Consider the following 83,483-nt stretch of genomic DNA (forward strand, 5'->3'; position numbering starts at 1 on the left):
GATGGCGTTCCACCGTTCAGCTTCTGCCCGGAGGGCGTGGGAGTCCGGCTTGCCGACGATGGGCTGCGCAGCGGCCCTAAGCCTAAGTGATGATCATGCCCACGCTCCGCGTGGGCATGCATCCCGTGACGCTCCGCGTCACACCGAAGCGGACGCGGAGCGTCCGGAGCGGCATTCCCACGCAGAGCGTGGGAACGATCAATCATCCCGCAGCTTCATCCGCGCGAGTTGTTCAGAAACGCCACCAGCGCTACCAGTGGGAACGCACTGCCGGCGATGACGATCCACAGCCAGCCGCCGTGGTGGTAAAGCCCGCTGGCAATCGCCGAGCCGATGGCGCCGCCGATGAAGATGCTGGTCATGTACAGCGCATTCAGGCGGCTGCGGCTTTTGGCGTCCAGGGCGTAGACGGCGCGCTGGCCGAGGACCATGTTCATCTGCACGCAGAAATCCAGCAGCACCCCCGTGATCGCCAGGCCGATGACCGCGAAGGCCGGGTGGATCAGACTCGGCAGAAAACTCAAGGCCGCAAACAGCAGCGCGCAGAGGCTGGCGACCCGGGTGTGTCCGGCATCGGCGAGACGGCCACTGATGGGCGCGGCTATCGCGCCGATGGCACCCACCAGCGCGAAGATCGCGATCTGGCTCTGGGACAGGCCGTAATGGCCCGCCAGTTCCAACGGCACGGCGGTCCAGAACAGGCTGAAGGTGGCGAACATGCACGCCTGGTAAAACGCCCGCTGGCGCAACACTGGCTGGGTGCGGAGCAAGGTCCAGAGCGAGAAAATCAGCTGACCGTATGACGCGCTGTGATCGGGCTGACGCTTGGGCATGGTGGTCGCCAGCACGATGCTGATCAGCGCCATCAACGCCGCCGCCGAGCCGAACACCGCGCGCCAGCCGAAGTGGTCAGCGATCAGGCTGGACACCGGTCGCGCCAGCAGAATCCCCAGCAGCAAGCCGCCCATGATCCCGCCAACCACCCGCCCGCGTGTTTCCTCCGGCGCCAGATTGGCCGCCAGCGGCACCAGAATCTGCACCGACACCGAACTGAAGCCCACCAGCAGCGAGACGATCAAAAACACGTTGGGTTGCTGGGCAAATGCGGCGCCCAACAGGCTGACGATCGCCACGCCGGTGGTGACGATCATCAGCTTGCGGTTCTCCAGCAGATCGCCCAGGGGCACCAGGAAAAACAACCCCAGCGCGTAGCCGATCTGGGTCAGCGAGACGATGAAACTGGCCATGGTGCTGGTCAGGCCGATGTCCGGCGCGATCAGCCCGATGATGGGTTGGGCGTAATAGATGTTGGCCACGATGGCGCCGCAGCAAAAGGCGAACAATATGGCCAGGCCTTTGGTCATGGTCGGCGCGCGAGTCTGGGTGGTCATGGGGGTTCTCGATTGTTCGCAGGTTCATTTGTGTAGGAGCGCGCTTGCCCGCGATTGCGATAGGCCTGTCCCGTTGCAGGTTGCTGACATACCGTATCGCGGGCAAGCGCGCTCCTACAGCGCGTGCGTATGGTGTGAGTAATACGTTTTTCAATCCACCTCAATATCCAGCCGCTTCAAACGCGAGGCGAGGGTCGTGGGTTTGACGCCCAGCAGCTCGGCCGCGCCGCCTTTGCCGAACAGCTTGCCGTTGGCGGCTTTGAGGGCGGCGTGCATGTTGTTGCGTTCCAGGTCGCGCATCTGGGTTTCGGTGAGGAACCCGTCGACGGCCAGCGGTTGAGCGACCGGGGCAGCAGCGTTTTTCGATTCCTCCGGCAGGTCCAGGTTCAGGTCGGCGCCGGTGGAGGTGATCAACGCCCGCTCGATGACGTTTTGCAGCTCGCGAATGTTGCCCGGCCATGAATACGCCTGCAGCCGTTCGATGTCACTGTTGCGCAACCGTCGCGCCGGCATGTTGAGGCGTTTGCCGGTCTGCTTGAGAAAGTGCGCCGCCAGCGGCGCGATGTCCAGCGGGCGTTCGCGCAGGGCCGGGGAATGGATCGGAAACACGTTGAGGCGAAAATACAGGTCCTCGCGAAAGTGCCGGGCCCCGACCTCCTGCCGCAAGTCCCGGTTGGTGGCGGCGATGATGCGCACGTCCACCTTGCGCGTGCGTTCTTCACCGACCCGCTCGAACTGCCCCTCCTGCAACACCCGCAGCAGTTTGCTTTGCAGCTCCAGGGGGATTTCGCCGATCTCGTCGAGAAACAGCGTGCCGCCATCCGCCAGCTCGAAACGGCCGACCCGGTCGCGGATGGCGCCGGTGAACGCGCCGCGAATGTGGCCGAAGAATTCGCTCTCGAACAGCTCGGTAGGAATCGCCGCACAGTTGACCCGGATCAGCGGGTGCGCGCTGCGGCGGCTGGCTTGGTGGATGGCGCGGGCGATCAGTTCCTTGCCGGTGCCGGACTCGCCATTGATCAACACGCTGGCGTCGGTGGGGGCGACCACGTCGATCTGCTTGATGATTTTCAGGATCGGCGCGCTCTGGCCGACGATCTCGCGGAAGTTGTGCTCGATGTGAATCTCTTCCTGCAAATAGGCGTTCTGGTCTTCCAGCCGCTGCTTCAGGACTTTCAATTCTTCCAGGGCGTTGTGCAGCTGATTCTCGGTGGTCCGGCGCTCGGTGATGTCGCGAAACACCACCACCGCGCCGGCGATGCGGCCATCGGAAATCACTGGGGTGCTGGTGAATTCCACGGGAAAGCAGGTGCCGTCGTGGCGCCAGAACACCTCTTGCCGCCCCTCATGCACCACGCCGTCGTGCACCGCCTTGTAGATCGGGCAATCCTCTACCGGGTAGTGGCTGCCGTCGGCATGGCTATGGTGGTGAATGCGGTGAATGTTCTTGCCCAGCATCTCTTTGGCTTCCCAGCCGAGCATCCGCGCGCCGGCCGGGTTGACGAAGGTCGCCAGGCCGTCGGGGTCGATGGCGTAAATGCCGTCGCCCACCGAACTGAGCAGCAACTGGTTATCGCGCTCAGACTCCTGAAACAGGTTGAGGATGTTGCGCCATTCGATCAGCCCGCCACGCATGGTGCGCTCGGTGTGGGCCTGATCCTGCTGGTATTTCTGCGCGCTGGCTTCGCGCAACACCAGGATCAGCTGCGGGCTGCCCTTGATTTGCAGCACCGTGGCGGAGATGTCCAGTTCGATGCGCTCGCCGCTTTTGCAGTTGCAGCTCAGGTCGTCGGTCCAGCCACGGCCTTTGTCCATGACCGCCTGGGTGAACACGATCAGCTCCGCCAGTTGGTGGCCGAACAGCTTGCTCACCGGCAGTTCCAGCAGTTCCTGGCGCGGATAGCCCAACAGTTTGCAGGCGGCGATGTTCAGGTCGCCAAAGCGGTCGGCGAACGGGTCAAGGAGGGTGATGGCTTCGGCGCAATGCTCGAACACCATGTGCCGCGACGAATAGGCCAGGTCTGCCCAGCCGATGAGAGAGTCGGGTTCACTCATGATTACGAAATCTCGTGATTTGGCGCTACGAATATTCGTATTACTACGGGAATGCGTGACATCGCGATAGGCGCAGATTGGCGAGATAAAAGCGGATCAGCCGCTTTAAATGAGTGAAATCAATAGCTTGAGCACGCGTGTGAAATGTTTTTTATTTTTGGCACGCCGTTCGCTCTAGAGCCTGTGTACCGGTGATCGACCCGGACACCGCACACCTCACGCCAACGGAGCCAAGACATGCCTATCGTAGAAACCCCGCACTACCAGGACGGCGACTTTCTGGTCAATTACGAAGAAAAGGTTTTCGAAGACGTTAAAGCCGAACCCGGTGAGAAGGCCCTGATCACCTTTCACACCATCGCGTTTGAAGGCTCCATCGGCCTGGTCAACATGCTGCAGGCCAAGCGTCTGCTGCGCAAAGGCTTTGAAACCAAAATCCTGCTCTACGGGCCGGGCGTGCAACTGGGTGTGCAGCGCGGCTTCCCGACCCTGGGCGCCGAAGCGTTCCCCGGTCACCTGGCGGTGAACAACCAGATCAAGGCGTTCATGGCCGAAGGCGGTGAAGTCTATGCCTGCCGCTTCGCCCTGCAGGCGCTGTACGGCCAGACCGAAAAAGCCCTGATCGAAGGAATCCGCCCGATCAACCCGCTGGACGTCATGGACCTGCGCCTGCTGATGCGCCGCGAAGGCGCGATGATTATTGATACCTGGACGGCGTAAGTCGCGAGATTCTTGATCAGCCGCCGATTTCTGTAGGAGCGAACTTGTTCGCGAGGCGTCATGCCTGACACACCGCGCAAGCCGCTTCGCCAACAAGTTGGCTCCTACAGAGCTTGCGTCAGCAGCAACAAGGACCCACCCATGCCCACCATCCGCGCCGCCGCCGTTCAGTTCAGCCCCGTGCTGTATTCCCGCCAAGCCACTGTCGCCAAGCTGTGCCGCACTTTGCTGGAACTGGGTCGCGAGGGCGTGCAGTTTGCGGTGTTTCCGGAAACCGTGGTCCCGTACTACCCCTATTTCTCCTTCGTCCAGCCGCCGTTCGCCATGGGCAAGGAACACCTGAAACTGCTGGAGCAATCGGTCACCGTGCCGTCCGACGTCACCCGGCAGATCGGCGAGGCCTGCCGTGAAGCGGGTATTGTCGCCTCCATCGGCGTCAACGAGCGCGACGGCGGCACGCTCTACAACGCGCAACTGCTGTTCGACGCCGACGGCACGCTGATTCAGCACCGACGCAAGATCACCCCGACCTACCACGAGCGCATGGTCTGGGGGCAGGGCGACGGTTCCGGTTTGCGCGCCGTGGACAGCGCCGTCGGCCGCATCGGTTCGCTGGCCTGCTGGGAGCATTACAACCCGCTGGCGCGCTACGCCTTGATGGCTGACGGCGAGCAGATCCATGTGGCGATGTTCCCCGGCTCCCTGGTGGGCGACATCTTCGCCGAGCAGATCGAAGTCACCATCCGCCACCACGCCCTGGAGTCCGGCTGCTTCGTGGTCAACGCCACCGCCTGGCTCGACGCGGGGCAACAGGCGCAGATCATGGCCGACACCGGCTGCGAGATCGCGCCGATTTCCGGTGGTTGCTTCACCGCCATCGTCTCGCCGGAAGGCCGCCTGCTGGGCGAACCCCTGCGCAGCGGCGAAGGCTGGGTGATCGCCGACCTGGACCTGAAACTCATCGACAAACGCAAACGCATGATGGATTCGGTGGGGCATTACAGCCGCCCGGAACTGCTCAGCCTGCTCATCGACCGCACGCCCACGGCCCACGTGCATGAACGCGCACCGCACCTGAGCGCGCCCGTACCGAGCGCTCCAGCCCTGAACCCCGAGGAGCCTGCCCATGCAGACCAATGAATTGCTCGCCGAACTGCAATGCCACGGCGTGCGTTGGCCCGCCGCGCAGAACGGCCTGTCGCGCAAGGGCGGCGCCGGCCCGTCGGACCACAAGGCGCTGACGTTCGGCAGCCGGACCATGATGGTGCCGATCCTCAATCAGGCCTCGCAGAGCTCGCCGTACCTGGCCGAGCCCAGCGCCGACGGCAGCCAGGCGCTGATCTTCCGCGAAGGCCTGCAAGTAGGGCAGGTGCAGATGCCCGGCGTGCCGAACTTCTACGCCCTGACCACCGCCGAAGGCATTCCGTACTGGAAAATCGCCACGCTGCACAGCAAGGACGTGCTCGCCACCACGGTGTTGCAGCACTGCATCCGCTTCAATGATCGCGGCACCTCGTGCCAGTTCTGCGCCATCGGCCAGTCCCTGGCGGCAGGCAAAACCATCGCCCGCAAACGTCCGCAGCAACTGGCGGAAGTGGCCAAGGCCGCCGTCGAACTGGACGGCGTGAAACACATGGTCATGACCACCGGCACCCCGCAAACCCCGGACCGTGGCGCGGCGATTCTGTGTGAGTCCGCTGCTGCCGTGACAGCCGCCGTCGCGCTGCCGATTCAGGCGCAATGCGAGCCACCGGACGACGACCGCTGGTTTCAGCGTCTGGCCGACAGCGGCGTGGTGTCGTTGGGCATGCACCTGGAAGCGGTCACCGACGACGTGCGCCAGCGGATCATGCCGGGCAAGGCCGAAGTGCCGCTGAGCCGCTATTTCGAAGCGTTCGAGGCGGCGGTGAAAGTGTTCGGTCGCGGTCAGGTCAGCACCTACATCCTGGCCGGTCTGGGCGACAGCGAAACCGCGATCACCGACATGAGCGAACGCCTGAGCGCCATGGGCGTGTACCCGTTCGTGGTGCCGTTCGTGCCCATCGACGGCACGCCGCTGGCCAATCACCCGAAACCCGACAGCGCAATGATGGCCCGCCTGTACCCGCAGATCGGCGCCAGCCTGCGCCGCCACGGCCTGCATTCCGACCAGATCAACGCCGGCTGCGCCAAATGCGGCGCGTGTTCTGCGCTGAAGAATCATGAATAACCCATGACTGACGAAATGGGATGGCTTGCCGAGGGCCCTTTTCTGTAGGAGTGAGCTTGCTCGCGATGCGATGGTTGCCGCGCAAAAGATGGGTCGGATGTACTGGCCTCTCGCGAGCAAGCTCACTCCTACAGAGGGCTATTCATTTCAGGGGAGACGGATCATGCACAGCCTGGCCTTTGCACTAGTCGACAGCACGTTTGAACCGTTTCGCGCCGGCGAGCTGGTGGTCAAGCCGGCCAGCGAGCACTGGGAGAAGCAGGCGTATTTTGCTCTGCGCCGTTCGGTGTTTTCCGATGAGCAACAACTGCTGGCCCAGGACAAGGACAGCCACGACTTTCAGGCCATCGCCATTGTGGCGCTGGCGGGCAGTTGCGGCATGGCCGATCAGGTGGTGGGCGCGGTACGGATTTACCAGCCGGAACCGGGTGTGTGGTTTGGCGGGCGCTTGTGTGTGGCGCCGGGTTATCGGCGGCACAGCATGATCGGCAAGGCGCTGGTCAACGAGGCGGTGTCCCGGGCCAGGGAGCTGGGTTGCGAGACGTTTCGTGCCACCGTGCAGTCGGCCAACGAGGTGTATTTCCATGGCCTCCATTGGCAGACCCTGGAACAGATGACCTTGCTCGGGCAGCCCCATTGCCTGATGCAGGCGGACCTGTCGCGTTACCCGTTCATGCCGCGTCAGGTCGCCTTGCGTGCCGTGAAGGTGGTGCGCCATGACTGACGCCGTGGATGTGAAAGCACTGCTGGACACCTTGCGCAGCACCCCGGCGATGCTGTCCAAGCAGGCGATTCAGCAACCGGCCCGCGCCATCGGCACCGTGAACACCGGCCTGACCCGCGCCCAGCTCTACGCTTTGCCCGGCGATGACACGGCGGCCATTGCCTGCGGCGAGCACTTTCAGCTGCTGGCCATCGAAAGCATGTTGCCCGGCTTCGTCAACAACGCGCCCTGGTTCGCCGGCTGGTCGGCGGTGATGGCCAACGTCAGTGACATCACCGCCATGGGCGGCCGGGCCACGGCGGTGGTCAACGCGTATTGGCACCACGACGACGCGGCGGCCCAGGAAATCCTCGCCGGGATCCGCGCCGCCTGCGACGCCTACGGCCTGTTGCTGGCGGGCGGGCATACCAGCCTGGCGCCGGGCAATCCCACGGCACTGGCGGTGGCGATCACCGGCATTGCCAGCAAGTTGCTGTCGACGCTGCACGTAGCCCCCGGTCAGGTGATCGCCATGGCCGTGGACCTCGAAGGCGACTGGCACGCCGACAGCACCTATTGGAAGGCCTTCGAAGGCGTGCCGGGCGAACGCCTGCGCAGCAAGCTCGAAGTGCTGCCGCGCCTGGCCGAAGCCGAGCTGTTGCGCGCTGCCAAAGACATCAGCAACGCCGGCGTATTGGGCAGCCTGTTGATGCTGCTGGAAACCACCGGCTGCGGCGCAGATATCGACCTGTCGCACTTGCCATGCCCGGCGCACGCCAACCTCACACGCTGGCTGCAGGTGTTTCCCAGCTACGGCTTTCTCATGACCCTGGACGAAGCCGACTGGCCCAACGTGCAGGCCGCGTTCGCCTTCGAGGGCCTGCGCTGCGAGCGCATCGGTCAGGTCAATGACAGCGGCGCGCTGAGCGTTTCTTCCGGCACCCAGCAAGAAACCTTCTGGGACCTGCGCCAACAGCCGTTCACCGGTTTCAGTTATCCCGATCTCGACCTTTCCCCCTTATTTGTACAGAAGGAGCACTGACATGCCCGCCGTCAATTTCAAGATCCGCTGGCCCAACGGCAAAGAAGCCGCCGGCTATTCACCGTCCACCGTGATCTACGAGCACTTGCAGGAGGGCGCGAGCTACCCGCTGGCCGAATTTCTGGAGCGCATCGAAGGCGGCCTGAACAACGCGTCGGAGCGGGTCAAGCAGGTGAAGGGTTTCTATTGCAGCTCGGCCATGGACACCCTGAGTTCGCTCAAGGGCCAGGCCCATTACCAGGAAGACGGCGAGGTGGAAGTCGTCAGCATGCGCACCGAAGGCGCCGGCCGCGTGACTGGGGCGGGGTGGAGTTCGTTTTGAGCTGATCGCCGCACACCCCTGTAGGAGCGCGCTTGCCCGCGATTGCGGTGTGTCAGGCGGTATTACCGTGACAGGCAAATCGCAATCGCGGGCAAGCGCGCTCCTACAGGGTCCATTCAATCAGTTGCACCGGAGAACTCCATGCCCAGCCCCCTCACCAGCCTCAAACCCCCTCACCACCGCGTGATCGTCGTCGGCGGCGGGCAGGCCGGTTTGTCGGCCAGTTATCACTTGAAGCAGCAGGGCATCGAGCACCTGGTGCTGGAAAAACACAGCCTGACCCACACCTGGCGCGACCAGCGCTGGGACGCCTTCAGCCTGGTCACGCCGAACTGGCAATGCGCGCTGCCGGGCTATCGCTACAGCCATGAGCACGGCGGCACCGACACCCACGGCTTCATGAAGAAAGACCAAATCAATGCCTACCTCGAAGGCTTCGTCAAAGCGGTCAACGCCCCGGTGCGCGAAGGGGTGGCGGTCAAGCGCGTGGTGCCCCGCGCGGCCGGTGGCTTCGAGGTGCACACCTCCCAGGGCGAGTTCACCGCCGATCAGGTGATCTGCGCCTCGGGCGGTTACCACACGCCGATTATTCCGCGCTTGGCCGAACGCCTGCCCGCGGGCATCACCCAGCTTCACTCCGAGCAATACCGCAATCCCCAGGCACTGCCCGAGGGCCACGTGCTGGTGGTGGGTTCCGGGCAGTCCGGCGCGCAGATCGCCGAAGACCTGCACCTGGCCGGGCGCAAGGTGTTTCTGGCGGTGGGCGATGCACCCCGTTGCGCGCGCTTTTATCGCGGCAAGGACGTGGTCGACTGGCTCGCGGAAATGGGCTACTACGACATCGGCGTCGACACTCACCCGCTGCGCGAAGGCGTGCGCGACAACACTAACCACTACGTCACCGGCCGTGACGGCGGGCGCGACATCGACCTGCGTGCCTTCGCCGCGCAGGGCATGGAACTGTTCGGACGGCTGGAGGGTTTGAGCGACGGCGTCCTGCAGTTCAGCGACACCCTGAGCGCGAGCCTGGACAGCGCCGATGCGGTGTACAACCGGATCAACGGCTCCATCGACAAGTACATCGAGGAGCAGGGCCTCGACGCGCCGGCCGGTGAGCGTTATGAGCCGGTATGGACGCCACAAGCGGAGCGCGTCGAACTGGATATGGCCGAGCAGGGCATCACCAGCATCATCTGGTGCATCGGCTTCACGCCGGACTTCACCTGGGTCGAAGCGCCGGTGTTCAACGGCCGCGGCCACCCGGGGCATCAGCGTGGGGTGACAGCGCAGCCGGGGCTCTATTTCCTCGGGCTGCCGTGGCTCTACACCTGGGGCTCGGGGCGGTTTTCCGGCGTGGCGCGGGATGCGGAGTATGTGGTGGGGCATATTGCGGGGGTGGCAAAGGCAGCGCGAAAGACGGCGGTTATGTGATCCCGTTGTAGGAGCGCGCTTGCCCGCGATTGCGGTGTCTCAGATTTATCTGCGGAGACTGACACACCGCAATTCGCGGGCAAGCGCGCTCCTACAGTGGGTCTGCCGGGCTTGACGAGCGTTTGTAACGAGACAATACTCAGTGGAAATTCATATAGATGACTACATAATTACAACAGCATGAGCTCTGACATGAACCGACTTTCCAGCGACGTCCGTCTTCCGCTTTATCAACGCCTGCGTGATCAACTGGCCGAGCAGATCGCCCACAATCGCTGGCGTCCGGGTGAAGCGATTCCCACCGAAGCGGCGCTGTCCAGCGAGTATTGCCTGTCCACCGGCACCGTGCGCAAAGCCATCGACATGCTGGTCAGCGAGAACATCCTCGAACGTCAGCAGGGGCGCGGCACCTTCATTCGGCGCCCGCAGTTCCAGTCCTCGTTGTTCCGCTTCTTCCGCTTCCAGTCCGCCTCCGGCGAACGCCAGGTCCCGGAAAGCCGCATCCTCTCCATCGAGCCCGTCACCGCGCCGTCCGCTGTCGCCCAGGCCCTGGGCCTGCCACTGGAGGCCCCGGTAATTCGTCTGATCCGCCTGCGTTTACTTGACGCCCAACCGGTGCTCGCTGAAGAAATCTGGTTGCCTCAGGTGCAGTTCCAGACCCTGCTGGAGATCGACCTGTCCCGCGAAGGGCCGCTGCTGTACCCGATCTACGAGCAGTTCTGCGGGCAAGTGGTGGCCTACGCCGAAGAAAGCCTGACCGCCGAGGCCATCAGCGAAGTGCATTCGCGCTTGCTGCAGGTCCCGGTCAACAGCCCGGTGGTGGTGATCGAACGTCTGGCGCGCAATTACGCCGGCGAGCCGCTGGAATGGCGCCGCTCGCGCGGGCATGCCGAGCATTTTCGGTACAGCGTTGATATCCGGTAGCCGCAGCAAAACCCTGTAGGAGCGCGCTTGCCCGCGATTGCGTCGTGTCGGTCGACACATCGACGTCAGATCCACCGCAATCGCGGGCAAGCGCGCTCCTACAAGGACGCGCAGCGTCACAAAAACCGCCACACGCCCACTCACAAGGACAAAAAAACATGTTCAGTTGGTATCGCCAGGTCACTCCTCGGGAGCGCAAGACGTTTTGGGCCTGCTTCGGCGGCTGGTCGCTGGACGCGCTGGAAGTACAAATGTTCGGCCTGGCGATCCCGGCGCTGATTGCCGCGTTTGCGCTCAGTAAAGGCGACGCCGGCCTGATCAGTGGCGTGACGCTGGTGACCTCGGCCATCGGTGGCTGGGTCGGCGGCACGCTGTCGGACCGTTACGGCCGGGTGCGCACGCTGCAGTGGATGATCCTGTGGTTTTCGGTGTTCACCTTCCTGTCCGCCTTCGTCACCGGCTTCCATCAGCTGCTGATCGTCAAGGCCCTGCAGGGCTTCGGCATCGGCGGTGAGTGGGCGGCGGGCGCGGTGCTGATGGCCGAAACCATCAACCCGCAATACCGCGGCAAGGTCATGGGCACCGTGCAAAGCGCGTGGGCCGTGGGCTGGGGCCTGGCGGTGGGCGTGTTCACGCTGATTTATACGTTCGTGCCGGCAGATATCGCCTGGCGCGTGATGTTCCTGGTGGGTTTGCTGCCGTCGTTCCTGATCATCTGGGTGCGGCGCAACGTCGAGGAACCGGACAGCTTTCAGCGCCTGCAAAAAGAAAACGCCATCCCCCAGAGTTTCTACAAATCCCTGGCCGGTATTTTTCGCCCCGAGCTGATCCGCGTGACCCTGCTCGGCGGCCTGCTGGGCCTTGGCGCCCACGGCGGTTACCACGCGGTCATGACCTGGCTGCCGACCTTCCTGAAGACCGAACGCAACCTGTCGGTGCTCAACTCCGGCGGTTATCTCGCGGTGATCATTTTTGCCTTCTGGTGCGGTTGCGTGGCCAGCGGCTTTTTGATCGACCGCATCGGCCGGCGCATGAACATCGTGGTGTTCGCCCTGGCCTGCGTGGTGACCGTGCAGTGCTACGTGTTCCTGCCGCTGACCAACACGCAAATGCTGTTCCTGGGATTCCCGCTGGGCTTCTTCGCGGCGGGCATTCCGGCCAGCCTCGGCGCGCTGTTCAACGAACTGTACCCGGCGGACGTGCGCGGGGCAGGGGTCGGTTTTTGCTACAACTTCGGCCGCGTGCTGTCCTCGGTGTTTCCGTTCCTGGTGGGCCACATGAGCGAGTCCATGTCCCTGGGTTCGGCCATCGGCATCGACGCCGGGATTGCCTACGGCGTGGCGGTGATTGCCGCGCTGTGCCTGCCGGAAACCCGAGGCCGCAGCCTGGAAGCGACGTCCGCTGCCGCGCAAGGTCACCCCGGCGGCGAGTCCGCCCGGGCCTGATATTTTTTAACTGTGCGGTGTGTCATCGGCCTGACGCCACACACCGCGCGCTTTGCGATAGATGAGTGCCATGCCTGATACCTGCTCCACGCCGATGCTCGGCATCGATGCACATGCTCACGTGTTCAGCAGGGAGCTGGATCTGACCACCGCACGACGCTACACACCCGATTACGACGCCACGCTGGCCATGTACCTGGACACCTTGCGCGAGCACGGTTTGAGCCATGGCGTGCTGGTGCAGCCCAGCTTTCTCGGCACCGACAACAGCTACCTGCTGGCGGCATTGCGCCAGGCGCCGAAGCAGCTGCGCGGCGTCGTGGTGGTGGAGCGCGAAATCAGCCGCGAACGCCTGGACGAGATGGACCGTCTCGGTGTGGTGGGTGTACGCCTGAACCTGATGGGCAAGCCGCTGCCGGACTTTTCCGAGCCGGCGTGGCACGGCTTTTTCGCGCACCTGGCCGAGATGGACTGGCACCTGGAGCTGCATCGGCAGGTGCAGGACCTGCCGGCGTTGATTCATGGGTTGATGCCGTTCGGGATCAAGATCGTGGTGGATCACTTCGGCCGCCCGGACGCGCGCCTGGGTGTCCATCAGCCGGGTTTCGCCAGGCTGCTGGAGGCCGGTTGCAGCGGGCAAGTATGGATGAAAGTCTCCGGCATCTACCGGCTTGAAGGCAACGAACACCAGAACCAGGCGTTTGCCCGTGAAGCCTTGCCGCTGCTGGAACAGAGCTTCGGCATGCAACGCCTGGTGTGGGGCAGCGACTGGCCTCATACCCAGCATGAAAGCAGCATCGGGTTTGGCAGCGTGATCGAGCAACTGCAGGCGTTGGGCTGCTCGGCGGCGACGCAGCGCTCATTGCTGATTGATGCGCCGTCGGTGTTGTTTGGGTTTGGGGCAGAGATTTAAATCGATCCCACTGCCGGAGCGAGATCTTTGTAGGAGCTGACGAGCCCGTGCGAGGCTGCGATTGCGGTGTGTCAGATGTACCGCATCGCTGCCTCGCACGGGCTCGTCAGCTCTTGGAAAAGCGCGGATGCTGCGCCTGCTCAGGTCCGTCCAGGCTCAATCCACCTTCAGCTCGATCCAGGTCGGCGCGTGGTCGCTGGCGTGGGGCAGGTCACGCACCCAACGGTCCACACCGGCGTCAACCAGGCGTGGCGCAACGTCGGCGCTCATCAGCAAGTGATCGATTCGCAGCCCCGAATTGGTTTCCCAGTGCTTGCGGAAGTAGTCCCAGAACGTATAAATCCGCTCGTCCGGGTATTTCGCCCGCAAGGCGTCGGTCCAGCCCTGATCCAGCAGGCGCTGGAAACAGGCGCGGCTTTCCGGTTGCAGTAGCGCGTCCTTGAGCCAGGAGCGGGTGTTGTAGATGTCGGCGTCGGTGGGGATGACGTTGTAGTCGCCCGCGAGGACCACCGGGTGCGTGCTGTTGAACAGGCTGTCGGCGTGGGCGATGAAGTGCTCGAACCACTCCAGTTTGTAATCGAACTTGGGTCCCGGCTGCGGGTTGCCATTGGGCAGGTACAGGCAACCGACGATCACCCCTTGCACGGCGGCTTCCAGGTAACGGCTGTGGGTGTCCTTCTCAAAGCCTGGCAGGCCCCGGCGAATCTCCAGCGGTTCCATGCCTTTGGCCAGAATCGCCACGCCGTTCCACGACGACTCTCCGTGCCAGATCGCCCCGTACCCGGCCTTGAGAATGTCCGCCGCGGGAAACGCCGTGTCCACCGCCTTCAATTCCTGAAGACAGACCACGTCCGGCGCTTCCTTTTCCAGCCATTCCAGCAGAATCGGCAACCGCGCGCGGATGCCATTGATGTTGAACGTGGCGATTTTCAGGCTGTTCACGACGGGCTCCTCGCGCTTGGGTTAAGCGTTGGAGGGAAGGGCGGGGGAGAAAATTCAATGAATGCATCCGGCTGATGCATCTCTCTGTAGTAGCGAACTTGTTCACGAGACGTACTCACGGCAATGCACGTCGGCAGATTCGCCAACGAGTTGGCTCCTACAGAAAAAACGGCTTCCAGGCCGTTACGCCATCCGCTCGGTCACGCGAATCACCTGTTTGGCGATGTATGCACCGGTTACGACTACACCGAACAGGCGCAGGGTCTGCATGGCCAGCACGAAGCCGACATCGGAATGGGTGTCGATGGCGATGATCGCCATGGCATCAAGGCCTCCGGGGCTGGTGGCGAGGTAGACCGACAGGTAGTCCTTGCCCATCATTTCCGCGATCACCCAGGCCGAGAGCGCGCAGAGCAGGATCAACAGCAGCGAACCGAAGATCATCGCCGGCAGCCGCCGCCATACGTAGTTGATGGTCACCCGGTCAAAGCGCAGGCCGATGTAGCTGCCGATGGCGCCATAGGCCACCGCCAGCAACCAGGGCGGCATGACGATCTGCAGCACGCCGCACAGCTGTAAGGCCCCACCCAATACCAGCGGCACCAGCAACGCGCCCGCCGGGATTTTCGAGCCGATGGTCACGCCCACCACAATCACCAGCAGGCTCAGGCCCAGGTTGAGCAGATTCAAGCCTTCCACCACCACCGCGCTGCTGTGCGCCTCGGTGCCGCCGCCGTCCACGCCCAGCACCCGACTGACCAGCGCGCCGATCATGACCACACACACCACCCGCACGTACTGCATGGTGGCCACCACACGGGAGTCGGCGCCGTAGTCTTCAGACATTGCGACCATCGCCGACGCCGCGCCGGGCGATGTGCCCCAGGCGGCGGTGCTGCCCTGAATGCCGCCCCAACGGGCCAGGGCGATCCCGACCAATGCGCTCAGCGCCACGGTCAACACCGTCGCGAACACCATCACGTGCCAGGACTGCAGCGCCGTCATGAGCACGGCCATGGTCATCGCGTGGGCCACTAGAACGCCGACGGCGCCCTGGCCCAGGCGAAACACCTGTTTGTTGATGCGGATCGATGCGCCGCTGATGCCAAAGCCGATCGCCACCAGCATCGGACCGAGAAACAGCGCGGCGGGGACGTTGAAGTATTTGAAGGTTTGACCGGCGGCGCCCGCCAGCAGGATGAGCAGCAGCCACTGCACCAGCGGGGGCAGGGTGTCGAGCGAAAAGGAGGCGGGGCGTGACAACGAGGATCTCCAGAGCATGGGCGTTCCCTTGTGGGCTGTTCCCTACGGAAAGGGCCTACAAGGCCTTTTCACCGGCGACAGTATCGACAGTGCGATCGATCAAGTCTATTTTCTAATTCTCATGAATTGATAACTTTGGTTGATACATGGACCTGCGCGACCTCACCTATTTTGAAACCATCGCCGAGCTTGGTCATCTGGGGCGAGCCGCCGAAAAACTCAATCGCAGCCAGCCGGCGTTGACCAAGAGCATTCAGCGGCTGGAGGAGTCCTTCGGCACCAAGCTGTTCCAGCGCGACGGGCGCCGGATCAAGCTGACCCCGGTGGGCGAACTGCTTCAGGCCCGGGGCAAGGTGCTGCAGCAAAGCATTGCCCAGACCCAGCGCGAAGTCCGGGATTTCGCTAGCGGCGCAGTGGGCAATATCCGCCTGGGCTGCGCCGCGACCATGGCCGAATACCTGTTGCCGGAACTGACCAATGCGCTGCTTAAACGCGCGCCGGAATTGACGCTCAAGCTGGTGATCGGCCAGGACGACATGCTGCGCAACCAGCTGAGGTCGGGGCAGCTGGACATGATCATCTCCCCACAGTGGCTGGACGACGTTGAGTTTGTCGGTCACCCGATCCTCACTGATGAAGCGGTGGTAATTGCCAGCCGCAACCACCCCATCTTTGACGGGCCGTTCCAGATGAGTGATTTATGCCAGTATCGCTGGGTGCTGCCGCCGGTCAGCGTGTCGTCGCGTAAATTCGTCGATGAAGCGTTTGCGGCCCACAACCTGCCGTTGCCGGTGGTGCAGGTCGAGGCGAACTCCATCTCGCTGCTGCCACGGTTGATCGCCCAGACCCGCTTGCTGAGCTTCATCGCCCGGGAAACCCTGGAATACGGCAAAAACATGCAGCACCTGCGGGAGGTCTCATTGAAGCAAACCACCATGACCCGGACCATTTGCGTCAGCGTCCGGCGTGAGGGTTACCTGTCGCCTGCCGCCCATGCCATGGTGCAGATGCTGCGCGACAGCAGTGGCGAGTTTTTCCGCTGGACGTAAGCGGGGGCTTCTTTTTTTCGCCCGGAGTGCGTTAGCCTGCGGGTCAACCAACCTTGACGAGTGGAGAGCGAACCGATGCACGCACAACACCACACGCCCACCGGGCTCAATGACCTGCCGCTGCGAGCGCAGGACGATCTTGAAGACGACCAGCATTTTGGTGGTGATCAATCCCCGCTGAACGACTCCGACGCCGACGAAGACAGCGACCCCGAAGGCGAGCTGGACCTCAGCGACCTGCGCCTGGATGAATTCGGCGATGCCGACAAGCTGGACATTGGCTCCGCTTCGCTGGGTTGAGTGTGCAAGAGGGGGCATACGCCAATCTGCTTCTGCCGAAGGCGTGGGAGTCCAGCTTGCTGACGATCTCCTGCGTAGCAGGAGCAAAGGCTGTAAATACGGTGAATCAGGACGGACGTGTTCTGCAGGTTTCACGCCTGCTGCGCAGCCGATCGCAGACAAGTCAGCTCCCACGGCCTCTGGCCAGAATCAAAAGCCTAATCGCAGACAAGTCAGCTCCCACGGCCTCCGGCCAGATCAAAAGCCTAATCGCAGACAAGTCAGCTCCCACGGCCTCTGGCCAGAATCAAAAGCCTCTGTGTGTCGATCAAACGCCCCCCGATGAAGTTCGAACGCCGGTGGCTCCCAACAAATACCCCGCCAACCGCTCAACCCCCACCTCGACACTGCTACTGCTCCCCGCCCATGTGCAAGCCAGCATCAGGTTGCGCGGCAGGCTGAAGTCTTCGACTTGAAACCCCCATTGATCAAAACAGTGCTCATCGTGTGCGATGACGTCGCGCAACGAACCGGCTGATTCAAAATAGGCCCACACCGGCTTGCCCAGCGCCACGGCCATCCCGACTTCAAATGCGGTGCCCGAGTCCGGCTCAAAGCCGCGAAACAGATTGAGATTGGCCAGCACCGCGTCGCAGCGTCGGATCATGCCGATGTTGGCGGCGCAGATCAGCTTTGCGGTGGCGTGGGCTTGGGCGGCAGCAGGGACGTCGTTGTCGAAGGGGTACAGGCCTTCCAGCCCGTGGGCGGTGCACAGCGCTTTGAGGTAGCGGCCGTGCTCGACGGCATCGGCACGGAACACATCGAAGCCGGCGAGGTAAATACGCGGTGGGGTGAGCAAGGTCATGGCAGTTCCCTGGAGGAGGCGGTGGTCAAGTGCAGGGCGCTGATTCTAACGACGGACGGACCTGCCGTTGATCGGTGGATGCGTAAAGCCGCGTAGGAAAGGGCTGGAATCTGTACGGATAAACAGTATTCTGACGCCTTTCCCGACCACGCCGTGTGACCTTTCCTGTGAGCCTTTCGCCCCTCGACAACCCGTTCTATTACCTGGAGAACTTTCGCCAGGTGCTGGACTGGATCGCCCAGCGCTACGACGACCTGATGGACGACGAGGAGCGCGCGTTCATCGCCGATTTCGCCCAGCTGCCACAGCCTGCCCAGGCGCTGCTGGTGCGGATGGTCATGCGCAAGGGGACGTTGTTTCGCGCCAGCAAGCTGCATTACCCGGAAATCGGCGACGTCAGGCTGGCCGTGCTGCCACTGTTGGCCTGCGGCTGGGTGGATTCCCGGCCGCCGCTGGACCTGGGCGAGCTGTTTCACCTGCTGCGCAAGGCGGAACTGAGCACCTGCTTCAAGGACCACGGCGTCAAGAGCAGCGAAAAGAAAGCCGACCTGCTGGAACGCCTGCTGCCGCACTACCCCCATTCCCAGGCGCTGGAACACTGGTTTACCGAGTTCGATGAGGTGGTCTTCGCCCTGCAGGTGATGCCGATCTGCGACCGTTTGCGCCTGCTGTACTTCGGCAACCTCTATCAGGAGTGGTCGGAGTTCGTGCTGGCGGACTTGGGGATCTACCGCTACGAGAAGGTGGAGTTTTCTGCGCAGTCCCGCGCCATCAGCGAGCGCGCCGACATCGACGTCTGCATCGAGCTGCATGCCTGTCGTCAGGCGCTGGACGAGGACACTCCGCTGGAGGCACTGGCACAACGGGCGTTGGCCGTCGTCACCGCAAACCCGTGGCTGGCCATGCGCCGGGCCAAGCTGTTGTTTCAGATGGGACAGCAGGCCGAGCGTGAACAGGATTGGCCCATGGCGCTGAGTGTCTATGCGCAATCGACGTACCCCGGCGCCCGGGTGCGCCGGATTCGGGTGCTGGAGCGCACCGAGCACTATGTCGACGCCATGGCCTTGGCCGAGCAGGCGCAGGCGGCGCCGGAAAATGACGCCGAAACCCAGCACCTGCTCAGGATTACCCCGCGCTTGCTGCGCAAACTGGGCGGGCCCGTTACCCGGCGTCGGGCGGCGCGGGTGGTGGAGCGTCTTGACCTCAGCGTCGCGCCGCTGCCGGATTTCAGCGTCGAGCGCATGATCCAGCAGCATTTGACGGAAGAGGGCGGCGAGGTGCATTACGTTGAAAATGCGCTGATCAATTCCCTGTTCGGTCTGCTGTGCTGGCCTGCGATTTTCGCGCCGCTGCCGGGTGCGTTCTTCCATCCGTTTCACAGCGCACCCAGCGATCTGTACAGCCCTGATTTCTATGAGCGTCGGGCTACTTTGTTCGACGCGTGTTTGTCACTCCTGGATGACGAGCGCTACAAGCAGGTGATCGGTGAGCATTTCGTCAGCAAGTTCGGGCTGCAATCGCCGTTCGTGTTCTGGGGCGCGCTGACCCCCGAGCTGCTGGAGCAGGCGCTGGATTGTCTGCCGGCCGACCATCTGCGGCACTGGTTCCGCCGGTTGTTGCAGGACATCAAGGCCAACCGCACCGGGATGCCCGACCTGATCCAGTTCTTCCCGGCGCAGCGTCGCTATCGCATGATCGAGGTCAAGGGCCCGGGGGATCGCCTGCAGGACAACCAGCTGCGCTGGCTGGATTTCTGCGCCGAGCACGGGATGCCGGTGGTGGTGTGTTATGTGCGGTGGGCAGAGGCAGAGGTCTTGGCGGGCTGACGAAATCGCTTTTGTAGGAGCGCGCTTGCCCGCGAATGCATGCTGTCAGGCCGCATATGTTGATCAGACGCACCGCCATCGCGGGCAAGCGCGCTCCTACAGTAGAGTCGCGTTGACGCGTAACACGAACCCAACGCAAAACCCCGTGGGAGCGGACCTGTCCGCGAAGGGGCCGGTCCATTCAACGCATCTACGTTGCCTGGTAGTCAGTCTTCGCGGACAGGTCCGCTCCCACATGGATCTCTATCTGATGCCCTGCCGGGTTTCCAGCGAAATCCCACAGGACAGCAACCTCAGCGCTTGCCCTTCTTCGGCACCGCCGGCAGCGGCGCGAACAGCGCTTCGATGTCGTCGTCCTTGAGCTTCCAGTCGCCGGCCGATCTGCCGTCCAGCACACCGGAGGCCAGCGCTGATTTTTCCTGCTGCAGCTGCTGGATCTTCTCTTCCACCGTGCCCCTGGCGATCATCTTGTAGACGAACACCGGTTTTTCCTGGCCGATGCGATACGCGCGGTCAGTGGCCTGGTTTTCGGCGGCCGGGTTCCACCAGGGGTCGTAGTGAATCACCGTGTCGGCGGCGGTGAGGTTCAGGCCCGTGCCGCCGGCTTTGAGGCTGATGAGGAAGATCGAGTGCTTGCCGCTCTGAAAATCCTGCACCGGGGTGCGGCGGTCTTTGGTGGCGCCGGTCAACAGCGCGTAGTTGATCTCCCGCTGCTCCAGTTCGGCCTGGATCAGGGTCAACATCGAGGTGAACTGCGAGAACAGCAAAATCTTGCGGCCTTCCGCCAGCAGTTCTTCGATCATCTCCATCAGGCTTTGCAGCTTGGCGGAACTGCCATAGCGGCCCGTGGTGGGCGGGCTGTTGACCAGGCGCAGGTCGCAACAGACCTGACGCAGTTTCAGCAGCGCTTCCAGAATGATGATCTGGCTGCGGCCGACGCCCTTGAGGGTGATTTCGTCGCGGACCTTCTTGTCCATGGCCAGGCGCATGGTTTCGTAGACGTCCCGCTGCGCGTCGTTGAGCTCGACCCAGTGCACGATCTCGGTCTTGGGCGGCAGCTCGGTGGCCACCTGTTCCTTGGTGCGCCGCAGCAGGAACGGCTTGATCCGCGCGTTCAGGTGCTGAAGACGCTCGTCGTTGCCGTGCTTTTCAATGGGCGCGCGGTAGTTGCTGTTGAAAGTTTTGTTGTCCCCCAACCAGCCCGGCATCAGGAAATGAAACAGCGACCACAGCTCGCCGAGGTGGTTTTCCAGCGGCGTGCCGCTCAGGCACAGGCGTTGCCGGGCGTTCAACGCGCGTGCGGCCTGGGCCGCCTTGCTGTTGGGGTTCTTGATGTACTGCGCCTCATCGAGCACCAGCACGTGCAGCAACTGCTTGCTCAGCAGCTCGACATCCCTCGGCAGCAAGGCGTAAGTCGTCAGGATCAGGTCGTAATCGGCCAGGCTGGTGTAGTCCTGATGGCGATTGGCGCCGTGCAGCGCCAGCACCCTGAGCTGGGGCGTGAAGTGTTTAGACTCATCGACCCAGTTCGGGATCAGGCTGGTGGGCATGACCGCCAGGGCCGGACGGTCCAGACGACCGGCCTGTTTCTCCACCAGCAAATGGGTCAGGGTCTGCAGGGTTTTGCCCAGCCCCATGTCGTCGGCCAGCACACCGCCCACTTCCAGCTCGCGCAGCGCCTGCATCCAGCTCAGACCCTCGAGCTGATAGGGGCGCAGCGTGGCGTTCAGGCCGGTGGGCAGGGTGATCTTGGCGTCCTTGATATTGAGCAGCCGCTCGGAAAACTGGCGCAGGCGATCGCCGCCTTCCCACACCAGCGGTATGTCGTCCAGGTGCTTGAGTCGCGTGGCGTCCGCCGTGTTCAGGCGAAGGGTGGTGTTGCCGTCCTCGCGCCAATAGAAATCGCCCAGGGTCGCCAGCACCGTTTTCAGGCGGCCATAGGGCAGGGCGACCTGAATCGGCAAACCGCCGCGCGGGGTAAAATGGTTGAGCTGCACCAGCAGTTGTTCGTCGTCCCGGCGCTTGGCGATGCCGTTGAGGGTCATCAGCTCGGGGTGCGTGCGCAGCAGGTTGATCAGGATCGGCAGCAGGCTCAGGCGTTCGCCGTTGACGATGATGCCCAGCTCCAGATCAAACCAGTGCCGGTCGGGCTCATCGTCCACCACCGCGTACCAGTCGTCCACCGGGGTCACGTCAAAGCCGAAATCATCGGCCAGATCGATGTCCCACTGCAGGTCGCGCAGCACCGGCAGCTCGTTGAGCATGAACTGCAGCCAGGCCTTGTCGTTGGGCAGTTCGAACATTTCGCCGGCACTGTCGGGCAGCGCCTTGCTCTGGCGCGTGGCGATGCGGAAACCCAGGTCCAGCAGCTGTTTGCGGAACAGCCCTTCAAGCTCGGTATCACGGCGGATGCGCAGGGTTTCGTCGCTCAGGTGGCGCACGATGTCGCCGGAGCGGCCGGGGGGCACCGGGCCCGAGGCGTAGAAATCGCCGTAGGCGAACGCCAGGGCGGCGCGGTGCTGAATATGGCGCAGCATCTTGCCGTTGCGCGGCTCGTAGGCGCTGTACTCGAAACTGGCCAGGGTCAGGCGCGGTGACGGCTCCGCGTCGTCGATCACGCGTTCCGGCAGCGCAGGTTTTTCGTCCGCCTTGGCGGTGGGCGCGACCTGTTTATCCACGGCGGCCAGAATCCCTGGCAGGGCGATCGGGTCCTGCAGAAAAAACATCGCCGCCGCACAGTGCTTGCAATTGGTCCTGACCGGACAGGTGCACTTGGCGACCACAAAATTGCGCGTGCGCGCCGGGTCCTTGAATTGCAGGGTCTGGGTGTAGATTTCCAGGCTCGAGCCACGGCATACGGTGCGCACCAGGTCCGGGCTCAGGTGCTGCAGCATGACCCGCTTTTCCTGGGCGTATTTGAACCCGCGCTCGATACTCTGCGCTTTGAACAAGGGCTCCCATGGCGTGGCCAGGGCTTTTTCTAAAAGGGACAACACGATTCCGGACAACCCTACGCGACGCGATGCTTGAGGTGTTTAAAGAGAGGAAACCTTGATCAGCATGGCCAGACTTCCGTTGTCCATGTAGGTCAATTCACCATTTTTTACCCGCGTCGACTGGCGCATGCGCTCGCTGGTGATCAACACGCCGTGGGCATCGAGCTGATTGACCCAGAAATTGGCGTCGATGTCGGTGAAGCGTGCCAGTGCCAGGCTGACGGTCCCCTCAATAGGAAAATGACCAAATTGCTCCTGCCCTGCGCTCAACGCAACCTTGCTTGGTGCCGCCGTCAAATCCTGTTGCCAGGCTTTGTGCAGCAGGACTTTGTAGAGGCCGCTGGCGTCGAGCTTGTCGGACAGGCTGTCCAGCGTGGTCGGTTGCTGATCTTCGGCAACCAGCCTGCGCGCGCCGCTCGCCCAGTTTTCCGGGGAAGGCTGGTTGGTGGCCGCCGGCTGATCGATCTGCCGGAACAGGATCACTTCCACCTGAAACGTGCCGTCGGCACGCGCCATGGGGGCAAACACTGCCGGCGCCATCAGCACCAGCAGCAGGGTCAGCGAGTGAAACAAACGCATGGTGCTTCCTTCACGCAGGTGTCGGGTTCAGGCGCTCGAACAGCGCTTCCAGGTGATTGAAACGCTCTTCCGGCCGCTCCATCGGCACCGAGAATTTGAACATCGTGGCGCCTTCGAATTTGTACCGGTTGGGCTGGCTCTGAATCAGCTTGATCAGTGTCAGCGGGTCCACCGACGTTTCCGCGCCGAATTCGATGCGGCCACCTTGCGGTCCCGCGTCGACCTTCTTGATCCCCAGTTGCTCGGCCTTGAGCTTGAGCGAGGTCAGGCGCACCAGGTTCTTGGTCGGCTCGGGCAACAGGCCGAAGCGGTCGATCATTTCCACCTGCAGGTCTTTGAGACCCTCTTCGTCGGCGGCGTTGGCGATGCGCTTGTACAGGATCAGGCGGGTGTGGACGTCCGGCAGGTAGGCTTCGGGAATCAACGCCGGCAAGCGCAGGTTGATTTCCGGCCCGCCGCCCAGGGGCTGATCGAGGTTCGGTTGCTCGCCCTTTCGGATCGACTTCACCGCGCGTTCAAGCATTTCCATATAAAGGGTGAAGCCCACCGCCTGAATCTGCCCGCTCTGGCCGTCGCCCAGCAACTCGCCGGCGCCCCGGATTTCCAGGTCGTTGGTGGCCAGCACGAAACCGGCGCCGAGGTCCTGGGTATTGGCGATGGCCTCCAGACGCTTTTCGGCGTCAGGAGTGATCTGTTTGCGCGGCGGCGTCAGCAGGTAGGCGTAGGCCTGGTGATGACTGCGTCCGACCCGGCCGCGCAGCTGGTGCAGCTGGGCCAGGCCGAACTTGTCGGCGCGCTCGATGATGATGGTGTTGGCGCTCGGCACGTCGATGCCGGTCTCGATGATGGTCGAGGCGATCAGCACGTTGAAACGCTTGTGGTAGAAGTCGCTCATCACCTGTTCGAGATCGCGTTCGTGCATCTGTCCGTGGCCGATGCCGATCCGCGCTTCGGGCACCAGTTCGGCCAGGTCGGCGGCGCATTTCTCGATGGTCTTGACGTCGTTGTGCAGGTAATACACCTGGCCGCCGCGCAGCAGTTCCCGCAGCAGGGCTTCCTTGACCGTGGGTTTGTTCTGCTCCATGACGAAGGTGCGCACCGAAAGGCGCCGGGCAGGCGGCGTGGCAATGATCGACAGGTCGCGCATCCCGGCCACGGCCATGTTCAGCGTGCGCGGGATCGGCGTGGCGGTGAGGGTCAGGATGTCGACCTCGCTGCGCAGGGCCTTGAGCTGTTCCTTCTGCCGGACTCCGAAGCGGTGCTCTTCGTCGATGATCACCAGACCCAGGTTTTTGATCTTGACGTCGTCCTGAAGCAGCTTGTGGGTGCCGATCACGATGTCGATCTTGCCCTCGGCCAGATCGGCGACCGCGGCGTTGATTTCTTTGGCGGACTTGAAGCGGCTCATCACTTCCACGCTCACCGGCCAGTCGGCGAAGCGATCGCGGAAGCTGTTGTAGTGTTGTTGAGCGAGCAGCGTCGTCGGCACCAGGATCGCGACCTGACGCCCGCCGTGCACGGCAATGAACGCCGCGCGCATGGCCACTTCGGTCTTGCCGAAGCCCACGTCGCCACACACCAGCCGGTCCATGGGCTTGGGCGCGAGCATGTCGGCCCGTACCGCGTCGATGGTGGTTTGCTGGTCGGGGGTTTCCTCGAACGGGAAGCCGGCGCTGAACGTGTCGTAATCGAGCTTAGGGTCGGCGAACGCATAACCTTCACGCGCGGCGCGGCGGGCGTAGATGTCCAGCAGCTCGGCGGCGACATCACGCACCTGCTCGGCGGCCTTGCGCTTGGCTTTCTGCCAGGTTTCCGACCCCAGGCGGTGCAGCGGCGCGAGGGCGTCGTCGCTGCCGGTGTAACGGGCGATCAAGTGCAGGTTGGCCACCGGGACGTACAGCTTGGCTTCCTCGGCGTACATCAGCATCAGAAATTCCGCGACCTGGTTTTCCACCTCCAGCGTGGCAAGGCCCAGGTAGCGGCCCACACCGTGGTCGATGTGCACCACCGGCGCGCCTTCGCGCAGCTCGGTCAGGTTCTTGATCACCGCGTCGGCGCTGTGGCCCTCGGCGCGTTTCTCTCGGCGACGGCGCTGCATCACGCGCTGGCCGAACAACGGGCTTTCGGCGATCAGGGCCAGCGCCGGATCATCCAGCACCAGGCCTTCATCCAGCGGCGCGATGGTGATGGTCAGGCGTTCTTTGCTGTCGACGAAATCCTGCCAGCTGTCCACGGTTTTCGGCCGCAGCTTCAGGCGTTCCAGCAGCTCCAGCAGCACTTCGCGGCGCCCGGCGGATTCGGCGGTGAACAGCACGCGGCCGGGGAATTCATCGAGAAAACCCGACAACGCCCCCAGCGGTTGCGCGGCCTTGGCTTCGATGGCCAGATCGGGCAGCACCCGCGCCGGGAAGCGATCGCGGCCGACGCCGGTGTCGACGTCGTCCTGGCTGACCACCACGCGCGGCCAGGTTTTCAGGCGGGCGAAGCAGTCTTCCACCGGCAGGAACAGCTCGTTGGGCGGCAGCAGCGGGCGTTCGGGGTCGTAGCGACGGTCTTCGTAACGGTTGCGCACGTCGTTCCAGAAGGTGTCGGCGGCGTGTTCGATCCCCGGCATCGAGAACACCTGGGTGTCCTGGGGCAGGTAATCGAACAGGGTCGCGGTTTCTTCGAAGAACAGCGGCAGGTAGTACTCGATGCCTGCGGGCGTGATGCCGCTGCTCAAGTCCTGGAAGATCGTGTTGCGGCGGAAGTCGACGTCGAAGCGCTCGCGGAACCGCGCCTTGAAGCCAGTGACGGCCTCCTTTTGCAGCGGGAATTCCTTGGCCGGCAACAGGCGGATGCGGTTGACCTTGTCGATGGAACGCTGGGTTTCCGGCTCGAAGGTGCGCAGGGTTTCGATTTCATCGTCGAACAGGTCGATCCGGTACGGCAGTTTGCTGCCCATGGGGAACAGGTCGATCAACGCGCCGCGTACCGTGAACTCGCCGTGTTCGTAGACCGTGTCGACGTAGCGATAGCCGGTGGCTTCCAGGCGACTGCGCATCTGCTCAAGGTCGAGCTTCTGGCCCACGTCCAGCACCAGGCTGCTGCCCAGCAGAAACTGCGTTGGCGCCAGGCGGTGCAGGGCGGTGGTGATCGGCACGACGAGCACGCCATGGGCCAGTTCCGGCAGCCGGTACAGGCTGGCGATGCGCTGGGAGATGATGTCCTGATGCGGCGAGAACAGATCGTAGGGCAGGGTTTCCCAGTCGGGGAAATGCAGCACCGGCAGCGCCGGTGCGAAAAACTTCAGTTCCTGCTCGAGTCGCTCGGCACTCTGGCTGTCGGCGGTCAAAAGCAGGGTGAAGCGTTTCGCCGCGCTGGCGGCCTCGGCAATCGCCAGGCTCTGAGCGGCACCGGGCAGATTGCCCCAATGGGTTTTGCCTGCAGCAGCAGGAAGTTTCGGTAGGCGCAGAACAGGCACGGAAGATAAAGCTCCAGGCGTTGCGGCAGGGGCGGCGATTGTAACTAAAGAAAGAATCCGCTGTCAGTTTTACGACCGCGTGTCTATGCCGTGCATTTATGTAGTGCCGCGCGAGCTGACAACCGCGCATTGCCTATAAACAAAGGCGCGGTCATAATGTAGCCCCTTTTTTCAGCCCCTACATGTGGAAGGTTCCCGTGACTCAGAAGCCCGACCAGTGTCTTGGTGAATGGATTGATCGTGAGGCCCTGGCCGAGGCGATGATTCCTCTTATCGGTCAGCTCTACCGCAATAATAACGTGGTGAGCTCGATCTATGGCCGCAGCCTGATCAACCGTTCAGTGATCGCGATTCTCAAAGCCCACCGTTTTGCCCGCCATCGTCAATCCGATGCCAGCGAATTGTCCGTTCACGAGACGTTCCCGCTGATCAAGGCGATGAGCGAGCTCAAACTGGGCGCCGCTTCGGTGGACCTGGGCAAGCTGGCCGTGAAGTTCAAGGCCGAAGGCAATGGCCGCACCGCCGAGCAGTTCGTCCGTGAAGAAATGGCCGACGTGGTGGGTCAGCAAGGCGTCGGCCCGCGCAAGGGCACGGACGTCGTGCTTTACGGTTTCGGCCGTATCGGTCGTCTGCTGGCGCGGATCCTGATCGAAAAAACCGGTGGTGGCGACGGCCTGCGTCTGCGGGCCATCGTGGTGCGCAAAGGCGCCGAAAACGACCTGGTCAAGCGTGCCAGCCTGTTGCGTCGTGACTCGGTACACGGTCCGTTCGACGGCACCATCACCATCGACGAAGCCAACAGCACCCTCACCGCCAACGGCAACCTGATTCAGGTGATCTACGCCAAGAATCCGACCGAAGTCGATTACACCCAATACGGCATCAAGGACGCACTGCTGGTGGACAATACCGGTGTGTGGCGCGACGCCGATGGTCTGGGCCAGCACTTGCAATGCCCGGGTATCGATCGCGTGGTGCTGACCGCGCCGGGCAAGGGCAAGCTGAAAAACATCGTTCACGGCATCAACCACCAGCAGATCACCGACGACGACAAGATTGTGTCGGCGGCGTCCTGCACCACCAACGCCATCGTGCCGGTGCTCAAGGCCGTCAACGACAAGTTCGGCATCGTCAACGGTCACGTTGAAACGGTTCACTCGTACACCAACGACCAGAACCTGATCGACAACTTCCACAAGGGTGATCGTCGTGGCCGCAGCGCCGCGTTGAACATGGTTATCACTGAAACCGGCGCCGCCACTGCCGCTGCCAAGGCCCTGCCTGAGCTGGCCGGCAAGCTGACCGGCAACGCGATCCGCGTACCGACGCCGAACGTGTCCATGGCCATCCTCAACCTGAACCTCGAGAACGCCACCACCCGCGAAGAAGTGAACGAATACCTGCGCTACATGGCGCTGCATTCGGACCTGCACAAGCAGATCGACTTCGTGAACTCCCAGGAAGTGGTCTCCACCGACTTCGTCGGTTCGCGTCACGCCGGTGTGGTCGATGCCGAAGCCACCATCTGCAACGATAACCGCGTTGTGCTGTACGTCTGGTACGACAACGAGTTCGGTTACAGCTGCCAGGTGGTTCGCGTGATGGAAGACATGGCCGGGGTCAACCCGCCAGCGTTTCCTAACTGAGTGAGCTGCAAGCGGTAAGCTTCAAGCTGCAAGCTGAAGCCCTATGAAAACGCCCCGACACTGTTCGGGGCGTTTTTGTTTGTGGGCTCACCGCCTCACTGCTTCTGCCGAAGGCGTGGGAGCGAGGCTTGCCCGCGATCTGGCGCGCAGCGGCAACAAAACCCGACGGCTCGGTGAGTCAGGCAGGCCGTGCATTGCGGATTCATGACCGCTGCGCGGCCAATCGTCGGCAAGCCGGACTCCCACGCCTTCGGCAGAAGCAGCAGCGGAAATGCGTAGCAGCGCGCTTGCCCGCGAAAGCACTCTGTCAGCAACTCGGGGCGGTTTTGTTTGTGGGTTCACCGCCTCACTGCTTCTGCCGAAGGCGTGGGAGCGCGGCTTGCCCGCGATCTGGCGCGCAGCGGCAGTACAATCTGACGGCTCGGTGAGTCAGGCAGACCGTGCATTCCGGATTCATGACCGCTTCGCGGCCAATCGTCGGCAAGCCGGACTCCCACGCCTTCGGCAGAAGCGGTAGCGGAAATGCGTAGCAGCGCGCTTGCCCGCGAAAGCATTCTGTCAGCAGCTCGGGGCGTTTTTGTTGGCGAGGTTCTCTGCATCAATGCTTCTGCCGAAGGCGTGGGAGCGTGGCTTGCCCGCGATCTGGCGCGCAGCGGCAGCAAAACCTAACGGCTCGGTGAGTCAGGCAGACCGTGTCTTCCGGATTCATGACCGCTTCACGGCCAATCGTCGGCAAGCCGGACTCCCACGCCTTCGGCAGAAGCAGCAGCGGAAATGCGTAGGAGCACGCTTGCCCGCGAAAGCATTTTGTCAGCAGTTCGGGGCGTTTTTGTTGGCGGGCTCACCGCCTCACTGCTTCTGCCGAAGGCGTGGGAGCGTGGCTTGCCCGCGATCTGGCGCGCAGCGGCAGTGAAACCTGACGGCTCAATGAGTCAGGCAGACCTTGGATTCCGGATTCATGACCGCTGCGCGGCCAATCGTCGGCAAGCCGGACTCCCACGCCTTCGGCAAAAGCGGTAGCGGAAATGTGTAGGAGCGCGCTTGCCCGCGAAAGCATTCTGTCAGCAGTTCGGGGCGTTTTTGTTTGTGGGCTCACCGCCTCACTGCTTCTGCCTAAGGCCTGGGAGCGTGGCTTGCCCGCGATCTGGCGCGCAGCGGCAGTAAAATCCGACGGCGGGGTGATTCAGGCAGGCCGTGCCTTCCGGATTCATGACCGCTTCACGGCCAATCGTCGGCAAGCCGGACTCCCACGCCTTCGGCAGAAGCGGTAGCGCAAATGCGTAGGAGCGCGCTTGCCCGCGAAAGCATTCTGTCAGCAGTTCGGGGCGTTTTTGGTGGCGAGTTCACCGCCTCACTGCTTCTGCCGAAGGCGTGGGAGCGTGGCTTGCCCGCGATCTGGCGCGCAGCGGCAGCAAAACCTGACGGCTCGGTGAGTCGGGCAGACCGTGCCTTCCGGATTCATGACCGCTTCACGGCCAATCGTCGGCAAGCCGGACTCTCACGCCTTCGGCAGAAGCGCAACGTACCGACAAAAAAACGCCCCGAACTGAGTCGGGGCGTTTTTGTTCTTGCTTTTACTTACCGCTTAAAGCTTACGGCTTTCAGCTTACGACTACGCCACCGCCGCACTGCCATGCACATGGCTCTTGCCCCGACGGAACAAGACCAGCGTCGCGATCAAACCCAACACCGCCGCGCCGCTCAGCCAGATGCCCGGCGCTGCCTTGTTGTCCAGCACGTGGATCAGGTAGGTGCAGGCCGCCGGGGTGAAGCCGCCGAAGGTCGCGGTGGCCAGGCTGTAGGCCAGCGAGAACCCGGTGGTGCGCACTTCCACCGGCATGATTTCAGCCAGGGACACCACCATGGCGCCGTTGTACGAGCCATAGAGGAAGGACAACCACAATTCGACCATCAGCAAGTTGGCGAAGCTGGGGTTGGATGTCAGCCAGGACAGGGCAGGGTAGGCGGTGATAATTGCCAGAATGGTCGCCCCGAGCAGCAGGGGCTTACGACCGATCTTGTCAGACACCGCGCCCATTACCGGCAGCCAGATGAAGTTCGAAATACCAACGCACACCGTTACCAGCAGCGCATCGAGGTCCGACAGGTGCAGCTCGTTCTTGCCGAAGGTCGGGGTGTAGGCGGTGATCAGGTAGAACGAAACGGTGGTCATGACCACCAGCGCCATGCCTGCCACCACGATGCCGAAGTTCTGGCCGATGGACCGCACCACTTCCTTCAAGGTCGGGCGATGCTGCTGGGCGCGGGCTTCGAACTCAGGCGTTTCTTCCAGGGAACGCCGAATAATGAAGATCACCGGCACGATCAGACAGCCGATCAGGAACGGCACGCGCCAGCCCCAGTCGCCCATCTCCGCAGGGCTCAGCCAATGGTTCAGTGCGACGCCCAACAGGCCGGCGAAGACCACCGCTGCCTGTTGACTGGCCGATTGCCAGCTGACGAAAAAGCCCTTGCGGCCCGGCGTGGCGATTTCTGCCAGGTACACCGAAACACCGCCCAGCTCAACGCCGGCGGAGAAGCCTTGCAGCAGTCGACCGACCAGCACCAGCAGCGGCGCCGCGACGCCCAAGGTCGCGTAGCCCGGCACGCACGCAATCAGCACGGTGCCCATGGCCATCATCGCCAGGGTAATCACCAGTCCTTTTTTACGGCCGTGACGGTCGATGTAGGCACCGAGGAAGATGGCGCCGAGCGGGCGCATCAGAAAGCCGGCGCCGAAGGTCGCCAGCGACAGCATTAACGAGGCGAACTCGCTGTCGGCGGGGAAGAAGGTTTTGGCGATGGCCGTGGCGTAAAAGCCATAGACCATGAAGTCGAACATTTCAAGGAAGTTGCCGCTGACAACGCGAAATATCGCTCTGCCTTTGCCGGTGGTCGAGGCCATTTGGAATTACTCACTTAAGCTGTCTAGCTAGGGGGATCCGTTGTATTTATGCGTCCTCTCTGGGCAATCCGAGCTTGGTCTCGGCTGACGCAGATTTGTAACGATATGTTTAAAAATGGCGGATGGCAATCAGAAGACAGCGACCGGTGAGGGCGGTTCGGTCGGCGATGCGGGCCAGACACAGGATCGAACGCGTTTGCGATTACCGGACCTCTCCAGCGAATCACGCCGGGCAGCGCAGACAAAATTGCCCGCGCCGCGACCAAGGGTTAATGTTCGCCGCGGCGCTGGACGTATAGACTGCGCCGCATGATTGAATTCTTCCCGTCGCCGGCCGCGGCGGAAGTCAGCCGGAGACGCCAAAATGGCGCTCGGCACGTTCTAAGGAGTACGCATGGCTGTCTACAACTACGACGTAGTGGTACTGGGTTCCGGCCCCGCTGGAGAAGGCGCGGCAATGAACGCCGCCAAGGCGGGGCGCAAGGTGGCCATGGTCGACAGCCGTCGCCAGGTCGGCGGCAACTGCACGCACCTGGGGACCATCCCGTCCAAGGCGTTGCGTCACTCGGTCAAGCAGATCATTCAGTTCAACACCAACCCGATGTTCCGGGCCATTGGCGAGCCGCGCTGGTTCTCCTTCCCCGACGTGCTGAAAAACGCCGAGATCGTGATCAGCAAGCAAGTGGCGTCGCGCACCGGTTACTACGCACGCAATCGGGTGGATGTGTTCTTCGGCACCGGCAGTTTCTCCGATGAGCGCACCATCGATGTGGTGTGTCCCACCGGCATCGTCGAAAAGCTGGTCGCTAACCAGATCATCATCGCCACCGGCTCGCGGCCTTATCGCCCCGCCGATATCGACTTTTCCCACAAGCGCATCTACGACAGCGACACCGTGCTGAGCATCAGTCACACGCCACGCAAGCTGATCATCTACGGCGCTGGCGTGATTGGTTGCGAATACGCGTCGATCTTCAGCGGTCTGGGGGTTGAGGTCGAGCTGATCGACAACCGCGATCAATTGTTGAGCTTCCTGGATTCGGAAATTTCCCAGGCGCTGAGTTATCACTTCAGCAACAACAATGTCATGGTTCGCCACAACGAAGAGTACGAGCGCGTTGAAGGGCTGGATAACGGCGTGATCCTGCACCTCAAGTCCGGCAAGAAGATCAAGGCCGACGCCTTGCTCTGGTGCAACGGCCGCACGGGCAACACCGACAAACTGGGTCTGGAAAACGTCGGCCTCAAGGCCAACGGGCGTGGACAGATTGACGTCGACGAAACCTATCGCACGTCGGTGCCGACCATTTATGGCGCAGGCGATGTGATCGGCTGGCCGAGCCTGGCGAGCGCGGCGTACGACCAGGGCCGTTCAGCGGCGGGCAGCGTGGTCGATAACGGCAGCTGGCGCTTCGTCAATGACGTGCCGACCGGGATTTACACCATTCCGGAGATCAGCTCCATCGGTCAGAACGAACATGAGCTGACCCAGGCCAAAGTCCCGTATGAAGTGGGCAAGGCGTTCTTCAAGGGTATGGCTCGCGCGCAGATTTCAGGCGAGCGGGTGGGGATGCTGAAAATCCTCTTCCACCGTGAAACCCTGCAGGTGCTGGGCGTGCACTGCTTCGGTGACCAGGCGTCGGAGATCGTGCACATCGGTCAGGCGATCATGAACCAGCCGGGCGAGGCGAACACGCTGAAGTACTTCGTCAACACCACATTCAACTACCCGACCATGGCCGAGGCCTACCGGGTCGCCGCCTACGACGGCCTGAACCGGCTTTTTTGAGCGACTCCGGCCGGTGGCCTGAGCCGGCCGGGGAGACCGATTTCAGTGATTCCCAAGCGTGGCGCTGGCCAAACCGGGAAAGTCTGTAATCAGGCTGTCGACGCCGAAATCAGCGAGCCTGCGCATCAGTGCCGGTTCGTTGACCGTCCACACCGACACATGCAGCCCCTGCGCCTGGGCTTTCTTCAGGCGCTCCGGGGTGCACAGCGTCCAGTTCAACGCCAGGATTTCACAGCCGTAACCCTGCGCGACCTTCAGCGGGTCGAGCCAGGCGTATTCGGCCACCAACCCGCGCGCGATGTCCGGCGTCAGCTCAAGGGCCGCCCGCAGCACTTCCCGAGAACTTGAGGTGATGGTGACCTTGTCCAGCAGGCCATGGCGCTGAGCCATTTCCCGAATCGCCAGCACGGTGGTGGCTGCCCGGGTGCGTGACGCGCTTTTGACTTCGAGCTGCCAGTGCTCGAAGGCGCATTGCTCGAACAACTCTTCCAGACGCGGAATCGGGCAGGGATTGACCCAGCCTGGCCCACCCTTGCGTGCATCGTAGGTCACCAGATCGCGGGCGTCGTGCTCGACCACCTTGCCGCGTCGGTCGGTGGTGCGTTTGAGGGTGGGGTCGTGGATGACCATCAGTTCGCCGTCACGGGACAAATGCAGGTCCAGTTCGCAACGCTTCACGCCGTGTTTCAGGCATTCCTGAAAGCTGGTCAGGGTATTTTCCGGTGCTTCGCCTTTTGCGCCGCGGTGGCCATAGATCAGGGTCACAAATACTCCTTGGGGACGTGCGCCGTTGTCGTGCTTTCAGTGAAACGCGAATACAGCCCGTTATTCGGGCGAGGAATCGTTTTGCTCCCGGGCCAGCCGCCGTTGCTGGGCCTGTCGTTGCAGGATGTGTCTGGCCAGCAGCTGGCGCTGGGCGTCAGGCAGGTCGATGAACTCGATGCCGATGTCGAAATCACCAACGTGAAGCGCGTCGCAATGCGTCACCCGGGCCTTCAGCATCATGCCGGAGGCCTGAGGCATCAAGACCATTTTGATCCCCAGCAGGGTGCCGGCGGGAAAGGGCTGTGCCGATTCAAACTGCAGGCCGCCCTCGGACATGATGACCTTTTGCGGCTTGCCGAGCTTGCCCAGCACGGTCTGCGCCACGACCTGACCAAGCAGGTCGATGCGCTTGCTCAGGGCCTTGAGAAAACTGTTGAGGGTGCGGTCGCGCTCATCGAGCTGGCGCAACAAATGCTGGGACTCGAACTCGCTGATGTGCAATTCGCTGAGCAAATCGAACAACGCCGAGGTGCCTCGGTGAGCGTGTTCATCCACCGCACCCGGCCCTGAGAGCGGGTTAATTTCCAGTGCGACGCTGTCCTCGATACGGTAGTATTCGCGGCGTTCTTCTTCATCTAATGTCGACATGGCGAACCCATGGTAGCGGCGGTTGTCAGAATGATCGCTCAGCGCGATCACGCAGTTGGCTCAGAGTGTTTTGAGTGTAAGGCTGCTCGCTGAGACCTACCACAAGGACGTTCCCCATTCCTGCGAACACGCCCTAAATGTCAAGCACCTAAATGTTCAGACCTCTTTTCGTCTTCATCGGCACGCGTTACACCCGTGCAAAACGCCGTAATCATTTTGTCTCCTTCATATCCCTGACGTCGATGATCGGACTCGCCCTTGGCGTCGTCGTGATGATAGTCGTGTTATCGGTCATGAACGGCTTCGATCATGAGATGCGCACCCGCGTGCTGGGCATGGTGCCACACGCCACCATCGAATCCGGCGAGCCGATCAAGGATTGGCAAAGCCTGGCGGCCAAGGTCATGCAGAACAAACAGGTGGAGGCGGTTGCGCCGTTCACCCAGATGCAAGGTCTGCTGACCAACAACGGCAACGTCCAGAAAATCCTCCTCAATGCCATCGACCCGGTTCAGGAACGTAAAGTTTCGATCATCGATCAATTCATGAAGCAGGGACGCCTCGACGATCTGGTCGCCGGAGGGTTCGGCGTGGTGATCGGCGACAAGGCCGCGACCAAGCTGGGGGTGGGCATCGGCGACAAGGTGACCTTCGTCGCACCGGAAGTCACCGTCACGCCGGCCGGGATGTTCCCTCGCATGAAGCGCTTCACCGTGGTCGGCATTTTTCATGTCGGCGCCGGTGAGCTGGACGGCTATCTGGGCGTGACCAACCTTCAGGATCTGGCGCGTCTGCACCGCTGGAAACCCGATCAGGTACAAGGGCTGCGCCTGAAGTTCACCGACCTGTTCAAGGCGCCCCGCACCGCGTACGAAATCGCGCAGAATCTCGGCGAGCACGAGTACTACTCCCGGGACTGGACCCGCACCCACGGCAACCTCTATCAGGCCATCGGCATGGAGAAATCCATCATTGGCCTGTTGCTGCTGCTGATCGTTGCCGTGGCGGCGTTCAACATCATTTCCACGCTGGTGATGGTGGTCAACGACAAGCGCGGCGACATCGCGATCCTGCGTACGCTCGGCGCAACCCCCGGCCAGATCATGGCGATTTTCATGGTCCAGGGTACGGTCATCGGCGTGGTGGGGACGGCCATCGGCGCGGCCATCGGCATTTTCGCCGCGCTCAATGTCAGCGCTGCGATCTCGGCGCTGGAAGGCCTGATCGGTCACAAGTTTCTCAACGCGGATGTCTATTTTATCGACTATCTGCCGTCGCAGTTGATGGCCGAAGACGTGTTCCTCGTCTGCGGCGCGGCATTGATCCTGAGTTTCCTCGCCACCCTGTATCCAGCCTGGCGTGCCGCGCGCACCCAGCCGGCAGAGGCGTTACGTTATGAGTGAGTCGGGCATGAGTGATAAAGCAGTGTTGAGTTGCCGCAACCTGGGCAAATCCTACGAGGAAGGCCCGGAATCGGTGACGGTGTTGTCCGGCCTGCAACTGGAGTTGCATGCGGGCGAGCGGGTGGCCATCGTCGGCAGTTCGGGTTCGGGCAAAAGTACCTTGCTCAACCTGTTGGGCGGTCTGGACACCCCGTCCGAAGGCAGCGTCTGGCTGGCCGGCGAAGAGTTGTCGGCGCTGAACGAAAAGGCCCGTGGGCTTTTGCGTAATCGGGCGTTGGGTTTCGTCTACCAGTTTCACCACCTGCTGCCGGAATTCACCGCCCTGGAAAACGTCTGCATGCCGTTGCTCATCGGCAAGACCGCGATCCCGGAGGCCCGTCAACGCGCCACAGCATTGCTGGAGCGGGTAGGGTTGGGGCATCGTCTGGCGCACAAGCCGTCCGAGCTGTCCGGCGGTGAACGCCAGCGGGTTGCCATTGCCCGGGCCCTGGTCAATCAGCCTGGGCTGGTGATGCTCGATGAGCCCACCGGTAACCTCGACCATCACACCGCCCAGGGCATCCAGGACCTGATGCTCGAACTGAGCACTTCCTCGCGCACGGCGTTCCTGGTGGTGACGCACGACCTGACCCTGGCCAAACAGATGGACCGCGTGCTGAGCCTGCAGGACGGCAGGCTGATCTCCATCTGATGCAGCCCGCCCGGCGCCGAACACATCGGTGTCGGCGCCTGTTTGTTTTTAGCGACTTTTAGCTACGGTGCTCCACGAATGTTCAGACCGTTATCGATCTTTATCGGCACGCGCTACACCCGGGCCAAGCGTCGGAACCACTTCATCTCGTTCATTTCCATGACCTCGATGATTGGCCTGGCGCTGGGCGTCCTGGCGATGATTGTGGTGTTGTCCGTGATGAACGGCTTTCAGCAGGAAATGAGCTCGCGCGTCCTGGGCATGGTCCCGCACGCGGTGATCTCCGGTGTCACGCCGCTGGATGACTGGAAGCCGGCTGCCGCAGCGGCCATGAAGAATCCGGAAGTGACCGCCGCCGTGCCGTTCACCGAGATGGACGGCATGCTGTCCTACAAAGGCGCGATGCAGCCGATCCAGATCAGCGGGGTTGAGCCGGGGCTGGAGTCACAGGTGTCGATCGTCACTCAGCACATCGTTCAGGGCCGCATGCAGGACCTGAAACCGGGCGACTTCGGCGTCGTCATCGGCGAGATCACCGCCCGGCGCTTTCGCTTGAATGTCGGTGACAAGCTGACCCTGATCGTTCCGGAAATCAGCACGGCGCCCGGTGGCATTACCCCGCGCTTGCAACGCTTGACGGTGGTCGGCGTGTTCAAGGTCGGCGCCGAACTTGATGGTTCAATGGCGCTGGTAAACGTGGCCGACGCAGCTACGATCCAGCATTGGCAGCCCAATCAGGTTCAGGGCGTTCGCCTGGCCGTGAAGGATCTGTATGCCGCGCCGCAGGTCTCGACCGCGATTGCTGCCGGCCTCGGCGCCGGCTACAAGGCGGACGACTGGACGCACACCCAGGGCAGCCTGTTCAGCGCGATGAAAATGGAAAAGACCATGATCGGTCTGTTGCTGCTGATGATCGTCGCGGTGGCGGCGTTCAACATCATCGCGACCCTGATCATGGTGGTGAACGACAAGGGCGCGGACATCGCCATCCTGCGCACCCTCGGCGCCACGCCCGGGCAGATCATGGCGATCTTCGTGGTGCAGGGCACCGTAATCGGTGTGGTCGGCACCGTGATCGGCGGCGTGCTGGGTGTCATTGCGGCCATCAACGTCAGCGCCATGGTGGGCTGGATCGAGCGCGTGACCGGGCAGCATATCTTTACCTCGGATGTGTACTTCATCAGCAACCTGCCGTCTGATCTGCAGGGCACGGACGTGCTGCTGATCTGCTCGGCCGGCTTCATCCTCAGCTTTCTGGCCACTATTTATCCAGCCTGGCGCGCAGCACAGATTCAACCGGCCCATGCGTTGCGGTATGAGTGATGTGTTGCGCTTGGCGAATCTGTAGGAGCCAACTTGTTGGCGAATGGTTGTCCGCGGCGGGTCACATACGCCGCCTCGCGAACAAGTTCACTCCTACGGGTTCTCGCCAGGTTTGAAAACGATAAACTCCCAAAACACCTCATCAGATTCAGGTCCCGTCATGCATCCCGCTGCCGAACATTCGCCGCTGGGCAAGTCCAGTGAATACATCGCCACCTACACGCCGTCGCTGTTGTTCCCGATACCGCGTGCGGCCAAGTGGGCCGAGCTGGGGCTGACCGCCGAGACGTTGCCTTACCAGGGCGTCGACTTCTGGAATTGCTACGAGCTGTCATGGCTGCTGCCGTCGGGCAAGCCGGTGGTGGCCATCGGTGAATTCGCGATCCCCGCGGACTCCCCGAATATCATCGAATCCAAGTCCTTCAAGCTGTACCTGAACTCGTTGAACCAGACGCCGTTTGCCTCCCAGGCCGAACTGGTGGCGACGCTGGAAAAGGACCTGTCCGCCGCTGCGGGCAAGTCAGTGGGTGTGCGGATCCGCAGTTTGAAAGATATCGAAGGGGAAGGCATCGTGGCGGCACCGGGCGTGTGCATCGATGATCTGGACGTCAGCATCAGCGGCTACGACCGTCCACAGCGTGAGTTGCTGCGCTGTGATGACGCGCACATCGTCGAGGAGGCGTTGCACAGTCATTTGCTCAAGTCCAACTGCCCGGTCACCAGCCAGCCGGACTGGGGCAGTGTGGCGGTGCAGTACCGCGGCGCGGCGCTGGATCACGCGAGTTTTCTGGCCTACATCGTCAGCTTCCGCCAGCATTCGGACTTCCACGAGCAATGCGTGGAGCGGATCTTCACGGACCTGCAGCGCCTGTTAAAGCCGGAAAAACTGACGGTGTCGGCGCGCTATGTCCGGCGTGGCGGGCTGGACATCAATCCGTACCGGAGTACGGAAGCGTTGACGATGGAGAATGGGCGGTTGGCGCGTCAGTGATTTCCGGACGCTAAAACCTCTGTAGGAACGAACGTGTTCGCGAAGGGCGGCAAATTCAACGCATCTAGTGCGCCTGAACCACGGCTTCGCGAATAAATTCGCTCCTACAGAAAGTGGGGCGCATCAAATCCCGATATTGCCCAACGTCTGGACGATGTTGCGCAGGGTGCCGGCGATGCCGGGGTGTTCCAGTTCAAAGCGTTCGACTGCCAGATTGACGCCATCGGACAGACTGGCGTCCTGCGTCTCGAGCTCGATCTGCGATTGAATCTGCGCCATCAAGTCGCGCAGGTTTTCGCGTTCGTCTTCGTTCAGCGGCGGGTTTTGATCCAGTTGCTCGCGCAAGGTGTTGAGTTGCTCTTGCAGTTCGCGGGCGGGCATAGGGTGCTCCCTTTATGAATAGTCACAGCATGGACCCCGGCGGACGGCCAAAGGTCCTTGTTGCGTAAGACTAATCCAGTGCACGACAACCTGCATGCTGTCGATCAAGGTTTTCAGGGTTTCTCCGCTTTCATCCGGCGCAGCGCGATATCGGCCAGGCACGACTCCAGTTCGCCCAGGTGATCGATCACCGAATGCGCACCGATTTCATACAGCTTCAGCGTCGCCCGGGTGCGCCGTTGTTCCCGTTGAAGATCGGTCAGCGCCTCCCATTGGGCGGGGGAGGCGCCGCACAGGGGCCCGCAGGAGGCCAGGCCGATGGTCCACAGCCCGGCGTTGAGTCCCGACGTGATCAGGCGCGGGTCACCGCTGATGAGCACGCAGCCGTCCAGTTGACTGACCTTCAGGCTCATCAAGGCTTGCCAGCAGGCGTCTGGCGCAGGCCAGTGATTGTCGGGGTGGGGCGCAGGCTGAATCAGGCCACGCAACGGTTCTGCCAGGGCGTCGGCGATGACGGCGGGATACTCGTCGATCCACGCACAGGGGATGCCTTGTTTGCGCAGCGACTTCAGCACGCCGAGGGCGCCTGGGGTGGCAACGGCATAGTCGGCGGCTTGCCTGGCAACGGTGGCTGAAACGAATTGTTGCGAATCTTTTGTCCTGAGCGTTCCCGCCTGCGCACCAAAGTCCACGAGACAGCCGCTGAGGCCAAACAGCACAGCCGTGATCGAGGGCGCAGGAACAGCGACGGGAGCAAGCATGGATATCCCTCTTAAATAGAGCTGAAACTAAGGGATTCACATGACAGTCCGATGACCGCGTCGTGACGGTGGTCACGGCTGTTCAAGCCCGTGGGAAAACCTTCGGACGTGGACGACGTAAATCATCGCGGAACGCTTTATACTCGCGACTTTGTTTTGGGGGCGTAGCGCCCGCTTCATAACTTTGACCAGGAGTGTCAGCTATGCCCGTGAACGGTGCAGGCTTGTTTAATCGTTTTGCCAAGATCTGTTTTTGTGCCGGTATCGCTCTGGTTCCACTGGCCGCACAAGCCGCTGACGAAGACCCATGGGAAGGCGTCAACCGCGCGATCTTCCGTTTCAACGACACTCTCGACACCTACGCGCTGAAGCCTATCGCGCAGGGTTATGAGTTCATCACGCCGCAGTTCCTGGAAGACGGCATCCACAACATGTTCAAAAACGTCGGCGACGTGACCAACCTCGCCAACGACGTGTTTCAGGCCAAACCGGCCGCCGCAGGCGTCGATACCGCGCGTTTGATCTTCAACACCACGTTCGGTCTGGCGGGTTTCTTCGACGTCGGCACCAAGATGGGTCTGCAGCGCAACGACGAAGACTTCGGTCAGACCCTCGGTTACTGGGGCGTGGGCAGTGGCCCGTTCGTGATGCTGCCGTTCTTCGGCCCGAGCACCGTGCGTGACGCCGTCGCCAAGTACCCGGACACCTACACTGCACCGTACCGCTACATCGACGACGTGCCGGTCCGCAACTCGCTGCTGGGCCTCAACATCGTTGATACCCGCGCCAGCCTGCTGTCGGCCGAGAAGCTGATCAATGGCGACAAGTACGTCTTCATCCGTAATGCCTTCCTACAGAACCGTGAGTTCAAAGTGAAGGACGGCAAGGTCGTCGACGATTTCTGATCTGCGCTTCAAGCCCGATGACGCAAAAAGGCGACTCGATTGAGTCGCCTTTTTTTCGGGAAGCTTTTTGTCGAAACTGTGAACCCGTTCCGCTCGCCAATCAGTTCATCTTGAGGATCGTCAGCCCCAGCTTCTGTCCGCCTTCTTCCCGATCAGCCAGCCACACCACCTCGGTGTCGGCTTCCAGGCCTTTCAATGCCGCGTGCTCCGAATCGATTTTGACGCTGATCCGCTCGCCCACCTTGAAGGAGCGGGGCGCGTCTATCTGCATGCCGGAGCTGGATAAATCAACGCACACTGCCGGTATGATCTGCCCGGCGTACAGCAGACTGATATCGGCATCGACACGCATGCGGATGTAGTCACGTTTCTCGTCGTAGTCACGGTCATTCTGGCCCATGGCACATCCTTCGTTTTTGTTGCTGATTTGAAGGTTCTTATAACTCCCGGCGATTTGCGGTGTAAAGACGCAAACCGACCGCTGGAGCGCGCTTGAAACGCCCGGCGGATGGGAGTACCGTCTGCGCCTTGAAGGGCACCTCTGCAACTCGCCGCGCGGGATCAAAAGTCCGGGCGCACGGGTCCAGAGTGGCTAGAAGCGAATCCAGTACGCGGTCAGACACCCTCGGCCGCTTACGCCAACCTAATCTGGCGCCGTTTGCCCACATGCAAAAAACCAGTGCCACGTTGCTGATAATCGATGACGACGAAGTAGTGCGCGCCAGTCTTGCGGCCTACTTGGAAGACAGTGGGTTCAGCGTCCTGCAGGCCAGTAACGGCCAGCAGGGCTTACAGATCTTCGAGCAGGAAACGCCCGATCTGGTGATCTGCGACCTTCGCATGCCCCAGGTGGGCGGCCTTGAGCTGATCCGCCAGGTGACCAGTCTTGCCCCCGACACCCCGGTTATCGTGGTGTCCGGTGCCGGCGTGATGAGCGATGCCGTCGAAGCGTTGCGCCTGGGCGCTGCCGATTACCTGATCAAGCCCCTCGAAGACCTTGCCGTGCTGGAGCATTCCGTGCGCAGGGCACTGGATCGCGCGCATTTGTTGCAGGAAAACCAGCTCTATCGCCAGAAGCTGGAAACCGCCAACCGCGAGCTGGAAGCCAGCCTTCATTTGCTGCAGGAAGACCAGGACGCCGGTCGACAGGTTCAGATGAACATGCTGCCGACCAATCCCTGGGCAATCGACGCGTTCGAATTCGAACACGAGATTATTCCGTCGCTGTACCTGTCCGGCGATTTCGTCGATTACTTTCGCGTCGACGAGCGCCGTGTCGCGTTTTACCTGGCCGATGTATCGGGCCACGGTGCGTCTTCAGCGTTCATCACCGTGCTGCTGAAATTCATGACCACGCGTTTGCTGTTCGAGTCCAAGCGCGGCGGGACGCTTCCAGAATTCAAGCCGTCTGAAGTGCTTGGCCATATCAATCGCGGTTTGATCAGATGCAAGCTGGGCAAGCACGTGACCATGGTCGGCGGCGTGATCGACGAAGACACCGGGCAACTGACCTACAGCGTCGGCGGCCATTTGCCGTTGCCGATTCTGTATACGCCCAATGAAACGCGTTACCTGCAGGGGCGGGGCCTGCCCGTCGGGATCTTCAACGAAGCGAATTACACAGACCATGTGCTGGACCTGCCTGAGTCCTTTAGTCTTACGTTGCTCTCTGATGGCATTCTGGACCTGTTGCCAGGTGATACACTCAAAGAGAAAGAAGCCGCATTGCCTGAATTGGTGAAAGCGGCAGGCGGGAGCCTGGATGGCTTACGTCGCAAGTTTGGATTGGCCACACTCGGGGAGATGCCGGATGATATCGCCTTGTTGGTGTTGAGCAGGAACCTTTAATGAGTACCGGTAGAATCCAGTTTGCCGAGCAAGATGGTACGTTCGTCCTAAAATTCGTGGGTGAAGTACGATTGACACTGTGTTCGGCGTTGGATACGACAATTGAGCGGATCTTCACTGCGTTGAATTTCTCGACGGTGGTGATCGATCTGACTGAAACCCGCAGCATCGACAGCACCACGCTCGGCTTGTTGGCGAAGTTGTCGATCTTGTCGCGTCAAAAAGTAGGGCTGTTGCCGACCGTGGTGACCACCCACGAAGACATCACACGCCTGTTGCAGTCCATGGGCTTTGATCAGGTGTTCAACATCGTTGATCGCCCGATCCCCCGCCCTGAGTGCCTGACCGACCTGCCGTCCCAGGACCAGTGCGAAGAAGTGGTCAAGGCCAAAGTCCTGGAAGCACATAAAATCCTGATGGGCCTGAACGACTCCAACCGTGAAGCGTTCCACGATCTGGTCAACGCGCTCGAGCGTCAGTAAAACCAGGCACACTCGCCGCGCTGAACCCGCAGGCATGAAAAAGGGCGACATCCGTGAGGATGCCGCCCTTTTTGCGCTGATGACCCTTACAGCTTGGCCGACAGCAGTGCGTCCAGCTTCTTCTGGTCGGCGGCGAACTGACGAATGCCTTCGGCCAGTTTTTCCGTGGCCATGGCACTTTCGTTGGATTCCCAACGGAACTGGCTTTCGTTCAGCGTCACGCGCGGCTCGCCGCCATTGCCTGGCGACAGTTTGCGCTCCAGGGTGCCATTGTCTTCGGCCAGCTTCTGCAGCAGGTCCGGGCTGATGGTCAGGCGGTCGCAGCCGGCCAGTTCTTCGATCTGGCTCAGGTTGCGGAAGCTCGCACCCATGACCACGGTCTTGTAGTCATTGGCCTTGTAGTAGTTGTAGATACGGGTGACCGATTTCACGCCCGGATCTTCCGCGCCCACGTAGTCTTTGCCTTCGGCTTTCTTGTACCAGTCGTAGATCCGGCCCACGAAGGGCGAAATCAGGAACACCCCGGCGTCAGCGCAGGCCTGGGCCTGGGCGAAGGAGAACAGCAGCGTCAGGTTGCACTGGATGCCTTTCTTTTCCAGGACTTCAGCGGCCTTGATGCCTTCCCAAGTGGACGCAAGTTTGATCAGGATGCGGTCGCGACCGATGCCGAACTCTTCGTACAGACCCACGATGCGCTCGGCGCGAGCGATGCAGGCCTGGGTGTCGAAGGAGATGCGCGCATCTACTTCGGTGGAGACGCGGCCCGGTACCACTTTGAGAATCTCGCGACCGATGGCGACGGCGAAACGGTCGCTGGCCAGGTCGATGTCGCCGTTGCTGCCGCTGAACGCTTCTTTCAGGCGGTCGGCGTTGCTGTCGTTGGAGCCGGCTTTCAACAGCAGGGAAGGGTTGGTCGTGGCATCGACCGGCTTGAGTTTTTCGATGGCGGCGAAGTCGCCGGTGTCGGCAACCACCGTGGTGATTTGTTTGAGTTGTTCCAGCTTGGAAGTCATGAGCGTGCTCTGTCCTGTGGGTTTGATGACATTACCCGAGCGTCGCCGGGCACTCAAGGGCGTAAGCATAACGTACGCGGCTGATATTACGGTCTGCGGTCGCGGCCCTGTGCGGTGGGCGCATCCGCTGCAAATTCAGTCATGGCGGGCGGTTTCAACTGGCCGTCCATCCGTGTCGTCATGCGAACGCAAAGGGGGGCGAAGACTGGGTCCAGACTGGGTTTGAGCGCAGCGTGGGCTGCTTGTTCCCGGGCAATTCGATTAAGCGGGCTGGCGGTGGTGGGTGCGCCCACATGGGGCTTTTTGCACAGCTCGATTTTCCTTGCCGCGAGCTGTTGCTCGTATACACCTCGCGACAACCTGCCGGTCCCCACCGACGCTTGACGGTGTAACATGCCCGCTGATCACCCAAGACCGAGGTTGCCATGACCGGGATATCGCTGAACCTGCCGGAAGACGTTTCTGATTCGCTCGCCGACCTCGCCAAGACCAACGGTCTGAGTGCGAGCTACCTGGCATTGGATGTTCTTCGAGATTACATCAATCACGAGAAAACACTCACCACGAAGATCGAGTTGGCTGTGAAGGAAGCCGACGAGGGTAAGTTCGCCAGTGATGAACAGGTGGCGGCCATGCGTGCGCGGCGCTGGAGTCGGAATGCGGGTTGAGTGGCTGGAAAGAGCCCTCAAGAATCTGGAAGATGAAGCAAATTACATTGCGCTTGAAAACCCGGAGGCGGCGGACGAATTTTCGGAGGTTATCTTCGCAAGCGTAGATAACCTCGCCCAGTTTCCTGCCATGGGCCGTGAAGGGCGGGCCGAAAACACGCATGAGTGGGTTGTTCCAAACTGGTCCTACTTGATCCCCTATCGAATACGCGGTGACCGCCTGCAGATACTAGGTATCTTTCACACAAGGCAACGTCCACGGTCGCGGTGGTGATTTAGCGCCACCCTGCGAGCCAATGATAGAATCCCGCCATACCTCCCCGAGTTCCCGACTACATGTCAGCTACAACTTCCCCAAAGACGGCCGCTTTCAGTCGTCGCTTTTCCGTCGCCCCCATGATGGACTGGACCGACCGCCACTGCCGGTACTTCCTGCGCCTGCTGTCGAAGAACGCGCTGCTGTATACCGAGATGGTCACCACCGGTGCATTGCTGCATGGCGACAGCGAGCGCTTTTTGCGTCACGACGAGACCGAGCACCCGCTGGCCTTGCAGTTGGGCGGCAGCACCCCGGCGGATCTGGCGGCGTGCGCGAAGATGGCGGAGGCGGCGGGGTATGACGAGGTCAACCTGAACGTCGGTTGCCCCAGCGATCGGGTGCAAAACAATCTGATCGGCGCCGTGTTGATGGGCCACCCACAAGTGGTCGCCGATTGCGTCAAAGCCATGCGTGACGCGGTGTCGATTCCGGTCACGGTCAAGCACCGTATCGGTATCAATGGCCGCGACAGTTACGGCGAGCTCTGCGAATTCGTCGGCACGGTGCGCGATGCGGGCTGCACCAGCTTCACGGTTCACGCGCGCATCGCGATTCTCGAGGGCCTGTCACCCAAGGAAAACCGCGACATCCCACCGCTGCGCTACGACGTGGCCGCCCAGCTGACCCAGGACTTTCCTGACCTGGAGTTCATCCTCAACGGCGGGATCAAGACGCTGGAGCAGTGCCGTGAACACCTGACCACTTTCGACGGGGTGATGCTGGGCCGCGAGGCGTACCATAATCCCTACCTGCTGGCCGATGTCGACCGCGAGTTGTTCGGCAGTACCGCGCCGGCCATCACCCGTTCCGAGGTGTTGGCGGCCATGCGCCCCTACATCGCCGCGCACCTGGACGACGGCGGTTCCATGCACCACGTCACCCGGCACGTGCTGGGCCTGGGCACAGGGTTCCCCGGGGCCCGGAAGTTCCGACAGCTGTTGTCAGTGGACATTCACAAGACCCACGATCCGCTGGGCTTGCTCGATCAGGCGGGGAAGTTGCTGGAAGGGCGGTAAGCGTTCGCGAACACCTCAGGCGACTAGCCGACGCCGAACAGTGCCACGGTGAAGGAAAAGATCAGCACAAACAAGATGGTCATGTTGACAGTCATGGCAGGTAAGTCCTTGAAAAATCGATGGCGCTATCATCCCTGCACCGCCGTCTGAAAAGAACGGCGAAGTTCGGTATGTTCGATATTGATCGAATTGATAGTGAGCAGGGCAATCCCGCGAGCAGTTGTTCAGAGCACGGCGGCAGGCTAAAGATTCCGTATCATTTGCCAGAACGAGGCGCCGACCCCGGTGATGCTTTCGCCGGCGATCAAACCGGCAGCGGCGGTGATCGCAAACCGCTCGGTAATGGCGGGCCAGCGCCGGCTGACGAGCCAGGTCAGCACCGCGCCCAAGGCCATCATCAGCGACGTGGACGCCGGCAAAACAAACGACAACCCCAGCGCCGCAGAGCTGGGCAGAAAGCGCGTCAGACGCTTGGGCAGCAGACTGTCCAGCGCGCCCAGCAGCAGCCCGGCCACACCGCCCAGAAAAATCCCCCAGCGCACGCTCGGCGACAACGAATCCAGGCCGTGCATCAACGTCTGCGCCACGGCCTTCCAGGTGGCCACGGCAGGTGCCGGCCATTGCTCGGTGAGCAGCATGCTTTGCGGGTCCGGGATCAGCGCCATGTACACCAGCACCCCGACGATGCTGCCGATGAAGATGCCGATGCACTGGGCGATGACCTGTTTCTTCGGCGTGGCGCCGATGGCCATGCCCACTTTGAAGTCGTTCATCAAATCGGTGCTCTGGCCTGCCGCGCCGCCGGCGGTGTTGGCGCTCATGAGATTGATCGCCACCTGCCCCGGCGCCACCAGGCCAAAGCTGAGCTGCGACAGCTTGCCGATGGCACCAATGGGCGCAATTCCCGTGGCGCCGACCACCCGTGCCGCCACCACCGCCAGACAAATCGCCAGCGGGATCGACAGCAACGCCATCCAGACGTCGATGCCGAACAACGTCGCTTGCAGGCAGACCACCAGGGCAATCGACAGCGCAAAACCAGCGGCGGGCCCCGGCGACGGTTTGCGCCAGGTGAAAGCGTTGCGGCCCGGCGATTGACGGCGCGACTTGAACATCTGGATGACCAACGACGTCAGCGTCGAGCCCACCATCAGGCTCACGCCCGGCCACAGCAGCCACTCGACCAGTTTCGCGAATTGCGGCCCTGAACTGCCTTCGGGCAATTGCACCAGCCCTTGGGCCAGCAACCACGGCGCGAGGCCGCCCCACGCCAGTAGCGCCCCCAGCAACAGGCTCAGCCCGACGCGAATGCCGATGATGCCGCCAAACCCCATCAGCAGCAGCGAAGGATCGGCCGTGAAGGTCAGGCGTTCCAGCTGCGCAGTGGGCGCCCAGCGCGGGATCGTCCAGGCGAACGTATCGACCCACTTCACGCTGGCAGACAACAGTGCGGCGCCGAACAGCACCTTGATCCGCGCGACGGCTTCCTGGCCGTGGTGGTAAATGTGCTGCAGCGTCTCCAGCGTCGCCATGCCTTCCGGAAATTTCAGCTGTTTGTCGTTGAGCAGGGCAGGGCGCAGATACCACGCGATCCAGATCCCCAGAAAACTCACCGAAAACACCCACGCCATCATCGGAATCGGGTCCAGTTGCTGGCCCGTCAGCAAGGTGTAGGCGGGAATGGGTGCGACCAGGCCACCGGAGATGATCGACGCCGCTGCCGACGCCACCGTCTGGTTGATGTTGCTCTCGTGCAGGGTCCACGCCGGCTGTGTCTTGAACCGTCCCATGAAGCTTTGCCAGACCCCAAACCCCACCAGCAGCGCGATGATCGACATGTTGAACGACCAGCCGATCTTCAAGCCGGCGTAGACATTCGACGGCGTCAGGATGATGCCCAGCAGCACGCCCGTCATCACCGCCCGAACGCTCAGTTCCCGTTCGATGGGTACGACTTCGTGCAGGGCAGGAGAGGGAAGATTCATGAGCGATCCTGTGAATCCGGGCAGGCAATAGTGTGAGGCACAGCGCTGTAGAGACGGCCGAACCCACCACCACGACCTCCATAAGTGAGGGCGTGAGGCGCAGAAGGTTCAGGTTTGGGGGGATTTGAGTGGGTTTTCAGGTGGCTGGAACGGGCCTGGGGGCAACGTCAGCCTGCGAGTACATCGCGAAAGACGTCAGGACGAAGCGCCGCGATGTGCAGCAAAGAGCGTGCTGCGCCTGAGGGGGCGCGACGCCCTTGCTCCCATTCCTGCAACGTGCGGACAGACACACCCAGCAATTCGGCAAATCTGGGTTGTGAAAGGCCGGTCTTGCTTCGCGCCTCGGCGGCTTCGGTCACTTCAACTTTGTGGGTATCGCCATGACGCCCGGCCTTTACATCGAGAATGGACGCCAGTAATTCTTCGCCGAGGTTGCGTTGGGCGTCGCGCTCCATCAGTTGTTTCTCAGTCAGGGGCATGATTGAGCTCCTTTGCGATTTTGCGCAGTAGGTGCGCGGGTATGTTCTCGGTGGCGCCTTTACCATAAATCAGAAGAGCGACAAGGGCACCGCTGGCGAGCTGGGCGGTATAGATGACTCTGACCGCTCCGCTTTTCCCACGTCCCTCGGTTGTCCAGCGAACCTTTCGACAGCCTTCGGAGCCAGGTATGACGGCTCCTGCATCCGGATTGTTGGCCAGAAATGTCATAAAAGCGCCGCGTTCCTCTTCAGTCCAGTAGTCACGCCACAGTTTGCTAAACAGGGGAGATTCAATAATGGTCAACATGGTCGCGATCATACGTCTTTGACGTAGCTTGTGTCACTTGGCAAACAATCGTTAGATCTGTCTGACACACCGCACCTCAGCCTCGTACCAGCCCGCCAGCGCCTACCCAGAGCGCCTGTTTCCAACCGCAAACAGGGCGTTTCGCCATCAGCTTGACGACAATCGACTGTCTCTCAAGTTTCACCAATCGGTAAACTTTCTTACGTTGCAATGAGAATCGTTTGCGTTATCCTTCGCGTTCCTTTGTAACCAGGGATGTCGAACAAGATGGATTTTCGTCCCCCCATGGAGCGGCTGCCTGCGCAGCGTCCTCGTGTTTTACGACCCTCTCCCGTGTCCATCGACCCTCGGCGTGACGCGCTCATGTCCACGTATCACCTGCACCGGGAAGGGCTGTTGCGTCTGGCCGCGAAGTTTCTCGGTTGCCGCGCCCGCGCTGAGGACGTGGTGCAGGACGCATTTGTGAAGATGCTCGAAAGCGACCTGGCCTCCACCGAACCGGCACGCTACATGTTCCGCGTGGTGCGCAACCTGGCCATCGACCGTCTGCGAAGGCAACGGTTGGAGCGCGATCACGGCGCGCAAACCCAGTGGCAGGAACAGCCGCGTTTCGAGGTCTCGCCCGAGCGGGTCCTGGCCGGGCGCGAGTCGGTGAATCAACTGGTCGGCGCCCTCAACGAATTGCCCAACCGCATGCGCATGGTCTTCAACCTGAGCCAGATTCAGGGCTATACCCAGCGCGACGTCGCGCGGGTCATTGGCACCTCGCCGACGATGGTCAACTTCCTGCTGCGCGACACGCTGACCCACTGCCGCGCCCGGCTGGGCGATATCCAGTAACCACCGCCGTCGCTGTCCGGTTCATTTACACCTGGAGTCATCCATGAAACTCATTCGTCTGGTCTTCCAGCAATATCGCTGGCCCCTCGCCCTGGTCATGCTGCTGAGCGTCAGCAGTGGCCTGTTGAGCGTCGGCGTGATCGCCTTCGTCAACCAACGCATGATCAGCGCACACGAAGGGCTGGGCACCGCGCTCTGGCAGTTTGGCCTGATGCTGCTGCTGTTGCTGTGCCTGGCCTCCGGCGCGCAGTTGTCGCTGACCGCGCTGGGACATCGCTTCGTTTATAACCTGCGTCGGGTGATGGTCAAGCGCTTGCTGGACACCGACATCGAGCGCGTCGAAGCCATCGGCGGGGCGAAGATTTTTGCCAGCCTGTCCAGTGACATCCGCAGCGTGACCATGGCGTTCGTGCAGTTGCCGGACCTGATCTACGGTTCGGTGCTAAGCGTGACGGCGTTCAGTTACCTGGCCTGGCTGTCGCCGTCGCTGTTCGTCACGACCCTGTGCTGGATGGCGTTCACCCTGGGCATCGGCTGGTTGCTGGTGGGCCGGCTCAACGCGCAGTTGCGTCTGCTGCGCGAGTCCGAAGACCAGCTCTACCAGAGCTATCAAGGCGTGATCGACGGCCGCAAGGAATTGACCCTCAACCGCGACCGCGCCCGCCGGCTGTTCGACGAAACCTTCGACGCCAGCGCCCGCAAGTACCGCGACCACATCACCCTCGCGGACCGCTACCACGGCATCGCCAGCAACTGGGCGAACATCATGGTGCTGGGCACCATTGGTCTGGCGTTCTACCTTGCCAATGGCTTGGGTTGGGCGCCCACCGAGGTGGCTGCCACCTACGCGCTGACCGTGCTGTTCATGCGCACGCCGCTGGTGCTGGCGGTGGCGGCCATTCCGGCGCAAATCGCCGGGCGGGTGGCGCTGGATAAAGTGGAATCCCTGGCCCTGGCCGAGCATCGGGAAAGCTTCGCCGTGGCGCCGAGCCACATCGCCGGGCACTGGGAAACCCTGGAGCTGCGGGACGTCGAATACCACTATCCGGCCCAGGGCGATGAGCCGGGTTTCGATGTCGGGCCGGTCAGTCTCACGCTCAAACGGGGGGAAACGGTGTTCCTGATGGGCGGCAACGGCAGCGGTAAATCCAGCCTGGCGCGACTGCTCAGTGGCCTGTATCGACCGTCCGCCGGCGCGATCCTGATCGACGGGCAACTGATCACTTCCAGCGACTGGCCGGCCTACCGTCACTTGTTTGCGTCCGTGTTCACCGACTTCCATCTGTTTTCGCAGCTGCTCGGCCCCGAGGGCGAAACCAGCGAATCGAGCCACACCGATCACTGGCTTGATCAGCTGCACATGCGGCACAAGGTCCGGGTCGGCGAAGGCCATCTGCTCGACACGCGGTTCTCCCAAGGGCAGCGCAAGCGCCTGGCGCTGTTGCTGGCGCTGCTGGAGAAACGCGACATTCTGCTGCTGGACGAATGGGCTGCCGATCAGGACCCGTCATTCCGCCGCTTCTTCTATCGCGAGCTGCTGCCGATGTTCAAGCAGGCGGGGCTGACCGTGTTTGCGATCAGCCACGACGACCAGTATTTCGACCTCGCCGACCGCCTGGTGAAGATGGACAGCGGCCAGTTGAGCGAGCTGCAGGGCGCCCATCGGGACAGCGCCAGCCGCGATGCAGTGGAAGAAATCAGTGGGGGGGCAACTCCGCGCACTCAACGTGCCGTGGGGCAAGCTGATCTACATCCCCTGTAGGAGCGAACTTGTTCGCGAGGCGTCCTGGCTGACACACCGCGTCAACCGCTTCGCCAACAAGTGGGCTCCTACAGGCGTTCTCGGATGGGTCTGATTCATGAATTTTCCACGATTCGTGGCCACCGACTAAACAGCCGCCAGCCTCACCCGTCATAGTTAATGAGAATGACTACTAACTGGTTCGGCGCCAGCGATCCTGCCCCGGCCTGCACGGCCACCCCGATTGCGGCGCCGGAGCACCCCGGCACTATTCCAAAACGAGAGGCACGCATGGAACTCGTCTACGACTACATTGGCATCGGTTTCGGCCCGTCGAACCTGGCGCTGGCCATTGCCACCCAAGAGCATGCAGCCGCCAACGGTCAGGCCCCTCAGGTGTGTTTCCTCGAAAAGAAGCCCGCGTTCAACTGGCACGAAGGCATGCTGATCGATGGGTCCACCATGCAGATTTCCTTCCTCAAGGACCTCGTCACCCTGCGCAATCCGGCCAGCCGTTTCAGCTTCATCAATTACCTGAACGAGCGCGGCCGGCTGCAGGATTTCATCAACCTCAAGACCTTCTTCCCGACCCGCGAGGAATACACCGACTACCTGACCTGGGCCGCGTCGCACTTCACCGACCAGACGCATTTCGGCGAAGAGGTGATGGCGGTGGAGCCGTTCTTCCAGGACGGGCGCTTTGTCGCGGTAGACGTGTTGTCCCGCCGCGCGGACGGCGGCGTGTCACGGCGTCGGGCGCGCAATCTGGTGTTCGGCATCGGCGGCATTCCTGTCGTGCCTGCGCCGTTTGAGGGCCTGCAGGACCCGCGAGTGCTGCATTCCTCGCGCTATCGCGGCGGCATCGAGCAGGTGTTGGCCCAGCGTGCCGGGCCGGTAAAAGTCGCGGTGGTGGGCGGCGGCCAGAGCGCGGCGGAAATCTTCGAAGACCTGGCCAGCCGCTTCGACAACGTGGACGCCACCCTGGTGATTCGCGGCACCGCGCTCAAGCCGTCAGACGACAGCCCGTTCGTCAATCAGATCTTCAACCCGTCCTTCACCGACACCATTTTCAACCACAGCGAAGAGCGCCGCGACGCGCTGTTCAGCGAGTTCCGCAACACCAACTATTCAGTGGTGGACACCGACCTCATCGAGTCGATTTTCCAGCGCCTGTACCAGCAGAAAGTGCGCGGCGAAACCCGCCACCAACTGCTCACCAACCGCGAAGTGGCCCACGCGGAAATCACCGACGAGGGGATCGAGCTGTTCTTCCACGATGCCCTTCATGAACGCACCGACAGCCAGCGGTTCGACGTGGTGGTGCTGGCCACCGGTTACCGCCGCGACTACCACCGCCAGCTGCTGGCCGGGATCGAGGCGTACATCGACGGCCCGGCCGTGGACCGCCAATACCGGCTGGCCATGCGGCCCGGCAGCGAAGCGGGGGTGTTCCTGCAGGGCTGTTGCGAAGACAGCCATGGCTTGAGCGACACCCTGTTGTCGGTGCTGGCGATCCGCTCCCAGGAAGTCGTCGAATCGATCTTCGCCGACTACGCCCAGCCGTGTTCGTGTCGATCGGCCAGCGTCGCCGCCGTCGCGCCGCCGCGTACGCCGGCACTGAAACTGGCGCGCTGACCGCCGCCCATCACATCGGTGGCCCCACGCGGCCACCTGACCTTTCTTGCAACGTTGCAGGCAGCGCCACAAGGGCCGCCTGTGGGTTGAGGCTTGCCGAAAAACAGGTGACAGATGAAATCCATACGAGATCAGGCCGCGCATTTTCCCGCACTGGTGGGCCTTTATGCGCAGCGCCAGCCGGACCGGATTGCCCTCCGACACATCGTCCACGAAGACCAGCCGCCGCTTTTGACCACCTACGCGGCGCTGGATGAACAGGCCCGTTCGGTGGCCGGCTGGCTGCAGCAGCATGTGGGTGCCGAAGGCGGCGAGCGCTGCGTGTTGATCCTGCCCACCGGCAGCGATTACGCCGCCGCGTTCCTCGGTTGCCTGTACGCCGGGGTCATTGCGGTGCCGGCGTTCGCCCCGGAATACAACCGCCAGACCCACCTCGACCGCCTGACCGGCATCCTGCGTGACGCCGCCCCGCAAGCAGTGCTGGGCCGCCGCGATGACCTGGACAAATACCAGCAGCAGTTGCTGCCGTTCATGCCGGCGGGCGGGCAGTTCATCGCCATTGAAGACGTCCACAGCGGCTGGCAGACGTCCTATCAGGCGTCGATCATCCAGACCACCTCGCTGGCCTTTTTGCAGTACACCTCCGGCTCCACCAGCGCGCCCAAAGGCGTGATGGTCTCCCACGACAACCTGATGGCCAACGAAGTGGCCATGGCCCGGCATTTCATCACCGATGCCGACAGCGAAAGCTGGGTCAGCTGGTTGCCGCTGTACCACGACATGGGGCTGATGTGCGGCCTGCTGCTGCCGCTGTACTACGGCGGCACGCTGACCTTGATGTCGCCCAACTATTTCCTCGCGCGCCCGGCCCGCTGGCTGGAGGCGATGACGCAATACGGCGGCACCTTCTCCGGTGGCCCGGATTTCGCCTATCGGTTGTGCGTGGAGCGGATCAAGCCCGCCGCTGTCAGCCAGCTCAAGCTGGACAACTGGAGCCTGGCGTTTTCCGGCTCCGAGCCCATCCGCCTGGACACCCTCGAAGCGTTCAGCGAGCGCTTCGGCGCGGCGGGCTTCCGGCAACGGGCGCTGACGCCGAGCTACGGTCTGGCGGAAGCGACCTTGTACGTCAGCGCCGCCGTGCGGGAAACACCCTTCGGCATCCATCGCTTCAACGCCAGCCAACTGGCGGCAGGCGAAGCCGGGGAAGCCAATCTGGTCAATCAGGACGCCGGCAGCCGCCTGCCCGGGTGTGGCTGGTGCCGGCCGGACCACGCCCTGCGCATCGTCGACCCTGCCACGCTGCAGCCGTTGTCCGCCGGGCAGGTCGGCGAAATCTGGATCGCCGGCCCCAGCGTTGCCCAGGGCTATTGGCAGAACGCGGAGGCGACCGCCCAGGCCTTCGTCCAGCAGGACGGCCAGCGCTGGCTGCGCAGCGGTGACCTGGGCATCGAGCGCGGCGGTGAGCTGTTCATCACCGGGCGCCTGAAAGACCTGATCATTCTCAACGGGCAGAACCTCTACCCGCAGGACATCGAGTACGCCCTGGAAACCCGCGTCCCGTCCCTGCGTCGGGGCCGTATCGCCGCGTTCCCGACGCTGGACGCCGACGGCAGCGAGGGCATCGGCCTGGCGCTGGAAATCAGCCGCAACGTGCGGCGCCTGATGCCACCGCAAATGATCTGCGACGCGGTGCGCGATGCCGTGGCCGAAGTGTTCCTTGTGGCACCGGCGTTGATCGTATTGCTGGAGCCCGGCGCCTTGCCGCGCACCACCAGCGGCAAGCTGCAACGGGCAGCGTGTCGCCTCGGCTGGCAGAACGGCAGCCTCGACCGTTTCGCCGTCTGGCAGGCCGGCCGCCTGCTGGACGCCACCGACACAGCCGGCGCACCCTCGGATACGCCGCTGCTGCCCGAGGTGGTGGCGGCGTGGGAAGAGGTGTTGGGCACAAGCCCGCTCGCCGCCCACGATCACTTCTTCGCCCGTGGCGGCGACTCGGTGGGCGTGGTGCAAGTGCTGTCGCGGCTCAATGCAGCCCTGAGCCTGAAGCTGGAACCGGCGCACCTGTTCGAACACCCGCTGCTGGGGGATTTCAGCGTCCACGTCGCCGCGCACGCCCGAAGCGCAGCGGTGGCCGACCCGATCACGCGACTGCCGCATGACGCGCCGCTGCTGCAATCCTTCGCCCAGCAGCGCCTGTGGTTTTTGGCGCAACTGGCGCCGGACAGCAGCGCCTATCACCTGTGCGGCCAGTTGTCCCTGGGCGGGGTGGTTGACGAAGCGGCGTTGCAGCGCAGCTTCGATGACCTGGCCGCGCGGCACGACAGCTTGCGCACCACCTTTGCCGCCCGTGCCGATGAAGCGCTGGTGCAACGGGTGCATCCGCCGCGCCCGGTGCGCTTCGAACGTCACGACCTCAGCCGGCACGGCCAACCGCTGGCGGCGCTGGACGCGTTGGCGAGCGCCGCGGTCGAGCAACCCATGGACCTGCAGACCGGCCCGTTGTGGCGAATACTGAACGTGCGGCTGGCGCCGGACCGGGTGCAACTGGTGCTGGTGCTGCACCACATCATCGCCGACGGTTGGTCGGTGCAAGTGCTGCTCAAGGACTTCACGGCGCTGTACGCCGCTCACGCCCGGCAGTGCGCGCCGGTGCTGGCGCCGTTGCCGGTGCAATACGCGGATTTCGCCGCCTGGCAACGAGGCCGGTTAGCGGGCGGCGAGGGCGCACGTCAGCTGGATTACTGGCGCAAGCAACTGGGCGAGACCCAGCCGGTGCTGACCCTGCCCGGCGACCGTCCGCGTCCGGCCCAGCAGAGCCATCGCGGGGCGCGCTATGCGCTGGCGTTCGACGGCGTGCTGAGCCAGCAGTTGCGGGAACTGGCGACAAGCCACGGCGCGACCTTGTTCATGGTCATGCTGGCGGCGTACAAAACGCTGCTGGCGCGCTACAGCAGCCAGACCGATCTGCGGGTCGGCGTGCCGGTGGCCGGGCGGACCTGCACCGAAGCCGAAGGGCTGATCGGGCTGTTCGTCAACACCCTGGTGCTGCGCAGCGAGGTCTCGCCGCAGCAGTCGTTCAGCGCATTGTTGCAGTCTGTCAAGCGCACCGCCCTGGGCGCGCAGGCCCATCAGGACCTGCCGTTCGAGCAAGTGGTGGAAGCCCTCGGCGTGTCCCGCAGCCTGAGCCACAACCCGCTGTGCCAGGTGAAATTCACCCAACAGTTCGCGCTGCCCCAAGGGCTGGAAATGGCGGGCATGACCCTGGACGTCAGCCAGCTGGACGACTACGCCGCGCACTTCGACCTGGGCCTGGACATCACCGACACCCCCGAAGGCATTCAGGCGGTGTTCACCTATGCCTGCGACCTGTTCGACGAAGCGCGGATCGCCGGGATGGCCGCCGACTTGCTGCGTGTCTGCGCCCAGGTCTGTGCCCGACCCGAAGCGCGACTGGCCGACCTGCAACTGTCAGCCGCCTTATCAGTCATCAAGGCCGAAACGGCTGAGTTTCTCGCCGACGACGTGCTGGCCCTGTGGGACCGAAGCGTGGTGGCGTCGCCCTATAACCTGGCCGTGCAATGTGAGACCGAGCGCCGGGATTTTGCCTGGGTCGACGGCCAGGCCAATCGTCTGGCCCGGCATTTGCGCAGCGCCGGTGCCGGTGCCGAGTGTTGCGTCGGCCTGTTGCTGGAGCGCTCCGTCGAGTTCGTCGTCGGGCTGCTCGCCGTGCTGAAAACCGGCGCCGCCTACGTGCCGCTGGACCCGAAATGGCCCGCCGAGCGGCAGGCGTTTGTGCTGGCGGACAGCAACGCGGGCTGGCTGATCAGCGATACCGACGCACCCACCGACTTTTCCGGTGAACGGGTCGGCATCGACGCCGATGCCGCCTGGCACACACAGCCGGCCACACCGTTGGCGGTGCGCGTTCATCCCCAACAAGCGGCGTACCTGATCTACACCTCCGGCACCAGCGGCACGCCCAAAGGGGTGGTCATCAGTCATGGCGCGCTGGCCGATTACGTCCAGGGGTTGTTGCAGCGGCTGGACCTGACGCCCGGCGCGAGCATGGCCATGGCCTCCACCGTGGGCGCGGACCTGGGCCATACCGTGTTGTTCGGCGCCTTGTGTTCGGGCCGCGCGCTGCATCTGATCTCGGCGGATCGCGCCAACGACGCCGACCGTTTTGCCGCGTACATGGCCGAGCATCAGGTGGCGGTGCTGAAAATCGTACCGACCCATTTGAGCGGTTTGCTGCAAGCCGGTCAGCCGGAAAACGTCTTGCCGCAGCAGGCGCTGATCCTCGGTGGCGACGCGCTGCCCTGGGCATTGATGGCGCAGATCAAGCGCCTGAAACCCGGCTGCCGGGTGATCAACCACTACGGCCCCACCGAAACCACGGTGGGCGTGCTGACAAACGAGCTGATCGAACCAGTGGCCGTCGGTGACAACGCGCCCATCGGCCGTCCGTTGCCCAACGTCAGCGCGCTGATCCTCAACCACCAGCTGGAACCGGTGGTGCAGGGCGACGTGGGCGAGCTGTACCTGGCCGGTCCCGGTCTGGCCCGGGGTTATCACCAGCGTCCGGCCCTGACCGCTGCGGTATTTCTGCCCGATCCGCAGCATCCCGGCCAACGCCTGTACCGCAGCGGCGACCGCGCGCGCCTGCTGCCCGACGGGCAGATTCAGTTTCTGGGCCGCGTCGACGATCAGGTAAAAATCCGCGGCTACCGCGTCGCCCTCGGTGAAATCGCCCAACGCCTGCGTCAGCTCGACGGCGTGCGCGATGCCTTCGTCCGGGTCGATGAGCGCGGGCAACTGGTGGCCTATGCGCTGCACCGCACTGAGCTGCCGCAGGACGGCGAAGCCTTGCGCTCGGCGCTGACCGCGCACCTGCCGGACTACATGGTCCCCGCGCACATCGTCGTGCTCGACGCCTTCCCGCTGACCGCCAACGGCAAGCTTGATCAGGCCGCCTTGCCCGCGCCGCAACTGACCGCCCAGGACTTTGAAGCGCCCCATGACGGCGTCGAAGCGGCACTGGCCGCGCTGTGGGCCGCCGCGCTGAACATCGAGTCGGTGGGGCGCCACGATAACTTTTTCACCCTCGGCGGCGACTCGATCCTCAGCCTGCAAATCATCGCTCGGGCCCGGCGCCAGGGCATCCGCCTGACGCCCAAGCAGCTGTTCGAAAAACAGACCATCGCCGAGCTGGCAGCGGTGGCGGTACTGGCCGAGGCCAAGCCTGCGCCGGTCAAAACGCCGCTGGCAGTGGTCACCACCGACTTTGCCCTGACCCCGATTCAGGCGCGCTTTTTCGCCCAGCCGTTGGCGCAACGCGATCACTGGAACCAGTCGCTGCTGCTGGATCTGCCCCAGGCGCTGGACGCCGATCTGCTGCAACAGACGCTGAACCTGTTGCTCAAACAGCACGACAGCCTGCGCCTGAGCTTTCATCAGGGCGACGACGGCCAGTGGCAACAGCGCTACCGCGACCGTGAAAGCGCCGAACGCGTGCTGTGGAACGTGGAGATCACGCGGGAGCAGGATTTCCCTGTGCTGTGCGAGGACGCGCAACGCAGCCTGAACATCGAGCACGGTCCGTTGCTGCGGGTGGTGCACGGGCGCTTGCCGTCCGGCGAGGGCCGCCTGTGTCTGGCGATCCATCATTTGGCAGTGGACGGGGTGTCGTGGCGGGTGCTGCTGGAAGATCTGCATCACGGCTACACCCAACTCGCAGCGGGCAAGCCCCCGGCGCTGGCGGACAAAACCGCAAGCGTCCAGGCCTGGTCCGAGGCGTTGCAGGTCTGGTCTCGCAGCCCGCAACTTCACCAGCAGCTGGCGTATTGGCAAACGCTGAATCCGGCCGACGCCATGCTGCCCGGCGACACCCAGGTGCAGAGCCTGGTCGGCGATGCGGAGCACATCAGCCTGACACTCGACGCCCGGCACACCCGCCACTTGCTGACCGACGCGCCGGCCGCGTACCGCACCCGCATCGACGACCTGTTGCTGGCCGCGCTGGCGCACGCCCTGGCGCAATGGACCGGTCGTCCTCGCCACGTCATCAGCCTCGAAGGCCATGGCCGCGAAGACGACGCGATCAACAGCGTCAACACGCTGGACCTGAGCCGCAGCGTCGGCTGGTTCACCAGCCTGTACCCGTTGGCGCTGGAGGCGAGCGATGACCTCGTTACCACCCTGAAAACGGTCAAGGAATCGCTGCGCGCCGTGCCCGACAAAGGCCTTGGTTATGGCGTGCTCAAGCACCTGGCCGGCGCGGATTTGCCGGAGTTGATCGGGCAGGGCGTGACGTTCAATTACCTGGGACGTTTCGAGAACGCCGAGGGCGCGCTGTTTGCCCTGGCGGACCAGACGCCCACCGCGTTGCGCGACCCCCACGGCCCGCTGGCCAATGCCCTGGCCATCGACGGTCAGGTGCGCGACGGGCAATTGCGGCTGGACTGGACCTTCAGCCGCCAACGCTTCCCCCGCGACAGCATCGAACAATTGGCGGCGCTGTACCGCGACAACCTGACGGCGTTGATCGCCCACTGCTGCCACGAGCAGCACGCCGGTCTCACGCCGTCGGATGTTCCACTGGCCGGCTTGAATCAGGCGCAACTTGACGCGTTGTCCACCCCTGCGCGGGAGGTCGAGGACATCCTGCCCCTGGCGCCCATGCAGCAGGGGATTCTGCTGCACAGCCTGCTGGAGCGCGGCAACGGCATCTACCTGATGCAGGACCAATACGCGGTGGGCGCTCACGTCGATTTCGAGGCCTTCACGTTCGCCTGGCAACAGGTGGTGCAGCGTCATCCGGCCCTGCGCACCGCCTTTCACGGCCTGGAAAGCGGCGTGCAGCGGCAAGTCGTCATGCGCCGCGTGCCGTCGGTGGCGCAACTGATCGACCTCAGCCATTTGTCCCGCGACGCCGCCGATGCCGAACTGGAAACGCTGCTGCGCGCCGAGCGCGAGCAAGGCTTTGATTTCGCCAAAGCGCCGCTGCTCCGGCTGCGGCTGGTCAAGTTCAGCGAAGCGGATTTCCGCATTGTGCAGAGCCACCACCACGCCCTGATCGACGCCTGGTGTCGCGGCCTGATGCTCACTGAATTCTTCGGCCATTACCGCGCCTTTCTCGAAGGCCGCACGTTGAGCCTGCAGCCTGCGCGGCCGTACCGGGATTTCCTGGCCTGGCTCGCCGAGCAGGACGAAGGGGCGTCGCGCGAATACTGGCGCAACGCGCTGACCGGGTTCACTGACGTCACACCGCTGCCGTATCGCCGCAGCCCTCAGGGCGAGCCGCAGATGCGCGACGTTTCGCTGGCCCTGGGCAACGCTGAAACCGCTCGCCTGGCAGACACCGCGCGCCGGCACCGGCTGACCGCCAACACCTTCGTTCAGGCGGCGTGGGCCTTGTTGCTGATGCGCCACGTGGACCGCGACGACGTGCTGTTCGGCGTCACCGTGGCCGGTCGTCCCACTGAGCTGGAGGGCATCGAAGGCGCCCTGGGGCTGTTCATCAACACCTTGCCGCTGCGGATAAAACGCCCGGCCCCTGGCGCGCCGGCGCTGGACTTGCTCAACGCCCTGCAAGCGCAGAACGCCGACATGCGTCAGCACGAGCACGTGTCCCTGGCGGACATTCAGCTGCTGGCCGACACCCCCCGGGGTCAGCCGCTGTTCGACAGCTTGTTCGTGTTCGAAAACGTGCCGCTGGGCGCCGAGGTGCAACAGGCGGTCAGCGATTACCGGATCACGCCGCTGGCCAACCGCACCCACACCAACTACCCGCTGACCGTGGTGCTGTTGCCCGGTGAATCGCTGCACTTGCAGTTGACCTACGACACCCGGCACTTCGCCGACGCCGACATGCACAGCCTGGTCAGCCAGTTCCGTCGGCTGCTGGTGCAACTGATCGACAACCCGGCGCAATCGCTGGCCGAGCTGCAGTTGCTCACGGCCGATGAGCGCGCCAGTTTGCAACGCCTGGGGCAGGGCGACGCGCAGCCGCACTGGTACGGCATCAGTTATCTGGAGCGCTTCGAATCCCGAGTGCAGGCGCATCCATCGCTGGACGTGGCGCGCTGCCAGGGGCAACGCCTGACCTACGCCGAACTCAACCGTGACGCCAACTGCATCGGCCACGGCTTGATCGCCGAAGGCGTGCAAGGGGATGACGTGGTGGCGCTGTATGCCCCGCGCGGTTTGCCGTTGCTGAGCATGATGATCGGCGCGTTCAAGGCTGGCGCGGCGTACCTGGCGCTGGACGAACGTCATCCTGCCGGGCGCAGCGCACGGATGCTCCGCAGCAGCGCCGCACCGGTGTTGCTGGTGCCCCAAGATTGCCTGGATCAGGTGCAGGCGATTCTCGCCCAGGCCGACGTCGCGCCCCGGGTGTTGATCCTTGAAGACCTGCTGGCGCAACACCCGGACCACAACCCGGGCCGCTATGCGACCGCTGAACAACTGGCGTACGTGATCTACACCTCCGGCTCCACCGGCGAGCCGAAAGGGGTGATGGTCAACCAGCGCGGCATGCTCAATAACCAGATGGCGAAACTGCCGTATCTGCGCCTGGGCGAGGGCGATGTCATTGCCCAGACCGCGGCCACCGGTTTTGATATTTCGGTGTGGCAGTTCCTCACCGCGCCGCTGTTTGGCGGGCGGGTGGAGATTCTGCCGGACAGTGTGGTGCTCGACCCGCAGCGCCTGTTGGAAGACGTGGTGGCCCATCAGGTCAGCGTGCTGGAGTGCGTGCCTGCGGTGATCGACGGCCTGCTTGCGGCTCCGCGCCACAACCTCGGCAACCTGCGCTGGCTGTTGCCCACCGGCGAAGCACTGACCGTGGATCTGGCCACGCGCTGGTTCGCCCGTTACCCCGACGTACCGTTGGTCAACGCCTACGGCCCGGCCGAATGCGCCGACGATGTGGCGCTGCACACCCTGACCGGCGCGCCCGGCGCCAAAGCGTCCATGCCCATCGGGCGGGCGACGGACAACAACCGCCTGTACGTCCTCGATTCCAGCCTTGAGCTGACCCCGTCGGGCGTGGTCGGCGAGCTGTACATCGGCGGCGCGGGCGTTGGCCGTGGGTATGCGGCACGGCCCGGACTGACCGCCGAACGCTTCCTGCCGGACCCCTTTGGCGAGCCCGGTGCGCGGCTGTACCGCAGCGGCGATCTGGCGCGCTGGAATGCTGACGGCGCCCTTGAGTACATCGGCCGCGCCGACTTCCAGGTGAAGATTCGCGGCCAGCGCATTGAGCTCGGCGAGATCGAAAACCTGCTGCTCGCCCACGCCTCGGTGCGCGATGCCGTGGTCAGCGCGCAACCGACGCCCCATGGCCCGCAACTGGTGGCGTACGTGGTGGCTGAAACGTCCGGGCGGCTGAATGTCGATGACCTTAAAACCACCCTCGCGCAGCATTTGCCGGCCTTCATGGTCCCGGCCCACGTGTTGCTGCTGGACAACCTGCCGCGCAACGCCAACGGCAAACTCGACCGCAAGGCCCTGCCGATGCCGAGCTGGGAAGCCCGCACCTACCAGGCGCCCCAAAGCGAACGCGAACAGGTGCTTGCCGAACTCTGGCAGCAGCTGCTGAAGGTCGAGCGGGTGGGCCGTCACGACAACTTCTTCGAACTGGGCGGGCACTCGTTGCTGGCGACGCGCTTGCTGTCGCGCATCCGCGAGCGGCTGGGGGTGAGCATTCCGCTGGCCCAGGCCTTCGAGGCCACAACGGTCGCCGCGCAAGCCGCGCTGATCGACACCTTGCAGGGCCAGGCCCTGACCCTCGACCGGCTCGATGCCCTGGACGAGTTAATGAATGAGTTGGAGGAAAGCAACTGATGTCGCCATCGAACACCACACCCCCAACGGCTCCGCACTCCAAATTGCTGGCGTTGGCCACGCGTTTCCTCAGCCTGGGCGCCGCCCAGCGCCGGGTGTTTCTCGGCAAGCTGCGCGAGCAAGGTCTGGACGCGTCGGCGCTGCCCATCCCCACCGGCGTCGCGGGCAAGCGCAGCCCCACGTCGTTCGCGCAACAGCGCCTGTGGTTTCTGGAGCAACTGGAACCGGGCAACAGCACCTATCACTTGCCCGGTGCCTTGCGCCTGAGCGGTGAGCTGAACGTCGACGCCGTGCAATCCGCGTTCGACAGCCTGGCCGTGCGGCATGCCAGCCTGCGCACGGTGTTCGCCACCCTGGATGACGGCGCGCCGGAACAAGTGATTCAGCCGCCAACGACCGTGGTCATCGAGCACCGGATGGCGAGCGACGAAGCCGAGCTGTTGGCGCTGTCCGAGGCCTTTGCGCGGCGGCCGTTCGATCTGGCCGAGGGGCCATTGTGGCGCGTGGTGTTGGTCGCTTTGCCTGCGAATGCCGAAGGTCAGGCGCAACACGCGTTGCTGGTCTGCCTGCACCACATCATCGCCGACGGTTGGTCGATTCAGGTCCTGCTGCTGGACTTTGTGCAGGCCTACCGCGCCCGCTTGCAGGGCGATGACGCCGCATGGGCGCCGTTGCCGGTGACGTACGCCGACGTCGCGCTGTGGCAGCGCGCGTGCCTGGACGCCGGCGAAGGCGAGCGCCAGCTGGCCTACTGGACGCAGCAGTTGGGGGACGACGCGCCGGTGCTGGAACTGCCCACGGACCGTCCGCGTCCGGCGCGGCAAAGCTATCGCGGCGCGCGGCTGAATTTCACCTTCGCCGACCCGCTGACCGCGCGGATCAAAGACCTCACCCGGCAACGGGGCGTGACGGTGTTCACGGTCGTGCTCGCCGCGTATCAAGTGCTGCTGCACCGCTTGAGCGGGCAAAACGATCTGCGCATCGGCGTGCCCATCGCCGGGCGTGGGCGGGCGGAAACCGAGGGGCTGATCGGCTTCTTCGTCAACACCCAGATCCTGCGCGGCGAGGTGTCCGCGGACGCGACCTTTACCCAGCTCATCGAGCAGGTGCGGCAGACGTCCCAAGGCGCACAAGCCCATCAGGATCTGCCGTTCGAGCAACTGGTGGAGGTGCTGGCGCCGGAGCGCAGCCTGAGCCACAACCCGCTGTTTCAGGTGCTCTACAACCACCAGCAACGCCAGGACGAAGCGCTGCAATTGATGCCGGGGCTGGACGCCCGACTGATGCCCCTGGACAGCGGCAGCGCGCAGTTCGACCTGGCGCTGCACACCTGGGAAAACGCCGCCGGCGAACTGGCCGGCAACTGGAATTACGCCACCGACCTGCTCGACGGCAGCAGCGTCGAGCGTGTGCATCAGCGCTTTCTCCGGCTGTTGCAGCAACTGCTGGAACAGCCGGACGCAGCGATGGGCGACCTTGAGTGGCTGGACCAGAAGGACCGCGAGCAACTGGCGGTGGTTAACGATACGGCGCGTGATTGGGCGGTTGACGCGCCGATTGTCCATCGGCAGTTCGAGCGCCTGGCGGCGTTGCATCCCAAGCGGCAGGCGCTGCGTTTTGGTGATCGGGTGCTGAGTTATGGCGAGCTGGATCAGCGCGCCAATCAGCTGGCCCATCACCTGCGTTCGCTGGGCGTTGACCGCGAATCGCTGGTGGGCGTGGCGGCGTTGCGTTCGGTGGAAATGGTCGTGGCGCTGTACGCGGTGGTGAAGGCGGGGGCTGCTTATGTGCCGCTTGATCCCGAGTATCCGGTTGATCGCTTGCGCTACATGATCGAGGACGCGGGGGTTGCGCTGTTGTTGACCCACGATGCAGCGGTCGATGATCTGCCGCCGGTGGATGGCGTGCAGGTCCTGAATCTTGATCAGCTGGACGTCAGCCATTGCTCGACTCAAACGCCAAACGTCGAGATTCATCCCGAACAACTGGCCTACATGATTTACACCTCCGGTTCGACCGGTAAGCCAAAGGGCGCGGGCAATACCCACGCCGCGCTGTTCAACCGCTTGGCCTGGATGCAGGACGCTTACGCGCTGGACGCCACCGATTCAGTGCTGCAAAAAACGCCAGTCAGTTTTGACGTGTCGGTGTGGGAGTTCTTCTGGCCGCTGATGGCGGGCGCCCGGTTGGTGCTGGCACAGCCGGGGGATCATCGGGATCCGGCTGTGCTGTCGGGCCTCATCAAAGAACACCAAATCAGCACGCTGCACTTCGTGCCGTCGATGCTCGCGGCGTTTATGGCGCAGGATGATTTCGACGGTTGCCGCTCACTGAAACGCATCATTTGCAGCGGCGAAGCTTTGCCTGCTGACTTGCAGCGGGACACGTTGCACCGGCTGCCGAATGCCGTTCTGTTCAACCTCTACGGCCCCACCGAAGCGGCCATCGACGTGACCCACTGGACCTGCCGCAACGAGCCGGGCGGAAGCGTTCCCATCGGCGCGCCTATCGCCAACCTGCAGATTCATATCCTCGACAGCCGTCTCAATCCGCAGCCCATCGGCGTGCCGGGCGAGCTGTACATCGGCGGCGCAGGGCTGGCGCGCGGGTATCACCAACGGCCCGCATTGACCGCAGAACGCTTCATCGCCAGCCCGTTTGGCGTTGGCGAGCGGCTCTACAGAACCGGCGATCTGGCGCGCTGGCGCAAGGACGGCGCCGTGGAGTATCTCGGCCGTCTGGACCATCAGATCAAACTGCGCGGTCTGCGCATCGAGATCGGTGAGATCGAGTCGGCGCTACTGGATCATCCTGCGGTGCATGAAGCGGTTGTCGTTGCCCGCGAGTTGTCGACCGGGACGCAGCTGGTGGGGTATCTGGTCGCCGATTCTTTCGACGAAGACCAATTGCGCAACCAGCTGAAACAACGCCTGCCGGACTACATGATCCCGGCGCATCTGGTCACGCTGGACCGCTTGCCCCTCGGCGCCAACGGCAAACTGGACCGCAAGGCCTTGCCGGAACCGCAACTGCAACAGGTCACGTTCGAAGCGCCGAATGCAGGCGTAGAAACCCAGCTGGCCGCGCTGTGGCAGGACCTGCTGGGCGTGGCGAAGGTCGGGCGCCAGGACAATTTCTTTGCCCTCGGCGGCGACTCGATCCTCAGCCTGCAAATCATCAGCCGCGCGCGCAAGCTGGGCATCGTGCTGTCGCCACGGCAGATGTTCGAGCGCCAGACCATCGCGGCACTGGCTCAGGTCGCTGACGTCATCCATCACGACGAGCACGCCGCGCCAACGCCCATCGAACTCAACCGCAACGTGCCGCTGACGCCGATTCAGCACTGGTTTTTCGAGCAACCGATGAAACACCGGGCGCACTGGAACCAGTCGCTGCTGCTGACCTGCGCCGAAACCCTGGACGCCCCGGCGCTGCAACAGGCCGTTCAAGCGCTGCTCGATCAGCATGACGCGCTGCGCATGGGCTATATGCAGACCAACGACGGCCAATGGCAGCAGCGTTATCGCGCTGAACAAAGCGCCGAAGCGGTGCTGTGGCAGCGCACCGTTGCCCACGCTGAGCTGACCGCCGTTTGCGATCAGGCCCAAGCCAGCCTCGACCTGCAACATGGGCCATTGATGCGCGCGGTGCATTTCACCTTGACGGACGGCAGCGAGCGGCTGCTGTTGGTTGTGCATCATCTGGTGGTGGACGGCGTGTCGTGGCGTTTGCTGCTGGAGGATCTGAACAGCGCGTATGTGCAGGCGCAGGCCGGTCTGAATATCGACCTGGGTGAGAAGGGGGTTTCGTTCCAGCGTTGGGCCGAGGCGTTGGTGCATTACGCGTATGGTGATGCGTTGCTCAAGGAGGCTGATTACTGGCGTGGTGTGGTGGACGCAGCGGATGTTGCTGCCGCTGCGCGCCAGATCGCAGGCAAGCCAGCTCCCACGCCCTTCGGGCAGAAGCAAATCGCAGGCAAGCCAGCTCCCACGCCCTTCGGGCAGAAGCAGATCGCAGGCAGGCCAGCTCCCACGCCCTTCGGGCAGAAGCAGAGCGCAGATATTGGCGCGAACCTGCAAAGCGGGGTCCGCACGGCGCATGTGAAACTAGGCGCCCAGCGCACCGATGCGCTGCTCAGCCAGGCACCGGCGGCCTATCGCACGCAGATCAACGACCTGCTGCTGACCGCCTTGACCCGCGCCTTGCACGCCTGGCGCGGCACCGATCAGGCGTTGATCGCGCTGGAAGGCCATGGCCGCGAGGCGCTGTTTGACGGCATCGACCCGAGTCGCACCGTGGGCTGGTTCACCAGCCTGTACCCGGTCAGCCTGCGCGCCCACGCCAGCCTCGACCTGGCGCTAAAACACACCAAGGAAACCCTGCGCGCGGTGCCCAATGGCGGCCTCGGTTACGGCCTGCTGCGCCATCTGCGCGGTGAGCCCCTGCCAACGCTGGAAGACTGCGTGCTGTTCAATTACATGGGCCGCGTGCAAGACAGCAGCGGTCTGTTCCGCCTCGCCGAGGAGAGCAGCGGCGCACAGCGAGCGGCCGATGCGCCGCTGGCCTGTGAGCTGTCGATGGACGCGCAGGTGCGCGACGGCTGCTTCAGCCTGACCTGCACGTACAGCGGCGAACAACACAGCAGCGCGTCGATTCAATCGCTGCTGGATGCCTACGCCGCGGCGCTCGATGAAGTGATCGAACACTGCCGCCGCCATTCAGCGGTCACGCCGTCGGACTTCCCGGTCCTGGCCCTCGAGCAATCGCAACTGGACGCGCTGCCAGTGGCGCCGCGGGACATCGAACAGCTGTACCCGCTGACGCCGATGCAACAGGGCCTGCTGTTCCACAGTGAGTTGGCCGAGCCGTCGAGCACCGACAACCATGCCCCCCGCGACCTGTACATCAATCAGGTGGCAATGGACATCAAGCAGTTGCCGGTGGCGCGCTTCAAGGCCGCGTGGGCGGCGGCGGTGCAGCGCCATCCGATCCTGCGGGCATCGTTTTTGCGCCTGCCAATCAGCCAGCAGCCGGTGCAACTGGTACGCCGCGATGCCGCGCTGATCGTGCGCGAGCTGGACCTGCGGGACGCTCAGCACACGGTGCACGCCGTGCTGGCCGCCGAGCGTGAAACGCCGTTCTCGCTGGATGAAGCGCCGCTGATGCGGGTGTTGCTGGTGCGGGTCAGCGACAGCGGCTGGAAACTGGTCTGGACCTTCCACCACATCCTGCTGGACGGCTGGAGCAGCGCGGCGGTACTGGGCGAAGTGCTTCAGGCCGCGCTGTCCGACACCGCGCCGACCCCCGCCGGGCATTACGGCGATTACGTGCACTGGCTGCAAAGCCGCGATGAAACATTGAGCGCTACGTTCTGGAAGGCCCACTTGGCGGGTTTCGATCAGCCGACCCTGATGGCCGCCGCCGTGCTGGCGCCGCGTTCGGCCGATGGCACGACGCTGCCCAATGAGGTGCGGGTCACGTCCATGGACCTGGACGGCGCGCTGCTCAACGCTGCAGCGCGGCGTCAGCACGTCACCGCCAACACGCTGATTCAGGCCGTCTGGGTGCTGCTGTTGCAGCGCTACACCGGCCAGCGTCGGGTGGCGTTCGGCGCCACGGTGTCCGGGCGTTCGGCCCAGGTGCCGGGCATCGAACGCATGCTCGGGCTGTTCATCAATACCCTGCCGCTGGTCCAGGCGCCCGAGCCTCAGCAGAAGGTCGGTGACTGGCTCAACGACTTGCAGGCGCACAACCTTGAACTGCGCGAGCACGAACACACGCCGCTGTTCGAGGCGCAACGCTTCGCGGGCCAGGCCGGACGCGACCTGTTCGACAGCCTGCTGGTGTTCGAAAACTTCCCCGTCGACGCCGTGCTGCGGGACAAACGCGCGGGCGGTGTCACCCTCGGTGCGGTGGAGCTCAGCGACAAAACCCACTACCCCCTGAGCCTGGCGGTGGTGGCGGGCGAGCAGGCGCACGTCCACGTGAACTACCACAGCAGTGTGTTCAGCGCCGAGCAGATCCAGCGGCTGTGCGGGCATTTCCAGCAATTGCTCGACGGCCTGTGCCGCTTCCCGGAGGCAAGCGTCGGCGAACTGCAGATGCTCACCGCTCAGGATCTCGCCGAACTGGAAACCTGGAACACGCCGCCGTTCTCCCCGTATTCGCAGCGGCCGATTCACGAGCTGATTGCCGATCACGCGCGGTCGCGGCCGGAGGCGATTGCCCTGGTGCATGGCGATCAATCCCTGACCTTCGCCGCCTTCGATCAGCGCGCCAATCAACTGGCCCACGCCCTGCGCCGCTTGGGCGTGACCACCGAAGTGCGCGTGGCGATTGCGATGGAGCGCGGCATCGATTTGTGGGTGGCGTTCTTCGCCGTACTGAAAGCCGGCGGCGCCTACATCCCGCTGGACCCGGATTACCCGGCTGAACGGCTGCGCTACATGCTGGAAGACGGCGGCGTGAAACTGCTGATCAGCCACGACGCAGCGCTGGATCGAGTGTCGGCGGGGGACGTGCCGCTGCTCAATCTGGACCGGCTGGACGTGTGTTCGGAACCGACCACCCCGCCGGAAACGATCATCCACCCGCAACAACTGGCGTACCTGATTTACACCTCCGGCTCCACCGGCAAACCCAAAGGCGCGGCCATCGCCCACGGCGATATCTCGATGCACATCCAGACCATCGGCGAGCGTTATCGCTTTACCCCCGAGGACCGGGAGTTTCACTTCCTGTCCATCAGCTTCGACGGCGCCCACGAACGCTGGATGACGCCGATGTGCTACGGCGCTCGTGTCGTCTTGCGCGATCAGGAACTGTGGAGCGTGGAGCAGACCTACGACACGCTGATCCGCGAAGGCATCACCGTGGCGGCGTTTCCGCCCAGCTATCTGCGGCAGCTGTCCGACTGGGCCGGTGTGCAGGGCAAGGGGCCGGGGGTGAAAACCTACTGCTTCGCCGGCGAAGCGTTCAGCCGCGAAATGCTGCAAGACGTGATCCGCAATTTGCAGCCCGAAGTGATCATCAACGGCTACGGCCCGACCGAAACCGTGGTCACGCCGACCCTTTGGCTGGCGCCTGCTGCCACCGCGGATTTCACCACGGCCTATGCGCCGATTGGCGATCTGGTGGGTGACCGTCAGGGTTACGTGATGGACGCCGACTTGAACCCGCTGCCCCAAGGCATTGCGGGTGAGTTGTATCTGGGCGGCGCGGTGGCGCGGGGTTATCTGGATCGTCCAGCGGCCACGGCCGAGAAGTTTGTGCCACACCCGTTCCGCAGCGGTGAACGGCTGTACCGCAGCGGCGACCGGGTGCGCCTGGGTGCCGATGGTCAGCTGGAGTATCTGGGCCGCGTTGATCATCAGATCAAACTGCGGGGTTTTCGAATCGAAGCCGGGGAGATCGAAGCGGCGCTCAAAGCCTGCGACGGCGTGCGCGAAGCGCTGGTTATCGTCCGCGACGGCGCCCAGGGCAAGCGCCTGCTGGGTTACGTCGGCGGCAACGGTTTGAGCGAAGACAGCCTCAAGCAGCAACTGAAAAATCAGCTGCCGGAATACATGGTGCCGGCGCACATCGTGGTCATGGCGCGTCTGCCGCAGTTGCCCAACGGCAAGCTGGACCGCAATGCGCTCCCCGAGCCCGACACCCGTTCCAGCGATTATCAGGCGCCGGAAACCCTGATTGAACGGCAACTGGCGGCGATCTGGCAGCCGCTGTTGGGCATCGAGGCCGTGGGCCGCGACGACCACTTTTTCGAACTGGGCGGGCACTCGCTGCTGGCCATGCAACTGATCTCGCGTCTGCGTCACGAACATGACCTGAACGTGCCGTTGCGGGCGCTGTTCGACGCGCCACGCTTGCGGGATTTTGCCCTGTTGATCAGCAGCGCCGAGCAGCCGTCGGCTCAGCTTGAACTGACAGCACGCCATGCCAACACGGCGGCGCAATCGTTCTCGCAACAGCGCCTGTGGTTCCTCGATCAACTGCATCCGGGCGGCCACGCCTACAACCTGCCGGGGGCGATCCGCCTCGTCGGCGCATTGGATGAATCCGCACTGCAAGCGGCGTTCAACGGCCTGGCGGCGCGGCATGAAGTGTTGCGCACCCGCTTCAGTGCAGGATCGGCGGTGCCGTTGCAGCACATCGAACCTGCGCCGAACGTGCTGATCGAGCGTCTGGACATCAGCGATGACACTGACATCGAAGCGCGTTTCGCGGCGTTGGCCCAGGCCTTCGTCGCCCGTCCGTTCGACCTGTCGGACAGCCCGGTCTGGCGCGTGGCGCTGGTGCGGATATCGGCCGACGAGCAACGCCTGTTGCTGTGCCTGCACCACATGATCTCCGACGGTGAGTCGGTGCGCGTGCTGTTGCAGGATTTCAGCGCGCTGTACCGCGCGGCCGTCGAACAGCGTGACGCGCAGCTGACCGAGTTGCCGGTGCAGTACGCCGACTTCGCCGTGTGGCAGCGTGAATGGCTGGCGGCGGGCGAGGGCGCGCGTCAACTGGCGTACTGGAAACAGCAGTTGGGCGACGAGCACCCGGTACTGGAGCTACCGGCTGACCGGCCGCGTCCGGCGCAACAGCGTTATCGCGGCGAGCGTTTGCTGTTCGGTTTCGATGCTGACTTCACCCAGCGCCTGCGGGCGTTTGCCCGAGGCCAAGGGGTTACGCCGTTCATGATGATGCTGTCGGCGTATCAGGTGCTGCTGCATCGCCTGAGCGGGCAGCGCGATGTGCGTATCGGCGTGCCGATTGCCGGGCGTTCGCGGCCGGAAGTGGAAGGCCTGATCGGCTTCTTCGTCAGCACCCAGGTGCTGCGCGCCGAGCTGTCGCCGGACCAGACGTTCGTTCAGGTACTGCACAACGCCAAGGACACGACGTTGGGCGCTCAAGCCCATCAGGACTTGCCGTTCGAACAACTGGTGGAAGCGCTGCAACCGCCACGCAGCCTCAGCCACAACCTGCTGTTCCAGGTGGCCTACGACCACCAGCATCGGGACTACCAACCCTTGGCGTCATTGCCCGGCGTGCAGGCCGAGGTGCTGCCGTTGAGCGATGGCAGCAGCCAGTTCGACCTGATGCTTAACACCCAAGAAGACGCCGACGGTGCGCTCAGCGGGTCGTGGACCTACGCCACGGATCTGTTCGATCGCAGTACCGTTGAGCGTCTGCATCAGCGGTTCGTGCAGTTGTTCTGCGCGTTACTGGCGCGGCCGGATGCGGCGGTGGGCGATGTCGAATGGCTGGATGAGCAGGACCGGAATCAGCTGGTGTCAGTCAACGACACGGCGCGGGATTGGGCGGTTGAGGAGCCCATCGTGCACCGGCAGTTCGAGCGCATGGCGGCGTTGCATCCCGAGCGGGAAGCAGTGCGCTTTGGCAATGAGGTACTGAGCTACCGCGCGCTGGATCAGCGTGCCAATCAGCTGGCCCATCACTTGCGTTCGCTGGGCATTGACTGCGAATCGCTGGTGGGCGTGGCGGCGTTGCGTTCGGTGGAAATGGTCGTGGCGCTGTATGCGGTGGTGAAGGCGGGGGCTGCTTATGTGCCGCTCGACCCCGAGTATCCGGTTGATCGCTTGCGCTACATGATCGAGGACGCGGGGGTTGCGCTGTTGTTGACCCACGATGCAGCGGTCGATGATCTGCCGCCGGTGGATGGCGTGCAGGTCCTGAATCTTGATCAGCTGGACGTCAGCCATTGCTCGATTCAAACGCCAAACGTCGAGATTCATCCCGAACAACTGGCCTACATGATTTACACCTCCGGTTCGACCGGTAAGCCAAAGGGCGCGGGCAATACCCACGCCGCGCTGTTCAACCGTCTGGCCTGGATGCAGGACGCTTACGCGCTGGACGCCACCGATTCAGTGCTGCAAAAAACGCCATTCAGTTTTGACGTCTCGGTCTGGGAGTTCTTCTGGCCGTTGATGGTTGGGGCGCGTCTGGTGGTGGCGCAGCCGGGGGATCATCGGGATCCGGCTGTGCTGTCGGGCCTCATCAAAGAACACCAAATCAGTACGCTGCACTTTGTTCCGTCGATGCTCGCGGCGTTTATGGCGCAGGATGATTTGGACGGTTGCCGCTCACTGAAACGCATCATTTGCAGCGGCGAAGCCTTGCCCGCCGACTTGCAGCGAGACACGTTGCAACGGCTGCCCAACGCGAGTCTGTTCAATCTCTACGGCCCCACCGAAGCGGCAATCGACGTGACCCACTGGACCTGCCGCGATGAGCCGGGCGCAAGCGTTCCCATCGGCGCGCCTATCGCCAATCTGCAGATTCATATCCTCGACAGCCGTCTCAATCCGCAGCCCATCGGCGTGCCGGGCGAGCTGTACATCGGCGGCGCAGGGCTGGCGCGCGGGTATCACCAACGCCCGGCCCTGACCGCAGAACGCTTCATCGCCAGCCCGTTTGGCTTTGGCGAGCGGCTCTACAGAACCGGCGATCTGGCGCGCTGGCGCAAGGACGGCGCGGTGGAATACCTCGGGCGTCTGGACCATCAGATCAAACTGCGCGGCCTGCGCATCGAGATCGGTGAGATTGAATCGGCGCTGCTGGATCATCCAGCGGTCCATGAAGCAGTTGTCGTTGCCCGCGAACTGGCGACCGGGACGCAGCTGGTGGGGTATCTGGTCGCCGATTCATTCGACGAAGACCAATTGCGCAACCAGCTGAAACAACGCCTGCCGGACTACATGATCCCGGCGCATCTGGTCACGCTGGACCGCTTGCCTCTCAGCGCCAACGGCAAACTGGACCGCAAGGCCTTGCCGGAGCCGCTGCTGCACCAGGTCACGTTCGAAGCACCGACTGCAGGCGTGGAAACCCAGCTGGCTGCGCTGTGGCAGGACTTGCTGGGCGTGGCAAAGGTCGGGCGTCAGGACAACTTCTTCGCCCTGGGCGGTCATTCGCTGCTGGGCATTCAGCTGGTGGCGCAGGTGCGGCGTGACCTGAGGCGGGAGTTGCCGTTGCGGGCGCTGTTCGATGCGCCGGTGCTGGCGGACCTGGCCCATTACCTCGGTACCAAGGCTGACATCGCCGCGATGGCGCCGTTGCTGCCGCGCGCCGAACGTGAATTCGCGCCGCAGTCGTTTGCTCAACAACGGCTGTGGTTCCTCGCGCAACTGGAGCCGGACAGCGCGGCCTACAACCTGCCGTGCGTGCTGCGTTTGAGCGGTGATCTGCAGGTCGACGCCTTGCAGCGCAGTTTCGATGCGCTGGCCGCACGGCATGAAACCCTGCGCACCTGCTTCCTGCCCGGTGAGCACGGCGTGCCGCTGCAGCGGGTTTTGCCTGTGAGTGGCGTCGTCATAACACGTCATGACTTGCGCGATCCTCCGACCACCGTCACCCGTAGGAGCGCGCTTGCCCGCGATGGCGTCGTCGGCCCTGACGCTAGATTTGCAGCCGCCGCAACCCGTGGGAGCGGACCTGTCCGCGAAGAGGCCGGTGAATCCCGCACATCTTCATTGCCTGAAACATCGCCTTCGCGGGCAAGCCTCGCTCCAACAGGGGTCGACTCCGAATTCGCCGCACTGGCCCAATCCTTCATGGCCGAACCCTTCGATCTGGACGCCGGGCAATCGCCGTGGCGGGTCGCGCTGGTGCGGCTGGCGGAACAGGAGTGGGGCCTGCTGCTGTGCACGCACCACATCATCTCCGACGGCTGGTCGGTGCAGGTGATGCTGGAGGATTTCGCCGCGCTGTATCGCCAGTTCTCCACCGGCGTTGACGCCCAACTGCCGGCGCTGACCGTGCAGTACGCCGACTACGCCACCTGGCAGCGAGAACACCTCAGCGGGCATGAGCGCCAGCGGCAGCTGGACTGGTGGCGCCAGGCGCTGGGCGATGAGCAGCCGGTGCTGGAATTGCCGGCCGACCGTGCGCGTCCGGCGATTCGGGACGGCCAGGGCGGGCGCCACGGGTTTACGCTGCCGCCAGCGCTGGCCGACACACTGCGCGCCACGGCACGGGATCAGGACGCGACGCTGTTCATGCTGTTCCTCGCGTCCTTCGATTGCCTGTTGTACCGCCTCACCGGCCAGCGCGATCTGCGCATCGGCGTGCCGGTGGCGGGGCGCGCCGAGGTGCAGACCCAGGGGCTGATCGGCTTCTTCGTCAACACCCTGGTGCTGCGTGCCGAGGTCAGTGGCGAGCTGCCCTTCAGCCGATTGCTGGCCCAGGTCAAAGACAACCTGCTGGGCGCCCATGCGCATCAGGATCTGCCGTTCGAGCAACTGGTGGAAGCCCTGCAACCGGCGCGCAGCCTGAGCGTCAACCCGCTGTTCCAGGTCAGCTACAACCATCAGCTGCAACCGGACCTGTCGCCGCTGCAGTTCGACGGGCTGACCTGCGAACCGCAACCCTGGGCGATCAATGGCACCCAGTTCGATCTGGTGCTCGGCACGTTCGAGCATCAGGACGGGCGCATCACCGGCTACCTGGATTACGCCACCGACCTGTTCGACGCCGCCACTGTCGAGCGCTTGTTCGGGCAGTTGCTGACGGTGTTGAACGCGGTCTGCGAGCGCCCGGACACGGCCATCGGCGATCTGCCGCTGTTGACCGAGAAGGACCTCGCCGAACTGGAAACCTGGAACACGCCGCCGTTTTCGCCCTATTCGCAGCGGCCGATTCACGAGCTGATTGCCGATCACGCCCGTTTGCGGCCGGAGGCGATTGCCCTGGTGCATGGCGATCAATCCCTGACGTTTGCCGCCTTCGACCAGCGCGCCAATCAACTGGCCCACGCCTTGCGCCGATTGGGGGTGACCACCGAAGTGCGCGTGGCGATTGCCATGGAGCGCGGCATCGATTTGTGGGTGGCGTTCTTCGCCGTACTGAAAGCCGGCGGCGCCTACATCCCGCTGGACCCGGATTACCCGGCCGAACGCCTGCGCTACATGCTGGAAGACGGCGGCGTGAAGCTGTTGATCAGCCACGAAGCGGCGCTGGATCGGGTGTCGGCGGGGGACGTGCCGCTGCTCAATCTGGACCGGCTGGACGTGTCTTCGGAACCGATCACTGCGCCGGAAACGATCATCCACCCGCAGCAACTGGCGTACCTGATTTACACCTCCGGCTCCACCGGCAAACCCAAAGGCGCGGCCATCGCCCACGGCGATATCTCGATGCACATCCAGACCATCGGCGAACGCTATCGCTTCACACCGGAGGACAGGGAGTTTCACTTCCTCTCCATCAGCTTCGACGGTGCTCACGAACGCTGGATGACGCCGATGTGCTACGGCGCCCGCGTGGTGCTGCGCGATCAGGAACTGTGGAGCGTCGAGCAGACCTACAACACGCTGATCCGCGAAGGCATCACCGTGGCGGCGTTTCCGCCCAGCTACCTGCGGCAGCTGTCCGACTGGGCCGGTGTGCAGGGCAAGGGGCCGGGGGTGAAAACCTACTGCTTTGCGGGCGAAGCCTTCAGCCGGGAAATGCTGCACGACGTGATCCGCAACTTGCAGCCCGAAGTGATCATCAACGGCTACGGCCCGACCGAAACGGTGGTCACGCCAACGCTGTGGCTGGCACCGGCGGCCACCGCGGATTTCACCACGGCGTACGCGCCGATTGGCGATCTGGTGGGGGATCGCCAGGGCTACGTGATGGACGCCGACTTGAACCCGCTGCCCCAAGGCATCGCGGGTGAGCTGTACCTGGGCGGCGCGGTGGCGCGGGGTTATCTGGATCGTCCAGCGGCCACAGCCGAGAAATTCGTGCCGCATCCATTCCGCAGCGGAGAGCGGCTGTACCGCAGCGGCGACCGGGTCCGGCTCAACGCCGAAGGCCAGCTGGAATACCTGGGCCGAATCGATCACCAGATCAAACTGCGGGGCTTTCGCATCGAAGCCGGGGAAATCGAGGCAGCGCTCAAAGCCTGCGACGGCGCACGCGAAGCGCTGGTCATCGTCCGCGACGGCGCCCAGGGCAAGCGCCTGCTGGGTTACGTCGGCGGCCAAAATCTGAGCGAAGACAGCCTCAAGCAGCAACTGAAAAATCAGCTGCCGGAATACATGGTACCGGCGCACATCGTGGTCATGGCGCGTCTGCCGCAGCTGCCCAACGGCAAGCTGGACCGCAATGCGCTCCCCGAGCCGCAACTGAGCCATCACCCGCATCAGGCGCCGCAGGGCGAGCGCGAAGTGCAGTTGGCCGCCGTCTGGCAGACCCTGCTGGGCGTCGAGCAGATCAGTCGTCAGGACAGCTTTTTCGAGCTGGGCGGCGATTCGATTCAGTCGCTGGCGGTCATCACGCGCCTGCGCCAGGTGAGGCTGAAGCTGCTGCCCAAAGACGTGTTCAGCCATCCGCGCCTGCAGGACCTGGCGCTGCGCCTGACCGAGGCCGAGCCGCTTGCGCCGGCGCAACGCATCGACGAAACGCCCAGCGGCGAGTTGCCGCTGACGCCCATCCAGGCGCATTTCTTCGAGCAGCCGATGGTCAACCGCGCGCACTTCAATCAGGCGCTGTTGCTCGACGTGAAGCGCCCGCTGCAAGCGCCGTTGCTGGCCCGGGCACTGCACGCGCTGCTGCGTCATCACGACGGCCTGAACCTGGCTTTCAGCCAGGGTGAAGATTTGAGCTGGCAGCAACGCTACCGCGCATGGCCGGACGCGGACGACGAACGCGCCCAACCGTGGGTGCGGGAAGTGGCCGATGACGCGCAGTTGCTGGAACTGTGCGAACAGGCGCAACGCAGTCTGGACCTGCACGACGGCCCGCTGCTGCGGGTGGTGCTGGCGCAGATGCCGGACGGTCAGCGGCTGTTGCTGGTCGCCCATCACCTGGTGGTGGACGGCGTGTCGTGGCGGGTGTTGCTGGAAGACCTGGCCCGGGCGTATTCGCAGCTGGCGGCGAGCGAACCTGTGGCGCTGGGGCCCAAGGGCGCCAGTTATCAGCGTTGGGCCCAGCAACTGGTTGCGGCGGCGCAGCGCCCGGAACGTCAATCCGAAGCGCTGCAATGGCTGGAACAGGTGGGCGGCGCCGACCAGGTCTGGCCGGTGGATGAACCGACGGGCCGCGCCACCCAGGCCGATCTTCAACAGTGCGAGCTGCTGCTGGACGAAGGGCAGACCCGGCGTCTGCTGCGCGAAGCACCGGCCGCGCTGGACGCGCGGATGGACGAAATGCTGTTGGCGGTGCTGGTCCAGGCGCTCAAACACTGGGGCGGTCTGGACCACAGCCTGATTGCGCTGGAAGGTCACGGCCGGGAAGGGTTGTCCGAGGTGCTGGACGTGGGCCGCACGGTGGGGTGGTTCACCAGCCTGTTTCCGCTGCGCCTGGCCGCCACTGCCAGCGTCCGGGACACGCTGACCGGCGTGCGCGACACCGTGCGCGGTCTGCCGGACAAAGGCGTCGGCTTTGGCCTGTTGCGTTATCTGGGCACGGAAGCGGTGCGCCAACAACTGGCGGCGCTGCCCGAACCGAAGGTGGTGTTCAACTACCTCGGCCAGTTCGATCAGGACCTGGGCGACGGACGCTTTGCACCGGCCAGCACCTCGCCCGGCGCGCTGATCGACCCGGCGACGCCCTTGAACCGCGAGCTGGAAATCAACGCCCAGGTGTTTGCCGGCCAACTGGGCCTGACCTTCCGTTTCAGTGGTCAGCGTTATCGGCGCGAGACCGTTCAACGCTTGCTCACGGCGTACAACGATGCGTTGGTGGAATTGCTGGACAGCGTGCCCACGGTGCAAGCGCCAACGCCCACCGCTGCGGTTGTCAGCACCGGGCTCAATCCGCTGATCCGTCTGAGCAGCGGCCCGAGCCGGCAGCCGCCGGTGTTCTGCGTGCACCCGGTCAGCGGCACGGTGGTGGGTTATTACGCCCTGGCGCGGCGGTTGTCCGCGCAGTGGGACGTCTGGGGCGTGCAGAACCGACAGGTGCTGGACGCCGGCTGGCGCGACACCTCCATCGAGCAAATGGCCCGGGATTACGTCAAGGCCCTGCTCGAACAGCAACCCACCGGCACGTACCGCCTGATCGGCTGGTCCATGGGCGGCACGATGGTGCTGGAAATGGCCCGGTTGCTGGCACGGCTTGGCAAGCGCGTGGAATTCGTCGGCCTGATCGACGGCTACGTGCCCGGCGCCGGTCTACCGCGTCCCGCCGTGGCCGGACCTGTCATTGGCGACGGCGACAACGCCGCCGACGAGCACTGGCAACAGTTGCTGGCGGTGGAACGCCACATGCGCCAGCTGGCCAGTCACTGCCAGACGATTCATGCGTCCGGCGCGCCGGTCCACGCCTGGTGGGCCACGCGCTCGCCGGAAAACAACGACAACGCACCGGCGCTTCTGACGTCGGGCCTGGGTCGCCCGTTGCAGGCTTCGGTCTGGATCGACGCCGACCACCTCTCGATCGTCCGTGATCAGCTGTTTATCCATCAACTGGCCGAGTCCCTCGGGCAGGTCTGTGAACGCCTTCAGTCGCAGGATTTCCAGGAGCAGGAATATGTATAGCCCCACCCACGTGACGCCGATTGCCGACATCAGCCCGGACGCGGCACTGGCCCGCGCCGACTACCATTTCGCCCCCACGCCGCGGCTTGAACGCCAGGCCGCCGTGGAGTCCAACGCCCGCAGTTACCCGCGACGGATTCCCCTGGAACTCAAGCGCGCCCAGGGCATTCACGTGCAGGACAGCGAAGGGCGCTGGTTCATCGATTGCCTGGCCGGGGCCGGGACTCTGGCGCTGGGCCACAACCACCCGCAGGTGGTGCAGGCCCTGCGCGACACCCTCGACGGTCAGCGTCCGCTGCACACCCTGGACCTGATGACCGAGGCCAAGGACGATTTCATCAATGAGCTGTTCGCGTTGTTGCCGGCCGATTTTGCCAAAGACGCGCGCATTCAATTCTGCGGGCCGGCCGGGACCGATGCGGTGGAAGCAGCGCTGAAACTGGTGCGCACTGCCACCGGCCGCAGCAATCTGATGGCGTTCCACGGCGCCTATCACGGCATGACCCAGGGCGCGCTGGGGTTGATGGGCAACCTGGGGCCCAAGGCCTATCTCGGCGGGCTGGCGTCGGGGGCGCAGTTCCTGCCGTTCCCGTATGACTATCGCTGCCCGTTCGGGGTGGGCGGCGAGGAGGGCGAACGGGTCGGGCTGCATTACATCGAGAACCAGCTCACGGACCCGGAAAGCGGCGTGCTGTTGCCGGCCGGGATGATTCTGGAGCCGGTGCAGGGGGAGGGCGGTGTGGTGCCGACGTCCGCGCACTGGCTGCGGGAAGTCCGGCGCATCACCCGCGAGGCCAAGGTGCCGCTGATCCTCGACGAGATCCAGTGCGGCGTAGCGCGTACCGGCAAGCACTTCGCCTTCGAGCACGCGGGCATCACCCCGGATGTGCTGGTGCTGTCCAAGGCCATCGGCGGCAGCCAGCCCATGGCGGTGGTGGTGTATCACCAGTCGCTGGACGTGTGGAAACCGGGCTCCCACGCCGGGACGTTCAGGGGCAATCAGCTGGCGATGGTGGCCGGGTCGACCACCTTGCGCATCGTCCGGGAACAGCGTCTGGACGTGCACGCCGCGGCCATGGGCGAGCGCCTGAGCGGGCACCTGCGCGGGCTGCAGAAGGATTACCCGCAGATGGGCGATGTGCGGGGCATGGGCCTGATGCTGGGGGTGGAAATGGTCGAGCCCGCCGGCCGGCTCGATGCGCTGGGTCGTCCACCGCACAATGGCGCGCTGGCGTCGGCCGTTCAGCGTCACTGCCTGCAACGCGGGCTGATCGTCGAAGTCGGCGGCCGTCACTCCAGCGTCATTCGTTTTCTGCCGCCGCTGATCATCACCGCCGCACAGATCGACCAAGTAGCCGACATCTTTGCCGCCAGCGTCAGCGCTGCTGTCAGCTCGGCTTGATGCGCCCATCGACAGGCCAGGGAAGGCTTTAGCTCGCCGCTTCAATCGCAATGGTAATAGGAATTGTTCTCTGTTACATTTCCTCGCTTTTTGACATATTTCGGTACACGTGGGGCTGGGGCCCCGTGACAAGGTTCGAGGGAGGGGGAACGCATGGCTCGCACTAACAACAAGGATTTCAAACTCAAGACCCTGGCGCTGGTGATTGCCACCGTCAGTTGGCACGGAATGGCGGCAGCAGAAGACGCGCGCGTACCCGCCGGCAATGGCAAGGCGCTGCAGTTGGAGAACTCGGTCATTACCGGGCAGGCGCCGGAAGGGCAGCAGGCCGTAGGCTATCAGGTGCAGAACAGCACCGCCGGCACCAAGACCAGCACGCCGCTGTCGGAAACCCCGCGTTCGGTGTCGGTCGTCACCCGTCAACGCATCCAGGACCAGGGCTCGCAGACCCTCACCGATATCCTCGGCTACGTGCCGGGGATCTTCGCGCCGCCGTTTGCCGTGGGCGACGGCCTGGCCGGCGATCTGTTCTCCATTCGCGGCTACAACGCCACCGACTACGGTTACGGCCTGCTCAAGGACGGCCTGCGCCTGCAAGGCAACCGCTATGACACCACCACCGAGCCCTACGGCCTGGAACGCACCGAAGTCTTTCGTGGGCCGAGCTCGATTCTGTACGGCGAAAACGCGCCGGGCGGCCTGGTCAATCTGGTCAGCAAAAAGCCGACCGAAACCGCTCAGGGTGAAGCCAAATTCACCTATGGCAGCAACAATCGCCGTCAGCTCGGGCTGGACGTGTCCGGCCCGTTGACCGACGACAACCGCATTCTCGGGCGGGTGGTGATGCTGGGCCGCAACGCCGATACCCAAGTGGACTCGGTGCCGGACGATCGTCTGTACATCGCGCCGTCGATGACCTTCAACTTCGACGAAGACACCGCGCTGACCCTGCTGTCGAGCTACCAGCGTGACCGCACCAAACTGCTGCTGGGTTACCCGGCGGCAGGCACGCTGCTGAATAACGTCAACGGCAAGATCGGCAAGGACCAGTTCAACGGCAACCCGAGCTGGGACGATTTCGAACGGGAAACCTGGACCCTGGGCTACGAGTTCAGTCATCAGCTCAACGAGACCTGGCAGTTCCGGCAGAACTCGCGCTACATGGAGTCGCGTCTGAACCGCCACGAGACCTGGCCGAACAACCTGAACAACGGCGGTTTCGGGTCGACGTTGAGCAGCACCGCCTACGACCGCGACAACAAGTCGGTCACCTATTCGCTGGACAACCAGTTCGAAGGGCACTTCACCTCCGGCGCGCTGGACAACACCGTGTTGCTCGGCGCCAGCTACGACCGGACGTCCTTCAACCAGGACTGGAACGCCGGCAATGGCGGCACCTACAACGTGTTCAATCCGGTGTTCTCGCCGGTGCAGCCGAACGCGTCGCAGTACGTACAGAATTCGCAGCTCGATCAACACATGTACGGCGCGTACGGGCAGGTACAAAGCAAGTACGACAACTGGATCTTCCTGTTGGGTGGGCGTCAGGACTGGGTGCAGAGCGAATACCGCAACCGCGCCAGCGCCGCCAGACCCGGTAGCGCAGCGGTGCCGGCCACCGACCTGGACGGCTGGGATCACCGTTTCAGCTGGCAAACAGGTTTGATGTACCAGTTCGAAAACGGGATTTCGCCGTATGTCAGCTATTCGACGGCGTTCACGCCGGTGCAGCAGTCCTCACAACCGAACGGGGAATTGCTCGATCCGATCCTCAGCGAGCAGTACGAAATGGGTCTGAAGTTCGAGCCCAGAGGCTGGAACACGACCTTTAGCGCGGCGGTGTTTGACCTGACCAAATCCCATGATGTGGTGGCCGGCAGCAACGGGTTCAGCCAGCAGGTGGGCAAGAGTAAGTCCAAGGGCGTGGAGCTTGAGGTCAACAGTGACGTGACCCCGAACCTCAGCCTAGTGGCGTCCTACACCTACACCGATGCGCGGGTGACCAAGGACGCGCCGGGGTCGCTGTTCGAGGATCATCAGCTGACGGGTATTCCACGTAATCAGGCGTCGACGTGGGCGACGTACCGTTTCCTCGACGGGGCGCTCAGTGGCCTGCGGGTGGGCGGGGGTGTGCGGTATTTCGACAACACGTTCGCTTACACCGCGCCGACGTTGTACGGCACGTTGAAGACCGGGGACGTGACGCTGGTGGATGCGTTGGTGGGGTATGACATCGACAAGCACTGGTCGGTGGACGTCAACGCCAAGAACCTGTTCGACAAGGAATACGTGTCGGGCTGCAACAACGCCGGGCGTTGCTATTGGGGTGAAGAGCGCACGGTGCTGGGGACTGTGGCGTTTCGTTGGTAAACCAGGGTTGACGCGCAGCCCGCTTGCCCTCGATGCGGTTGGTCGATACCGAGCGGGTGACGCGGTCCCTGTAGGAGCATTCGGAGGTTACGACGGGCGCGATGCGGTGGTTCTGACACGCCTCGGTCGGTGTGTATATCCGTTATCGGGGGTGTTGCTGATATCGGTTCCGCTCTTACAGCGGGTGACGCGGTCCCTGTAGGAGCATTCGGAGGTTACGACGGGCGCGATGCGGTCTGACTGACACCCCTCGGATGGTGTGTATATCCGTTAACGGGGGTGTTGCTGGTATCGGTTCCGCTCTTACAGCGGGTCACTTTTTTCAAGAGCCAAAAAAGTAACCAAAAAGGCCCGCTCCCGTGTCCGGCCCCTCCTTCGTCGGGGTTCCCTCGCTCCGGCATTGCTCCGCCGGTACGCGCCAAACGGACA

The 83,483-nt window shown here is 63.4% G+C and carries 49 protein-coding genes and 1 pseudogene; 32 read left to right on the forward strand and 18 right to left on the reverse strand.

Annotated elements, in window-relative coordinates; genetic code table 11:
- Positions 1-215 precede the first annotated feature (215 nt).
- Positions 216-1,391 carry an MFS transporter gene (locus ABQX22_RS23765; protein ID WP_349802327.1) on the reverse strand — a complete coding sequence of 392 codons (1,176 nt, stop codon included), beginning with the start codon at positions 1,389-1,391 and terminating at the stop codon, positions 216-218.
- Between the two features lie 150 nt (positions 1,392-1,541).
- On the reverse strand, positions 1,542-3,446 hold the full coding sequence (locus ABQX22_RS23770) for a sigma 54-interacting transcriptional regulator (RefSeq protein ID WP_349802328.1): 1,905 nt from the start codon (positions 3,444-3,446) through the stop codon (positions 1,542-1,544).
- Between the two features lie 237 nt (positions 3,447-3,683).
- On the opposite strand from ABQX22_RS23770, the gene ABQX22_RS23775 reads away from it, so the two are divergent.
- The 10 genes from ABQX22_RS23775 (at position 3,684) to ABQX22_RS23820 (ending at position 13,155) form a co-directional block, all read left to right on the forward strand.
- A complete protein-coding gene (locus tag ABQX22_RS23775; protein ID WP_349802329.1) occupies positions 3,684-4,166 on the forward strand; it encodes an MSMEG_0572/Sll0783 family nitrogen starvation response protein in 483 nt (160 codons plus the stop codon).
- A 141-nt stretch (positions 4,167-4,307) separates the two neighbouring features.
- Positions 4,308-5,306: a Nit6803 family nitrilase gene (locus ABQX22_RS23780; protein ID WP_349802330.1), complete on the forward strand. Its 999-nt coding sequence runs from the start codon at positions 4,308-4,310 to the stop codon at positions 5,304-5,306.
- On the forward strand, positions 5,293-6,375 hold the full coding sequence (locus ABQX22_RS23785; protein ID WP_349802331.1) for an MSMEG_0568 family radical SAM protein: 1,083 nt from the start codon (positions 5,293-5,295) through the stop codon (positions 6,373-6,375). The genes ABQX22_RS23780 and ABQX22_RS23785 overlap by 14 nt, the downstream gene beginning before the upstream one ends.
- 163 nt (positions 6,376-6,538) lie before the next feature.
- A complete protein-coding gene (locus tag ABQX22_RS23790; RefSeq protein ID WP_349802332.1) occupies positions 6,539-7,099 on the forward strand; it encodes an MSMEG_0567/Sll0786 family nitrogen starvation N-acetyltransferase in 561 nt (186 codons plus the stop codon).
- On the forward strand, positions 7,092-8,120 hold the full coding sequence (locus tag ABQX22_RS23795; protein WP_349802333.1) for a sll0787 family AIR synthase-like protein: 1,029 nt from the start codon (positions 7,092-7,094) through the stop codon (positions 8,118-8,120). Before ABQX22_RS23790 ends, ABQX22_RS23795 begins: the two co-directional genes overlap by 8 nt.
- A gap of 1 nt (position 8,121) precedes the next feature.
- Positions 8,122-8,442, forward strand: a complete 321-nt coding sequence (locus tag ABQX22_RS23800) for an MSMEG_0570 family nitrogen starvation response protein (RefSeq protein WP_349802334.1) — start codon at positions 8,122-8,124, stop codon at positions 8,440-8,442.
- 141 nt (positions 8,443-8,583) lie between these two features.
- Positions 8,584-9,873: an MSMEG_0569 family flavin-dependent oxidoreductase gene (locus ABQX22_RS23805; protein WP_349802335.1), complete on the forward strand. Its 1,290-nt coding sequence runs from the start codon at positions 8,584-8,586 to the stop codon at positions 9,871-9,873.
- Positions 9,874-10,065: 192 nt separating this feature from the next.
- The gene (locus tag ABQX22_RS23810; protein ID WP_349802336.1) at positions 10,066-10,797 is read left to right on the forward strand and encodes a GntR family transcriptional regulator; all 732 of its coding nucleotides are present in this window, start codon (positions 10,066-10,068) and stop codon (positions 10,795-10,797) included.
- A 158-nt stretch (positions 10,798-10,955) separates the two neighbouring features.
- Positions 10,956-12,242 (forward strand): MFS transporter, encoded by a 1,287-nt coding sequence (locus ABQX22_RS23815; protein WP_349802337.1) that lies wholly within the window; start codon positions 10,956-10,958, stop codon positions 12,240-12,242.
- Between the two features lie 70 nt (positions 12,243-12,312).
- On the forward strand, positions 12,313-13,155 hold the full coding sequence (locus ABQX22_RS23820; protein WP_349802338.1) for an amidohydrolase family protein: 843 nt from the start codon (positions 12,313-12,315) through the stop codon (positions 13,153-13,155).
- Positions 13,156-13,317: 162 nt separating this feature from the next.
- Here ABQX22_RS23820 and ABQX22_RS23825 read toward each other — a convergent pair.
- Positions 13,318-14,097, reverse strand: a pseudogene (locus ABQX22_RS23825) (exodeoxyribonuclease III); the annotation flags it as partial.
- Between the two features lie 183 nt (positions 14,098-14,280).
- Positions 14,281-15,378, reverse strand: a complete 1,098-nt coding sequence (locus tag ABQX22_RS23830) for an AbrB family transcriptional regulator (protein WP_349802339.1) — start codon at positions 15,376-15,378, stop codon at positions 14,281-14,283.
- A gap of 128 nt (positions 15,379-15,506) precedes the next feature.
- Here ABQX22_RS23830 and ABQX22_RS23835 point away from each other — a divergent pair, with 128 nt between their 5' ends.
- On the forward strand, positions 15,507-16,409 hold the full coding sequence (locus tag ABQX22_RS23835; protein WP_349802340.1) for a LysR family transcriptional regulator: 903 nt from the start codon (positions 15,507-15,509) through the stop codon (positions 16,407-16,409).
- A gap of 75 nt (positions 16,410-16,484) precedes the next feature.
- Positions 16,485-16,709 carry a hypothetical protein gene (locus ABQX22_RS23840; protein WP_349802341.1) on the forward strand — a complete coding sequence of 75 codons (225 nt, stop codon included), beginning with the start codon at positions 16,485-16,487 and terminating at the stop codon, positions 16,707-16,709.
- 307 nt (positions 16,710-17,016) lie between these two features.
- Here the strand turns inward: ABQX22_RS23840 and ABQX22_RS23845 are convergent, their stop codons facing one another.
- Positions 17,017-17,553, reverse strand: a complete 537-nt coding sequence (locus ABQX22_RS23845) for a nucleoside 2-deoxyribosyltransferase (RefSeq protein ID WP_349802342.1) — start codon at positions 17,551-17,553, stop codon at positions 17,017-17,019.
- 167 nt (positions 17,554-17,720) lie between these two features.
- On the opposite strand from ABQX22_RS23845, the gene ABQX22_RS23850 reads away from it, so the two are divergent.
- Positions 17,721-19,379, forward strand: coding sequence for a VRR-NUC domain-containing protein (locus ABQX22_RS23850; protein ID WP_349802343.1), 1,659 nt, complete (start codon positions 17,721-17,723; stop codon positions 19,377-19,379).
- A 293-nt stretch (positions 19,380-19,672) separates the two neighbouring features.
- Here ABQX22_RS23850 and ABQX22_RS23855 read toward each other — a convergent pair whose 3' ends face one another.
- Genes ABQX22_RS23855 through mfd form a run of 3 tightly spaced genes read right to left on the reverse strand, consistent with a single transcriptional unit; the run spans position 19,673 to position 26,417 of the window.
- Complete coding sequence (locus ABQX22_RS23855) at positions 19,673-22,372, reverse strand: DEAD/DEAH box helicase (RefSeq protein WP_349802344.1); 2,700 nt, start codon at positions 22,370-22,372, stop codon at positions 19,673-19,675.
- A gap of 42 nt (positions 22,373-22,414) precedes the next feature.
- The gene (locus ABQX22_RS23860; RefSeq protein WP_349802345.1) at positions 22,415-22,954 is read right to left on the reverse strand and encodes a CsiV family protein; all 540 of its coding nucleotides are present in this window, start codon (positions 22,952-22,954) and stop codon (positions 22,415-22,417) included.
- A 10-nt stretch (positions 22,955-22,964) separates the two neighbouring features.
- Positions 22,965-26,417 carry a transcription-repair coupling factor gene (gene mfd, locus ABQX22_RS23865; RefSeq protein WP_349802346.1) on the reverse strand — a complete coding sequence of 1,151 codons (3,453 nt, stop codon included), beginning with the start codon at positions 26,415-26,417 and terminating at the stop codon, positions 22,965-22,967.
- Between the two features lie 197 nt (positions 26,418-26,614).
- On the opposite strand from mfd, the gene ABQX22_RS23870 reads away from it, so the two are divergent.
- A complete protein-coding gene (locus tag ABQX22_RS23870; protein WP_349802347.1) occupies positions 26,615-28,063 on the forward strand; it encodes a glyceraldehyde-3-phosphate dehydrogenase in 1,449 nt (482 codons plus the stop codon).
- A gap of 1,612 nt (positions 28,064-29,675) precedes the next feature.
- Here the strand turns inward: ABQX22_RS23870 and ABQX22_RS23875 are convergent.
- On the reverse strand, positions 29,676-30,968 hold the full coding sequence (locus ABQX22_RS23875; RefSeq protein ID WP_349802348.1) for an MFS transporter: 1,293 nt from the start codon (positions 30,966-30,968) through the stop codon (positions 29,676-29,678).
- Between the two features lie 394 nt (positions 30,969-31,362).
- Between ABQX22_RS23875 and sthA the strand changes: the two genes are divergently transcribed.
- On the forward strand, positions 31,363-32,757 hold the full coding sequence (gene sthA / locus ABQX22_RS23880) for a Si-specific NAD(P)(+) transhydrogenase (protein WP_349802349.1): 1,395 nt from the start codon (positions 31,363-31,365) through the stop codon (positions 32,755-32,757).
- Between the two features lie 42 nt (positions 32,758-32,799).
- On the opposite strand, the gene ABQX22_RS23885 is transcribed toward sthA, so the two are convergent.
- Positions 32,800-33,522 carry a glycerophosphodiester phosphodiesterase gene (locus ABQX22_RS23885; RefSeq protein ID WP_349802350.1) on the reverse strand — a complete coding sequence of 241 codons (723 nt, stop codon included), beginning with the start codon at positions 33,520-33,522 and terminating at the stop codon, positions 32,800-32,802.
- Positions 33,523-33,582: 60 nt separating this feature from the next.
- On the reverse strand, positions 33,583-34,170 hold the full coding sequence (locus ABQX22_RS23890; protein WP_349802351.1) for a PilZ domain-containing protein: 588 nt from the start codon (positions 34,168-34,170) through the stop codon (positions 33,583-33,585).
- 152 nt (positions 34,171-34,322) lie between these two features.
- Between ABQX22_RS23890 and ABQX22_RS23895 the strand changes: the two genes are divergently transcribed.
- The 4 genes from ABQX22_RS23895 to queF all read left to right on the forward strand — a co-directional run bounded on the left by ABQX22_RS23895 (position 34,323) and on the right by queF (position 38,578).
- Entirely contained in the window at positions 34,323-35,573 is a 1,251-nt protein-coding gene (locus tag ABQX22_RS23895; protein ID WP_349802352.1) for a lipoprotein-releasing ABC transporter permease subunit, read from the forward strand.
- Positions 35,574-35,580: 7 nt separating this feature from the next.
- Positions 35,581-36,264, forward strand: coding sequence for a lipoprotein-releasing ABC transporter ATP-binding protein LolD (lolD, locus tag ABQX22_RS23900; RefSeq protein WP_349802353.1), 684 nt, complete (start codon positions 35,581-35,583; stop codon positions 36,262-36,264).
- A 78-nt stretch (positions 36,265-36,342) separates the two neighbouring features.
- Positions 36,343-37,587 (forward strand): lipoprotein-releasing ABC transporter permease subunit, encoded by a 1,245-nt coding sequence (locus tag ABQX22_RS23905; protein ID WP_349802354.1) that lies wholly within the window; start codon positions 36,343-36,345, stop codon positions 37,585-37,587.
- Positions 37,588-37,747: 160 nt separating this feature from the next.
- Positions 37,748-38,578, forward strand: coding sequence for an NADPH-dependent 7-cyano-7-deazaguanine reductase QueF (queF, locus tag ABQX22_RS23910; RefSeq protein WP_349802355.1), 831 nt, complete (start codon positions 37,748-37,750; stop codon positions 38,576-38,578).
- A gap of 123 nt (positions 38,579-38,701) precedes the next feature.
- On the opposite strand, the gene ABQX22_RS23915 is transcribed toward queF, so the two are convergent.
- On the reverse strand, positions 38,702-38,959 hold the full coding sequence (locus ABQX22_RS23915) for a DUF4404 family protein (protein WP_349802356.1): 258 nt from the start codon (positions 38,957-38,959) through the stop codon (positions 38,702-38,704).
- 113 nt (positions 38,960-39,072) lie between these two features.
- On the reverse strand, positions 39,073-39,720 hold the full coding sequence (locus tag ABQX22_RS23920) for a hypothetical protein (protein WP_349802357.1): 648 nt from the start codon (positions 39,718-39,720) through the stop codon (positions 39,073-39,075).
- A gap of 203 nt (positions 39,721-39,923) precedes the next feature.
- Between ABQX22_RS23920 and ABQX22_RS23925 the strand changes: the two genes are divergently transcribed.
- Positions 39,924-40,625, forward strand: a complete 702-nt coding sequence (locus ABQX22_RS23925; protein WP_349802358.1) for an MlaA family lipoprotein — start codon at positions 39,924-39,926, stop codon at positions 40,623-40,625.
- A gap of 100 nt (positions 40,626-40,725) precedes the next feature.
- On the opposite strand, the gene ABQX22_RS23930 is transcribed toward ABQX22_RS23925, so the two are convergent.
- Positions 40,726-41,025 carry a PilZ domain-containing protein gene (locus tag ABQX22_RS23930; RefSeq protein WP_349802359.1) on the reverse strand — a complete coding sequence of 100 codons (300 nt, stop codon included), beginning with the start codon at positions 41,023-41,025 and terminating at the stop codon, positions 40,726-40,728.
- Positions 41,026-41,291: 266 nt separating this feature from the next.
- Here ABQX22_RS23930 and rssB point away from each other — a divergent pair, with 266 nt between their 5' ends.
- Positions 41,292-42,473 carry a two-component system response regulator RssB gene (gene rssB, locus ABQX22_RS23935; protein ID WP_349802360.1) on the forward strand — a complete coding sequence of 394 codons (1,182 nt, stop codon included), beginning with the start codon at positions 41,292-41,294 and terminating at the stop codon, positions 42,471-42,473.
- Complete coding sequence (gene rssC / locus ABQX22_RS23940) at positions 42,473-42,955, forward strand: anti-sigma factor antagonist RssC (RefSeq protein WP_349802361.1); 483 nt, start codon at positions 42,473-42,475, stop codon at positions 42,953-42,955. The genes rssB and rssC overlap by 1 nt, the downstream gene beginning before the upstream one ends.
- Before the next feature lie 86 nt (positions 42,956-43,041).
- Here the strand turns inward: rssC and tal are convergent, their stop codons facing one another.
- Entirely contained in the window at positions 43,042-43,968 is a 927-nt protein-coding gene (tal, locus tag ABQX22_RS23945) for a transaldolase (protein ID WP_349802362.1), read from the reverse strand.
- A 425-nt stretch (positions 43,969-44,393) separates the two neighbouring features.
- On the opposite strand from tal, the gene ABQX22_RS23950 reads away from it, so the two are divergent.
- The 3 genes from ABQX22_RS23950 (at position 44,394) to dusA (ending at position 45,971) form a co-directional block, all read left to right on the forward strand.
- The gene (locus ABQX22_RS23950; RefSeq protein ID WP_349802363.1) at positions 44,394-44,636 is read left to right on the forward strand and encodes a CopG family ribbon-helix-helix protein; all 243 of its coding nucleotides are present in this window, start codon (positions 44,394-44,396) and stop codon (positions 44,634-44,636) included.
- Positions 44,626-44,910 (forward strand): type II toxin-antitoxin system RelE/ParE family toxin, encoded by a 285-nt coding sequence (locus ABQX22_RS27000; RefSeq protein ID WP_441005322.1) that lies wholly within the window; start codon positions 44,626-44,628, stop codon positions 44,908-44,910. The genes ABQX22_RS23950 and ABQX22_RS27000 overlap by 11 nt, the downstream gene beginning before the upstream one ends.
- Positions 44,911-44,972: 62 nt before the next feature.
- Positions 44,973-45,971 carry a tRNA dihydrouridine(20/20a) synthase DusA gene (dusA, locus tag ABQX22_RS23955; RefSeq protein ID WP_349802365.1) on the forward strand — a complete coding sequence of 333 codons (999 nt, stop codon included), beginning with the start codon at positions 44,973-44,975 and terminating at the stop codon, positions 45,969-45,971.
- Between the two features lie 242 nt (positions 45,972-46,213).
- Here the strand turns inward: dusA and ABQX22_RS23960 are convergent, their stop codons facing one another.
- From ABQX22_RS23960 to ABQX22_RS23970, 3 genes are all read right to left on the reverse strand, one after another.
- Complete coding sequence (locus ABQX22_RS23960) at positions 46,214-47,956, reverse strand: OPT family oligopeptide transporter (RefSeq protein WP_349802366.1); 1,743 nt, start codon at positions 47,954-47,956, stop codon at positions 46,214-46,216.
- A gap of 167 nt (positions 47,957-48,123) precedes the next feature.
- A complete protein-coding gene (locus ABQX22_RS23965; RefSeq protein WP_349802367.1) occupies positions 48,124-48,435 on the reverse strand; it encodes a helix-turn-helix domain-containing protein in 312 nt (103 codons plus the stop codon).
- The gene (locus ABQX22_RS23970; RefSeq protein WP_349802368.1) at positions 48,422-48,742 is read right to left on the reverse strand and encodes a transcriptional regulator; all 321 of its coding nucleotides are present in this window, start codon (positions 48,740-48,742) and stop codon (positions 48,422-48,424) included. Before ABQX22_RS23970 ends, ABQX22_RS23965 begins: the two co-directional genes overlap by 14 nt.
- 363 nt (positions 48,743-49,105) lie before the next feature.
- On the opposite strand from ABQX22_RS23970, the gene ABQX22_RS23975 reads away from it, so the two are divergent.
- From ABQX22_RS23975 to ABQX22_RS24005, 7 genes are all read left to right on the forward strand, one after another.
- On the forward strand, positions 49,106-49,582 hold the full coding sequence (locus tag ABQX22_RS23975; protein WP_349802369.1) for a sigma-70 family RNA polymerase sigma factor: 477 nt from the start codon (positions 49,106-49,108) through the stop codon (positions 49,580-49,582).
- A gap of 43 nt (positions 49,583-49,625) precedes the next feature.
- A complete protein-coding gene (locus ABQX22_RS23980; protein ID WP_349802370.1) occupies positions 49,626-51,344 on the forward strand; it encodes a multidrug ABC transporter permease/ATP-binding protein in 1,719 nt (572 codons plus the stop codon).
- A 165-nt stretch (positions 51,345-51,509) separates the two neighbouring features.
- Positions 51,510-52,958, forward strand: coding sequence for a lysine N(6)-hydroxylase/L-ornithine N(5)-oxygenase family protein (locus ABQX22_RS23985; RefSeq protein ID WP_349802371.1), 1,449 nt, complete (start codon positions 51,510-51,512; stop codon positions 52,956-52,958).
- A gap of 114 nt (positions 52,959-53,072) precedes the next feature.
- Entirely contained in the window at positions 53,073-62,804 is a 9,732-nt protein-coding gene (locus tag ABQX22_RS23990; RefSeq protein WP_349802372.1) for an amino acid adenylation domain-containing protein, read from the forward strand.
- Entirely contained in the window at positions 62,804-79,282 is a 16,479-nt protein-coding gene (locus ABQX22_RS23995; protein WP_349802373.1) for a non-ribosomal peptide synthase/polyketide synthase, read from the forward strand. Before ABQX22_RS23990 ends, ABQX22_RS23995 begins: the two co-directional genes overlap by 1 nt.
- The gene (locus ABQX22_RS24000) at positions 79,275-80,684 is read left to right on the forward strand and encodes an aspartate aminotransferase family protein (RefSeq protein ID WP_349802374.1); all 1,410 of its coding nucleotides are present in this window, start codon (positions 79,275-79,277) and stop codon (positions 80,682-80,684) included. The genes ABQX22_RS23995 and ABQX22_RS24000 overlap by 8 nt, the downstream gene beginning before the upstream one ends.
- 153 nt (positions 80,685-80,837) lie before the next feature.
- Positions 80,838-83,054, forward strand: coding sequence for a TonB-dependent siderophore receptor (locus tag ABQX22_RS24005; RefSeq protein WP_349802375.1), 2,217 nt, complete (start codon positions 80,838-80,840; stop codon positions 83,052-83,054).
- Positions 83,055-83,483: the final 429 nt, after the last annotated feature.

Source organism: Xanthomonas sp. WHRI 1810A (genome assembly GCF_040202885.1).
Classification (GTDB): domain Bacteria; phylum Pseudomonadota; class Gammaproteobacteria; order Pseudomonadales; family Pseudomonadaceae; genus Aquipseudomonas.

Coding starts and splice junctions, on each gene's coding strand:
- ABQX22_RS23765 (WP_349802327.1), bottom strand. CDS start 1,391: ATGACCACCCAGACTCGCGCGCCGACCATGACCAAAGGCCTGGCCATA.
- ABQX22_RS23770 (WP_349802328.1), bottom strand. CDS start 3,446: ATGAGTGAACCCGACTCTCTCATCGGCTGGGCAGACCTGGCCTATTCG.
- ABQX22_RS23775 (WP_349802329.1), top strand. CDS start 3,684: ATGCCTATCGTAGAAACCCCGCACTACCAGGACGGCGACTTTCTGGTC.
- ABQX22_RS23780 (WP_349802330.1), top strand. CDS start 4,308: ATGCCCACCATCCGCGCCGCCGCCGTTCAGTTCAGCCCCGTGCTGTAT.
- ABQX22_RS23785 (WP_349802331.1), top strand. CDS start 5,293: ATGCAGACCAATGAATTGCTCGCCGAACTGCAATGCCACGGCGTGCGT.
- ABQX22_RS23790 (WP_349802332.1), top strand. CDS start 6,539: ATGCACAGCCTGGCCTTTGCACTAGTCGACAGCACGTTTGAACCGTTT.
- ABQX22_RS23795 (WP_349802333.1), top strand. CDS start 7,092: ATGACTGACGCCGTGGATGTGAAAGCACTGCTGGACACCTTGCGCAGC.
- ABQX22_RS23800 (WP_349802334.1), top strand. CDS start 8,122: ATGCCCGCCGTCAATTTCAAGATCCGCTGGCCCAACGGCAAAGAAGCC.
- ABQX22_RS23805 (WP_349802335.1), top strand. CDS start 8,584: ATGCCCAGCCCCCTCACCAGCCTCAAACCCCCTCACCACCGCGTGATC.
- ABQX22_RS23810 (WP_349802336.1), top strand. CDS start 10,066: ATGAACCGACTTTCCAGCGACGTCCGTCTTCCGCTTTATCAACGCCTG.
- ABQX22_RS23815 (WP_349802337.1), top strand. CDS start 10,956: ATGTTCAGTTGGTATCGCCAGGTCACTCCTCGGGAGCGCAAGACGTTT.
- ABQX22_RS23820 (WP_349802338.1), top strand. CDS start 12,313: ATGCCTGATACCTGCTCCACGCCGATGCTCGGCATCGATGCACATGCT.
- ABQX22_RS23830 (WP_349802339.1), bottom strand. CDS start 15,378: ATGCTCTGGAGATCCTCGTTGTCACGCCCCGCCTCCTTTTCGCTCGAC.
- ABQX22_RS23835 (WP_349802340.1), top strand. CDS start 15,507: ATGGACCTGCGCGACCTCACCTATTTTGAAACCATCGCCGAGCTTGGT.
- ABQX22_RS23840 (WP_349802341.1), top strand. CDS start 16,485: ATGCACGCACAACACCACACGCCCACCGGGCTCAATGACCTGCCGCTG.
- ABQX22_RS23845 (WP_349802342.1), bottom strand. CDS start 17,553: ATGACCTTGCTCACCCCACCGCGTATTTACCTCGCCGGCTTCGATGTG.
- ABQX22_RS23860 (WP_349802345.1), bottom strand. CDS start 22,954: ATGCGTTTGTTTCACTCGCTGACCCTGCTGCTGGTGCTGATGGCGCCG.
- ABQX22_RS23875 (WP_349802348.1), bottom strand. CDS start 30,968: ATGGCCTCGACCACCGGCAAAGGCAGAGCGATATTTCGCGTTGTCAGC.
- sthA (WP_349802349.1), top strand. CDS start 31,363: ATGGCTGTCTACAACTACGACGTAGTGGTACTGGGTTCCGGCCCCGCT.
- ABQX22_RS23890 (WP_349802351.1), bottom strand. CDS start 34,170: ATGTCGACATTAGATGAAGAAGAACGCCGCGAATACTACCGTATCGAG.
- ABQX22_RS23895 (WP_349802352.1), top strand. CDS start 34,323: ATGTTCAGACCTCTTTTCGTCTTCATCGGCACGCGTTACACCCGTGCA.
- lolD (WP_349802353.1), top strand. CDS start 35,581: ATGAGTGATAAAGCAGTGTTGAGTTGCCGCAACCTGGGCAAATCCTAC.
- ABQX22_RS23905 (WP_349802354.1), top strand. CDS start 36,343: ATGTTCAGACCGTTATCGATCTTTATCGGCACGCGCTACACCCGGGCC.
- queF (WP_349802355.1), top strand. CDS start 37,748: ATGCATCCCGCTGCCGAACATTCGCCGCTGGGCAAGTCCAGTGAATAC.
- ABQX22_RS23915 (WP_349802356.1), bottom strand. CDS start 38,959: ATGCCCGCCCGCGAACTGCAAGAGCAACTCAACACCTTGCGCGAGCAA.
- ABQX22_RS23920 (WP_349802357.1), bottom strand. CDS start 39,720: ATGCTTGCTCCCGTCGCTGTTCCTGCGCCCTCGATCACGGCTGTGCTG.
- ABQX22_RS23925 (WP_349802358.1), top strand. CDS start 39,924: ATGCCCGTGAACGGTGCAGGCTTGTTTAATCGTTTTGCCAAGATCTGT.
- ABQX22_RS23930 (WP_349802359.1), bottom strand. CDS start 41,025: ATGGGCCAGAATGACCGTGACTACGACGAGAAACGTGACTACATCCGC.
- rssB (WP_349802360.1), top strand. CDS start 41,292: ATGCAAAAAACCAGTGCCACGTTGCTGATAATCGATGACGACGAAGTA.
- rssC (WP_349802361.1), top strand. CDS start 42,473: ATGAGTACCGGTAGAATCCAGTTTGCCGAGCAAGATGGTACGTTCGTC.
- tal (WP_349802362.1), bottom strand. CDS start 43,968: ATGACTTCCAAGCTGGAACAACTCAAACAAATCACCACGGTGGTTGCC.
- ABQX22_RS23950 (WP_349802363.1), top strand. CDS start 44,394: ATGACCGGGATATCGCTGAACCTGCCGGAAGACGTTTCTGATTCGCTC.
- ABQX22_RS27000 (WP_441005322.1), top strand. CDS start 44,626: ATGCGGGTTGAGTGGCTGGAAAGAGCCCTCAAGAATCTGGAAGATGAA.
- dusA (WP_349802365.1), top strand. CDS start 44,973: ATGTCAGCTACAACTTCCCCAAAGACGGCCGCTTTCAGTCGTCGCTTT.
- ABQX22_RS23960 (WP_349802366.1), bottom strand. CDS start 47,956: ATGAATCTTCCCTCTCCTGCCCTGCACGAAGTCGTACCCATCGAACGG.
- ABQX22_RS23965 (WP_349802367.1), bottom strand. CDS start 48,435: ATGCCCCTGACTGAGAAACAACTGATGGAGCGCGACGCCCAACGCAAC.
- ABQX22_RS23970 (WP_349802368.1), bottom strand. CDS start 48,742: ATGTTGACCATTATTGAATCTCCCCTGTTTAGCAAACTGTGGCGTGAC.
- ABQX22_RS23975 (WP_349802369.1), top strand. CDS start 49,106: ATGTCCACGTATCACCTGCACCGGGAAGGGCTGTTGCGTCTGGCCGCG.
- ABQX22_RS23980 (WP_349802370.1), top strand. CDS start 49,626: ATGAAACTCATTCGTCTGGTCTTCCAGCAATATCGCTGGCCCCTCGCC.
- ABQX22_RS23985 (WP_349802371.1), top strand. CDS start 51,510: ATGACTACTAACTGGTTCGGCGCCAGCGATCCTGCCCCGGCCTGCACG.
- ABQX22_RS23990 (WP_349802372.1), top strand. CDS start 53,073: ATGAAATCCATACGAGATCAGGCCGCGCATTTTCCCGCACTGGTGGGC.
- ABQX22_RS23995 (WP_349802373.1), top strand. CDS start 62,804: ATGTCGCCATCGAACACCACACCCCCAACGGCTCCGCACTCCAAATTG.
- ABQX22_RS24000 (WP_349802374.1), top strand. CDS start 79,275: ATGTATAGCCCCACCCACGTGACGCCGATTGCCGACATCAGCCCGGAC.
- ABQX22_RS24005 (WP_349802375.1), top strand. CDS start 80,838: ATGGCTCGCACTAACAACAAGGATTTCAAACTCAAGACCCTGGCGCTG.